Raw genomic sequence first — 115343 nt, forward strand, 5'->3', positions numbered from 1 at the left:
TAATGGCAAAACAACGACGAAAGATATGGTAGCGGCGATTTTAGCGCAAAAATATCGCGTAGCGAAAACACCGGCTAATTTTAATAATGAAATTGGAGTACCGCTAACCATTTTACAAATGGCTCCCGATACGGAAATTTTAGTGGTAGAAATGGGAATGGATCGTCCCGGTCAGTTGACCGCTTTATCAAAATTAGTTTGTCCCGATGTGGCAGTCATTACGATGATTGGTGAAGCTCACATTGAATTCTTCGGCACACGAGCTAAAATTGCGGATGCTAAGATGGAAATCGTTTCGGCTTTAAAAACAACGGGTTTGTTTATTTACAATGGCTCAGAGCCGCTATTGCAAACTAGAGCCCAAACTGTTTCGCAGGCTAAACAAACTTTCGGTCAGCAATCACAATTAGATGTGTATCCGACGATGATTCAGACTTATCAGACACATACTAATTTTAAAATTAACTGGGATGAAAACTTAGAGTTTAGTTTACCGTTAATGGGTGATTATAATGTGGATAACGCTCTAGCAGCCCTGTTAGTAGGTCGACATTATCAAGTGCCATTAACACGAATGCAGTCAGCATTGCGTGATTTTCAACCTACTAAAAACCGGACCCAGTGGTTGCGGACAGCTGCCGGCACACAAATTTTAAGTGATGTCTATAATGCTAATCCGACGGCGATGATTGATGTGATTAAAAATTTTCAGGAATTTCCGATTACACAACCAGGCCGGCGCCTATTAGTGTTGGGTGATATGTTAGAGCTGGGAGAAAAGTCAGCTCAGTTGCATGCCAGTGTGGCACAAGCCATTGATTTTTCTAAAATTAATAAAATTTACTTATATGGTCAACAGATAGCAGCTTTACAAAAAGCTTTACCACCTGATTTTCCAGTGGCTTTTTATGAACTAAACCAAAAGCAGCAATTAATTAATGATTTAAAAACAACGATTCAGGCCAATGATTTAGTTTTATTAAAAGCTAGCAATGGTTTGCACTTAGATGAAGTTGTGCAGGCACTATTGAAATAAATTGCTCCGGTATTTAATTTAAAACTCAAGCGCACAGCTGATTGTAATGGTGTGACGTTCCCGGAAGCAGCAGTTTGCGACTAGCTACGGCCAAGTTCTTAAGTTTAAAAACCAAAGCTTAAGTCCTTGACCGAAGCCCTACTTAACTTCTCAATGTTCCATGTCACAGTTGATTTGAGTTAAAGTTCTTTATCTTCAATTCAAAACGTGGTAAAGTAGTTAGCTAGTGAAAGTTTCTGAAAAATAATGATAATGATTACAAGACAGTTGATTTGATACAAAACTAGCCCCTGTTTTGTGATTGACTTTCACAATTCTAGGAGGATATTTTTTGAAATTTAGTGAACTTAATTTAAATGAAGACTTATTAAAAGCAACACAGGAAGCGGGCTTTGAAGAGACAACGCCCATTCAAGAAAAGACCATTCCGCTAGTTTTATCAGGGGTGGACGTCATTGGTCAAGCACAAACCGGTACTGGTAAAACCGCTTCTTTTGGTTTGCCATTATTGCAAACAGTGGATACACATGCACCTTATGTTCAAGCTTTGGTTATTTCACCAACTCGAGAACTAGCTGTGCAGACGCAAGAAGAGTTGCATCGTTTAGGTCGCTATCATCATGTAGCAGTGCAAGCAGTTTATGGTGGTTCCGATATTCGGCGGCAAATTCAAGCTTTGCGTAATCATCCCCAAATTGTCGTGGGCACTCCTGGACGGGTTTTGGATCATATTAAGCGCCATACTTTAAAATTAGACCATGTCCAAACGGTTGTGTTAGATGAAGCAGACGAAATGTTGGATATGGGCTTTGTTGAAGATATTGAAAATATCTTGAAGAATGTGCAAGCGGATCATCAAACCTTACTTTATTCAGCAACCATGCCGCGGCCAATTATGAATATTGCTGAAAAGTTTATGAAGGATCCCAAAATAGTTCAAATTAAGTCTAAGGAATTAACCGCAGATAAAATTGAACAATATATGATTCGTTCTAAGGAATATGAAAAGTTTAATACCATGACTCGGTTATTTGACGTTCAAAAGCCAGAATTGGCCGTTATTTTTGGGCGGACCAAACGGCGGGTTGATGAAATTACTCGGGGTTTAAAAGCGCGGGGCTATAATGCTGAAGGTATTCATGGTGATTTGTCCCAACAAAAACGGATGAGTGTTCTGAAGCAATTTAAAGCGGGAAAATTAGAATATTTAGTGGCAACGGATGTTGCTGCGCGGGGCTTAGATATTTCTGGTGTTAGTCACGTATTTAACTATGATATTCCCCAAGATCCAGACAGTTATGTGCATCGAATTGGCCGGACGGGTCGTGCCGGTCGCTCTGGAATTTCCATCACGTTTGTATCACCAAATGAAATGAGTTATTTACGTGCAATTGAACAATTAACTAAGGTGCGGATGTTGCCCTTAAAGCCGCCAACTGATCAACAAGCATTAGCTGGACAGTTAGAAGATGCAACTAAAAAGATTGCTGAACAAATTAGCCATGGTAAATTGGATAAGTTTCAAACAGTGGCACAACAGTTATTGGAACAATATGATGATGTTCAATTAGTTGAATTATTATTGAAGAATTTGACGAAAGATCCTGAAGCCATTCCGGTAAAGATTACACCAGAACGGCCATTGCCGAGTCGCCATAACCGTAATTACCGTGGTGGTAATGATCACCGGTCACATTCTCGTTATCGGGGTAACGACCGTCGGCGGCACAATAATAATGATCGCCGGCATTATTCTCATGATGACCGGCAAAAACGCAACAATAATAACAACCATCATCGTAACTTTACAATTAGGACTAATAATAGTCGGTAAAGGAGTTTCAGTTGATTCAAGGCTTAGGAATTGACATAGCAGGAATTGAGCGCATTTGGCAGGCTTATCAAAAACAGCCCCGTTTTTTAACCAAAGTTTTAACGGTAGCAGAACAAAATGTATTTCATCAATATCGCGGTCAGCGTCAAAAAGAGTTTTTGGCGGGCCGCTTTTCTGCTAAAGAGGCTTTTAGTAAGGCTTTGGGCACCGGTATTGGGCCGGTTAGTTTTCAAGATTTAACAATTTTAAATAGTGATAATGGACAACCTTATGTTAAACAAAAGGTATATACTGGAACTGTTTGGATTTCGATTTCACATACTCAAACTTATGTAATGACCGAAGTTATCTTGGAAAAGGGAAGTGGTTCAGATGCAACCTTCAATCCACCGTCCGACAATGATCACGATTGATCGGCAGGCACTAAGACAGAATTATTTGACTTTTCGGCAATTGGCCGGCCCTCAGCGGCAAGTTTTTGCGGTTGTGAAGGCTGATGCTTATCATCATGGTGCGGTAGAAGTGGCCAAAGCTTTACAGGAAGTCCAAGTGGATGGTTTTTGTGTTGCTACTATTGACGAAGCCTTACAATTGCGGCAGGCTCATATTACAGAATCGATCTTGGTCTTAAATGTTGTTCCGGTTGAACAAGCACCGTTGGCGGCACAACATGACATTTCGCTAACCGTCGATAGCTATGAATGGTTAGTGCAAGCTAGTAAACAGGTTAAAACCCCAGTGAAGGTGCATTTAGCCCTGGATACTGGGATGGGGCGGATTGGTTTTCGAATGCCAGCAGATAAGGCAAGTTTATTAGCGGCATGTCAAATCTTGGAGCAATCACCGTTATTAATTCCGGAAGGAATTTTTACGCATTTTGCGACTGCCGATGAACAAAATTCGGCTTATTTTCAACAACAATGGGCCTCTTTTGAACAGACGGTAACTGCATTGCCACTTAAGTTTACCTATGTGCATATGGCTAATACGGCCACTGCTATTTGGGCGCCAACTTTGGACAACAGTAATTTGGTGCGGCTCGGGATTGGTTTGTACGGACTAAGTCCGGCCGGTAAGTTGCGTAATGATGTGTCGTTACCTTTAAAACCCGTTTTAAGCTTAACTAGTCAAATTGTTGCTTTGCGCCAGTTACATGCCGGTGACAAAGTCGGCTATGGAGCAACGTATACCGTGCAAGCTGAGTCGGAATGGATTGCCACGGTGCCACTGGGTTATGCTGACGGCTGGCATCGAAATTTGAGTGGTGGTTCGGTCTTAGTAGCAGGGCATAAGTGTCCGATTGTGGGGCGCATTTGTATGGATCAGTTAATGATTAAAGTTCCTCAGCGTTATGCGTTAGGAACTACCGTGACGCTGATCGGTACTCAAGACCAGCAAACTATTAGTGTTGATGATGTAGCTAGCTATGGTCAAACCATTAACTATGAAATTTTATGTTCTCTATCCGAGCGAATTCCCCGCACGTATATTAATTAGGTACTCAACTGAATTAACGTCAGAAGCAGTCCTGTTTTTTAAATTAATTGTGTTAAAATGACATTAAGTTTAAAAAAACAGACTTCTGGAACACTGAACTCTAGCTATGAATAACTTCTAAACAAGATATAATAGTTATTAGCTGATTTTTGGATAATTAGTTGCTAGCGACTGAGTCCGGTAGTTGACAATGATATTTAATTGGTAAAAGATTAGGGGGGAGAATAACCATGGCCGCATTTCAGAAAAATTTTTCCGTTCAATTAGATTCTGATGTCGTCGATCGATTGCAGAAGTATAGCGCTGAAAATGCTTGTGATACTAATTATGTTATTGATGAAGCATTGTTTAACTTCTTTCAGCAAGAGGATCGGATGGTAGGTCAATTAGTTGATGGTTATTTAAATATGGCAGATATTAACGAAGAAATAAGTAATGCTTTTTCAATTTGTGAACAGGAAGTAGATAGGCAAGTCAGTGGCTATTCCAATTAAACGTGGCGACGTATTTTTCGCCGATTTATCACCCGTGGTTGGTTCCGAACAAGGTGGAATGCGACCAGTATTAGTAGTACAAAATAATGTCGGTAATCGTTACAGCCCGACAACCGTTATTGTTGCCATTACTGGGCGAATCGAAAAGCCGAAGATGCCGACGCATGTTGGTATTACTAAGGAAGATGGTTTTAGTAAAGATTCAGTGATTTTAACTGAACAAATTCGCACAATTGATAAGCAACGTTTAAAAGAAAAAGTAACGACTCTGTCAGCAGAAAAAATGAGTGCAGTTGATAAAGCTTTAAGAATTAGTATTCATGTATAAAATTAAGATTGCGATAAAAGACGTTGTAAGTGGAAGTACTAAATAGCATTTGAGAAAGCAGTCTTCACAAAAATGTTCGCAAATTTTTAAAAATTTGTGGGCATTTTTTGTTTTAACTTTTTTTAACTAGCGAAATTAATAATTATCGTACAAAAAAGCCAGTATCTGAGTATAATTATTTATATGAAAAAAACTACAAAGTTCGTCATATTCTTTTTAGCAATCTTCTTAGTTGGTGGTCTAGGTTATTATTTGTTTATCGCCGCCGATGGTCTGCATAATCCGTTCACTTACCATCAAGAGGTTTTATTAGATGTACCTTACGAAAATCAACTAGAGGATAATCCTTTAAAAAATGGCTGTGAAGTGACTTCATTGTCAATGTTATTGCGATACTATGGTTTTCACGAAACTAAAAATGACTTGGCAGCTCAGATTGACCGTCAGCCTTTTTTGGTAGATGCGACGCACCATGGTGATCCGCGTAAGGGTTTTGTTGGTAATATCAAAGATGGTTATGCAGCTATGGGCGTTTACGTGGAACCAATTAGTAAGTTGTGTCGGCAAATTGTCGGTAACAAATATCAGGTTCACAGTGGCGAAAATTTACAGCCAGCCGATTTAAAACGTTTGATACACCATGAGAAACCAGTTTGGATTTTGGCTACGTTAGATTTTCAACCAGTGACCAAAAATGATTTGCTCAAATGGAAGACGCCTTCAGGAACAATGACCGTCAGTCCTTTGATTCATTCGGTAGTTGTGACTGGTATTGATCAACATTATTTTTATGTAAATGACCCACTCAAGAAAAAAGATCGGAAAGTTCCAATTAAAAAATTATTGCGTTCCTTTACGGGAATGCGAGCTCAATATTTATATTTAAGTCAAAAATAAATTTGGGTGTTCCTAAATCAACAAAAGCTACTATAATGAATTTTAGAAAGTCTACGGGGTGCTAAATAGCTGAGAACATACTCGTGAACCTGATCTAGATAATACTAGCGCAGGAATAGACACAAAATAAGCTGGCAGCTAATTGTTGATAACTGATCTTGAGATAAGGGAATTGTTTTGAGATCTGGCTGAAGCTGATTAGTTCTTGAACTTATTTTGGCTTCAAGATGTTTTTAAGGCTGTGAACCCCCTTCGACTTTAATTCAATAGTTGGAGGAAACAGTGATGACGAAACAAAGTTTGCAGGTCAAAAGATTAACAGTGATAGCATTAATGATTGCGTTGGATTTTATCCTATCACCAATTTTGAGAGTCGAGGGCATGGCTCCCATGTCGAGTGTTGTCAATATCATTGCGGCGGTATTAATGAATCCGTTCGCTGCGACGTTGATGGCCTTGATTTGTGGGTTAATGCGGATGCTATTTTTAGGTATTCCGCCATTAGCTTTAACAGGAGCGGTTTTTGGCGCTTTTTTAGCGGCATTCTTTTACAAAGTTTGGCCGCATTCGTGGGCAGCTGCTCTGGGAGAAATAATTGGTACGGGCATTATTGGTTCATTATTATCTTATCCAGTAATGGCCTGGTTCACAGGATCAGCTAGTGGCTTATATTTATTCGTTTATACGCCCCGTTTTTTAGGCGCAGCCATTATGGGTTCTATTGTATCTTGTTTATTATTAATTAAATTGGGTAAATTATCTACCTTTCAAAAGATCCAAAAGTTATTTCGTTAAAAAATAAAAAATGAGGCTCGGACCAAAATTGTCCGAGCCTCATTTTAGTATTAAAAAAATTCTTCAATTGACTTTAAGCTTGGGGGAGCTCGTTTAAAATAGTGCCCTTTTGCAAATCATCAATTTCGGCTACGCGAAAGTTGTTTTCTTCTAGTTCATGAACAATTTTTGCTAGCGTAGCTGGTGTCAGTCCCGATTGTAACGTAAATAAATTCCGCCGTACGAGAGCTGTTTTGCGGGCATCCAAGGTTAAGCAACCAGCAATATTAGCATAGCGACTAATAATTGAAGACATAGCTGCTAATTCGCCGCTTTGTCCCGAGGAAATTACCGTTAAGACGTAACTACCAGTATTAATATTCCAGGCTTCAGATAACATATTTAATAATTTAGTATGTGTTAAAATTCCGTAAAAATGGTTGTTCTCGTCTAAAACAGCAATGTAAGGTAAATCTTTAATATTAAAAAAGACTTTAAAAAAGGGAGCGTTCACGGGAATGGTTTTGGTTGCATTCTTGATTAGATAGGTAACTGGTAAGTTCATATCACCCCCACGTGATTTGTGACGGTAAATGTGCATTTTATAAATATTGCCCCGAAAGATTGTTCCCGTTTCATCTAAAATCGGGACACACCGAAAACCAGTATCTTCTAAAATTTGTAAAGCTTCAGCTAAAGTAACTGATTCTTGAACCGTAGTTAAAAATTGTTTTTTTAAAACAAGTGATTTAATCAGCATGATTGTCTCCTTTACTACTCATCGCTGGAAGCAAAATAAGCTGCTGGCCAAAAGGCAACAAACAAAGGTACAATACCTAACCACCAATTTTCTAAAGCAATGCCACCTAAAACGCATAACACACATAAGACTAATAAAATAATCATGAACTTCTTCATTGATGAACCTCCAATCATTATCTATTATCTTTTATTGTAAAGCCAAGTTCCGGGTTTGACAAATTAATGACGATTAATTTGGCCATAAAAAAAGACTGAAGTGATTGTTACTCTGATTGCTCCAATCTCTGATTCAGTCTTTTGTTTAATTAAATTATTTAATGCCAACTTCTTTAAAGCTATCTTCAGCAACTTTCCGTAATTGCGCTGCAGAATTGTCCATTTTAGCTTTTTCGGCATCAGTTAAAGGAATTTCCAAAATCTTTTGGACACCATTGCGGTTAATCACAGTTGGTGAACTGATGTATAGATCTTGGACACCGTATTGACCGTTCATCCCAACGGATAATGGTAAAACAGTATTTTCATCACGTAACAAAGCTTGGCAGATTCGTGCTAAAGCAGTACCAATACCATAGAAGGTAGCACCTTTAGTATTAATAATGTCGTAAGCAGCATTAACGATGGTATCATTGAGTTCAGCTAATTTTTCTTCGGTTAATTCTGGATGAGTAGCACGCAATTCAGCCATTGTTAAGCCCCCAACTGTTACATGAGACCAGGCAGCAAATTCACTATCACCGTGTTCACCCAAGATATAGCCGTGAACTGAACGAGGGTCAACATTTAATTCTTGACCAACAAATTTCCGTAAACGAGCAGTATCTAGTGAAGTACCAGTACCGATAACCCGTTCTCTTGGGAAACCAGAAATCTTCCAAGTACCATAAGTTAAAATATCTACTGGGTTAGCAGCAACTAAAAAGATTCCATTAAATCCAGAATCAACGATTGGTTTAATGATCGTTTGTAGAATCTTTAAATTCTTATTAACTAAATCTAATCTCGTCTCACCGGGCTTTTGTGGAGCACCAGCAGTAATGACAACGATATCAGCATCTTTGGCGTCACTATATTCAGCAGAATAAAGTTTAGTTGGATAACTTAAAGGTGTGGCATCAGCAAGGTCCAATGCGTCACCTTTGGTCTTATCTTTAGCAATATCAGTAATGCCAATTTCGTTAGCAATACCTTGTAAAGTCATTGCGTAAGCAAATGTTGAACCAACAGCACCATCACCAACTAATAAAATTTTAGTATGGTTTTTATCTGTAATACTTGTCATGAATTCTACCCCTTTTTTTACTTTGTTAATAACTGCACGACTTGATTTTACCACGCAAGTTTCTGAAAAAAAAGTGGTTTGTGTAATTTGACACTATTAAATTAGACTAAAATAGCCTGAGAAAGCTATTTGAGTTCCATTACTATGACGGATATTTTTTCAAGATAAATGTTATAATCAAGCAGCAATGCTTGTTAAAATTATGTTGAAATCAAAAATTACGAGCTATTAATATTAATTGCTGGGCTTTGTTTTCAACCACAACGAACATTAATTATTAGTGATAACCTAAACACTAGCATTTTAAGTCGAAGGGACTTAAATTTTTTAGAGAAAGATTGAATTGGAAAAATTAAGCAATATTAGTTAATAAATTATGTAATTAAAACTTGAAAACTAGGTGAAAAATTATGAAGGCAATTTTTGGATTAGGCAATCCGGGCGTACAATATGATCAGACAAAACATAATATGGGGTTTATGACAATTGATCAATTGGCCCAGTATTATCAAGTGGAATTAAACAAAAAAGAATGTTCCGCACTAGATGTGCGTTTTAAATTACAGGGCGAAGCAATTTATTTAGTTAAGCCCTTAACATTTATGAATACTTCAGGTAATGCGGTACGAATGCTCATGGATTATTATCAAATTCGTCCGGAAGAAATTTTAGTGATTCAAGATGATTTAGATATGCCAATTGGGAAGGTCCGTTTACGTCAACAAGGCTCAGCTGGTGGACATAATGGTATAAAAAGTATTATCTCTGCGGTCGGAACCAAAGAATTCAAGCGGGTTAAGATTGGAATTGGGCATCCTAAACGTTCACAAGTGATTAATTGGGTGTTAGATCCATTTTCTGAGGCTGATGCGCCCCAGGCGCAAGCTGGCATCCAGCGGGCAGCTGAAGCGATTGAACAATGGATTACTACGGATAATTTTCAACAAACAATGAATGATTTTAATTAGGAGAAAGATAGTGCAACTAGTTGATTTTTTAAAACAAAATCATGATTTGAAAAAATTTATTGCGCAATTACAACCGCAATCAAAACAATTATTGACGGGTCTTAGTGGATCGGCTAAAGCATTATTTTTAGCCACTTTAGTTGAGCAAACACAACAACCAGTGTTGCTCGTTACTGATAATAATTACCATGCAGATTTGTTATGTGATGATTTACACCAATTGCTACCAGCACAGCAACTGTATAACTTTTCAGTGGAAGCCTTAATTGCGACGCAAGTAGCAACTAGCTCACCGCAGGCTTTACGGCAACGGATTTTAGCTTTGAATTTTTTACAGACGAAACGTCCGGGAATTGTGGTGACTTCGGTTAGTGGTCTGGAATATTTGTTACCAACACCAGAACAATTTGCTGAAGCGCAAGTAAGTTTAAAAGTCGGCCAAGAAATTACGGTGGAACACCTGCTACAACAACTAGTGACTTTGGGATATCGGCGGGATAGTTTAGTTGCCCATCCTGGTGAGTTTGCTTTGCGCGGCGATATCTTAGACTTTTATCCGTTAACCAGTAACCAACCAGTTAGATTAGAATTGTTTGGCGATGAGCTTGATACGATTCATGAATTTGACCCGCAAAGTCAACGCAGCCAAGCGCAGTTATCACAAATTACCATTACACCAGCGCAAGATCAATTAGTCACGCCAGAAGCCTTGAAGCAAAGTGGTCAACACTTACAAAAGCGTTTGCAAGCTGATTTAAAGAAAATTAAAGATGACGCTACTAAAAAGGCGTTACGGACCAATTTTCAAGCTGATATTGACCAAATGTTACGTGCACAACTGCCAGCTAATTTAAATCAATATGTGGATTTATTATATTCTACGACTACGACGTTAACTGATTATTTAGCGCCCACTGGGGTTTTGGTTTACGATGACTATAATCGTTTGCAAGAACAAGAGCGCGCCAATGTTGAAGAAAATACGGCGTGGATGAGCGGACAATTGGAAACAGGGAAGTTATTGCCACAACAACAATTGCGGCAAACATTTAATCAAGTGACGACTAAAATCCAGCAGCCGCAAATTTATCTATCATTATTTCAAAGAAGTAGTTATACTTTTCGCTTACAGCAATTGCTGCATGTAAATAGCCGCAGTGTTCAACAATTTTTTAGTAATTTACCGTTATTAAAGACGGAGATCAACCGGTGGCAAAAGCAAGGATACACGATTGTTTTATTAATCAGTAATCAAAGTAATTTACAAAAATTACAACGAACTTTAGCCGATTTTGAGATCACAGCCAAAACCGCAACGCTTACCACTTTACAAAAAGGTCAGACTCAATTAGTAGCTGGCGGTTTTCATGCTGGCGTTGATCTGCCCCAAGAAAAAGTGGTTATTATTACTGATAAGGAGTTATTCAATCGCCAGCCGCAACGCAAACGTGTCCGTTCAACGATTAGTAATGCGCAACGATTAAAAAGTTATACGGATTTGAAACCGGGAGATTACGTAGTCCATGTTAATCATGGTATTGGTAAATTCTTGGGTACGCAGACATTAGAAGTGGACGGTAAGCACCAGGACTATATGACCATTGAGTATCGTGATGATGGCAAGTTGTTTATTCCCGTTACGCAATTGAACATGGTCCAAAAATATGTGTCTGCTGAAGGCAAATCACCGAAGTTAAATAAGTTAGGTGGTAGTGAATGGCATAAGACTAAGCAAAAAGTTCAAAAAAACATCGAAGATATTGCTGATGATTTGGTAAAATTATATGCTCAGCGAGAATCAGAACCGGGTTTTGCTTTTTCCCCAGATGATGATTTGCAAACAAAGTTTGACGAACAATTTGCTTATATTGAAACACCAGATCAATTGCGCAGTATTGCGGAAGTGAAAGCGGATATGGAAAAACCCCATCCCATGGAACGGCTATTAGTGGGTGATGTGGGGTTTGGTAAGACAGAAGTCGCTTTACGCGCAGCTTTTAAAGCAGTCAATGATAATAAGCAAGTGGCCTTTTTGGTACCAACAACTATCTTGGCACAGCAGCATTACCAGACGATGTTGGAGCGTTTTGCGGATTTTCCGGTACAGATTGCGATTATGTCACGGTTTCAAACCGCAGCACAGCAGCGGCAAACTAAGCAAGGCTTAATTGATGGCAGCGTGGATATTGTTGTCGGCACCCATCGCTTGTTGTCGAAGGATATCCAGTTTAAAGATTTAGGTCTATTGATTATTGACGAAGAGCAACGTTTTGGTGTAAAGCATAAAGAACGCTTAAAACAACTCAAATCACAAATTGATGTTTTATCCATGACTGCCACCCCAATTCCACGAACTTTGAACATGTCGATGATGGGGGTTCGGGATTTGTCGGTGATTGAGACGGCTCCTCCTAACCGCTATCCGATTCAAACATTTGTTATGGAACAAAATTATGAAGTCATTCGAAACGCGATTGAACGCGAAATCCAGCGTGGTGGACAAGTATTTTATCTACACAATCGGGTTGAAGATATGGAGCAAACCGTTAGTATCTTGGAGGATTTGATTCCGGATGTTCGAGTCGGGATTGCTAATGGTCAAATGTCCGAAAACCAGTTAGAGAGTGTGATTACTAGTTTTTTAAATGGTGAATATGATGTGTTGGTGACCACCACAATTATTGAAACCGGTGTCGATATTGCCAATGCCAATACGCTAATTGTTGAGAACGCGGACCATTATGGCTTATCTCAGTTGTACCAATTACGTGGGCGGGTTGGGCGTTCCAGTCGCGTGGCGTATGCTTATTTTATGTATCAACCTAATAAAACTTTGACAGAAGTTGGCGAAAAGCGCTTGGAAGCTGTTAAGAATTTTACAGAGTTAGGTTCCGGTTTCAAAATTGCAATGCGCGATTTAGCTATTCGAGGTGCTGGTAATTTATTAGGCCAGCAACAGCATGGTTTTATTGACTCTGTGGGCTATGACTTGTATACGCAAATGCTCAATGAAGCAGTTGCCAAAAAGCGCAATCAACAAGCACAAACGCCGTTAACCGATGCTCAATTACGGTTAAATGTCGAAGCTTATTTACCACATGAGTATATCAGTGATGAAAGTCAAAAAATTGAAATTTATAAGCGGCTACGTGAAGCCAAGTCCCTAGAGCAGATTACCCAATTAGGACAGGAACTTCAGGAACGTTTTGGCCGTTTTCCACAAGAAGTAACTAATTTATTGCAGATTAGTGCCATAAAGATTTTAGCCGATCAAGCATTGGTTAAGAAGATTGTGCAACTAGAGACACAAGTCGAAATAACGTTTGATCCAGTGGCTAATCGTTATTTAACAGGAAAACAACTTTTCGCTAATTTGGCAACTGTTGATTTTAAGGCCCGAGTGGCTAATGAGCACCATTATTTTGTGATAAAATTACAGTTGAAACCAACTGATGATTTATTAGCTGGTTTAAAACAACTTTTAACGCCATTTGCTAAACAGGCGCAGGCCAAATTAGAAAAGACAAGTTAAAACAATGAAAAAAAAGCAATTACATTTTTGGTGGCAAAGTACGTGGATTCTGTCATTATCAGCACTAATTACTAAAATTTTGAGTGCTTTATACCGCATCCCATTACAAAATATTGTTGGTGATCGCGGCTTTTTTGTCTACCAGCAGGTTTATCCAATTTACGGACTTTGGACAGCGATTACGTTAACCGGTTTGCCAATGTTTATTTCGCAAATAATGGTGGAGGATCCTGATCACCAACAAAGTAATTATCAGCATTTGCGTAATTGGTTAGTGTTACTAGCGATTATTTCAGCAGTAACTTTGTGGTTAGTTGCGCCAGATTTGGCACGGTTGATGGGCGATCGAAAGTTAAGTTATTTGATTCAAACGGTAGCAGGCTTTTATCTATTAGCGCCACTGGCGGCCTTATTTCGTGGGATTTTTCAAGGTAAGCTCTTGATGTTGCCTACGGCTTTAGCGCAGGTGAGTGAACAAATTGCACGCGTGCTAGTGATTGTGTTCGTTGCGCTGGGTTTTAAACAATTTCATTGGTCGTTATATTTAATGGGAAGTTTAGCACACGCAGGGGCCATTGTAGGAGCCATAGTTGGTTTATTAGTATTAGGGTATTTTTGGACACAAATTCACCTACAGCAAGTAACAGACAATTCGCAACCAGTTGTTTGGCAGCAACTAAGACACCGCTTTTTGACCGAAGGCTTAGCCCTTAGTTTATTTGGTAGCATTTTAATTTTGTTACAATTAGTTGATTCCGTCACGGTCTTGAAGTTATTACGCCAGATCCACGTAGCACATCCGCAAGTAGTAAAGGGCATTTATGATCGCGGGCAACCACTAGCCCAATTAGGCATTGTGATTGCTGTTTCTTTTGCGACAACTTTACTACCACAAATTAGCGCACAACGTGGACCCAAGGCTCAACAGTTGGTGGCGGCTACTTTACATGTTTCCTTGGTGTTAGCGAGTGCTTGTGCAGTGGGGTTGGCCGTTTTAATGCCACAAATCAATACCTTACTTTTTACCAATGCTCAGCAAAGTCTGAGTTTAGCAATTTATGTTTTATCGCTCATCTTTATTTCTTATGTCACCATTATCAATACGATTATGCATGCTTTTCATCAACAACAAAAAAATTGGCGGGTGTTAGTCGTTGGTATTGTGGTCAAGTTATTAGCTAATTTGGGCTTGATGCCCATTTTGGGAATTCAAGGGGCTAGTTGGGCTACTTTATTAGCTAGTTTAGTCATGGCCGCACTGATTTATCATTATTCAGGTGCTTTCTTACAAAAAATTATCTGGAAAGAAAATTTCTGCTTAAAAGTTATTGTTATTGTTGGTACAATGGGATTAATTGTTGGAGCTACTAGTTGGTGCTGGCAATTTATTTGGCCACTAGATCGTTTCCATGCTGCCATTGAAACACTGTTCGAAGCTGGTTTGGGAGTGATCTTAGTCTTAGGAGGTAGTTATTATAGCCATCTGTGGTCAAAAGCAGAATGGCAGTTATTACCGGGAGCAAAATTTCTGTGAAAAAAAGGAGTCAAACATGCGCTTAGATAAATATTTGAAGTTGTCGCGATTAGTGAAACGACGGCCATTAGCTAAAGAGTTAGCTGACAAAGGACGAGTAGAAGTCAATGAGCGAGTTGCTAAATCCGCTAGTGATGTAGAAATTGGCGATCAAATTACAATTCACTATGGTAATCGTCAAGTGCAAGTACGCGTAGTGGCAACACCGCAAATTGTTAAAAAAGAAGATGCAGCGAAGATGTATCAGAGATTAGACTGATTAAATAATAGACAATATAATATTAATGTTGTTATACTCAAAATAGGATAGCTAAACGGAGGGATTATTTTGTCTAATCAGCCGAGGACTAATAACGTGAGTCCAATTAACATTGATAATGAAGATCGGTCAGCTGAACGTCAATTTAAACGGCATGTTCAAGCAGTTCATCGGCGCCGGGTAACGGTATTACTGGGAGTACTAGCCTTGATTAGTCTGTTATTTGGTGGACGCATTTATCAAGCTAATAAAACGCAAGCCGTAACCAAGCAAAGTGTCTTTCAACAGCAACAGAAGTTGACAGCGGCAAAAAATAAAAACGCCGATTTACAAAACGAAATTCAGCAATTACATCGACCAGAATATCTCGACAATTTAATTCGTTATCGATTCAACTATTCTAAAAATGAGGAAATCATTTATAATATTCCTAATGAATCAAATAAAAATTTAAATTTTTAAGGAGTAAGGAAAGAAAATGACCGTATCGGTAGGAACAAAAGTAACGGGTAAAGTGGTTGGCATTAAAAATTTTGGAGCTTTTGTTGATATTGGTAATGGCCAGAGTGGTCTGGTACATATTAGCCAGATTTCTAATGATTATGTCAAAGATATTCATGATAAGTTGAGTATTGGTGATGAAGTTACCGCTATTGTGGTGAGCGTTGATAATGGTAAAATTGCTTTATCAATGAAAAAAGCTGAACCCAAACCTAGTTATAAACGTCATGGTGGACATAATAATCATGGTCATGTTGCTACACATAAATCGGAGGATTTTGATGACTTATTAGCTGGTTTTATGAAAGAAAGTCAGGATCGTTTGGCAACGATTAAAAAGAACACTGAAGGGAAAAGAGGCGGCCGTGGTGGTCGTCGTGGTTAAGTGCGAGCAAGTTTAGCCCGGACTTTTTTAGTATAAATTATGGATGTGACAGAAGCTAAATTTGTTCAAGAAGTGCGTACTTATCAAGATTGGACTGCTAAAACGCGTGTGTTAATTGCGGTTTCTGGCGGTAGTGATTCCCTGGCATTGTTAAACTTGGTGTTACAATTACCTCAAGCTTGGCGCCCTGTGATTCATGTGGCAACTGTTGATTTTCAGTTGCGAGCGCAAAGTGTGTCAGAAGTGGTTTTAGTGCAGCAGTTTTGTCAACAGCACCAGATTGCTTTTCATACGATTACTTGGCAGCATGAATCGGTAGTGACGGATTTAGAAAATCAAGCCCGCCAATTTCGTTATCAGTACTTTGCACAATTAATGAAGCAATTTGATTTAGAACAATTATTAGTTGCGCATCAGCAAGATGATCAAGTGGAAACAATCTTAATGAAATTGATCCGAAGTGGTAGTTTGTGGGAAGTGCCGGCAATGCAGCGGTGTCGGGCTTTTGCTTCTGGACAATTAATACGACCGTTGCTCAATTTTTCTAAGCAAGAATTAGTGGCTTACTTACAACGCCAGCACATTAGCTTTGCAGTTGATGCAACTAACTTTGAAGATATTACGTGGCGCAATCAATTGCGCAATCAAATCATTCCCCAACTGCAAGCATTAAATCCGCAATTTTCCCAGCACGTAACTAATTTTGCTACCCAGTTACAACAGTCAGTGCAATTGACAACAGCAATGTTTGAACAATTACAAACGCTCAGTGTTAATGTTGGCGCGCAAGCATTAGATATGGATTTAACGGCGATTAATTCTTTAAATGCGGAGCAAACAGTTTTATTTATTCAATATGTATGCCATCACCAGTTAAACTTAGATTTAACTAACCGCCAATTGCAACAAGTTAAACGCTTATTACCACAAGCTAACGCCCAGATGGATATTGGACAGAATTGGTTACTGGTGAAAGCTTATCAAAAATTAAGTCTGCTTCAGAAGCCACAATCGAAAAAGACATTCGCGCTTGCGCTCAAGCTGAACCAGCCCTGTCTTGCAAATGATGGACAAAAGTTTACAATTAAACAGTCTTCAAAAATCAATCGCAATACTTTTTATTTTAATCGTTTGCCACAAAAGATTCGGATTCGGACACGCCAGCCAGGAGATCGTGTGCGTTTAATGAACGGGCAGCATCAAAAGCTAAAAGATCGTTTGATTAACTTGAAGTTGCCCCGCTTATTGCGAGATCAATTGTGGGTAGTCACTTTTGATGAAGAAATTGTTTGGATTAAAGATATTTATCGTTATCAAATTTCCCCTACACAATATTTATTTGAAATTAAGATTGGAGATTAATTATGGAAATGGATCAGGACATGCAGAAAGTGCTTTTTTCTGCGGAAGAAATCGCACAAGCTAACAAAAAGTTAGGACAACAGTTAGCAGCTGATTATAAAGATAAGGACCCACTGTTTGTTTGTATTTTAAAAGGAGCAATTGTCTTTTTAACAGATTTAATGCGGCAACTACCTCAAAGTGCCGAAATTGAATTTATGGATGTTTCAAGTTATAACGGTCAAACCGCAACGTCTGGTCAGGTTCGAATTCTCAAAGACTTAGACGTATCAGTGACGGGTCGCGATGTCGTTTTTATCGAAGATATTATTGATACAGGCATTACCTTAAAAGAATTAACGAATTTGTTTAAGTCTCGTCATGCTAAGTCCATTAAAATTGTGACCCTGCTTGATAAGCCAGCTAACCGGCAACAAAATGTGCATGTGGACTACGTGGGGTTACAGTGTCCAGATGAATTTGTTGTAGGCTATGGTATGGATTATCAAGAACGTTATCGTAATTTGCCATATATCGGTGTTTTAAAGCCAGAAGTTTACACGCAAAATTAAGTTAATTCTAATTCAAGTGGAATCAAAACAATATGATATACTGGTTTTAATTGCTGAGTAGCTGAAAGCTGTTAAGGGCTTAAGTGGTAAGCATTTGTTTCACATAGTTATATCTTAATCAAGGCTAGCGGCTCATGCGAGATTGTGTTAGCATGAAAAGCAAGTTTATTCTTGTGGAGGAAAAATAGATTGAAAAATAATCGAAATGGACTACGAAATAATAGTCTATTTTATATCATTATTTTCGTGTTGTTAATTTTGGCTACTAGTTGGTTTGTTGGAGGACAAGGATCATCACAAGTTGAAAACCTTTCTTCGAGTGAATTTGTGTCCAAATTAAAAGCTAATAAAATTAAACATTTTTCGCTTCAACCGTCTAATGGTGTTTATAAAGTTTCAGGAACTTTAAAAAAGTCTGAAACTAGTAAAGGCAGTCAGTCAAATGTTAATTTATTTTCACACTCAGCAGCGACTGTAACTAAGGCAAAGAATTTTACGGCTACCGTTTTGCCGAATAATTCAACGTTGCAAGAAATTAATCGCGCGGCACAGAAGTCGCAAACAAAAATGAGTACGCGTGAGGAATCACAGAATGGAATGTGGCTTAATATTGCCTTAACGGTAATTCCGTTTTTATTCTTCGCATTCTTATTGTATTCTATGATGGGTCAAGCTGGTCAAGGTGGCGGTGCTGGCAAGATCATGAGTTTTGGCAAGTCGCAAACCAAGCCAGTTGATCCTAAGAAAAATAAGGTTCGTTTTTCTGACGTTGCTGGTGCTGAAGAAGAAAAACAAGAATTAGTTGAAGTAGTTGATTTCTTAAAGGATCCGCGGAAATATCTAGCTTTAGGTGCGCGGATACCATCAGGTGTTTTATTAGAGGGACCTCCCGGAACTGGTAAAACATTATTAGCTCGTGCCGTTGCTGGTGAAGCAGCCGTGCCATTCTATTCTATTTCTGGTTCAGATTTTGTGGAAATGTTTGTTGGTGTTGGTGCTTCCAGAGTGCGTGATTTGTTTAGTAGTGCTAAAAAGAATGCCCCCGCCATTATCTTTATTGATGAAATTGATGCCATTGGTCGCCAACGTGGTAACGGTAAAACTGGTGGTGGCAATGATGAACGCGAACAAACTTTAAATCAATTATTGGTAGAAATGGACGGCTTTACCGGTAAAGAAGGTTTAATCGTGATGGCGGCTACTAACCGTTCGGATGTGTTAGATCCTGCCTTATTGCGGCCAGGTCGGTTTGATCGAAAGATTTTAGTTGGTCAACCGGATGTCAAAGGGCGCGAAGCCATCTTGAAAGTCCATGCCAAGAATAAACCCTTGGCTGATGATGTTGACTTGAAAGTTATTGCCCAACAAACCCCTGGGTTTGTCGGAGCCGACTTGGAAAATGTCTTAAACGAAGCAGCTTTAGTAGCGGCTGAACGTAATAAAACTAAAATTGATGCGGCCGATATTGATGAGGCTGAAGATCGTGTAATTGCGGGTCCCGCTAAAAAGGATCGGGTTATTTCTGCTAAAGAACGTGAAACCGTGGCTTACCATGAAGCAGGACATGCGATCATTGGTGTGGTTTTGAGTGATTCCCGCGTTGTCCGCAAAGTTACGATTATTCCGCGTGGTCGTGCGGGTGGTTATGCGATTATGTTGCCTAAAGAAGATCAGAACTTGCTGACTAAGAAAGATTTAATGGAGCAAGTTGCTGGCTTAATGGGTGGTCGCACTGCTGAAGAAATTATCTTTGGGGTACAATCATCTGGTGCTTCCAATGACTTTGAACAAGCAACGCAAATTGCGCGGTCCATGGTCACTGAATACGGAATGTCGGAGCGCTTAGGGATGGTCCAACTTGAAAAAGGTGGTGCTCCAGTTGGGGCCTACGGTCAACCTAACTATTCTCAAGAAACAGCAACTGCCATTGATGAAGAAATTCGCAAGATTTTAGATGAAGGTCATCAAACGGCGGTGGAAGTTATCCAAAGCCATCGTGAACAACATAAGGCGATTGCACAAGCACTATTAAAGTATGAAACTTTAGATGAAAAACAAATTTTGAGTTTATATAATACTGGTCATATGCCAGAAACTAATCAAGATGAATTTCCATCAGAAAAGGCTTCGACTTTTGAAGAAGCTAAACAAGCTGCGCAACGCCGTGATGAAGCCAAACAAGCGCATGAGGTTGCACAACATCATGAAGAAACTATCACTGCAGATCCTGCTGATAGTGATGATGATCAAACTGAAGAATAACAAAATCAAGTTGGTAAGCACAGACTGTAGTGGTCTGTGCTTACTTGCTTTTGGAGATTTAATAACGAGTTTCAAATGATACAACTGAATTTTGAAGGAGAATTTGCGATGCAAGATTATTTAATTAAAGCTTTAAATCAAAATAGTCATTTTCGAATTTATGTCGTACGGGCCACTAACTTAGTGGCGACGGCGCAAGTCAATCATGATACATGGAGTGCTTCCACGGCTAGTTTAGGGCGTAGTTTAATCGGAACATTATTATTAAGTACTTCCATGTTAAAAAATGATGAATTATTAACTACGCGGATTGCTGGTGGCGGACCAGTCGGGTTAATTGTTGCGGACGGTAATGCGCAGGGCCAAGTGAAAGGCTATGTTCAAAATCCACATATTAGTTTGCCGCTGAATCAAAAAGGTAAAATTGACGTGGCTAAAGCCGTGGGACAAAATGGTTATTTGGCGGTTACCAAAGATCAGCATTTAGCCCAACCTTTTACAGGCAAGGTTCCATTAATTTCCGGTGAATTAGCCGAAGATTATGCGTATTATTTAGTACAGTCAGAACAGATTCCCGCAGCAGTGGGACTGTCTGTTTACGTAGAAAGTGATAATCATGTGAGTTGTGCTGGCGGATTTATGGTGCAAGCCATGCCGCAGGCTACGGAACAAGAGTTAACGGCGTTAACCACCAAGATTCAGCAATTACCACCATTGCATGAATTACTGCAAGAAAAAAGTCCTGAAGAAATCTTAACGTTATTATTTGCCACGGGAAATAAAATTTTAGAGAAAATACCAGTGAGTTTTACTTGTGATTGTTCCAAACAACGCTTTGCAAAAACGATTCAAGCTTTGCCATTAACTGAATTGCAGGCTATGGAACAAGAAAATCAACCAGTAGAAGTGGTTTGCAAATTTTGTGGACAAAAGTATCATTTTACACCGACTGAAATTCAACAAATGATTTCACAGAAATAATTGCCAGTAGGGTATTGACTTTGCTATCATGTAAATGATAGTTATCTGAAAAAATTAAAACTAACCAATTCATTGATTAACGCTAGACGCTAATTTTAACAGGCTGAGGTTTGATTTTAAAAGAAAGAAGAAGAGAGTATGGAGTGGAAAATAGGGGATGTTACGATCCCCAATCAAGTTGTGGTCGCCCCAATGGCGGGAATTTCTAATTATTCATTTCGCATGACGGCCAAAGAATTTGGGGCAGGATTGGTAGTTTGCGAAATGGTTAGTGATCGCGGTATTTTATACAATAATCAAAAGACCCATGAAATGTTGTATGTGAATCCTAACGAACATCCGATTAGCATTCAAGTTTTTGGTGGTTCGAAGGAAACGTTAGTTCCGGCGATTAAATATGTGGCCGAAAATACGGCGGCAGACATTATCGATATTAATATGGGCTGTCCCGTGAAAAAGGTTACTAAAACCGGGGCTGGTTCACATTGGTTATTGGATCCGGATAGTATTTATGATTTAGTGAAAGCGGTCAAACAAGAAATCTCAAAGCCTTTGACTGTGAAAATGCGCACAGGGTTTGATAGCGATCATATTTTGGCTGTAGAGAATGCCTTAGCGGCCCAAGAAGGTGGCGCTGATGCCATTGCCATGCACGGTCGGACTAAAGCGCAAATGTATACGGGGCATGCGGATTGGGAATTATTACATGAAGTGGCACAACATTTAACCATTCCGTTTATGGGTAACGGTGATGTGAAAACGCCCCAAGATGCTAAAGTAATGATTGATGAAGTCGGAGCCGATGCAGTGATGGTAGCGCGGGGAGCGATTGGTAATCCTTGGGCATTAAAAGCCATGGTCACTTATTTAGACACCGGTGAATTATTGCCAGAACCAACACCGGCTGAAAAAATTCAAATTGCGAAAGAACAATTAGCGCGGTTAGTGGAATTAAAAGGTGAGCGAATTGGTGTTCCAGAATTTCGGCAGCAGGCCGCTTACTATTTAAAAGGAATTCCTCGTTCAGCCCGCACGAAAGCGGCCATTAATGAAGTGAATACGCAACAAGAAGTTGATGAATTGCTGGATCAATTTGCCCAGCAAGCAATGCAACGACAATTACAAAGATAGGGGTTAGTAATATGGCAGAAAATGAAATGAATGATCAATTACGTGTTCGGCGACAAAAGATGCAAGACTTACGTGATGCTGGGATTGACCCGTTTGGTCATCGTTATCAACCAACAGCAACTGCCCAAGAATTGCATGAGCAATATGATGCTTTAGATAAAGATGCAATTGAGCCAGTTAAAGTGCAAGTTGCTGGTCGGATGATGACCAAACGTGGCAAAGGTAAAGTTGGTTTTGCTGATTTAAAAGATCGGACGGGTAAGATTCAACTTTATGTGCGTAAAGATGTTGTCGGTGAAGAAAATTATCAGATTTTTAAAAAAGCGGACTTAGGGGATTTGTTTGGCATTGAAGGAACGGTGATGAAGACCGACATGGGTGAATTAACTGTGCGGGCTGATCATGTTACTTTATTAACTAAGGCCTTAAGACCATTGCCAGATAAGTATCACGGCTTAACCAATGTGGAACAAATTTATCGGCAACGGTACTTGGATTTGATTACCAACCAAGAAAGTTTCGATCGTTTTGTGAAACGCACCAAAATTATTTCAGCAATTAGAGAATATTTGGACCAAAATGGCTTCTTAGAAGTGGAAACGCCCGTTTTGCATAGTCAAGCCGGTGGCGCATCGGCACGACCATTTTTGACACACCATAATGCCTTGGATATTGATTTGTATATGCGTATTGCCTTGGAACTACCACTAAAACGTTTGATTGTTGGTGGCATGGAACGGGTTTACGAAATTGGTCGAGTCTTTCGAAATGAAGGGATTGATACCAAGCATAATCCTGAGTTTACTGAATTAGAAAGTTATGCTGCTTACTTTAACTTTGAAGATGTGATGGACGAAACTGAAGGTATTTTTCGCTATGCCGCCAAAAAAGCTTTAGGTACCCAGCAAGTGACTTATCAAGGTCATGCTGTTGACTTAAGTAAGCCGTTCAAACGCCAACATATGGTTGATGCCATTAAGGAACGGACCGGAGTTGATTTTTGGCCCGAAATGTCCATTGAACAAGCTCGCAAGCTTGCAGATGAACATCAGGTTCATTACGAAGATTATTGGCAAGTTGGTCATATTATTAATGCTTTCTTTGAAGAATTTGTTGAAGAAACCATTACTGAACCAACTTTTATCTATGGTCATCCAATTGAAATTTCACCGTTAGCTAAAAAGAGTGAACGCGATCCCCGTTTTGTTGATCGCTTTGAATTGTTTATCTTAGGTAATGAATATGCCAATGCCTTTACTGAATTAAATGATCCAATTGATCAACGGGAACGCTTTGAAGCTCAGGCGAAAGAACGTGAAGCTGGTAATGATGAAGCTGAACCAATTGATGAAGATTTCGTGGAAGCTTTGGAATATGGGATGCCACCAACTGGTGGTTTAGGCATTGGAATTGACCGTTTGGTAATGTTGCTAACCGATGCGCCATCCATTCGTGATGTCATTTTATTCCCAACATTACGGCCAGGTGAACAAAATAAGTAAATTTTTGTTTGAGAGAGTTGCATTTTGAAATTAAAATTGTTATACTAATACAGTCATTGGGTTAGCTGATGATTGTATTGAGTCGCTAGCTCAGTTGGTAGAGCAACGGCCTTTTAAGCCGTGGGTCGTGGGTCCGAGCCCCACGCGACTCATACTATCGTTGAAGATAGTTTTAATTGCGGAAGTAGTTCAGTGGTAGAACATCACCTTGCCATGGTGGGGGTCGCGGGTTCGAGTCCCGTCTTCCGCTTTCATTATAATCACGCCGGGGTGGCGGAACTGGCAGACGCACAGGACTTAAAATCCTGCGGTAAGTGATTACCGTACCGGTTCGATTCCGGTCCTCGGCATTATAATGAGCACCCATAGCGCAATTGGATAGAGTGTCTGACTACGAATCAGAAGGTTGTAGGTTCGACTCCTACTGGGTGCATTGTACGATTGTACATTTATATTTGTGAATTTGATTGCGGAAGTAGTTCAGTGGTAGAACATCACCTTGCCATGGTGGGGGTCGCGGGTTCGAATCCCGTCTTCCGCTTTTTTCATCGGGAAATAGCTCAGCTTGGTAGAGCGCTACGTTCGGGACGTAGAGGTCGCAAGTTCGAATCTTGTTTTCCCGATTTCGGGAAATAGCTCAGCTTGGTAGAGCACTACGTTAGGGACGTAGGGGTCGCAAGTTCGAATCTTGTTTTCCCGATAAGTCCAGTTACATATGATGGTTGAAGATACGATATTATTTATCGTATCTTTTTGTATATTAAAAAGTTCAGTAAGGGAGGCCACGTAATTAATGCTGTTTAAACCTATATGCTTTTAAGATGTTATGTTACTGAACAAGAGTTGCTATGGGCAAAAGCCACACTTTCAATAGTTTGAAGCTTTTGGTTCTAATTCTTAATCATTGTTCAGATGAGTGTTTGACGATAAACTAAAATTAATAATTTAATTCATTACGATGACTTTTCATTGGTACTCTTGTTAATCTGCGGTAAAATAGTCAAACAACGTAATGTTTTAAGAATATTCAATTGAAGTAAAAGAAAGAGAGATTGTTATGAGCGAATTATTTACTGATAGTGCCAAAACTGCTCTAAGTTTGGCACAAAAGATCGCAATGGCTTTTCGTCATCAAGCTGTAGGTACAGAACATTTACTCTATGGTTTAGTAGAACAGGGTTCTGGAGTTGCAGCTCAAACAATTACTGAAATGACAGTCACTTCTGAGGATATTAAAGACGAAATTGAAGCCCTCACAGGCTATGGCGATAATACGGATGAGCGCCAAGATCAACTCTATCTACCGTATTCACCTAGAACGGGGCAAGTTCTAGAACAAGCTAGTCAACAAGCCAAATTGTTAGGTGCTAATCAAGTTGGAACCGGCCATCTCTTATTGGCTTTATTACATGATCAGACAATTTTATCTTCACGGATTTTAACTAGTTTGGGCTTAAGTATTGTTAAGACCAAGCGCTTATTATTAAAAAATATGGGTATTTCTGAAAGAGTTGATCGGGCTAATCAAAAAAAGAGTATGAATGGTTCACAAAGTGCGACACCAACACTGGATTCTTTAGCCCGTGACTTAACTATTTCAGCCAAACAAAAACACTTAGATCCGGTCATTGGTCGAGACAAAGAAATTGAACGAATGATCCAGATTTTAAGCCGTCGCACCAAGAATAATCCAGTTTTAATTGGTGAACCAGGAGTCGGTAAAACGGCAATTGTTGAAGGTCTTGCTCAAAAAATTATTAAGCAAGAGGTTCCGTTAGAGTTACTCAATAAACGGGTAATGATGTTGGATATGGGTTCACTAGTAGCTGGCACCAAGTATCGTGGTGAATTTGAAGATCGTCTGAAAAAGATAATTAATGAAATCAACCAAGATCAAAATGTTATTTTATTTGTTGATGAGTTGCATACTTTAATCGGTGCAGGCGGAGCTGAAGGGGCCATTGATGCCTCGAACATCTTAAAGCCACCACTATCACGCGGTGAGCTCCAAATGATTGGTGCCACTACTTTAGATGAATACCAAAAATATATTGAAAAAGATGCGGCTTTTGCTCGTCGATTTGCGAAGATTGTGGTGGAAGAACCAACTACCGAACAAACCTATGAGATTTTGAAAGGCTTGCGCCCAGAATATGAACAACATCATCATTTAAAGATTACCGATGCGGCTTTACAGGCTGCAGTTGATTTATCCAAACGTTATTTGACAGATCGTTTCTTGCCTGATAAAGCGATTGATTTAGTTGATGAGGCCGCTGCGCGAGTGCACATTAATCAGTCTGCACAGCAACAACCGCAAAAATGGCAGGCCCTGGAGCAAGAGTTGAATAATGTGGGGATGCAAAAAGATCAGGCTATTGCTCAACAAGATTTTGAAAAAGCGGCAGTTTTACGGAAACAGGAATTAAAACTGCAGCAAGAGCTTGCCGAAAGTGAACAAAACAGCGCACAGCCAACAGATGATCAATCTCAAGTAACTAGTGATGATATTGCAACAATCATTTCGCAATGGACGAATGTTCCGGTAACGAAGATTACCCAACAAGAATCCAAACAATTACTACATTTAGAAGATGAATTACATCAACGGATTGTTGGTCAGGATGAAGCTGTGACAGCCATTGCCAAAGCTATTCGTCGTGCGCGTAGTGGCTTAAAAGATCCGAAACGCCCCATTGGTTCTTTCATGTTTTTAGGACCTACTGGCGTTGGGAAAACTGAGCTAGCTAAAGCTTTAGCACAAAGTGTTTTTGGCAGCGAAGACGAAATTATTCGTATTGATATGTCTGAGTATATGGAAAAATTTAGTACTTCACGCTTAGTAGGAGCAGCTCCTGGTTATGTGGGCTACGATGAAGGCGGACAACTAACTGAACAAGTCCGCAATCATCCCTATTCTGTGATTTTATTAGATGAGATTGAAAAGGCTCATCGCGATGTGTTTAATTTATTACTCCAAGTTTTGGATGATGGTTTTTTGACAGACTCTAAGGGTCGCAAAGTTGATTTTCGCAATACAATCATTATTATGACTTCTAATTTAGGCGTTGATAGCCTCAATGAAGAACATAATGTGGGCTTTAACCAAACGACAGCTCACGATTATCAGACCATGAAGAATCATATTTTAGCGGCAACTAAAGAGTTTTTCCGGCCCGAATTTTTAAATCGAATTGATGAAATCTTGATTTTCCATGAGTTGACTAAAACTGATTTACAAGCAGTGGTCAAGATTTTGACGAAAGATTTAGTTCAGCGTTTGACACAACGGCAAATCAAATTGACGATTACAACGCGAGCTTTAAATTGGTTAGTGGAGAAAGGCTTCAATCCCCAAATGGGCGCAAGGCCGTTACGCCGGACGATTCAAAGCCAAGTCGAAGATCAAATTAGTGATTTATTATTGTCGCGGCAATTAGTTGCAGGTGATCGTTTGTCGGTAGGGGTAGCTAAAGGCCAGTTATCATTTAACATTCGTCATGCTCAAAAAGTTCAAGTCTAGAACTTGACACTTAGGTGAATTTGTTTTATCCTAATTATAATTAATTAGCGTGGTGCAGTGGGCGTATTCCCTCGAAATCTTGTCCGAGCCGGAATTATAAAAAAGCAAAAATAGTTTGAACTATTTTTGGTTTTTTTTTGCTTTCGAATTGTTAAATGCTAATTTGTAATGAAATTGTAATATTTGACTGGTAATTTATTTGATTTGAAAGGGTGAATAGTTTGACGCAAGACACAGTACGTTACCACAATGTCAATTATGGAAAACACCGGACGCGGCGGAGTTATGCGCGGATTAAGGAAGTTTTACCATTACCAAATTTAATTGATATTCAAACTAATTCTTATAATTGGTTCTTGGATGAAGGTTTAAAAGAAATGTTCCAAGATATTATGCCAATTAATGATTTTGCAGGAACATTATCTTTGGATTATGTTGGTTATAAACTATTAAAGCCTAAATATACGGTTGAAGAAGCACGTGATCATGATGCCAACTATTCTGCACCACTACACGTTACTTTGCGTTTGACTAATCATGACACAGGCGAAATCAAGACCCAAGATGTTTTCTTTGGTGATTTTCCCTTAATGACTGAGCAAGGAACTTTTATCATTAATGGTGCCGAACGGGTAATTGTTTCCCAATTAGTACGTTCACCGGGCGTTTATTACACTGCCGAAGCTGACAAAAACGGTCGCATGATTTATGGCACAACGGTGATTCCCAATCGGGGAGCTTGGTTAGAATTCGATAACGATGCGAAGAATATTAGTTATGTTCGAATTGATCGAACACGAAAATTACCGATTACTGAATTGATTCGGGCCATTGGTTTTGGTTCTGATCAAGAAATTACGGAAATTTTTGGCAGTAACAGTGATTCCTTGAACTTATCTTTAGAAAAAGATGTCCACAAGGATACCAGTGATTCGCGGGTTGCCGAAGCTTTAAAAGATATTTATGAACGCTTACGCCCTGGTGAACCTAAGACTGCTGAAAGTTCACGGTCCTTATTGTACGCGCGCTTCTTTGATCCAAAGCGTTACGATACAGCGCCAGTGGGACGTTATAAGGTAAACAAAAAATTAAATTTAAAAACACGTTTGTTAGGTTTAACACTCGCCGAAACTTTAGCCGATCCAGAAACTGGTGAAGTTATCTTAGCTAAAGATACCAAAATTGACCGGGAAGCGATGAGCAAATTAGCTCCATATCTCAAAAATCCTGACTTTAAGGCGGTTACTTTCCAACCAGCTGATGAAGGAATTTTGGGCGATCCAGTTAAATTACAGATTATTAAAGTCTATTCACAAACTGATGAAGATCGGATTGTCAATATCATTGGCAATGGTAATATTGATGAAAAAATCAAGCATATTACCCCAGCTGATATTTTAGCTGAAATTAATTACTTCTTGAATTTACAAGAGGGTATTGGCACCACTGATGATATTGACCACTTGGGTAACCGGCGGATTCGGTCTGTTGGTGAATTGTTGCAAAACCAATTTCGTTTAGGTTTATCCCGGATGGAACGGGTTGTTCGGGAACGGATGTCCATTCAAGACACAGCAACTGTAACGCCGCAGCAATTGATTAATATTCGGCCTGTGGTAGCAGCTATTAAGGAATTCTTTGGTTCTTCACAATTGTCCCAGTTCATGGATCAAAACAATCCTTTGGGTGAATTAACGCATAAGAGACGTTTATCAGCTTTAGGACCGGGTGGTTTAACTCGTGATCGAGCTGGATATGCCGTTCGGGACGTGCACTATACGCATTATGGACGGATGTGTCCGATTGAAACACCTGAAGGACCGAACATTGGCTTGATCAATAACTTGGCCACTTATGGGGTTGTTAATAAGTATGGCTTTATTGAAACTCCTTACCGTCGTGTTTCTTGGGATACGCATAAAGTTACTGATAAGATTGACTATTTGACTGCCGATGAAGAAGATAACTATGTGGTAGCCCAGGCTAACACGCCTTTGAATGATGATGGTTCATTTGCTGAAGAACGGATTTTGGCCCGGCATAAAGATGATAATATTGAAACGACCGCCGATAAAGTCGATTATATGGATGTTTCACCGCGTCAAGTTGTGTCGGTAGCGACTTCTTGTATTCCATTCTTGGAAAACGATGACTCCAACCGGGCGTTGATGGGTGCTAACATGCAACGGCAGGCGGTTCCATTATTAAAGCCACATTCTCCATTGGTGGGAACCAGTATGGAATATGTCGCTGCCCATGACTCAGGAACAGCTTTATTAGCTCATCATGCCGGAGTAGTGCAATATGTTGATGCTAAAATTGTCAAGGTTAAACGTGACGATGAAGATGTGATTGACACCTATCATTTGATGAAATATCGGCGCTCTAATGCGGGTAAATGTTACAATCAACGACCAATTGTGGAAAAAGGCAACCATGTTGATAAGAGTGAAATTATTGCCGATGGTCCAGCGATGCAAGAAGGGGAATTGGCTTTAGGTCAAAACCCACTAATTGCTTTTATGACTTGGAACATGTACAACTACGAAGATGCGGTTGTTTTATCTGAACGCTTGGTTAAAGATGACGTTTATACCTCAATTCATATTGAAGAATATGAGTCAGAATCTCGGGATACCAAATTAGGACCAGAGGAAATTACACGTGAAATTCCAAATGTTGGTGAAGATGCGTTAAAAGATTTGGATGAAACCGGAATTGTCCGGATTGGGGCCGAAGTTCGTGATGGTGATATCTTAGTTGGTAAGGTGACACCAAAAGGTATGACTGAATTATCAGCTGAAGAACGTTTACTGCACGCCATTTTTGGTGAAAAAGCTCGTGAAGTACGTGATACTTCCTTACGGGTGCCTCATGGTGGCGGTGGAATTGTGCAAGACGTGAAAGTCTTTACTCGCGAAGCCGGCGATGAATTAAGCCCTGGTGTTAATACGATGGTTCGGGTTTATATTGCTCAAAAGCGGAAGATTCAAGTGGGTGATAAGATGGCCGGACGTCATGGTAACAAAGGAACAGTTTCCATTGTGGTTCCTGAAGAAGATATGCCATATATGCCAGATGGTACCCCAATTGATATTTTGTTAAATCCTATGGGTGTTCCTTCCCGTATGAATATTGGGCAGGTTTTGGAATTACACTTAGGTATGGCTGCTCGGAATTTAGGTATTCACGTGGCTACTCCTGTGTTTGATGGGGCCAGTGATGATGATTTGTGGGAAGCTGTTAAAGAAGCTAATATGGCTTCTGACGCTAAGACTATTTTGTACGATGGCCGGACAGGTGAACCCTTCCATAACCGGGTAGCTGTCGGGGTTATGTATTATATGAAATTAGCGCATATGGTTGATGATAAAATCCATGCGCGTTCCATTGGACCTTACTCATTAGTTACGCAACAGCCATTAGGTGGTAAAGCACAATTTGGTGGTCAGCGTTTTGGTGAAATGGAAGTTTGGGCCTTAGAAGCTTATGGTGCAGCCTATACCTTACAAGAAATTTTGACTTATAAGTCCGACGATGTAACTGGTCGGGTCAACACCTACGAAGCTATTGTTAAAGGTGAGACAATTCCTAAACCTGGGGTTCCAGAATCCTTCAGAGTTTTAATTAAAGAATTGGAATCATTGGGCTTAGATATGAAGATTCTAGATCATGAACATCAAGAAATTGGTTTACGTGATATGGATGAAGATACTACGTCTAAGAGTGTTGATGCTTTATCCAAATTAGCACAAGAGCAGGAACAAAAGAAACTGCAAGAAATGGCTGATAAGAATAAAGAACAAGAAGCACAATTACAACCTAATTTAGATAATTTAATGGATAAAATTAATAGTTTAAACGCGGATGATGGCGATACAACTGATAAATAATAGGAGGTTGCCAATTGATAGACGTCAATAAGTTTGAAAGTATGCAAATTGGTCTGGCTTCACCAGATAAGATTAGAAGTTGGTCTTACGGCGAAGTTAAGAAGCCAGAAACTATCAATTATCGGACTTTAAAACCAGAACGTGATGGTTTGTTCGATGAACGAATTTTTGGACCCACCAAAGATTGGGAATGTGCTTGTGGTAAATATAAGCGCATCCGTTATAAAGGAATTGTTTGCGACCGCTGTGGTGTGGAAGTAACGCGCTCAAAAGTTCGTCGTGAACGGATGGGACATATTGAATTAGCAGCTCCTGTAACGCATATTTGGTATTTTAAAGGAATTCCGAGTCGGATGGGCTTAGTGTTAGATATGAGTCCTAGAGCATTGGAAGAAATTATTTATTTTGCCGCATATGTTGTTATCAAGTCCGGTGATACTGATCTGGAAGATAAGCAATTATTAACCGAAACTGAGTATCGTAAAAAACGGGAGCAGTATGGTAAAGCTTTCGATGCCAAAATGGGTGCCGAGGGTATTAAAGAGTTATTACAGGCCGTAGATTTAGATAAAGAAGTTGCCGGTTTGAAAGAACTCTTAAAAACTGCTACTGGTCAAAAGCGGACGCGGGCAATTCGGCGCTTAGATATTTTAAATGCTTTTCGGGATTCCGGTAATCGTCCCGAATGGATGGTTATGGACTGTATCCCAGTTATTCCACCAGATTTACGGCCAATGGTGCAATTAGAAGGTGGGCGTTTTGCCACATCTGATTTGAATGATTTATATCGGCGGGTCATTAATCGTAATAATCGTTTGAAGCGGTTATTAGATTTAAATGCGCCAAATATCATTGTGCAAAATGAAAAACGGATGTTACAAGAAGCAGTCGATGCTTTGATTGATAATGGCCGACGGGGTCGTCCAGTAACTGGCCCAGGAAATCGACCATTAAAATCCTTATCGCATATGCTTAAAGGTAAGCAGGGACGTTTCCGTCAAAACTTATTAGGTAAGCGTGTTGATTATTCTGGGCGTTCGGTTATTGATGTTGGACCAACGTTGAAGTTTTATCAATGTGGTTTGCCACGTGAAATGGCCTTGGAATTATTTAAGCCATTTGTCATGCACGAATTGGTTGAACGGGAATTAGCTTCCAATATTAAAAATGCTAAACGCAAAATTGAACGGCAAGATGATGTGGTGTGGGACGTTCTCGAAGATGTGATTAAAGAACGTCCAGTGTTGTTAAACCGGGCACCAACCTTACACCGGTTAGGTATTCAAGCTTTTGAGCCTGTCTTAGTTGATGGTAAGTCCATTCGATTACATCCATTGGCTTGTGAAGCTTATAATGCCGATTTTGATGGCGATCAGATGGCTGTTCACGTTCCTTTATCTGATGAAGCACAAGCAGAAGCACGGATGTTAATGTTAGCTGCTCACCATATTTTAGCTCCGAAAGATGGTAAACCAATCGTTACTCCTTCACAGGACGTTGTGTTGGGTAACTATTATCTAACGCTAGAAGAACGTGGTCGTGAAGGCGAAGGCATGATCTTTAAAGACATGGACGAAGTTGAGATGGCCTTTCAAAATGGGGTCGTTCATTGGCATACAAGAATTGGTTTGGCAACTAAGTCTTTGACTAATTTTGCCTTCAAAGAAGATCAAAAAGATCGGATTATGATAACTAGTGTTGGTAAAGTGATTTTTAACCGGATTTTACCAGAAGGAATGCCATATATTAATGAACCAACTGCGGCTAACTTAACTGATGGCGTTGCTGATCAATACTTCTTAAATGAAGGTGAAGATATTCACCAACGCTTAACGGATATGCCGTTAATTGATCCATTTAAAAAGGGCTATTTAAGTGATATCATTGCGCAAGTCTTTAAGATTTATAAAGTTCAACGCACTTCCGAATTGTTAGATGATATGAAAGAATTGGGTTATACGATCTGTACTTTATCTGGTTTAACCGTTGGGGTTTCTGACGTACCACAATTGTCTGATAAGCAAGATATTGTTAATGAAGCGCATAAACAAGTAGCTACTGTAGCTAAGCAATTCCGGCGTGGTTTAATTACTGATGAAGAACGGCATAATCGGGTTATTAGTATTTGGAATGATGCTAAAGACGAGATTCAACAACAATTGGTTGATAGTTTTGATCCGAAGAACCCAATTTCCATGATGTCCGATTCTGGAGCCCGGGGTAATATTTCTAACTTTACGCAGTTAGCAGGAATGCGGGGCTTAATGGCCGCTCCTAACGGCGGAATGATGGAAGTTCCTGTTACTTCGAACTTCCGTGAAGGCTTATCTGTTTTGGAAATGTTTATGTCCACTCACGGTGCCCGGAAGGGTATGACTGATACGGCTTTGAAGACAGCTAACTCTGGTTACTTGACTAGACGTTTGGTTGATGTTGCCCAAGACGTGATTGTCAGAGAAGAAGATTGTGGTACTGATCGGGGCTTAGAGGTCTCGGCCATTACTGAAGGTAATGAAATTATTGAACCTTTGGCCGATCGTTTATTAGGCCGTTACACGCAAAAGGAAATTTTAGATCCCGCAACTGGTGAAGAATTAGTTGGACGTAACGTTTTATTGGATGAAGAATTGACCAAGTTAGTTTTGGATGCTGGTGTAACCAAAGTAACGATTCGTTCTGCTTTCACCTGCAACACATTGCATGGTGTTTGCCAAAAATGTTACGGCCGCAACTTGGCAACTGGTGAAGAAGTTGAAGTTGGTGAAGCTGTCGGGGTTGTTGCTGCACAATCCATCGGTGAACCCGGTACCCAGTTAACCATGAGAAACTTCCATACCGGTGGTGTTGCTGGTGGCGAAGATATTACGCAAGGATTGCCGCGGGTTGAAGAAATTTTTGAAGCTCGGAATCCTAAAGGTCTAGCTTATATTTCTGAAGTTGATGGGACAGTTACTGCTATTGATGAAAATCCTGCAGAACATACTCGTGAAATCACTGTTGAAGGTAAAATTGATAACCGCACCTACAGTGTTCCTTACACAGCGAGTGTTGCTGTAAGTGAAGGCGATGTTATTCAGCGGGGTGATAAATTAACTTCTGGTTCAATTGATCCTAAGCAATTAATTAAAGTTACTGATGTCCAAACTACCGAAAACTATTTGCTATCTGAAGTGCAAAAAGTTTATCGGATGCAAGGTGTTGACATCAGTGATAAGCATATTGAAGTTATGGTCCGTAAGATGCTACGGAAGATCCGGGTTTTAGATCCTGGGGATACTGAAGTCTTACCGGGTTCCTTATTAGATATTGGTGACTTTACTGATACGAATACCGATGCTTTAATTAAAGGTAAATTACCAGCAACTGGTTCACCAGTCTTATTAGGAATTACCAAAGCTTCATTAGAAACCAATAGTTTCTTGTCAGCCGCTTCCTTCCAGGAAACTACGAGAGTTCTAACTGATGCTTCGATTCGTGGCAAGAGCGATCCATTGGTCGGCTTAAAAGAAAATGTCATGATTGGTAAGATTATTCCAGCTGGTACCGGTATGGCTAAGTATCGGCACATGCAACCACAAAAAGTGGGCGCAGTGTTAGGCGATACCACTGATCATACTAACTTATCTGATATTGAAGCTGAAATGAATCGTGATTAATGTAAAGAAAAAGCCTTACGAAATTTTTCGTAAGGCTTTTTTTGTTGGCTTTAATTTGCTAAGTTCATGGAACTAGTGCATATAAATGAAAGCTGAGATTAAATATAAAATAATAATATGCGCTGGATAGAAAATATAAAAGAAGTACTTCATCCCTGGCCCTTTTTGATTGTTATAAAATAGAATAGGAATAATCGCCAGAACCATCAACCATTGATCCATTCGTAATAAAGCGTAAATCAGGGCGACTAAAGCAATAATGAGACATTGAATTTTGCGATTGTCTTTAAAAAGATAAAGTAAAGGAATCAGCAAAACCATAAAATTATTTTCGGCTAATAACAAAGCTGGTAAGAGACTAGTACCAATGACCATTAATGGTACAGGAGCTTTAGTTAACGGTAAAATTAATAATGAAGCAACAAAAGGTAAGCTAAATAATAAGAGACCAATAATAATATTTTTGCCACGTTGTTGTTGGCGCGCCTTTTGAAAATAATCAATAGCTAACATAAAAATAGTACCGATGAATAAGTCTCGAAAAATGTTATTTGATAAAACGACTTTGTCATATTTAACCCAGTGTTCTACACCAAAGGTTAATAAGGACATACAGACCATACTGAAATATAAGCGCCACATATAATTCTTTTTGCTATGTGTGTAACTAAAACCAATAACACAAGTAAAAAAGAAAATCGTCGCTACGGGGCGACCAAACCAGTCTAACCAATTGGGAGCGCCAAATGGCAAAAACATTTGATGAATGTGGTCAACGACCATGAAAATAATACCTAAAATTTTTAAATCAAAAGTGGTTAACCCTTTTTTAAAATTAGTTAGTTTGAGATTCATGGGAATCCTCCTGCTATATTTAACATCGAATAAGAATTATAACTTTTGGGTTATACAATTGCAACTGTCCATTAATTCAATTATGCCAATCTTAGTTAAAATCGTGCTATTCTTAGTTAATAATAAAAAGGAGGTTTTCAATTATGGAAGAAACTGCAATTTTTGCGGGCGGTTGTTTTTGGTGCATGGTTAAACCATTTGATACAATGCCGGGCATTAAACAAGTCATTTCTGGTTATACTGGTGGTCACGTCCCCAATCCGACGTATGAACAAGTGGCCAGTCACCAAACTGGTCATACTGAAGCAGTCAAAATTGTATTTGATCCAGCAATTATTTCTTATCAAGATTTAGTTAATATTTATTGGCAGCAAACGGATCCTACAGATGCAATGGGTCAATTTCAAGACCGCGGAGACAACTATCGACCGGTTATTTTTGTGAAAGATGAACAACAACGAAAGATTGCTGAAGCCTCAAAACAAAGTTTGATTCAAAGTGGCCATTTTGATCGACCAATTGTGACCAAAATTGAACCGGCACAAACTTTTTATCCGGCGGAAGACTATCATCAAGCTTTTTATAAAAAAAATCCTGCACGTTATCAATTAGAAGAAGCTGGTGGGCGAGAACAGTTTTTAAAGGAGCATTGGTCAAAATAAAAAGCGTAAAATGAAAGCTATGAGAATAAACGGAATAAAGGGCATTAAAACTCGACGATGTTGTTTATGATATAAAATCAAAAATCCAATTAATGCTAATCCGCATGCAATGAGGACGATTTGTAATGTTATCTGATTAGGAGTTAAAAGGCTCATTAAAATCAGTATTTCGCAATCGCCTAAACCGAAGCGTGGACGACAACAGAAATAAAAACCAATTATAAATAAACTAAAAAGTCCAATGAAAATCAATTGGTGCCAGTTGGGGAAGTTGAAGATAATGCAAGCGAGATAAGCAGGAACTAAAGTTACTGGCCAAATACTCAAAAAGATGTAATCGGTCATGGAACTTAGAGCGATAGTTAAGCCAACTAAGATTAATAAATAAGAATTGACAGTATGTTGCAAGCTAGCCTCTAGCCCAATAACTAGTCCAATTACTTCAATCCAAAAAATGCCCGGATAGATTCTGCGGTGGCAATAGGCACAACGACCACGTAATAATAAGTAGCTGATAATAGGAATTTCATGATACCACTTCAGTGGTTTGGCACAGACGTCACAGCGGGAACGTCCGCGGATAATGGAATAACCTAATGGTAAACGTAAGGCAACTAAGCCACAGAAAGATGCCAGACAGATACTCAAGAATAATTTAAAAATAATCATATTTTCACCTCAATTCACACTACGTAAATTGCGGTGATTTTTTTGAATAAAGTGTAAAAAAATTGGATACCAGAATGTAAATGTTAAGATCGTAGAGAGATTAATTTTTTGACAGTCGTTAGCAATTGGCGTGGAATTTAATTTGACATTAAGTTGATTCAATGCTACCATGATAGCTGTGCTTTTTAGAGGTTTAGTGTGCCATAATTAGCTTAGTAAACCACACGTGTGGTCTTTTTATTTAATCAAAAAAGAACCACCTGGATGTGTGTACTTAAAATTTTAAGGAGGAACTTTTAATGCCAACAATTAACCAATTGGTACGTAAAGGTCGTAAATCAAGAACTTCAAAGTCTGATTCTCCAGCTTTGAACTTCGGCTATAACAGTATGAAGAAAATTGCTACTGATAATCCTGCTCCACAAAAACGGGGAGTTGCAACTCGTGTCGGTACTATGACACCAAAGAAACCAAACTCTGCTTTACGTAAATATGCTCGTGTTCGTTTATCAAACTTAATCGAAGTTACTGCTTATATTCCAGGAATTGGTCATAATTTGCAGGAACATAGTGTTGTTTTGATTCGTGGCGGCCGTGTGAAAGATTTACCTGGTGTTCGTTACCATATTGTTCGTGGTGCGTTAGATACTGCTGGTGTTGATGGTCGGATGCAAGGCCGTTCCAAGTATGGCGCAAAGAAGCCTAAAAAATAAGCAATCAAAATTCTAAGAGATCTATTTAGGAGGATTTCCAATGCCAAGAAAAGGTACAGTTGCAAAGCGCGATGTTTTGCCAGATCCAATTTATAATTCAAAGCTTGTTACTCGTTTAATTAATCACTTAATGATCGATGGTAAACGTGGTAAAGCTTCAACTATTTTGTATGATGCATTTGATATTATTAAAGATAAAACTGGTAATGATCCAGTTGAAGTTTTTAACGAAGCAATGAAAAATGTTATGCCAGTTTTGGAAGTTAAAGCTCGCCGGATTGGTGGCTCTAACTATCAAGTTCCGATCGAAGTACGTCCAGAACGGCGGACAACTTTAGGCTTACGTTGGATTGTTAGCTACGCACGTTTACGTGGTGAACACACAATGGATGAACGTTTAGCTCAAGAAATTATGGATGCTGCTAACAATACTGGTGCAGCTGTCAAAAGACGTGAAGATACTCATAAGATGGCTGATGCCAACCGGGCTTTTGCACATTATCGTTGGTAATTTAAAACCGATTTATTGAGAGGAGTACTAGTCTTATGGCTAATAAACGTGAATTTCCTTTAGAGAAAACACGTAATATCGGGATCATGGCACATATTGATGCCGGTAAAACAACAACAACAGAACGGATCCTTTATTACACTGGTAAAATTCATAAAATTGGTGAAACTCATGATGGAGCTTCCCAAATGGACTGGATGGAACAAGAACAGGAACGTGGAATTACTATTACTTCAGCTGCGACAACTGCTCAATGGAAGGATCATCGGATTAACATTATCGATACTCCAGGACACGTGGACTTCACGATTGAAGTTGAACGTTCTTTACGTGTGTTAGATGGTGCAATTACAGTTTTGGATGGTCAATCTGGTGTTGAACCACAAACAGAAAATGTTTGGCGTCAAGCTACCACTTACCATGTTCCTAGAATCGTTTTTGTTAACAAAATGGATAAATTAGGAGCCGATTTCGATTATTCTGTTCAAACGATCAAAGATCGTTTGGATGCTAAACCATTAGCAATTCAAATGCCAATCGGGGCCGAGGATGCTTTTGAAGGTGTTATTGACTTAATCGAAATGAAAGCCGATCTTTATGACGAAGATGAATTAGGTTCTAAATGGGATACCATTGATGTTCCTGATGAATATAAAGAAGAAGCTGAAAAACGTCGGGCACAAATGATTGAAGAGTTAGCTGATGTTGATGATGAAATCATGGAGAAATACCTTGACGGTGCTGAAATCAGTAATGATGAAATTCGGACAGCTATTCGTAAAGCTACTATTGACTTGGAATTGTTCCCTGTTTTAGCTGGTTCTGCCTTTAAGAATAAAGGTGTGCAAATGTTGATGGATGCCGTGGTTGATTATTTGCCATCACCATTGGATGTTCGTCCATATAATGCCAAAGATCCAGAAACTGGTGATGATGTTGAATTAGTAGCTGATGATACTAAGCCATTTGCTGGTTTAGCTTTCAAGATTGCTACGGACCCATTTGTTGGTCGTTTAACTTACTTGCGGGTTTATACTGGTACTTTGGAAGCTGGTTCTTATGTCTTGAATGCTACCAAAGATAAGCGGGAACGTGTTGGTCGTTTATTACAGATGCATTCTAATCACCGAATGGAAATTCCAGAAGTGTTCTCTGGCGATATTGCTGCCGCAATTGGCTTGAAGAATACGACAACTGGTGATTCTTTGACTGATCCTGATCATCCTTTGATTTTGGAATCAATGGAAATTCCTGATCCTGTGATCCAAGTTTCTATTGAACCGAAGTCTAAAGAAGACCGTGATAAATTAGATGTTGCTATTCAAAAATTAGCTGAAGAAGATCCAACTTTCCGTGCTGAAACGAATCCGGAAACTGGTGAAACTTTAATCGCTGGTATGGGTGAATTGCACTTGGATATCATGGTTGATCGGATGCGGCGTGAATTCAAGGTTGATGCTCAAGTTGGTGAACCGCAAGTTGCCTATCGTGAAACCTTCACGAAACAAGCCTCTGCTGAAGGTAAGTTTGTTCGTCAGTCTGGTGGTAAAGGTCAATACGGTGATGTCTGGATTGAATTTACACCAAATGAAGAAGGCAAAGGCTTTGAATTTGAAGATGCTATTGTTGGTGGGGTTGTTCCACGTGAATACATTCCATCAGTTGAAGATGGTTTGAAAGATTCAATGGCTAATGGTGTCTTAGCTGGTTATCCTTTGATTGATATTAAAGCTAAGTTATACGATGGTTCTTACCATGAAGTCGATTCTTCTGAAGCTGCCTTTAAAGTTGCTGCTTCAATGGCCTTGCATAATGCAGTGAAGAATGCTGGTGCCGTAATCTTGGAACCAATCATGAAAGTTGAAATTGTAACTCCAGAAGATTACTTAGGTGATGTTATGGGACAAGTTACAGCTCGTCGTGGTCGGATCGAAGGTATGGAAGAACGTGGTAATGCGCAATTGATTAATGCATTTGTGCCATTATCTGAAATGTTTGGTTATGCTACTACTTTGCGTTCTGCAACTCAAGGACGTGGTACTTTCACGATGACTTTTGATCATTATGAAAAGACTCCAAAGAGTATTCAAGAAGATATTATTAAGAAAAATGGCGGTAACGCTGGTTAATTGCTGAATCAAAAAAAGCTGGGAATTTTCCCAGCTTTTTTTGTGTTCAGTAAAGAAATGATTAACTTATGAAACAATAGTGGCGCCTAAACTGTTTTTAAAATGATCTAGGGCCCAAGTCTGTCCTTGTGGATTAAAAGTGGCTACGCCATTTTCATGGATCACGAGTTGATAATCCCGGTTATAAGCATCCATAGCTGTGTGTAAAACACAGATATCGGTGCAGACACCAGTTAAATGAAGCGTATCAATTTTCCGCTCCCGTAAAAAATTATCTAAATTAGTATTAGCAAAAGCGGAATAACGATTCTTAGCAAAATTATAAACTAAGGAGTTAGTTTGGTTTTGTTTGTACCAAGTTTGTAATTGTCCATAAAATTCGCGCCCCCAGGTATTCGCTAAATTATGTGGGGGAAATAGTTTCGTTTCAGGATGATAGGGATCATTTTTTTGATGGAGATCGGTTGGTAAAATAACCCACTTCTTCTCATCTAGAAATTGATTAGCTAAATCAACAATAGCTGATTCCAATTGCTGAGCTGGTTTGCCCGCAGTTAGCGCGCCTTGATCAGCCACAAAGTCATTTGTATAGTCAATAATTAATAGTGCTTCGTTAGACATTTTGCTTACTTCCTTTCCTCTTGATTTTAGCATAATCAATTTCAAATATAGCTAATAAAATGCAACTAAATCCTTGAAATTAGGCATTCATCAGTGTAATATAGTAAGAGTGCTGATTCAAGGGATAATTATGCTTAAAACTTGGATTGGTGGCTACGGCATTGATGTGAGAGGTTGCGACACGCCCGGACGCTTTGCCACGGCAGGGCTATCGGTAATTTTCACAGAGCCGGTGTCTGAAAGATACAAAAAGGAGGGAAATCCATGGCAAGTCAAAAGATTCGTATTCGTCTTAAAGCTTATGAACATCGGATTATCGATCAATCAGCTGATAAGATTGTTGAAACCGCAAAGAGAACTGGTGCACAAATTTCTGGCCCAATTCCTTTACCAACAGAACGTACAGTATATACGGTTATTCGTTCACCACATAAGTTTAAAGACTCACGTGAACAATTCGAAATGCGCACACACAAGCGCTTAATCGATATTGTTAACCCATCACCGAAGACAGTTGATTCTTTAATGAAGCTTGATCTTCCAAGTGGTGTCTATATCGAAATTAAATTATAATTTTATCTTTAAAAAATAAATCAATTAATGGAGGTGTAATCATGACCAGAAAAGGAATTCTTGGTAAAAAAGTCGGAATGACTCAGCTTTTTACTGATAAAGGCGAATTAATTCCAGTAACAGTTATTCAAGCAACACCGAATGTTGTTATGCAACTTAAGACCAATGAAAATGATGGTTATGAAGCTGTTCAATTAGGCTTAGAAGACCGGCGTGAAATTTTAAGTAACAAACCGCAACAAGGCCATGCTAAAAAAGCCAACACAACTCCCAAGCATTATATCCGTGAATTTCGCGATGTAAATTTGGATGATTACAAAGTTGGCGATGAAGTTAAAGTTGACACATTTGTTAGTGGCGATGTGATTGATGTTACTGGTATTACTAAGGGACATGGTTTCCAAGGAAATATCAAACGTTTTGGTCAATCACGTGGACCAGAAACCCACGGTTCTCGGTATCACCGAATCCCTGGTTCAATGGGTTCAATCATTAATCGCGTCTTTAAGGGTAAGATGTTACCTGGACGGATGGGCGGTAACCAAGTTACAACACAAAATTTGGTAATTGCCAAAGTAGATGTTGAGAATAACTTATTAATGATCAAAGGTAACGTTCCTGGTGCTAATAAATCATTAGTTAAGATTCAATCAACTATTAAGGGAATTAAAGGCCAAAAGAATATTGGTGCTTTGATTTCTGATGAAGAAGCTACTTCTAACGAAGAATAATTGGAAAGGAAAGGAGGAAACTATTAATGGCACAAATTGATGTCTTTAAACAAACAGGCTCTAAAAATGGTTCTACAGATATTAAAGATGAAGTCTTTGGTATTGAACCTAATAATCATGTTTTAGCTGATGCTGTTATCATGCAACAAGCATCATTACGTCAAGGAAATCATGCCGTCAAGAACCGTTCTGCAGTTCGTGGTGGTGGTCGTAAACCTTGGCGTCAAAAAGGAACAGGCCGTGCTCGTCAAGGCTCTATCCGTTCTCCACAATGGCGTGGTGGTGGTGTTGTCTTTGGACCAACACCAAGATCATATGCTTATAAGTTGCCACGTAAAGTTGCACGTTTGGCAATTAAGTCAGCACTTTCACAAAAGGTTGCTGACCAAGAAATGATCGTTGTGGATTCTTTGAACTTTACTAAACCAAGTACCAAAGAATTTAAGAAAACTTTAGATCAATTAAATGCTCAAGGTCGGACATTAGTGATTGTTGAATCTGACAATGAAAATGCGATCTTATCTGCACGTAACATTGATAAAGTTAAAGTAATCAAGGCTGATGGAATTAACGTTTTGGATGTTTTAAATAACAACCAAATTGTTGTGACGCAATCAGCTTTATCAACAATTGAGGAGGCACTTGGATAATGGCAGCACAAGATATCATTTTACGTCCTGTAATTACAGAATCTTCCATGGCTGATATGGACGACAAAAAGTACGTTTTTGATGTTGCAGTTACTGCTAACAAAATTCAAGTACGTCAAGCCATTGAAGAAATCTTTGATGTAAAAGTTGCTCAAGTGAACATTATGAATGTAAAACCCAAGAAGAAACGCGTTGGTCGTTATCTTGGTAAAACTAATCGTCGGCGGAAAGCCATTGTTAAGTTGACTGCTGATTCTAAAGAAATTAAAATTTTTGAAAACAAGTAAAATAGGAGGTAATGAGCATGGGTATTATTAAATACAAACCGACAACTAATGGTCGCCGGAACATGACTGGCTCTGATTTTGCTGAAATCACGAAGACGAAGCCAGAAAAGACTTTATTAGAATCTCAAAGTCATACTGCTGGTCGTAACTCATACGGTCAAATTACCGTTCGTCATCGTGGCGGTGGTCATAAGCAAAAGTACCGTATTATTGACTTTAAACGGACCAAAGATGATGTAACAGCAACTGTTAAGGCTATTGAATACGATCCAAATCGTTCTGCCAACATTGCTTTATTACATTATGATGATGGTGTTAAATCCTATATTTTGGCACCTAAAGGTTTGGAAGTTGGTCAAAAGTTACAATCTGGTGCACAAGCTGATATCAAAGTTGGTAATGCACTACCATTAGCTAACATCCCAGTTGGTACAGTTATTCATAACATTGAATTAAAGCCTGGTAAGGGTGGACAATTAGTTCGTTCTGCAGGAACTTCAGCTCAAGTTTTGGGTCGTGATGGTAAATATACCTTAATTCGTTTAGCTTCTGGTGAAGTGCGGATGATCCTTTCTGCATGTCGGGCAACAATCGGGGCTGTTGGTAATGAACAACACGAATTGATTAATATCGGTAAAGCCGGTCGTAAACGTTGGATGGGTATTCGCCCAACAGTTCGTGGTTCTGTTATGAACCCTAACGATCACCCTCATGGTGGTGGTGAAGGTAAGGCTCCCGTTGGACATCCATCTCCTCTTTCTCCTTGGGGTAAGAAAACTCTTGGTAAGAAGACACGTTCTAAACGTGCACAATCTGAGAAGTTTATTGTACGTCACCGTAAGAATAAGAGAAAATAATTTAGTTTGATCACGATAACGTTAAGGGAGGTTGTCTAATGAGCCGTAGTTTAAAAAAAGGACCATTTGCGGATGCTCACTTGTTAAAAAAAGTTGAAGCTCAAGCAGATCAAGAAAAGAAGTCTGTTATTAAGACTTGGTCACGTCGTTCTACTATTTTTCCTAGTTTTGTAGGATATACAATCGCTGTTTACAATGGAAGAAAGCACGTCCCAGTTTATATTTCTGAAGACATGGTTGGTCATAAGCTTGGTGAATTCGTACCAACACGGACATTCCATGGTCATAGCAAAGATGACAAGAAAACTGGCGCATAGAAAGGAGAGGTTATACGATGGCAGAAGAACAAATTACTACTGCAACGGCAACCGCTAAAACAGTTCGCATCGCTCCAAGAAAAGCGCGCTTGGTTGTAGAGTTGATTAAAGGTAAAAGTGCTGCTGAAGCTTTGGCAATTTTACAATTCACTCCACGTGCAGGTTCACCAATTGTGGCTAAAGTATTAAAATCCGCAATTGCTAATGCTGAACATAACTATGATTTGGATGCTCAAAACTTAGTTGTTAGTGAAGCTTATGTAAATGAAGGACCAACTTTGAAACGATTCCGTCCACGGGCTAAAGGTTCCGCATCTCCAATTAACAAGCGGACTAGCCATATCACGGTTGTTGTTTCTGAAGTCGAATAATCCAATAAGGAGGAAAAAACGTGGGTCAAAAGATTAATCCAATTGGATTCCGTGTTGGTGTTATCCGTGACTGGGATTCAAGATGGTATGCTGATAAAAAAGACTTTTCTAAATACTTGCTTGAAGATTTAAAAATTCGTAAGTTTATTGAAAAGAAGTTAGCTAGTGCTTCAGTTTCACGTATTGAAATTGAACGTGCAGCAAAGAAAATCAATGTTTCCATTCATACTGCAAAACCAGGTATGGTTATTGGTAAAGGTGGATCCGAAGTTGAAAAACTTCGTAAAGAATTAAATGCTTTAACAGGCAAAAATATTCACATTAACATTGTGGAAATCAAAAAGCCTGATTTGGATGCCAAATTAGTTGGTGAAAGTATTGCTCGCCAATTGGAAGCACGTATTGCTTTTCGTCGGGCACAACGCCAAGCTACACAACGGACTCGTCGTGCTGGTGCTAAAGGTATCAAAACTCAAATTTCTGGTCGGTTAAATGGTGCTGATATGTCACGGACAGAATGGCATACAGAAGGAACTGTTCCTTTGCATACTTTACGAGCTGATATTGATTATGCTTGGGTTGAAGCATCAACCACCTATGGTAATTTGGGTGTTAAAACTTGGATTTATCGTGGCGAAATTTTACCAGATAAGCCAAGAACGAATAATCGTACTGATCATAATGGAGCGAAAGGAGGAAACTAATCGATGTTAGTACCTAAGCGTGTAAAACACCGTCGTGAATTTCGTGGTAAAATGCGTGGTGCTGCTAAAGGCGGTCGTGAGGTAACTTTTGGTGAATATGGCTTACAAGCCTTAGAATCACATTGGATTACTAACCGTCAAATTGAAGCAGCCCGTATTGCGATGACTCGTTACATGAAACGTGGCGGTAAAGTTTGGATTAAGATCTTCCCTCATAAATCATACACTGCAAAAGGTGTTGGTGTCCGGATGGGATCTGGTAAAGGTGCACCGGCTGGCTGGGTAGCAGTAGTAAAACGTGAAAAGATCATGTTTGAAATCGGTGGTGTTTCCGAAGAAGTTGCTCGTGAAGCTTTGCGGCTTGCATCTAACAAACTCCCAATTAAAACTAAGTTTGTTAAGCGTGAGGAAGTAGGTGGCGAATCTGATGAAAACTAGTGAAATTAGACAATTAACCACTGCGCAAATGCATGATAAAGAAAAGCAATATAAAGAAGAACTATTTAATTTGCATTTTCAACAAGCAACTGGTCAATTAGAAAACACAGCACGTCTTAAGCAAGTGCGTAAAAATATTGCGCGGATTAAGACAGTGTTACGTCAACAAGAATTAGAAGACAAGTAGGAAGGAGTGGAATTAATTGAGCGAAACAGAAAATTCTCGTAACCATCGTAAAGTTTATCAAGGACGTGTAGTTTCTGATAAAATGGATAAAACAATTACTGTCGTTGTGGAAACTTACAAAACCCACCCAGTCTATGGCAAACGGTTTAGATATTCTAAAAAATTCTATGCCCAAGACGACAATAATGAAGCAAAAGTTGGCGACGTTGTTCGTATCATGGAAACTCGTCCCTTGTCACGGTTGAAACGTTTCCGTTTATTAAACGTTGTAGAAAAAGCTGTTAAAATTTAATTTGATATTGAGATAAGTCCATGAGAGGAGGATCCTAATTTGATTCAACAAGAAACGCGGTTACGTGTTGCTGATAACTCTGGTGCACGTGAATTGCTAACTATTAAAGTGTTAGGCGGCTCTGGTCGCAAAGTTGCCGGTGTTGGTGACGTCATTGTTGCAACTGTTAAACAAGCAACACCAGGTGGCGTTGTCAAAAAAGGTGACGTAGTGAAGGCTGTTATTGTTCGAACAGTATCTAGTTCTCATCGTCCAGACGGTTCTTACATCAGTTTTGATGAAAATGCTGCTGTTATTATTAACGCTGATAAGACCCCTAAGGGAACTCGTATTTTTGGACCAGTTGCACGTGAGTTACGTGATAACAATTTTATGAAGATCGTTTCATTAGCTCCCGAAGTTTTGTAAAATCTGGAATTCATAAGGAGGTGCTTGACCAGTGTTTGTAAAAACCGGCGATAATGTCAAAGTCATTGCGGGAAAAGATAAAGGTAAGACTGGTACAGTCATTAAGGCTTTTCCTAAGACCAATAAGGTAACTGTTAAGGGAATCAATATGGTAAAGAAACATCAAAAGCCATCTCAAACAGAACCTAACGGTGGAATCAAAGACGTTGAAGCTCCGCTTGATGCATCAAATGTTAAAGTTGTGACAGCAGCTCAAGAACCTGCTAAAAAGTCCGACAAAAAGAAAGATAAATAATTAAGGAAGGAGGATTTTGTCTAAGATGGAAAATGCTTTGCATAAAAAATATGTTGAAGAAATTACTCCTAGTTTAGTAAAGAAATTTAATTACAGTTCTGTTATGCAAGTCCCAAAGATTGATAAGATTGTCTTAAACATGGGTGTTGGTGACGCTGTTTCTAATTCTAAAAACTTGGATAATGCAGTTGAAGAATTAAGCTTAATTTCTGGACAAAAACCTTTAATTACTAAAGCTAAAAAATCCATTGCTGGTTTTCGTTTACGTGAAGGCATGGCAATTGGAGCTAAAGTTACTTTACGTGGTGAAAGAATGTACGACTTTTTAGATAAGTTGATTAATATTTCATTACCACGTGTGCGTGATTTCCATGGTATCAACGGTCGTTCATTTGACGGTCGTGGAAATTATACCTTAGGAATTAAGGAACAATTAATTTTCCCAGAAATTGACTATGATAAAGTTAGCAAAGTTCGCGGATTAGACGTTGTAATTGTTACAACAGCTCAATCTGATGAAGAAGCTAAAGAGTTATTAACGCAAATTGGAATGCCATTTGCAAAGTAGTAAATTAGGAGGTCAAACTATTGGCTAAGAAGTCACAAATTGTTCGGAATCATCGTCCAGCAAAGTTTTCATCACAAGCTTATACACGTTGCGAACGCTGTGGTCGTCCACATTCTGTATATCGTAAATTTAAGCTCTGCCGTATTTGCCTTCGTGAATTAGCTCATGATGGACAAATTCCAGGTATGCGTAAAGCTAGTTGGTAAAAAAATAAAACTTAGGAGGTCAGCACATGTCTATGACAGATCCAATTGCGGATTACTTAACACGGATTCGTAATGCGAACATGGTTCGTCATGCTTCAGTAGAAGTACCAGCTTCTAATATGAAGAAAAGTATTTCTGAAATTCTTAAACGTGAAGGTTTTATTCGCGATTATGAAGTAATTGATGATCATAAACAAGGTATTATCAAGGTTTACTTGAAATATAGTAAAGATAATGAACGCGTCATTACTGGCTTGAAGAAGATTTCAAAGCCAGGTTTACGTAGCTACGTTAAAGCTGATGCAGTTCCCAAGGTTCTTAATGGTTTAGGTATAGCTATTCTTTCAACATCTGAAGGAGTTATCACAGACAAAGAAGCTCGGGCTAAAGACATCGGCGGCGAAGTTATTGCCTACGTTTGGTAAAATCAATAACAAGGAGGTGCGCTTAGCGTGAGTCGTATTGGAAATAAAGTAATTGATCTTCCAGAAGGCGTAACAGTAGCAATTGATAATGATCAAAATGCTATTACTGTTAAGGGACCTAAGGGTGAATTAACTCGTGATATTAGCCCGAAGATTACAGTTACACAAACAGACAATCAATTAAAGTTTGAACGTCACAATGAAAGTGACAAAGCTATTCACGGAACAACTAGAGCTAATGTGAATAACATGGTACTCGGTGTTACAGACGGATTCCAAAAGAATTTGGAATTGGTTGGTGTTGGTTATCGTGCTCAAAAGAAGGGTAATGACTTAGTTTTAAATGTTGGTTATTCCAACCCCGTTGAAATGACAACACCTGAAGGTTTAACAATCGATGTTCCGTCAAATACTCAAATCAATGTTAGTGGTATAAGTAAACAAAAAGTTGGTCAATTTGCGGCTGAAATTCGTGATGTTCGTCCACCTGAACCATATAAAGGTAAAGGTATTAAATATGCTGATGAACATATTCGTCGTAAAGAAGGTAAGACTGGTAAATAGTTAACCAGTTTATTCTGAATAATTTATGAGGTGAAAATTGTGATTACTAAACCAGATAAAAACAAGACTCGCGCTAAGCGTCATCGTCGAGTTCGTGCTAAAATCTCTGGTACTGCTGAGCGCCCACGCTTAAACGTTTTTCGTTCCAATAAAAACATCTACGCTCAATTAATTGATGACGTAGCGGGTGTAACGCTAGCAAGTGCCTCAACTTTAGACTCTGAAGTAGCAGCAGCTAACAAAACCGAACAAGCAAGTGCTGTTGGTAAATTAATTGCTGAACGTGCTGTCAAAGCTGGTAAGTCAGATGTTGTCTTTGATCGTGGCGGTTACTTATACCAAGGTCGGGTTCAAGCATTGGCTGAAGCCGCACGTGAAAATGGTTTAAAATTTTAGAAAGGAGGAATAAGATTTATGGCTTTTGTTGATCCATCTCAATTAGAATTAGAAGATCGCTTAGTTTCTATCAATCGGATTACTAAAGTTGTTAAGGGTGGTCGTCGTTTACGGTTTGCTGCAATTGTTGTGGTTGGCGATAAGAATGGTCACGTTGGCTTAGGAACAGGTAAAGCTCAAGAAGTTCCAGAAGCTATTCGTAAGGCTGTTGACGATGCACGTAAAAACTTGGTAGAAGTACCAAAAGTTGGAACAACCATTCCTCATGAAATCATCGGTGAATTTGGCGCTGGTCGAGTTCTCTTGAAGCCAGCTGTTGCTGGTTCTGGAATTGCTGCTGGTGGTTCTGTTCGTGCCGTTATGGAATTGGCTGGTATCGATGATATTACTAGTAAGTCACTGGGTCGTAACACACCAATTAATATGATTCGTGCTACGATGGATGCCCTAAAGAAGTTGAAGACTGCGCAAGAAGTTGCTAATTTACGTGGTATTTCAACTGAAGAATTACAAGGTTAGGAGAGCACACAATGGCTAATAAAATTAAAATTACTTTGAAGCGTAGTGTGGCACATCGGATTCCAGAACAACGTAAAGTTGTTAAAGAATTGGGCCTTGGACGCATTAACAGTTCAGTAATCAAGCCTGATAATGCTGCAATGCGCGGAGCAGTTTTAAAGATTGCTCATTTAGTTGAAGTTGAAGAAGCTTAATCATTAAATTTTAAGGAGGTGCCTTAATCGTGAAGTTACATGAAATACAAACGAGTGCAGGTTCACGTCATACACGCAAGCGTGTAGGTCGCGGAACTTCTTCGGGCTTTGGAAAAACTTCCGGACGCGGACAAAAAGGTCAATTAGCACGTAGTGGTGGTAAGACTCGTCTAGGTTTTGAAGGTGGTCAAATGCCTTTATTCCGGCGGATGCCTAAGCGTGGTTTTAATAATATTAATCGTAAAGAATATGCGGTTGTTAATTTAGATCAATTGAACCAATTTCGTGCTGGTAGTGTTGTAGATGCACAAGCTTTGAAAAAAGCTGGAATCATCAAGAAAGAATTAGCTGGCGTTAAATTATTAGCTAATGGTGAATTAACTAAGAAATTAACCATTAAAGTCAATAAAGTATCTAAAGCTGCTAAAGAAGCGGTTGAAGCAGCAGGTGGTTCAATCGAGGTGATTTAATGCTAGGAACACTTAAGAATGCTCTTAAAGTTAAAGAAATTCGTAAAAAGATTTTTTTCACATTGTTTATTTTGGCAGTGTATCGTTTGGGAGCACAAATTACAGTTCCAGGTATTAACGCTGCAGCAATGGAAAAGGTTGGTTCTACCGGATTAATTCCTTTGCTGGATACAGTTAGTGGCGGTGGTTTATCTAACTATTCGATTTTCTCGTTAGGTGTTTCGCCTTATATTACTGCCCAAATTGTAATTCAGCTGTTGCAAATGGATATTGTTCCTAAGTTTGTTGAATGGAGTAAGCAAGGTGAAGTTGGTCGACGTAAATTAAATCAAGTAACTCGTTATTTGACGATTTTCTTAGCCTTTGTACAATCAGTCGGAATAACCGCTGGTTTTAATGCTTTGAGTTCAATGAAGGGTTTGAAGTTAGTTCCTAAACCTGATTGGCAAACCTTTGTAGTTTTAGGGGTTGTCATGACAGGTGGTTCAATGCTTTTAACTTGGATGGGTGAGCAAATTACTGATAAGGGTATTGGTAATGGTGTTTCCATGATTATCTTTGCTGGTATTGTTGCTCGCTTGCCACACGGAACTTATCAATTAGTAAAGGATAAAATTATTAGTTCGACTGGTTCGGATCTTTGGTTGAACATTTTATTCTTAGTTTTGATTTTAGTTGCTGTTTTGTTAGTAACACAGTTTACAACTTATGTTCAACAAGCTAATCGTAAAGTGCCGATTCAATATACTCGGCGAGCAATTAGTGGTGGTTCTGAAAGTTATTTACCATTGAAAGTGAATGTAGCGGGAGTTATCCCAGTTATTTTTGCTAGTTCACTAATTGTTACTCCGTCGACGATTTTGATGGCCTTTCAAAATTCTCATGGCGGTGATACTTGGTATCAAGTCTTACAAAATATTTTTAGCTTACAAACAACAACTGGTTCTATTGTGTATACTGTATTAATTGTTCTGTTTACTTTCTTCTACGCCTTTGTTCAGGTTAACCCTGAAAAATTAGCGGAGAACTTGCAAAAGCAAGGAGCTTATATTCCGGGTATTTGGCCAGGAAATGCGACAATTAAATATATTTCTGGTTTATTAATGCGTCTATCAACTGTTGGTTCTGTCTTTTTAGGTTTAATTGCTTTACTACCTCAGTTAGCAACTAATTTGTTTGGCCTACCACAATCGATTGGCTTAGGTGGAACAAGTTTGTTAATTGTTGTTGGGGTAGCGATTGAAGCTAATCGGCAATTAGAAGGATTGTTGATGAAGCGTGAATATGTTGGTTTTATTCGTTAAAAGCTTGGAGGAAGTTTGATGAATTTAATGTTAATGGGTTTACCAGGGGCTGGTAAAGGAACACAAGCTGAAAAAATTGTTGATCAATATCATGTCATTCATATTTCAACTGGTGATATGTTTCGCGAGGCTATGGCTCAAGAAACACCAGTGGGTTTGAAAGCTAAGTCTTATATTGATCAGGGAAATTTAGTTCCTGATAGTGTTACTAATGAAATTGTTAAGGAACGTTTAGCTCAAAGTGATGTCTTTCAAGCTGGTTATATGCTAGACGGTTTTCCAAGAAATTTGGATCAAGCGAAAGCTTTAGATCAGATTGATGATGAATTAAGTTTAAAACTGGATGCCGTGATTGATATTGATGTGCCAACTGATTTGTTGGTTGATCGTTTATCAGGACGCTTTATCTGCCGGGATTGTGGTTCCACTTATCATAAGTTATATAATCCACCGAAAGTTGATGGAACTTGTGACCGTTGTGGTGGTCATGATTTTTATCAGCGTGATGATGATAAGCCTGAAACGGTTAAAAATCGTTTGGATGTTAATATTAAAATGAATACACCGTTAATTGATTATTATCAAAATGCAGGTATCTTGCATAAAGTTAATGGTGCGCAAGAAATTGATCAAGTTTTTGCAGAAATTGATCAAGTTTTAAAACAGATTAATTAATTGGTGGCAATCACTTCATTTATATGGTACACTAAGCGCGTGTATCGTCTAGTGAGTGCCAAGCTCTCACTATTTTTGTGTTTAAAAGAAACGAGGAGGATACTTTTTTGGCTAAAGATGACGTAATCGAAGTTGAAGGAACTATTTCCGATACTTTGCCAAATGCAATGTTCAAAGTTAAGTTGGAAAATGGTGCTACTGTGTTGGCTCATGTTTCTGGTAAAATTCGGATGCATTATATTCGGATTTTACCTGGTGATAAAGTTACGGTTGAACTTTCACCTTATGATTTAACTAAGGGGCGTATTACCTATCGTTTCCGGTAAATAGTGTGAGTCAAAGTTGTCCGTCAGTTCAGATGGGAGGATTTAGTTTATGAAAGTTAGACCATCAGTGAAACCAATGTGTGAGCATTGTAAAGTGATTAAGCGGAAGGGTCGCGTCATGATTATTTGTTCTGCTGACCCAAAGCATAAACAAAGACAAGGTTAAAAAGGAGGTTAACAACATATGGCACGTATTGCAGGTATTGACTTACCACGTGATAAACGTATTGTTGTCGCATTAACCTACATCTATGGGATCGGTAATACAACCGCTCAAAAGGTGTTGGCTGCTGCCGGTGTTTCTGAAGATATCAGAACACGTGATTTGACTCCTGAACAAGAGGAAAAAATCCGTGCGCAAGTAGATGGCATTAAGGTTGAAGGTGACTTACGTCGTGAAGTCAGCATGAACATTAAACGTCTACAAGAAATTGGTTCTTATCGTGGTATGCGTCATCGTCGTGGTTTGCCCGTTCGTGGTCAAAACACGAAAAATAATGCTCGGACTCGTAAGGGCAAAAAGATGGCTATTGCTGGCAAGAAAAAATAATAATAAAGGAGGTAATGATTAATGGCAAACAAGAAAGCAAAGACTTCACGTAAGCGTCGTGTAAAGAAAAATATTGAATCTGGTGTAGCACATATCCATTCAACATTTAATAATACGATCGTGATGATTACCGATACTCATGGTAATGCTGTTTCTTGGTCTTCTGCAGGTGCATTAGGATTTAAGGGTAGTCGTAAATCAACACCATTTGCTGCGCAAATGGCTGGTGAAGCTGCTGCTAAAGAATCCATGGAACATGGTATGAAATCAGTTGAAGTAGCTGTTAAAGGTCCTGGTTCTGGTCGTGAAGCTGCGATTCGCTCATTACAGACTACCGGTCTAGAAGTGACTGCAATTCGTGATGTCACACCAGTTCCTCACAACGGTTCACGTCCACCAAAACGCCGTCGTGTTTAGTTTTGACCCAAGCATTAGTGTTAAACTTTTGTTGTTAAACAGTGTTGTGAAAGGGGCAAAACATAAATAATGATTGAATTTGAAAAACCTGTTATCACAAAAATTGATGAAACAGATAATTACGGTAAATATGTAATTGAGCCATTGGAACGCGGTTATGGGACTACATTAGGTAATTCTTTACGGCGAGTTTTATTGGCTTCTTTACCAGGAACAGCAGTTTCTGACATTCAAATTGATGGAGTTTTACATGAATTTTCAACAATTGATGGTGTCTTAGAAGATGTAACTGAGATTGTTTTAAATATCAAAAAATTGTCTTTAAAATTACATTCCGACGAGAAAAAAGTTGAAATTAATGTTGAAGGCCCCAAACAAGTTACGGCTGCTGACATTGAAACGGATGCTGATTTAGAAATCTTGGATCCTGATCAATATATCTGTACCGTAGCTGAAGGTGGACAGTTGCACATGCAATTGTCTGTTAAAACTGGTCGCGGTTATATTCCGGCAGATCAAAATAAAACTGATGAAACACCAATTGGCGTTTTACCTGTGGATTCGATTTTTACCCCTGTTTCTCGGGTTAATTATCAAGTAGAGCATACTCGTGTGGGTAAGCGAAATGACTTTGATAAGTTAACTTTGGATATTTGGACTAATGGTTCAATTGGTCCGCGGGAATCAATTAGCTTAGCTGCTAAAGTTTTGACAGAGCACTTGAGCGTTTTTGTTGAATTAACCGATGAAGCTAAAGACGCTGAGATGATGGTTGAAAAGGAAGAAACTCGTAAAGAGAAGAAACTTGAAATGACCATCGAAGAACTTGATCTTTCAGTTCGTTCATACAATTGTTTGAAGCGGGCGGGGATTAATACTGTCCAAGAATTAACCGATAAATCTGAATCAGATATGATGAAAGTGCGCAATTTAGGGCGTAAGTCTCTAGAAGAAGTTAAAGAGAAGTTGGCCAATTTAGGATTGTCACTGCGTCTAGATGATTAAGATGAAAAGGAGGTAAACAGATGAGTTATCGTAAATTAGGTCGAGCATCAGATAAACGTAAGGCAATGTTACGTGATTTAACAACAGATTTGTTTATTAACGAACATATTGTTACTACTGAAGCACGCGCTAAGGAAGTTAGAAAAACAGCTGAAAAGATGATTACGTTAGCTAAACGTGGCGATTTACATTCTCGGCGTTTGGCAGCTAGTTATTTGCGTAACGAAGTAGCAAGTATTACTGAAGAAGATGATGCAGTAGTTATTCAATCAACTTTGCAAAAATTATTTAGTGATATTGCTCCACGTTATCAAGATCGTCAAGGCGGCTATACTCGTATTTTAAAGACTGCCCCTCGTCGTGGTGATGCAGCACCCATGGCAATTATTGAATTAGTTTAATTTATAGATTTTTTTAAATAGCTATTTAAATGATCATTCTTTCGATTAGTAGTGAGCGTAATGATGTTGGTGAAAGCTAAGTCTAGCTCTAATGCTTTAGCGCTACTTTTCGGGAATGATTTTTTTGTGGTTTTGATTATATTTAAGAAAGTCTATGGTATGATATTGATTAAAAGCACTATTGAGATGAGGTGACAGCATGGAAAATATTATTCAATTAGACCATGTCACGTACACTTACGAAGAAGCAGAAACACCAGCATTGGATCAAGTTAGTTTACAAGTCAAACCCAAGCAATGGGTCGCTATTATTGGTCGTAATGGTAGTGGTAAAAGTACCTTGGCCCGAATTTTAAATGGATTATTACAACCACAATCAGGACAAGTTAAGGTTGCTGGGCAAGTATTATCCGATGAAACACTTTGGACGATTCGGGAACAGTTGAGGATTATTTTTCAAAATCCAGATCATCAGTTTGTGGGTGCTACTGTTGAAGATGATGTCGCTTTTGGCCTAGAGAATCAGGGGATGCCCCGAGAACAGATGGTCCAACGAGTGGCTTGGGCTTTAGAGCGTGTACAAATGACAGATTATGCGCAAAAGTCGCCACAGTTACTGTCTGGTGGGCAAAAGCAACGAGTTGCAATTGCTGGTATTATTGCATTAAAACCTAAAATTATTGTGATGGATGAGGCCACGAGTATGTTGGATCCGCAAGGTCGTCGCGATATTATTCAATTAATTAAAGCTTTACAACAAGAATTAGGCATGACGGTTTTATCAATTACCCATGATCTAACAGAAATCGTTCAAGCAGATCAGGTAGTGGTTTTAAAAGCGGGGCATGTTTTAAAAACAGGTGCTGTGAAAGATATTTTTCAAAATCCGCGACAACTAACCGATTTTGGTTTGCAACCACCGTTTACGCAAAGCTTGCAATTATTATTACAGGAACAAAAAATTGCAATTGATAATCAATATTTAACAAAGCAGGAATTGGTTGAAAAATTATGGCAATTACATTTGAACAGGTAACACATACTTATCAAGCTGATGGACCATTGGCGTATACTGGCTTAAAGGACGTCAGCTTTGAAATTGCTGATGGCAGTTTTACCTCGATTATTGGTCAGACTGGCAGTGGAAAGTCAACTTTAGTGCAGCATATGAATGCGCTCTTAAAGCCGACCAGTGGCACGGTAACAATTGGTCAGCACAAAATTACTGCAGAGACAAAAAATAAGCATTTAAAGCCGTTGCGTCAGCAAGTAGGGATGGTTTTTCAATTTCCAGAACAGCAGTTATTTGCAGAAACGATCCAAGAAGATATTAGTTTTGGTCCGAAAAACTTTGGTGTAGATGCGAGTGAAGCTAATAACTTAGCTTTAAAAATGTTAGATTTGGTTGGCTTACCACAAAGTTTAGCTGATAAGTCACCCTTTGATTTATCTGGTGGGCAAATGCGGCGGGTGGCCATTGCGGGTGTTTTAGCATCGCAGCCACAAGTATTGATTTTGGATGAACCAACAGCAGGTTTAGATCCCCAAGGACATCAGGAATTAATGCAGTTATTTGCCCAATTGAATCAAACTGGTACTACGATTGTGTTGATTTCTCATCAAATGGAAGATGTGGCATTATACAGTGACCAAGTTTTAGTGATGGACCATGCACAATTGGTTCGTGCTGCTAGTCCACAAGTGATTTTTAATGATCAAGAATTTTTAACTCAGCATCATTTATTACAACCAGAAAGTACGCAATTTGCACAAAAGTTGCTACAAAGGGGCTTTAAATTTGCATCATTGCCGATTACGATGCCAGAGCTAGTCGCACAGTTAGTTCCACAATTGAGAGGAGAGAACGATGGGTAAAATCATTATTGGGCGTTATTTACCTGGCAATTCATTCATTCATCAGTTGGATCCGCGAGCTAAATTTATGGCCACTTTTTTATTTGTTATTATTGTCTTTTTAGCTAATAATTGGTTAACCTACGCCACTTTGTTGGCGTTTGTTATTGGAGCGGTTTATTTGTCGCAAATCTCGCTGAGTTTCTTTTTGCGTGGTATTCGCCCCATGTTAATTCTTATTTTATTTACGGTTGCTTTGCAAGTCTTTTTGACACCTGGGGGGCATCCTTTTTGGCACTGGGGCTTTTTATCATTATCAAGTTTGAGTTTGACTAATGGAGCATACATTTTTTTTCGCTTTATTTTAATTATTTTCATTTCAACTTTATTAACAATTACCACTACTCCGTTACAAATGTCTGACGCGATTGAATCATTATTAAAACCGTTGCGATATGTTCATTTTCCGGTTGACGAAGTAGCTTTGATGTTGTCAATTGCTTTACAATTTATTCCTTTGTTATCTGATGAAACTACTAAGATTATGAATGCTCAGCGGGCGCGGGGCGTGGACTTTGGCGAAGGAAATATTATTAAACAAATCAAAGCGATTGTTCCGATTTTAATTCCGTTATTTGTTAGTAGCTTTAATATTGCTTATGACTTGTCAGTGGCGATGGAATCACGGGGCTATCAAGGTAGTGCTGGTAGAAGTAAATATCGTCAGTTGCACTGGCAAAAAAAAGATACCATCATGTTAATGACATTTGGATTACTGACAATTTTACTTTTAATTTTACGGAGTTATTAAATGACGACTTATAAAATGACTGTGGCGTATGATGGCACTAAATATCATGGCTTTCAAAAACAGCCACAATTAGCAACAATTCAAGGCACTATTGAACAGGCTTTAGCTAAGATGACGAAGGGCCAATTAGTCGAAATAATTGGTTCGGGACGTACGGATGCAGGAGTGCACGCTTTAGGACAAGTTATTTCTTTTAATTACCCGGGAAATATTCCAGCGGAGCAAATGTTAAAGGCGTTAAATAGTCTCATGCCACTAGATATTCTCTTTACAAATTCCCAAATTGTTCCGAAAAATTTTAATGCCCGTTTTGATACGGTTAGTAAAATATATGAATATCGGGTGGCTTTGGGGCGTTATACGGATCCTTTTTTACGATTATATACGGGTCATTACCCTTATCCGCTGGAAGTTTCACGCTTACAGATAGCGCTACAAGATATTGTTGGTGTTCATGATTTTACTAGCTTTGCTGCCAGTGGCGGCGTTATTAAAAATAAAGTACGCGAAATTTATCAAGCTCAGCTCGATTTAAGTGACTATCCACGACAATTGAAATTTATTTTTCACGGTAATGGTTTTTTGTATAATATGGTGCGCATTATGGTCGCAACACTTTTGGAAATTGGCAACGGTCGGCGTGATGTGCATGATTTTATGCGATTATATGAAGTCAAAGATCGACAACAAGCCCGGGTAACAGCGCCTGCGAGTGGTTTATTTTTAAAGCAAGTGTTCTATTAAGTTAAAACGTGAGTGTTGAAAACAACAGTGACTTATCATTGACTTCAATAAAATTAACGATTATACTGATAAATGGTATTGTTTACCCCACGATGAGCCCCGGAAACTTATTGAGTGTGTGAACAAACACAGATATTGGAGGAAAACAAATGCGTACAACACCATTAGCTAAACCAAGCGAAGTTGAACGTAAATGGTATCTGATTGATGCAACTGATGTCGTCTTAGGTCGTTTATCATCAGCTGTCGCTACAATTTTACGTGGCAAGAATAAACCAACATTTACCCCGAACGTTGATACTGGTGATAATGTAATTATTATTAACGCCGACAAAGTGAAGTTGACCGGCAAGAAAGCTACTAAGAAGATGTACTATCATCATAGTAATCATCCTGGTGGGTTGAAGACTACTTCTGCAGGTAAAATGTTGGCTGAAAAGCCTGAACGGTTGATTGAAACTTCAGTTCGCGGCATGTTGCCAAAGAATTCCCTTGGTCGTCAACAATTTAAGAAGCTTTATGTCTATGCAGGTTCAGAACATAAACATGCAGCTCAACAACCTGAAGTTTTAGATGTTAATAAGTTGATTTAAGGAGGAGAATAATTTGGCACAAGTATCTTATGCTGGAACTGGACGTCGTAAAGACTCAGTTGCTCGTGTACGCTTGGTCCCTGGTAAGGGTCAAGTAACAATTAATAAACGTGCTGCAGAAGATTACATTCCTTCTGCAAGTTTGATCAAAGATTTAAAACAACCGTTGGATATCACTGAAACTGCTGATAGTTATGATGTCTTGGTTAATGTTCATGGAGGCGGTTTTTCTGGTCAAGCTGGTGCAATCCGTCATGGAATTGCGCGGGCTTTATTGGAAGTAGATCCTGATTTTCGGGCACCTTTGAAACGTGCAGGCATGTTAACTCGTGATCCACGAATGAAAGAACGTAAGAAGCCAGGTTTGAAGAAGGCTCGTAAGGCTTCACAATTTTCCAAACGTTAAGATATTTCTACTAACACTTTCGATTACGAAAGTGTTTTTTTATTTGTTCAATTAAATATTAGGTAGCTAGTTGCTAGTTTTAATAGCCATTGATTAGTTGAGTTTCAGTGAGCATTAAAAGAACACCTAAAGTAGAATTATGCCAATAAAAAAGAAGTATATTATCATCTTTCCATAAAGAGAAAAGATCAATCTTATTTTACTTAGATAATTAGACACAAAAAGGCCCCCGAAGTTGTTCTAACTTCGGGAGCCACATTATAAATTAAATCAATTATCAGTATGATCAATTTGAAATTGCTGTTGTGTTATAACTTAAACGGCTGCGTTGTAGCAATAGGCTGTTTAGTTTTTAAGTTCATAAAGAACATGGAAATTTGATCCTTAGTGTTATTCACGGAATAAAGCATTGCTGCTTGGGCTTTTTGACCGGCAGCCACTGCTTGTTGAGCGGTATTCAAACGATCTTTCATATCTTGGTTATCACCAATATCGTTATTAGCATTTAAAATTTGATTGTCCTGTTTTAATTGCAAATCTTGACTAACAATATCTGCTGGTTTCAAGTCTTGTTTGGAATTATTAGTAATTGTGTATTCAATATATAAAGCTGGTTTATTATTAGCGTCAGAAATCAATTTAACGCCGTCAGCCGAATTATTCAGCTCTAATGTAAAATCATCAGTCTCATATTTCATATTGTCATAGGAACCCGGATTTTTCCATTGGCGTTCATTAGCTTCACTATGTTGAACGTCTTTGGCTGCAGTATCTTTCTTTAAAGCGGGCGTGACTTTCGTAGTCTTCGGGTGCTTCTTTAACGGTAGTTGCTTAGAAGTTGTCTGTTCACTTTTAGGATGATCAGTGGTTTTCGGTGCTTGTTTAGTCGGATGTAAAAGTAAGAAAACTAGTAAGATTGCAGCTACTACAATAATGAGCACTGCAATAATCCAAAAAATTGGTTGTTTATACCAAGCTTTATTATGTTTGCCATGATTGTTGCTATCATTACTTGGTTGGGGATTAGTCGGCGGCATTTGATAATTTGGTGTTTGATTACGCGGATAATCCGGTTTGGGGGGGAGATTAGTGTTTAAAGGAGCTTTTGGTTGTTCAGAAAAATTAGGCGCCACAGGCTCAGGTGCTCTGGGAGCGCTGGGGTGTTGTGGCACGGGATTGTTATTAGTTAAATTGTTGTTTTGATTGGTTTTAAATTGATGTTTCGATCTTTGTTTCGGCATATACATCAGCCTCCTCTACAACATCTTATACAATCTGGCCCTCAAATTAAACTATTCTGATGAAAACTCAACTAAATCTTAAAAAATAAACGTTTGGTAAGGAAAAATTTTTTTCAATTAGGCGCCAATAATCAGAAAAATACAGCAAGCCCCTTGAATTTTTGAACCAAAAATGATATAACATTCTGGTTGCTAAAAGAGTGAGGGTTCTGATGGAGGAATGATTATGTTTGTTTTCAATCGTCAGGTATGTGATTACGAAGTAGTTTGTGTGTTTAATACAGTTAATGGTGAGCGCGTGGTTGCTAAAAGAGTTTGTCATAATGTATCACGGCGGGAAGCTATTCAACGAATGAAAAATTGGGTACAAACGAATTATTCTGACAATCTGGACGTCCACCAACCCATTAAGGTTAATGTGAAAGTTAATCATTAATTACAGTTTTGACGACTGAATTTAGTCATTGGGTACTAACTAGTCTAACTTCTTCAGACCAAATTTCTGATTTTTGAAGTAAAAAGTTTAAAGCAATTTACCGAGAGTGGTACTGAGCAATTAAAATTATGTAGTCAAGATTGAAGCAATAGTTAGCGTCAATCTTTTTTTGTACATTTGAATAAGTTCTAGAATTCGGATTGAACATTTTGGTCATTTAACTTAAAATAAAGTTCAAAGGAGTAATATTAAATGACTGAAAAGCATAAAGAAATGTCGACTGTGAAATTTTCGCTAGTAACGCTTTTAAATGCCACAATTACAGGAGCTGAGCTGGTTGGCGGTTTGGTTGCGGGCAGTTTAGGGTTGGTATCTGATGGTTTTCATAATATGGAAGATACTTTGTCAGTCGTTTTGTCATTTATTGCTCATTTAATTGGTAAAAAGGCCAATGATGAACGGCAGACTTTTGGTTATCAGCGCGCTGAAATCTTAGCCGCTTTTGTCAATTCAGCTATTTTAATTGCAATTACAATTTTTTTAGCAGTGGAAGGTCTAAAGCGGCTCTTTCATCCACAAAAAGTTAATGGTCATCTGATGTTAATTGTAGCGGTGATTGGTTTTGTAGCTAATCTGATTTCCGCTCTGATCATGATGCAGGGTTCACAACATAATTTAAATATTAAAGCAACTTTTTTACATATGGCGGCGGATGCCTTGTCATCTTTTGGCGTCATCTTAGCCGCAATCCTGGTGCAACTGTTTAATTGGTACTGGGCGGATCCCGTGATTACGTTAATCACTGCCGTTTGGATTTTAAAAGAATCACTGGAAGTGGTTAAACAAACGGTCGCAATTTTGATGGAAGCTAGTCCGCAAATCGATTTACAAGCAGTTTGTCAACAGATTCAAGCCTTGCCTGAGGTGGTGCGGGTACATCATGTGCATGTTTGGCGCATTGATGAACAATTGATTGCTTTTGATGCACATATTAATGTTCAGGAGGATGAACCGACTTCCCAGTTAGAACAACTCTACCAAAAAATTGCTCAAATTCTCAAAGAGTACGGCATAGAACACGTCACACTACAACCAGAATTTAAGCATGGTTTACAGGAGCAAATAGTCCATCAAAAACGGCCTGATTAATAGAATTTGATGCGATTTAAGGGCCAATAACGAACTTTGACAACCCCTAAAATTTGGTCTTTTTTGACGGGGCCAAAACTACGACTATCAGCCGACTTGCGGCGGTTATCGCCCATTACAAAATAATTATCTGCGGGAACATGAGAAATACCAAACAGATTTTTTAATTTAAAATTTTTGGTGAGTAACTTTCCCGGAGCTAATTTGGCTTTGTAAGGATCGAGGTAAGGTTCGTTAATAGCTTGGTGATTGATGTAAGTGGTATCGTTTTTAGAAGTGATTTGATCATGCGGAATGCCAATCACCCGCTTGACAAAAAGTTTGTTCTCAGTGGATCCAGGGGGATCTAATAAGACGATATCACCGCGGTGAATCTGAGCATTGGGTTTAACTAAAACGCGGTCGTTAGCGTAAAAGTTGGGCTGCATGGATTGACCATGTACGGTGCCATTAATCCAAACAACATTAAATAAAAGATAAGAAAATAAAGCGACAGTAATGATAAAGCCGCCTAAAATGATGATAAATAAGTGATTTTTGTGCCAAAATTGTTTCCAATCCCAGTGAAGCTGTATCTTCATACGGAAGCCGCCTTTATTTTTTAATTCCCACCGTGTCAATCTCTTCTGAAAATCTGAAGGGATCATGCTAACATAGAATAGATAGGCTAAGTAAGATAGTGAGATGAAGTTATGTTATTGCATAGTATTAGTGGTGTGTTAATCATTTTAGGAATGATTGTAGTTGGCTATTGGTTGACAGTAAGACAATGGTTTGATGAAAATTTTAGTCAGATTGTTTCTAAATTAGTAACGCAGATAGCCTTACCGTGTTACATGATTAATACTATCACGTCTAAGTTTTCTAGAGGAGAACTTTTTCGGATTTTTCCTGATTTAAAATTTCCAATTTTATCAATGATGTTATTATTCATAATTTCCTGGGTGATGCAGTCTGTTTTACGGATTGATTCTAAACATCGAGGTTTGTTTAAATCTATGTTTTCCAATTCGAATACGGTCTTTGTGGGTTTACCAGTGAATATGGCGCTGTTTGGTAAAGCCAGTCTGCCATATGTTTTAATTTATTACATGGCTAATACGACGTTTTTTTGGACGTTAGGCGTGTATCTGATTCGCTTGGATGGTTCGAATAATGAAAAACTAAAATGGTCAGAGATGCTCAAAAAGATTTTTTCGCCACCATTACTCGGTTTTTTAATTGGCGTGATTTTGGTTTTATGTCATATTTCAGTGCCCACTTTTTTGAATTCAGATTTTAAATATATTGGTAATTTAACTATTCCGCTCTCTATGTTTTTTATTGGGATGAAATTAGCCCAAGTGGGCTTAAAGAATATTCGTTTAAGTAAAGATATGTTGGGCATTTTTTTAGGACGGTTTATCTTAGCACCAGCCTTAATGTTTATCTTAGTTAAGTCGGCAGCCGTCCCAGTTTTAATGAAACAAGTTTTTGTTTTACAAGCAGCGATGCCAGTGATGACGAATGCCCCGGTAGTAGCGAAGTTGTACGGTGCGGATTCCGATTATGCAGCTGTGATGGTTACTGCGACTACGATTTTTAGTTTGGTGATGGTGCCCATTTTAATGAATGTAGTGACAATTAGTTTTTGATAGAGGAAGATTAATGGTTAAGTTGATTTTAGTGCGGCACGGACAAAGCGTGGCTAATGAACATAATGAGTATACAGGTTGGTCAGATGTGAATTTGACCGCAAAGGGAAGGCAGCAAGCACAACATGCTGGTCAATTATTAAAGCAACATCAATTGACTTTTGCCCAAGTACACACTTCAGTCTTAAAACGAGCGATTTTGACAGCTTATCTAATTCAGGAGCAATGTGCAGCATTAGCGACCCCGATTAATAAATCTTGGCGCTTAAATGAACGTCATTATGGCGCGCTACGCGGGTTGAATAAAGGTTTTACCCGGCAAAAGTTTGGTGCGCAACAGGTAGCCTTATGGCGGCGGAGCTTTGATAGTGTGCCGCCGTTGTTACCAGCGGTAGATACTAGTCAGCGTGTGTATCAAGGGTGGCCGCAAGACATTTTGCCGCGCGCGGAAAGCTTAAAAATGGCCCTAGAACGGACGGTACCATATTTTCAAGAGGTGATTGGTCCTAAATTAAAAGCGGGGCATAATCAATTGATTGTTGCGCATGGCAGTACATTACGAGCATTAATCAAATATTTGGAACAGATTTCTGACCAGGCAATTGATGGCGTCGAAGTGGGAAATTGTGAACCTATTGTTTACCAATTAGATGCCCAATTGCAGATTACAAGTAAAGTAGTTTTAACAAAGTAACACTCTTAATTAGGTTATTGCATAAAAAATAGAGGTTAATGATCATTCACCCCACCCAGCAGGTTCGTTGTGTTAATGATCTTAACCTCTATTTTTATTATTCCAATTAATTAGTATTCATCTTCATCGTCGTCTTCATCATCCAGCTCTTCCGAATTGTATTTAATCTTGGGATCACGTTGAATGAGTTGTAACCGGTCAGATCGCACCTGACCCAAGGTTAAAGGAACGTATTCTGTGACCACATCGGAGTAGGATAAACCGTACCAAATTGCCGGCGTCACGGTATATTTTTGAAGCCAGAGACGACTTTGGATTAAGTTCTTTTTCCAATTGTTTAGTTGTGTATCTGGTGATAAAACCTCGCGAATCAAAACGAAGGAGAAATCCCCCACACTACGATCCGGAATCGTAGTATAACGTTGTGGTTGACGCGGAAGTTCTTTTTTAATCATCATTTCGTTCACGATTTGGCGCAAGAAGAAATTAACTTTTTGTTCCATGCGAAAACCTAAATATAACTGTACATTGACCATATAATCAGTGCCGTAAGTGTCCACACTATAAGCAGTCGTGTACGGTTTATCAGTAACATTCACGGTCACAAACCAATAAACTTGAGCCCGTTTAGGCCGTTTATCTAAAATAGAATACAGAATGTCTTTTTTGATTTTATAACCATCTTTAACTTTGGCTAAATAAACCAAATTAGTGGTATACATGGGTAAGCTTTGGTCCTGACTTAATTCGCGTAATTGATTTTTATAAGCTAGTAAAGACACATATTCACGGTGGAAGGTATTATCATTTTTCAATAATTCACCATACCGCCAGATCACCATGATGATGATTAATAAAAGCGCAATTCCTAAAGTAATATAGCCACCATGTAAGAACTTGACGCTATTGGTAATTAAAAAGACCGTTTCAATCATTAAGAAAAAGGCAATGACAAGACGCGTTAACCAGCGATTAACTTTGGTAGTTGATAACCAGGCGTTTAATAATAAAGTAGTCATCAACATAGTAATGGTAATTTCTAAGCCGTAAGCGGCGGACATTTTAGCTGAAGTTTGGAAGAAAATAACAATAAAAGAACAAATAACCCAGATAATGTTATTCACAGCCGGAATATACAATTGACCTTTGAAATTGGTCGGATAATTCATGCGTAAACGAGGTAAAATTTTTAACTTCGTGGCTTCCGAAACCAGCGTAAAGGAACCCGAAATTAACGCTTGCGAAGCGATAATCGCTGCTAAAGTAGCTAACAAGGTCATCGCTAAACGGTAGCGTTGCGGAACCATTAAGAAAAAGGGATTAAGATCGGTCAGTTTTTGATAAGTTGCTTGGCCCTTAACTTGGTTAATCCAAACCGCTTGGCCCAAGTAATTAATTAAGAGGCACAATTTAACGTAAGGCCAGCTACCATAAATGTTATTGCGGCCGACGTGCCCCATATCCGAATACAAGGCTTCAGCACCAGTAGTTGCCAGAAAAATACTCCCAAGAATAAAGAGCCCGTTTTTATTTTGCGGACTCACGAGCACTTTAAAAGCGTAATAGGGATTTAAAGCGCGCAGAAAACTCCAATCACCGGCTAAGCGATACAGGCCGATTACTCCTAAGCACGTAAACCAAAGCATCATAATTGGTCCAAAAGCTTTACCAATGGCTTCCGTACCGAAGCGCTGAATAAAAAATAAGCACGATAAGATAATGATTGTGGTTAAAATGACTGTTCCTTGCGTTGTAATGGGAATATGATGCAAAATTTGGACACCTTTTAAGCCTTCAATAGCCGTTGTGACGGTGACCGCGGGCGTCATCATGCCATCAGCCAGAAAAGTGGCGCCACCAATCATTGCTGGAATAATCAACCACTTAGCTTTTTTGCGAACCAAAGTGTATAAAGCAAAGATACCACCTTCGCCATTATTGTCAGCTCGTAAAGCAATTAAAACATATTTAGTGGTCGTGATAATAGTTAAAGTCCAAAAAATTAACGAAACGGTTCCCAAAATAAAATCTGTTGAAATATGACTCAAACCACCATTGCCATGAATTAAAGACGACATGGTATACATTGGTGAAGTACCAATATCACCATAAACCACACCTAAAGCAACTAAAATACCACCCATGGATAGTTTATTTTGCAAATTTTTCTTTTGCTGAATTGTATTCTGAAATTTCATAGTTAATCGCTTGTCCTTATTTAATCTAAAGATAATCAAGGAAAACTCAAAAAAAGCTAGAGTATTAACACAAAACAGATTCAGCCAAAAGCATTTTTAATGCCGCTTGTTAGCAGCACTGTTTAGTTTTTGGTAAGGTGTCAATATTACATTATTGTGCTCTTTCTGGTTACCTCGTAAAACTTAGATTTAATTTTTCATGTAACTTTTAAGCTGACTGCTAAATTGCTGCTTTTAAAACTTGAAGTGCTCTTTAATCATAGTTGATTATAACAGAAAAAATTGCGAACAACTGAAGAGCTTTTCTAACAGAAAGGTAAATGATATGATTAGACAGATTAAATTTTGAAGGTGTCTTATGAAAAAGTTCGTTGTTTTCCCAGTGTTACTGAGTTGGTTATTTATTTTTAGTTTGGTATTTGCTGTGCAACCAATTCAAGCGCAGGCTACTAAAGCGCGGTACCAAGCTTATCAACAATTACTGCAACAAAATGAATTTAGCGGCAGTGTCTTGTTAATTAAGCATGGTAAAACTTATTACCGCACAACACAAGGATATAGTAATTATCAACAAAAACAGCCGTTGACACAGCACTCAACGTATCAATTAGCTTCATTGGAAAAGGCGATTACAGCAACACTATTAATGAAGGCCCAAGAGCAGGGCAAATTGCATTTATCAGATCCGTTAAGTAAATATTTTCCCCAAATTCCGTATAGTGCCAACTTGACTTTGTGGCATTTATTAACAATGCAGTCGGGATTAGTGATGGATCCAGAAAATCCTAATGTCACAACGCAACACCTGCAGCATTATTTAAAGATGCATGTCAAAGTGGATAAAAAATATATTAATCGGTGGCATTACAGTGATGTTAATTATATTTTGTTGGCACAAATTTTACAGCGAGTTTACCATCAATCTTTTAGCCATTTATTTAATCGTTTTTTTAAAAAACCATTGCGGCTGCACAATACTAATGTGACAGCGGATTATTTAGCTAACCCGTACCATGTAACTGCCTATGCAGTTAAGGATCAAACGGTGAATTATCAAATACCGTTAACTTGGCAATGGTCACAAATTCACTTTGAACGAGGTGCCGGCCAACTATACTCGAATCCCGCTGAGTTTTATCGGCTGCAAAAAGCGATTATTCAAGGTAAAATTATTACGAAAAGCGATTTACGTAAATTACGAACGCCAACAGCTAATGGTCTATATAATGGCGGTGTTTATCATGATGTGCGGCAACATTATTTTTATGCGCACGGGGTGCAACAAGGCTTTGATAGTGTGGTTTTGATGAGTGATGATGCAAAAACTGCCGTAATTTTATTTAGTAATCGGCATAACGCGAACGCTACTAATTTTATTTTATTGGCTAAGCAATTTTATGAATTAATGAACAAATGAGGTTAAAAGATGTTTACTTATTTAACAGCTGGCGAATCACATGGCCCGCAATTAACTGGTATTATTGAAGGTTTTCCCGCCGGAATGGCAGTAGATTTGGAGCAAATTAATAATGCCTTAGCAAAACGACAAGGTGGTTATGGTCGTGGCAATCGGCAAAAAATTGAGCATGATCAAGTGCAAGTTACTGGTGGTCTCCGCCAACAAGTCACTTTAGGTTCCCCCATTGCCCTCACAATTACCAATCGTGATTTTAGTCATTGGCAAGATGTTATGAATCCGTTAGCCACCACGTCCAAGCGGGCTAACTTGCGGCAAGTTAAACGGCCGCGTCCAGGACATGCTGATTTAGTTGGAGGAATGAAGTATCGTCATCGGGATTTACGGAATGTGTTGGAACGCTCGTCAGCGCGCGAAACCGCAATGCGGGTGGCTATTGGCAATTTATGTGAGCAATTATTGAACCAGTTAGATATTCAATTAGTCGGTTATGTTTATCAAGTTGGACCGCAGGTCGTTGGCAATCCTCAGAATTTGGGGGTGAAGGCCATTCAACAGCAAATTCAAACTAATGATTTACGAATTTTGAATAATCAACAAGAACCGATCATTAAGGAACTCATTGATCAAACTAAACGGGCAGGTGATACTTTAGGCGGTGTTGTGCAAGTTATTGTGGAAAACGTGCCTGCTGGTTTAGGCAGCTATACTAGTTGGGATAGCAAATTTGATGCCCAAATTGCTGCTAGTGTAATGGGCGTCAACGCAATTAAGGGAGTTAGTTTTGGCGCTGGCTTTTTGAATAGTGAGCATTTGGGCAGCCAAGCAATGGATGCCATCATTTATCAAGATCAGCACTGGCAGCGTTCTAGTAATCATTTAGGTGGATTTGAAGGTGGTATGACTAATGGCATGCCTTTGATTATTAATGCAGCGATGAAGCCATTACCGACGCTGTATCATGCCTTGCCGTCAGTGAATATTGATACGAAAGTTGAGCAAAAGGCCAATGTTGAGCGCTCAGATACTACGGCCATTGTCCCCGCCTCGTTAGTGATTCAAAGTGTTGTGGCCATTGAATTAGTCAAACAAATTACTACGACTTTTGATGGTTCCAACTTGGGACGTTTACAAGAGCAAGTTTCGGCTTACCGTCAAGAACTGGATGAATATTAACCAGCTGAGCTTGAAACTAAAGGGACTGCACAGTTGTAGAAGTTTCCAGTGCGAACTTGACTGTGGAATTAATTTTTAAGAATTAAGGATCAAAAGAATGAAAGATTTACGATATGCACCGCAAGGTTTACACGGAACGTTAACCTTACCGGGCGATAAGAGTATTACGCATCGGGGGTTAATTTTGGGAGCGTTAGCTTCGACCCCGACGCTTTTACACCAAGCAAGTTTGGGACAAGATTGTTTGACGACATTAGCAGTGTTACAAAGCTTTCAAATTCCGATCCAACGCTGGCACACAACGATTAAAATTAGTGGGCGGCCCTTGAAGTTTTGGCGTCCCACTCAAACAACGCTTAATTTTAATAATTCGGGAACGTCCGTGCGCTTATTAATGGGACTGTTGGCAGGCGGTTGGTGGCGCTTAACCTTAGTGGGTGATGCTTCGCTAACTAAACGGCCGATGGCTCGGGTAAGTGTTCCCTTGCAGCAGTTAGGAGCCAATATTAGGACCACTAACGAACATTTGCCGGTTATCGTCACGGGACAAAAGTTAGGCGGTACGCAAATTAAATTAGCCGTGGCGAGTGCACAAGTTAAAAGTGCGGTTATTTTGGCTGCCTTACAAGCCACGCAACCCACAACGATTGTGGAAAAATTGCCAACACGCAATCATACAGAAGTAATGTTACGCCAGTTTGGGGTACCAGTTGTCACAGCAACGGATCAAAGGACGATTACAGTTTTACCAACTACTCAATTCAATGGTCAGGAATTAACCATTCCCGGGGACCTGTCGGCGGCGGCCTTTTGGTTAACGGCGGCGACCTTAGTCCCTAATTCCCATTTAAAAATTAAGCATGTGGGGTTAAATCCTACGCGGAGTGGCTTTTTGCAAGTCCTACAGCAAATGGGTGCCCAAATCCAAATTAGTCCCCAAACGACGACCGGGGAATTATGGGGTGATTTAGAAATCAGGACCAGTCGTTTAAGAGCGATTCACTTAACTGCTCCACAAATTCCTAGCATCATTGATGAGTTGCCGTTGGTAGCTTTACTAGCGGCCAATGCACGTGGAACTAGCGTGATTGAAGGCGCGCAGGAATTGCATTACAAAGAAACTGATCGCATTCAAACAGTGGCTCAAGAATTACAAAAATTAGGTGTGAAGATTCAAGCGCGAACTGATGGTTGGCAGATTGAAGGTCCAACGCAGTGGCAGCAGCACAACGTTAAATTGGATAGTCACGGTGATCACCGTTTGGCTATGATGTTAGCTATTGCGGCATTAACTGTTCCAGCGGCGCTCACATTAAATAACGAACAATGTGTGGCAATTTCTTATCCTGAGTTTTGGCGAGATTTAGATAAAGTCATTGGAGTTTAAGTCATGGATATTATTTTGACGGGATTTATGGGAACAGGTAAAACCACAGTGGGGCAACTGTTGGCACGACAATTGTCATTACCGCTCTGGGATTTAGATCAGTGGATTGAACAAGCCAGTGGTCAAAGCGTGAACACGATTTTTGCTGTTGAGGGTGAAGCGTATTTTCGCAAATTGGAACAGCAGGCGTTAGCACAAGTATTAACGCAACCAGGAGTGTTAGCATTAGGTGGTGGTACGTTGGAAAATACTGACAATGTGCAAATTTTAAAACATTCCCCTGCGCCGATTATCTGGTTAGATGCACACCTTCCTGTTATTTGGCACCGAATTAAAAATGATACTTCCAGGCCGCTAGCCCAAAATATGCAACAGTTACGGCAATTAAAGGCAAGACGACAAGCAAGTTATCAACAGGTAGCAGACATTGTTGTGCAAACGGACACATTGTTGCCAACACAAGTTATGGATCAAATCTTAACGCAAGTTCAAAGTTTATAAAAAGGTCAAATCACAACGTAAGCAACAGTAAGTAGCTGTGGATAACTTTTTGTGCCGAACCCAGTGGTTGGTAATTTCAAAGTTAGTGTCAATAAAATAAGGATAAAAAAAGAAAATGCTCGTCTTGAGGCGAACATTTTCTTTTTTGGTTACTACCAAGGCAGTAGTTGGTGTTGAATGACATTCAATTTGAAAGTAAAGTTTGAACTTCGCTATGGAATACCGTTAGTACTTAACTTTAAGCTAAAGCACCCATTGGATCCCAAGGTGCCAAAACTTTTGGATCGTCACATTCAGCATCATAAGCTGCTTGCGCTTTTTGTGGCAAGTATTTTTTGTTGATAACTAATTGGTAAACAAATTGATCGAACCAAGCATCACTCATCACAAAGTATCCTTTAGTTCCCACTTTTTCACCCCAAGAGTTTTCAACTTTCCACTTGGTTGGTTGGCCTTGATCGTCTAAGTCAACTCCAGTTAAGACCATGGCGTGGTTCATTAAGCTTTCGCCATAATCTAACCGTTGCGCTTTAGTCATCGAAAAATCGATATTAAATAAGTCAGCTAAGTTATAGATTTTAGTATCTAAAATTCCCTTTTTGCGGTCGGACATGGCGGAGACATCACTACCAAACCACACGGCTTCGCCGGATTGAAGTTGTTTGACGGCACTGGCTTTAAAATCTGCTAATTCTAAGTTTAAATGCCGAACATTGCGGCCAGCGACGACATTTCCTAATAATTCGACAGTGTAAACATGATTATAAGGCTTGTCGTCAGTTGGAGCATTAATGGTGGAAATATAATCTGGTAAATCTAAATCAATATATTTTTTATAAAATTCTTGTGGCGTAATGGCTTTTTCACAATGAAATTGATTGTCATCATCGCGATAAGACCAATCAAATTGTACGGGTGGTTCACCTAAAGCATAAGCTAATAACCGGTAAACTTCGGATAACATCTTTTCTTTACGTTCTTCAACCGTGGCGTCGGGAACACCGTCTTTGAGCCATTGGCGTAAAGCAACAGCATCTTTGCGTAATTTAGTGTTTAAAACGCTGTTTAACTCTGAAGAATTAGTTCGACTAGCAGTATCGGGCATCACGCTTTTCGGCACAACACCGTATTTTTCAAAGAGGGCACAAACCATGTCCCATTGTCCACCATCTTGTTGCGGAGTGGTCATTAAAAAGTCGACTTTGCGATCACCAATGGGCAAATCAGCAGTTTTAATGACATTTTCGTAGAAATAATTGGCTTTTTCGAGTTTGTCCCAGAAAAAGACATAGCCTTGAGATAACTCAAAGTCTTTAATTTTAAATTTGCTTTGCATGGGATGGCGCAAGGTATTTAACGCTGCAAAAACCCAGCAAAGACCGGATTGTTTTTGATCGGCAACTTTTCCAGTAGTTAAATCAATGGAAAAAGTCGGATCCATCGCGATTTGTGATTGTAAAGTTTCGCTAGATTGATAAATACCATTATTGGCAACACTGTTTTTGATGACTTGTGCCGCGGGCATTTGGTCAAAACCTGCTTGAAATTGTTGTAAATCAGCTTGACTGATTGCTTTTGTCATAAAAAATCCTCCATTAAATTAAAAAAGCTTAAGCTAAATATAGCGGAAAGTTGGACGTTTGACTAGTACTTTAACGAATATTGTCAATAACTTGGGGACCTTCAGGGCGACCGATGACCACGGTATTGACTAAGTCTAAGAAAAGACCATGCTCAATAATTCCGGTTTGGTGGTCTAACCAGTCAGCTAATAAGTGCGGATGTTCAATCTGGTTTAAATGTAAGTCCACAATATAGTTATTCATATCGGTTTTGACTAACTGTTGTGGTTTTTCATACCGTAATTGGGGGTGAAGTTGTTCCTGAGTTAAACGTGCAATTAATTGTTGGGCACCAAAGGGATTAACTTCTAAAGGCAGTGGAAATTGACCTAATTGTTGCACCATTTTAGATTGATCAACGATCCATAAATTGCGTTTGGAATTAATTGCTACGGTTTTTTCATAAGTTAAAGCGGCACCGCCACCTTTGATACCTTGAAATTGGGCATCGACTTCGTCGGCGCCATCAATAGTTAAATCGGCCTGCTCGATGTCTGCTAGTGGGTGCATCTTAATTCCCAGATTTTGGGCTTGTTGATAGGTCCTTTGAGAAGTGGAGACACAATCAACTTGTAAATGCTCTTCTTTGACGCGGCGAGCTAGTTCTTCAACCATATAAAAAGCGGTGGAGCCAGTACCTAAACCTAAAATCATATCTGATTGAACAAAATCTACGGCTTTAATAGCCGCCATCTTTTTTAATTCATCTTGATTCATCAGTATTATCTCCCTTGTCTGAATTGATTGCTAATAACGATTGAAACTTGGGTTCACGCTGAAAAAATTGGCGCGCAAACGGACAGACTGGTACAACTGTTAAGTTTTGTTGTTGTACCCAATCAAGCGTCGCTAATAAAATTTTTCCGGCTAAACCTTGGTTGCGATATTCTGGTTGGACAAAAATTTGATCAATGCTAATCGCCTGTTTGTGCGGTAATAACGTATAGTGTAATTGTACCATGGTCTCACCTTGGGGATTGGTTTGGAAAAATTCTTGGTCCTTGTGCTCAAAAGCCAAAGTTGTTCAACTCCTTAATGTATCGTCTGGTTAAATTAAGTATAATCTAAATTATTCATAATAAGAAAAAATTGAAAGAAGAAAATTAAAGTTATGGTAGAGCGTAAATTTGAATTTGTCACTCGGTACCAAAATCAAGGCTTGATTTTGCCCAAAAGGCAAACGCCAGCCGCCGCAGGATATGACTTAGCGGCCGCCGAAGATTTTGTTGTACCTTCTATTTGGAAACATCCCTTGGCCCAACTGATTTGGCGGCAAAGTCGCTATCAAGAAACTACTCGCTGGGCTCAGTGGGCCCAGAAAGTTTTACAACCAGTTTTAGTACCAACTGGTTTAAAAGTCAGTTTACCTGCAGATGAAGTGTTGTTGTTAGTTAATCGCTCTAGTGGTCCGTTGAAGCGGGGCTTGATGTTGCCTAATTCCATCGGGGTGATTGATGCAGATTACTATAATAATGCCAAAAATGAAGGCGAAATTTTTGTGCAAATGTTAAATTATTATCCAACTGATTATCTAATTAAAAAGGGTGAACGCATTTGCCAAGGCATTTTTATAAAGTATTTACGGACAGCTGATGACCAAATTAGTACAACACCGCGGCAAGGCGGCTTTGGTTCTTCAGGTAAGTAGAAATTAATAATAGGAGATGAAGTACATTGGCCAAAGCCAAAACGCGTTATGTATGTCAAAACTGTGGTTATATTGCGCCCCAAATGTTAGGAAGGTGTCCAAATTGTGGGGCCTGGAATCAATTAGTGGAAGAAGTTCAGCGGCCGGTTAATACAAAAGCTACTCCTAGTCGCGTTAGTTCGACAACGAGTCAACCAGTTAAATTAAATCAGGTCAGTTTTGATGAACAAAAACGGGTGCAAACAGGCTTGACGGAATTAGATCGAGTTTTAGGTGGCGGAGTAGTGCCGGGGTCATTGGTGTTAATTGGCGGTGATCCAGGAATTGGGAAATCGACCTTATTATTGCAGGTTTCCGGACAACTGGAGCAAACGGGGGGCCGAGTTTTATACGTTTCCGGCGAAGAAAGTGCAGCCCAAATTAAATTACGCGCTAATCGCTTGCAAATTCAAGGTGACAACTTATATCTCTATCCAGAAACGGACATGGGAGCTATTCGCAATGCAATTAATGAACAAAAGCCAGATTATTTAGTGATTGATTCCGTACAAACAATGAATGAACCCGAATTAGCTTCAGCTATTGGCAGTGTCGCCCAGATCAGAGAAGTAACAGCCGAATTAATGAATATTGCTAAACAACAAGGCGTTACTGTGTTTGTTGTCGGGCATGTGACTAAAGGCGGTGCCATTGCGGGACCCAAAATTTTAGAACATATGGTAGATACGGTCTTATACTTTGAAGGCGATTTACACCATAATTATCGGATTTTGCGTTCGGTCAAAAACCGCTTTGGCTCGACCAATGAAATTGGCATGTTTGAAATGGTCAATACGGGATTACGTGAAGTCCAAAATCCATCGGAAATTTTTTTGGCCGAACGCTTGAATAATGCAACGGGTTCTGCGGTGGTAGTTTCTATGGAAGGGACACGGCCTATTTTGGTAGAAATTCAGGCGTTAACATCGCCAACTTTGTATGGTAATGCCAAACGTACGACTACAGGCTTGGATCATAATCGCGTGGCGGTGATTTTGGCAGTTTTAGAAAAGCGAGCCAATATTTTGCTCCAAAATCAGGATGCCTATCTCAAAGCCACAGGGGGCGTGCGTTTAGATGAACCAGCCATTGATTTGGCGATGGCGATGGCGATTGTTTCTTGTTGCAAAAATCGGAGTTTAGCGAGTGACGTTTGTTTCGTCGGGGAAATTGGCCTCACGGGCGAAATCCGCCGTGTTAATCTGATTGACCAACGGGTCAAGGAAGCCGAAAAGTTAGGCTTTCAAACGATTTATGTCCCTGCTAACAATGAGTTAGTACGAGGGGATTATCCAGACATTCAAATTGTTGCGGTGCACACCTTAAATGAGACTATCAAAAAAGTATTTTTATAATTGTATAATTTTTCACTAAAAAGTGATTGCTATCAGAAAATCGGTGTGTTACGATTACAAAAGATTAGACAGTTTTAATTTTGCAATTTTATTATTGGGGAATAATTAAGGTTGCGTTCTTTGGGGGAGAACTACATGAAGCACGATATTAGGGGACTTAACAAAAAGCCTAAAAAAATTGGGGTTATGGCGACGATGACGGTAACTAGTTTGGCTTTGATGGGGGTTAATAAATCCAGCCAAACAGTTCATGCGGATGTTCAAGATAGCAAACTAGACACTGATCTCAATTCAGCGGATAGTAATCCGAATCTGGCGGCAGCTACTGATCAAACAACTGCCACTAGTCCAGAGCAGATATCAACTTCACAGCCAACAGGACCAACGGCAACGCCATCGACAAAAAATAGTGCAGCTAGCAGTCAGGCTAATACTGACGCAGCTGTGGTTAATGATAGTACTCCGGTTAGTCCTGAGTCTACAAATGATGTTCCACAAGTTAATAATCATGTAACAACTAACTTACCAACAACTACTCAACCTGTGTCCTCATCAAGGAACTCAGCTAATAATATTGAGGCTACTGGAGATCAGAAGAGGGTGGTCAACGTGCAACCTGCTCAGTCCAAAAGCCAAGCAAGTGTCGGAGCAGAAATTCCATATGTTGCTCATGATTTAGTAGTTTATCCGGATCAAACGAACATTGACATTGATGCTGGATTGGCGGCAGGTGTTAATGGGGATTTGACCCATCAAATTCAAGTGGTTGATAATGCGGGGTTTGATCCCCAGCATTTAACCGTTAATAAAAGTTATAAAGTGTCGTACAGTGTTAGCGACGGCAGTAAGACGACTAATTTTTCAAGAAATATTGTGGTTAATCGAGATCAGGCAGCAGTAAAAACCGATGGTAAGAAGCGCTCTGTTTATGCTGGCAATGAAACCAATCACGAATATCCTAGTAAATGGGATTTTGCGGATGTGATCGATAGTGATGGTCAAGCAGTAGCCGATGCTGACAACCAAGTAGCAGTTTTAGGTTGGGACGAATTAATGGCGGCGGTTAATGATCCGGAGATGAATTATGATACCTGCACTGATAAGACCCATTTTACTGATTTTAGTGTGCCAACCAAAACAGTGACTTTAACTTATCAATTTACCGCTCTTTCGGGTCAGGTGATTAGTGTACCAGTAACGGTTCAAGTGATGCCGAACTATGCTCACGTACAGGCTCAAGCTGATCAAACTATTCCTCAAAGTCAATTAGCAACCGACCAGTGGCAGGCTGCAGACGGCTACGATTTGGGCTCAGATGAAAATGGCATTACAATTACGCCAGCAGATAAGGTTGAGACGATCGGCAATGTTGATGTCACGACGGCTGGCTTGTATGAAACAACTTATACCTATACGGATGGTAATAATCATCAGCATCAGGCAACAACGCAGGTCACGGTTAGTGCACCCACTGCTAAAGTTGTAACGCATGGTTCTACGATTGTTATGGGACCGAATACGCCAGTTTGGCAGCCAGCCGATAATTTAGATGCAATTTTTGATAGTAATGGTCAGAAAGTTGACAACCCACAATTTAGTACCGATCAGCCAGTAGATGTTACGCAAGCTGGTGAGCAAAAGGTTAATTATCACTATACAGATGAATATGGTAATGATATTACGTCGCCAGAAACAATTCATTTAGTTAGAAGTCAAGTCGCCTTAGTTGGTCAAAATTTGACTTTAGTTGCTGGACCTAACACCACTTGGAATCCGATTGAGGGGTTAGCTTATTTAACTGATGAAACTGGTAATAAAGTTCAACCAAGTGATCTCAACGCAGCTAATTTAACAGTTAGTGGGGACAATGTGGATCCACACAATCCAGGTGTTTATAACGTTCATTATGTTTATATTGATTCCGTTGGCAATCAAGCGGAGACTGATTGTCAGGTAACAGTTGTCCCTGATATTTCGGCTATTGAAGCCCAAGGCACAACCGTCACCCAAAGTAACCAACCAGCCAAGGCTTGGACTAAGAATCAATCATTAGCTTTAATTAATCGTTTTTTGGATGAACACGGAAGTACGTTGATTGGTCGCAACGGCACGATTGATCCGGATTTAGTCACGATTAGTTATCAAAAAAAAGAGGGTCAAAATTACACGCCTGTTAATAATGTTGACGTGACCACTCCGGGCTATTATGAAATTGATTATAGTTATACCGATCATGCAGGCAAGACTTCGACCAGCAAGGCGATAGTGATGGTGGCCCCGGATATTGCCGACATGACAGTGCAAGATATTACGGTGACCCAAAGTAACAAAGCTACTAATGCATGGAATGATTCGAAGTCGTTGGCCTTGATTAATCGCTTGGTTAACGAACGCGGCAACACGTTAATTGGTCGTGACGGCACGATTAAGCCCAATTTAGTAACAATTAGTTATCAGAAAAAAGACGGTGACCAGTACACCGATGCCGATAATGTTGATGTGACCACACCCGGTTATTATGAAATTAATTATAGCTATACCGACGGTGTGGGTAAGACGGTGACCAGCAAGGCGACCGTGATGGTTGCGCCCGACATCGCTAACATTACGGCACAAGACACAACGGTGACCCAAAGTAACAAAGCGTCCAATGCGTGGAATGATTCGAAATCGTTAGCTTTGATTAATCATTTTGTGAGCGAGAATGGGAATACGTTAATTGGTCGCGATGGCACGATTAATCCGAACTTAGTGACGATTAGTTATCCGCAAGGCGATGTTGATGTAACCACGCCGGGACAATACCCGATTAATTATAGCTACACTGACAATGCGGGTAAGACCGTGACAGCTACAGCCAAAGTTACTGTTAATCCAGATGTTGCAAACCTTGCAACGCAAGGCACTACTGTCTCACAAAGCTCTAAGGCTAATGCTAGCTGGACTGAGGATCAATCCTTGGCCCTCATCACCCAATTAGTTGATGAAAAGGGTAATAGCTTACTAGATAGCAAGGGTCAAGTAATTGATCCTACTAAAGTGAAAATTACCTATCCTAATGGAAAAGTTGACGTTACGACTCCCGGTCATTATGAAATTAATTATAGTTATACGGACAATGCTGGTAAGACGGTAACTAGTCAAGCCACTGTGGTGGTTGCTTCCGATATTGCTGACATTACAGCGCAAGATACGACGATCACCCAAAGTAATCAAGCTGCTAATGCGTGGAATGATTCAAAATCGTTAGCCTTGATCAATCGTTTGGTGAATGAAAGTGGTAATACGTTAATCGGTCGTGATGGGACAATTGCTCCTGGTTTAGTGACAATTAGTTATCAGAAAAAAGACGGTGATCAGTATATCAATGTTGATAATGTTGATGTGACGACGCCGGGTTATTATGAAATTAATTATAGTTATACTGATGGTGTGGGCAAGACGGTAACCAGTAAGGCAATGGTCATGGTAGCCCCTGATATCGCCAACATCACAGCTCAAAATACAACGGTGACCCAAAGTAATCAAGCTGCCAATGCGTGGAATAAGTCGAAGTCGTTAGCCTTGATCAATCGCTTGGTGAACGAAAGTGGTAATACGTTAATCGGTCGTGATGGGACGATTGCTCCTGGTTTAGTGACAATTAGCTATCAGAAAAAAGACGGTGATCAGTACATTGATGTCGATAATGTTGATGTGACGACGCCGGGATATTATGAAATTAATTATAGTTATACCGATGGTGCAGGTAAGACGGTAACCAGTCAAGCCACTGTGATGGTCGCGCCCGATATTGCCGATATTACAGCGCAAGATACAACGGTGACGCAGAGTAATCAAGCAACTAATGCGTGGAATAAGTCCAAGTCATTAGCTTTGATCAATCGCTTGGTGAACGAAAGTGGTAATACGTTGATTGGTCGTGATGGGACGATTAATCCTAATTTAGTGACAATTAGTTATCAGAAAAAAGACGGTGACCAGTATATTGATGTCGATAATGTTGATGTGACGACACCGGGTTATTATGAAATTAATTATAGTTATACCGATCATGCTGGTAAAACCGTAACCGCCAAAGCCACTGTGATGGTCGCGCCCGATATCGCCGATATTACAGCGCAAGATACAACGGTGACGCAAAGTAACAAAGCAACTAATGCGTGGAATGATAATAAATCTTTGGCTTTAATCAGTCGTTTTGTCAGTGAGAGTGGTAATACATTAATTGGCCGTGATGGCAAAATTAATCCTAATTTGGTGACAATTAGTTATCAGAAAAAAGACGGTGATCAGTACATTGATGTCGATAATGTTGATGTGACGACACCAGGCTATTATGAAATTAATTATAGTTATACCGATCATGCTGGTAAAACCGTGACCGCCCAAGTAACCGTGATGGTGGCCCCCGATATTGCTAGCATTACGGCCCAAAATACGACGGTAACGCAAAGTTCCCAACCAGCTAATAGCTGGAATGATAATAAATCTTTGGCTTTAATTAGTCGTTTTGTCAGTGAGAGTGGTAATACGTTAATTGGGCGCGACGGCAAAATTGATCCTAATTTAGTGACGATTAGTTATCCCCAGGGGAATGTGGATGTAACCACGCCCGGACAATATCAAATTGACTACAGTTATACCGATCATGCAGGCAAGACAGTGACCACAACAGCTACCGTCACTGTGAAGGCCGATCAAGCTCAAATGCAAACGCAAGATCAGACCATCACCCAAAGCACTGACGAACACGCTGCTTGGACTGATAATCAATCCTTAGCCTTAATCACCCAATTAGTTGATGAAAATGGCAGTAGTTTACTGGATAGTAACGGCAAGGTAATTGATCCCTCTCAAGTAACAATTAGCTATCCTAATGGTCCGGTCGACGTGACGAAACCGGGTAATTATGAAATTGTTTATAGCTACACTGATCACGCTGGTAAAACAGTAACAGCTATCGGAACAGTGACAGTTGTTCCCGCTTCAAAGATTATGGTTCACAATACGTTAGTAATTATTGGTCCGAATACACCAGCTTGGCAGCCAGCCGATAACTTTGATCAAGTAACAGATAGTCAAGGTCAAGTAGTCACTAATCCTAATTATCATGTTGATGGGTCAATTGATGTGACGCAAGCAGGTGATCAAAGCGTTATTTATCACTATACTGATGATTTGGGGAATGATATTACAGCTTCGGCAACAGTTCAGGTCGCTAACACTCAAGTTGCCTTAACCGGTAAAAATCAGACAATCGTTGCTGCTGCTGACGCTAAATGGCAACCAATATCTGGATTAGATCATCTGGTTGATGAATATGGTAATATCATTCAGCCTGATAATATTGACACAAGTCGGTTGAGTATTAATGGGGATGAAGTGGATCCTACAAAACCAGGCAATTATCAAGTTCATTATATTTATACCGATTTAGCGGGCAATCAAGCCCAAGCTGATGCTGATATCCAAGTTTTGAGCCCAATAGAGATCAAGGCGCATGATTCAACTATTATTGCCGGCCCACAAGCTTCTTGGAAGGCTCAAGATAATCTGACTAGTGCTACTGATGAGAATGGTAATTCTTTAAATATTGAGCAACTGCAAGTTACGGGAGCAGATCAAGTTAATCCACAAGTACCAGGCGATTATGTTGTCACCTATGAATATACCGATCAAGATGGTAATCATCAAGCAACAGCAGTTACAGTCCATGTCGTCTTAAGTCAAGTGGCATTAGTTGGTAAAGATCAAACGGTAGTTGCTGGCACTAGTGTCCATTGGGATCCAGTAACTGGATTAGATCACTTGGTGGATGAGCAAGGCAATCTGGTGCAACCGAGCGCTATTGACCCAAGTCGCTTAACTATTTCTGGTGATCAAGTAGATCTAACAACACCTGGAAAGTATGTAGTGCATTATGTTTACACTGATTTGGCTGGCAATCAAGTCCCGGCAGATTCGACGATTACTGTAGTCGCCGATGTATCAGAGATTAAAGCACAAGCCACTACTTTGATTGCTAAACCTAATGCGCAATGGAGTGATGAACAGTCCTTGGCTTTGATCACTAGTTTAGTCGATGAGCATGGTAATAGTTTATTAGATTCAGACGGTAAAGTGCTTGATCCTAGTCAAGTGGTTATAAGTTATCCTCACGGCAAAGTCGATCCTAGTACTCCAGGAGAATATCAGATTAATTATAGTTATACTGATGGTGCAGCGAAAACTGTGACGGATAGTATTTTGATTACCGTTCAAGCAAGTAAAGCGCAAATTATTACGCATTCAAGTACAATTACAGCTGGTGCGGATGCTTATTGGGATCCAATGCTCAACTTGGATCTTCAACATTGTACTGATGAGAAGGGTAATCCGTTAAATAAGGATCAAATTAAGGTTACTGGTAGTGTCGATGTGACAACTCCGGGAACTTATACGATTCATTATGCTTATGTGGACAGTGAAGGAAATACTTGGGCTCAACAAGATGCCGTGGTGACTGTGAAGGCTAAAGCTACAGACACAGGCGAAGTTCCAACGGATCCTAGCGATGGTCAAAATCCGGATATTAATCCAGGCACCAATCCAACAGATCCGAATAAACCAGGAGAATTGCCAGGCACGAATCCTGGAGATAATCATCAGCCAGATACTAATCCAGGCACCAATCCAACAGATCCGAATAAACCAGGAGAATTGCCGGGCACGAATCCTGGAGATAATCATCAGCCAGATACTAATCCAGGCACTAATCCAACAAATCCAAATAAACCAGGAGAAGCTTCAAGTTATACGGTTCATGTCACTGATTTTCATGTACAACTAGGTGATGGGCGAGTTTGGACAACACAAACGACTTTTGCGGGTATTACTGATGCAGCTGGGCAACCAGTTTCTGTTGATACACAAAAAATTCCACAAGTGGCTGATGAAAAACAAGTGCCTGCTGAGACAGGATTATACTATTCCGGTAATGTGAACATTGATAAAGTAGGCGATTACTATGTCACTTATTATTATCGCGCTGCCAATGGTCAGCTGTATCAAAGCATTGCCCACATTCAAGTAGCAGGTCAGGATGTTAAACCCAATTATGCAGTGCATGTGACGAACTTTAGTTCACTAGTGGGTGACGGTCGAGTTTGGACGCCCAAGACGACTTTTGCGGGTATTACTGACAGGGAGGGACATTCCATTGCGGTGGATACCGATAATATCCAGCAAGTCGCTGATGCTGATCATGTCCCAACCACTGCTGGACTCTATTATTCTGGTAATGTCAATGTTAACGAAGCGGGAGATTACTTTGTCACTTATTATTACCGTTCGGTGGAAGGACAGTTATATCAAAGTGTTGCGCATGTCAAAATAGCGGGTAAAAATAACTATACCGTTCATGTCACTAATTTTAGTTTGCAGTTGGGAACGGGGCAGATTTGGACACCGCAAACGACCTTCGCCGGCATTACTGATGAAGTTGGTCAACCCGTCACAGTGGATTCGACCAAGATTTCGCAAGTTAGTGATCAAGATCATGTGCCGCTAACTGTAGGATTATATTATTCGGGAACAGTGGATTCGACCAAAGCCGGCGATTATACGGTGATTTACTACTATCGGGCTTCTAATGGTCAGTTATATCAAAGTACTTCTAATGTCAAAGTAACAGCTAAAGATAGTAATCCTAACAATTCGGGAACGAATAATAATCCTGCACCACCAAGTGGTTCTGAGACTAACAATAATAATGTTCCAGCAACGCCTGCTCCGACTCCTAGTACGCCCAATTATGTTGTTCATGTGACGGATATTAATTTACCAGTTGGTAGTAACTGGACACCACAAGCTAGTTTTTCAGGATTAACAGATAAAAATGGTTACCAAATTAGTGTGAATACGAATAATATTGAGCATGTTAGTGATCAAGATCATGTGCCTGCTTCGGTTGGTTTATACTATTCCGGCCAGGTTAATACTCAAAAAACGGGTAATTATTCTGTGACGTATTATTATCGAGCAACTGACGGAAAGTTGTATCAAAATACGGCGATCGTTAAAGTGACGGATGCTCTTAATCAACCAAGTGCTACAACACCGCCAAATCAAACAATAACCACGACTAAGCCATTGGCGACGCAACCTAAGCCGATTTTCCAGAATGCTGGGGCGACGACGCCATTGACTACACAACGGCCACCAATGACCAGCTTGACAGCTGACCCACAGCAAAAATCGCAGAGTAATCAAGAAAGTTACCCGCAAACGGGGAATGATTCTGCAACTTCTTGGCAAGTTGCGGGCGGATTACTCGCCGCAGCTGATGTTTTGTTAGCGAAGTTTGGTTATAAGCGCAAGCAATAAATTTAATTAATTAAATGATATTGATACCAAGATGTTTAAAATTGAGTACGATAAAAAAGAAAATGTTCGCTTCAATTAGGACGAGCATTTTCTTTTTTGCACCTCATATTTGTGGATGAAATTCGAATTAAATCGAAGAATCCTGCTTGGAAGTTTTGACTTTTAAGTAAAAGTAAGTAAGCTATATAATAGAAAGTCTTGTCAAGAAAGAGGAGTTAGTTTTGACTGATAATAAAATTCGGGTTCGTTATGCACCCAGTCCTACAGGACATTTACACATTGGTAATGCGCGGACAGCGTTATTTAATTATTTATTTGCTCGTCACAATAAAGGAACATTTGTGATTCGGATTGAAGACACAGATACTAAGCGTAATGTTGAAGGTGGCGAGCAAAGTCAATTAGAAAATCTGAAATGGCTCGGAATGGATTGGGATGAAGGTCCTGACGTAGGCGGTGATTACGGTCCATATCGGCAATCAGAACGTCAAGCGATTTACCACAAGTACATTCAACAACTGATTGATGCCGGTGTAGCTTACGAGTCATATAAAACGGAAGCAGAATTGGAACACGATCGGGAAATTCAAAAGGCTGCCAAAATTATGCCTCATTATGAATATGAATTTGCTGGTATGACTGAGGAACAAAAACAAGCCAAGATTGCGGAAGCGAAAGCACAAGGCATTAAGCCTGTTATTCGGATTAAAGTTCCTAAAGATAAAGTCTATGAATGGGACGATATGGTTAAGGGCAAAGTTAAGTTTGACGCTAATACCATTGGTGGCGATTGGGTGATTCAAAAACGTGATGGCATGCCAACTTACAACTTTGCTGTCGTGATTGATGATCACTTAATGGAAATTTCGCATGTCTTACGCGGTGATGATCACGTAGCTAATACGCCCAAGCAATTAATGATTTATGATTATTTGGGTTGGCAACCACCGAAGTTTGGTCATATGACTTTAATTATCAATAGTGCTACGGGTAAAAAACTCAGCAAGCGTGATGAAAGTGTCTTGCAATTTATTGAACAATATAAAGAACGTGGTTATTTACCAGAAGCAATGTTTAACTTCATTACCTTATTAGGCTGGTCGCCAGTTGGTGAAGATGAAATTTTTACGCGCAAACAGTTTATTAAACAATTTGATCCCAAGCGTTTAAGTAAGTCACCCGCCGCTTTTGATCAAAAAAAGCTGGAATGGGTTAATAACCAATACGTTAAGGCAGCCGATTTAAGTAAAATTACTGATTTGTCAATTGTTAATTTACAAGAAGCCGGCTTGTTGCCGCAACAATTGGATACCAAGACCATTGAGTGGGCGCGGGCGTTAGTCGCCTTATTTAAGGATCAGATGAGTTACACGAGTCAAATTGTGGAATTATCTCAAATTTTCTTTAAAGATCCTGATCAATTAGACGAGCAAGCGATGGCAGAATTGCAAAAAGATGATGCCTTGAAAACTTTAGAAGCCTTTCAAGCGAAAATTGCTCAATTACCGCGGTTTACGGCAACTCAGATTATGCAAGCTATTTTTGCTGTTCGTGATGAAGTAGGCGTTAAGGGACGTAAATTGTATATGCCAATTCGGATTGCAACTACTCGTTCCATGCACGGCCCCGGAATTGGTGAATCAATTGAATTGTTAGGCTTAGAACGCTCACAAAAGCATTTAGCTGAGACGTTAAAGCAACTAGCAGACTAGTTATTAAAAAACAGCGTATGATAAGTGTGAATAATCATCGGCTGTTTTTTTCGTAAGAGGTGAACTGATGATTAAAATTTATAATACGTTAACGAGAACCAAAGAAGAATTAGTACCGTTAGAAGCTAATAAAATTCGGATGTATGTTTGTGGCCCGACTGTGTATAACTATATCCACATCGGTAACGCGCGCTCATTAGTCGCGTTTGATACGATTCGCCGGTATTTAGAGTATCGTGGTTTTCAAGTTAATTATGTCTCTAATTTTACGGACGTTGACGATAAGATTATTAAGGCGGCCCAGCAACAGCAAATTACGCCACAGCAATTAACTAGTAAGTATATCGCTGCTTTTAATGAAGATCGGGATGCTTTGAATGTTTTGCCGGCCACACGTAATCCCCAAGCGACGCAGAATATTCCCGAGATTATTGCCTTTATTCAAGATTTAATCACAAAGGGCTATGCTTATGAGAGCGCTGGTGATGTGTATTATCGAACTCGTAAGTTTTCAGCGTATGGGCAATTATCACATCAAGCAGTTGACGATTTAGAACAGGGCGCCAGTCAACGAATTACAGCACAAGAAACAGCCAAAAAAGCTGATCCTCTAGATTTTGCTTTATGGAAAAAAGCACCTGCTGGAGAATTATCTTGGTCTTCTCCGTGGAGCAAAGGGCGCCCAGGTTGGCATATTGAATGCTCAGTTATGGCCACCAAATATTTAGGAGCAACCATTGACATTCATGCAGGTGGGGAAGATTTAATTTTTCCACATCATGAAAATGAAATTGCCCAGAGTCAGGTGCATACTGGACAAAAATTCGCCAATTATTGGTTGCATAATGGTTTTGTGACGGTGGGTGAAGATAATGAAAAGATGAGTAAATCCTTGGGCAACTTTGTGACGGTTCATGAATTACTCAAAACGGTTGATCCCCAGGTATTACGGTTGTTTATTGCTAGTACACAATATCGCCGCCCAATCCAATATTCAGCTACTAATTTACGAACTGCAGCGAACAATTTGCAACATTTACAAACAACTTGGCAAAATTTAATTTTCCGTCAGGAGAACTTAGATCAAACCACGGCTTTTGATGCCGAACTAGCTCATCAGCTCAGTCAATTAGAACAACAATTTCAGGCACATATGGACGATGATTTTAATGTGCAAAATGGGTTAAGTGACCTGTTTGAAGTGATGCGCTTAATTAATTCATATGTTGATCAAACAGCAGTCAATGCGCAAAACTTGGCCCAATTAAAAGCGACTTATTCTCAGTTGGCTGGAATCTTTGGTTTAGTGTTTGAGCAGACTTCTAGTGTTGATGCGCAAATTCAACAATTAATTACGCAAAGAGACCAAGCGCGAGCAGCCAAAGATTTTGCAACCAGTGATGCAATTCGGGATCAACTACAAGCACAAGGAATTATTTTAGAAGACACTCCTCAAGGAACACGGTGGCATAAACAATGATTGATTATCAACAATTAAATGGTGTAACTTTGGCTTACCTAGGTGATGCAGTCTGGGAAACTATTGTCCGCCAACACTTATTAGAGCAAGGTCTAACCAAAGTTAACCGGCTCCAAAAGCGGGCGACGCATTTTGTGTCAGCTAAATCACAGGCGGCGTTAATTGCTTTAATGCAACAACAAGAGATTTTAACCCCTACAGAAGTGGCAGTTTTTAAACGCGGCCGTAACGCTAAGAGTTATACGCACGCCAAAAATACTTCTGTCCAAACCTATAATATTTCGACTGGTTTTGAAGCAATTTTTGGATATTTACAAATTAGTGGACAATTGGAGCGGGTCCAACAATTAGCACAATGGTGCATTGAACAAGTAGAGGCAGGTCATAGTGATGAATTCAACTTCCAATAGTCAAGCTAATCAAGCAGAAATAATTTTCGGACATCATGCTGCCTTGGCGGTATTACAAGCTGAGGATGCTCCACAAAAAGTTAACAAGATTTTTTTACAACGTGGCTTACACAATGACGGTATTAAAGCCGCTGTTAAAATTGCCCGGGAAAAACATCTGGTAACGCAAGATGCGCCCAAACAAAAATTAGATGAATTGTCCCAAAATGGAAATCATCAGGGCATTGTTTTAACCGTGACACCTTTTTTGTATACGCCATTAGCGGATTTGTTAGCGCAGTTGAAGCAACGTCAAGAAGAACCGTTCTTTTTAATCTTGGATAATTTAAACGATCCGCACAACTTTGGTTCAATTTTACGAACAGCGGATGCGGTGGGCGTCAATGGTATTATTATTCCTAAACGCCGCTCCGTCGGGGTAACTTCGGTGGTAGCTAAAACATCCACAGGGGCGATTGAACATTTACCCATTGTTCGGGTGACTAATTTAGTCCGCACAATTCAAGATTTAAAAGAACAAGGGATTTGGATCTTTGGAACAGATATGCATGGCAGTGATTATCGGACTTGGAATGCTAAGGGGGCGATTGCACTAGTTATTGGTAATGAAGGTAAAGGTTTATCGCCATTAGTTAAAAAGCAAGTTGACCAGATGTTGACGATTCCAATGATTGGTCACGTACAAAGTTTGAATGCTAGTGTAGCAACCGGCGTCTTGTTGTATCAAGCTTTTAGCAACCGGGAAAGTCAGTAGTATATGAAAAAGAATATCTTAATTGTAGATGGCTATAATGTTATTGGCAGTTGGCCACAATTGAAAAAATTAAAGCAGCAGGATTTACTGGCAGATGCGCGTGATCAATTATTGGCAACATTGGCGGATTATCGCAAGTTTTTTGAAGGGCAAATTATTGTGGTGTTTGATGCGATGTATGTTCCTGGTTTAAAAGAACAATTTACCAAATGGGATCTTGATGTAATTTTTACACCGGAAGATGTGACCGCCGATACCTATATTCAAAACTTGAGTAACGAACTCAATATATTAACCAATCAAGTCACGGTCGTTACTTCGGATCAAGCAGTCCAATGGACGATTTTTTCGCGGGGGGCGATTCGGATTCCATCGTATGAATTATATAAACGAATTAAAGAAATGCGCCAACAATTACACCAAGAAAGTCGCGAACGTTTTGACCGGGACATTCAGCGCAATAGTCCATGGAGGGAAGATCAATTAAAAGAACTCGAACATTTACGCGACCAATTATCTTCCAATTCTTAACTTTTTGTCTGATTTTATTATTAGTAGGCTGTTCCACACAACGGCAGCAGATGAATTTGCTAGCCGCTAAGCAATTAGTACAAAATGGCCACTATCAAGTTGCACAAACTGTCTTACGGCAAAGTGATTCCACACTTGCCAAAGATTATTTGCACCAAATTCGGTTATTAACTACCGCCCAAAAACAATTTAATCAGCAAAAGTGGGATCAATTGACGGCGACCACTAAGCAATTAACCACGGCTAAAACTTTGCCGAAGATCAAAAAGACAGCCCAGCGTTTGCAACAGCTAAGTCAGCAAATTACGGCTACGGCGGTACCATTGCCCAAAGATAACTATCATGTTGTCAGTCCTGCGTTTCAGAATGTGATGGCAGGAATTTTGGTGGATCAAACGACGGGACAAATTTTGTGGCAAAAAAATGCGCACGTGAGCCAGCCTGTTGCTTCAATATCTAAATTATTAGCCGTTTTAACTGTTGAGTACACGCTAAAGAAGCGCCATTTATCTTTGCAAACGCCTATGGTAGCTTCCTCGGTGATTGCTGGTTTGGAAAAAAAGCCTAATTTAAGTAGTGCTCATTTGCAGGTGGGAGCACGTTATACTGTGCAGCAATTATTACAGGCAGCGATGCTAGCTAGCGCTAATGATGCAATTATGGTGATTGGTCAAAATCTGTACGGTAGTCAAGCACGATTTGTGCAAAAAATGTTACAACAAGCGCAGAAGTTACATTTAACCAAATATCAAATTGTTAATGCTAACGGTCTGCCTAGATCCATGGATCCAGCGGTCAATAATAATCCACAAACAACTGCCACTGAAAATGAATTATCAGCAGTGGCAGTAGCTAAAATCACACAAAAATTGTTACAAGTTGATCCACAAATTTTAAACTTAACGAAGCCAAAGCAAATGCAATTAGGTCAACACGAATTAGCCAATACTAACCAGTTAGTACCTGGCGGTAAATTTGCTACTAAAGGTTATGTAGTTGATGGCTTAAAAACCGGTACTGGTAATTTAGCTGGTGCTGGTTTAGTGGCCACCGCTAAGTTACACCAGCGACGAGTAATTTTGGTGATTTTACATGCAAATAGTGATGCCGCGCGCTTTAGTCAAGCCACGGCGATCTTGAATTTTGTTCAAGCGCATTTGCAACTACAAAAAGTCGCAATTAGGCATTGGTCTGGCTCTCAGAAGCAATTTTTATGGACAACTAGTCAGCCTAAACCAGTGCTACAAGATGCTTATCATGCAAATGTTATGCAAAAAAATCCTAAAATTACTGCAAAAAAAGTTATTAACTCACAAAAAGTTATTTATTTATCAAATTTTTAAACGTTCGTTCGCTTATCAAATGAAATTAAATTTGCTATATTATCCATGAATTCTTTAAAAATTAAATAATATTATGATAGCTAAGCAGGCGCTTCAACAAGAATTGGCATGGATTAAATTGGTACGTGAACACAATAATTCGCAGGCATTAGAATGTTTAGTGCAAAAATATTTACCTTTGATTGAAAGTACCAGTCAAAAATATCGTTTACGTCTATTTGATCGAGATGATTGGCGGCAAGAGGCGCGTATTGTATGTTTAGAAACCTGTCAAATCTTTGATGAGCGTCAAGGATCACGTTTTGGGAGTTTTTATAAGTTGCGTTTACAAAATCATTGGACTAATTTAGTGTGTCAGCAATTGGCATTAAAGCGGCAAACAAACGTTAATGCTGTGTCAATGGAAGCTTTAGCACAGGCTAATCCAGAATTGGAAAATGATTTGTGTTGGCAATTGACGACGTTCAAAAATGAAGTAGAGTTTTTGTCAACAGAGTTTCCCCACATGCTGCAACAATTGTCGTTAGTGGAGTTACAAGGCTTGCGCTTTTTATTAGGGACTGACTTAGAGCAAGTCACACGACACTCCGCTTATTCGAAAACGCAGATTCTCCAAGCTAGTCAGCGAAGTCGCTTAAAGTTTTTGGCGTTTTACCAGCGCTTAGGTATTGACACTCCATCTTAGAGTCAGTATAGTTAAAAATTGACGTAGGTGATATAATGAAACGAGTTAAAGTTGTTTTGGAATGTAGCGTGTGTGGTGCACACAATTATCACACTTTAGTAGCGACTGACCGTAAGCAGCGCTTTACCATTAAAAAATTTTGTAACCATTGTAATCAGCACACGATTCATCAGGAAACTAGATAGAGGGATTGTTAATGAAATTTTTAAAAAGTGTTATGCAAGAAATGAAATTAGTTCAATGGCCCACAGCTAAAGAAAATCGTCATGATACGATGACGGTGATCTTAACTTCTATTTTCTTTGCACTCTTCTTGGGCGCTTGTGATTGGTTGTTCCAAACGCTTGTTACTTTATTTGTTTCTCACTAAATTACCAAGACTGGCTAGATTGCAGTTGAAACTTTTTGAATAATTTGTAGTTTATTCCATAATTTGCTATGCTATAAATAGTGCTTAATAAAAACTTCGTTGAAACGAGGTTTTTTTTGTTTGATTGAATACTAAGGAAGGTTAGATTAATGGCAGAACAAGATCAAAAAATGTGGTATGTTTTACATACCTATTCCGGATATGAAAATCGTGTTAAAGAAAATTTGCAATCACGGGCGCAATCAATGGGCATGGAAGACTATATTTTTCAAGCAGTTGTTCCTGAAGAACAAGAAACAGAAACCAAAAATGGTAAGACAAAAACAGAAATGAAAAAAACTTTCCCTGGCTACGTATTAGTCGAGATGGTAATGTCTGATCAATCTTGGTTTGTGGTACGAAATACTCCCGGTGTTACAGGATTTGTTGGAAGCCACGGTGCTGGAAGCAAGCCAGCGCCACTCTTGCCTGAAGAAGTTGATGCAATCTTAAATACGATGCAGCAAGATCAAACGCCATATGATATTGATTTTGAAGTAGGAGAAGTGGTTAAGATTCAAGACGGTGGTGCGTTCTCAGGAATGGAAGGGACGATTACCGAAATTGATAATGAACATGGGAAGGTCAAAGTTGAGATTAATATGTTTGAACGAATGACCGAAGCGGAAATTGATTATCAAAGTATCACCAAGGCTTAAGAACAAGGTGATATTGCTTAATGTTCCAAGGAGCAAAAGCTTATATTTAACTATGGAGAATAACTCAAGCATAAAGGTTGCTTAAGCCATTATCCTAGGTTAATTTCCGGCTTTTAAGCGCTCTTTGTCGCAGTAATGATATAAGCCACTTCAAAGAACAAAAACTTACGCCTAACTACAACTAAGTTCTCAAGTTAAAATACCACTTAAGGACTTAGTTTAGGTTAGTGCACAGTTAAAAACCGTTCTTTGTCGCAGTAATTTGTATATCATTGAAATTTATGTTATTCTGTCTAAGAATGTCTTAGACATTTCTGTGGGAGGGAAAATTTCAATTCCCATTTTTGACCACATCACGGACTTAAGGAGGTATGTACCGTGGCTAAAAAAGTTGCAAATGTTGTTAAATTGCAAATTCCAGGTGGAGCAGCAACACCAGCTCCTCCAGTTGGTCCAGCTTTAGGACAAGCCGGAATTAATATCGTTGAATTTACGAAAGATTTTAATGCACGGACCGCTGATCAAAAAGGGATGATTATTCCTGTAGTGATCACAGTTTATGAAGATCGTTCGTTTGATTTTGTTACCAAGACGCCACCAGCAGCTGTATTATTGATGCAAGCAGCTGGTGTCAAGAAGGGTTCCGGTAATCCTCGTGACGAAAAGGTAGCGAAAGTTACTAAAGATCAAGTACGTGAAATTGCTGAAACAAAGCTGAAAGACTTGAATGCTAATGATGTCGAAGCCGCTATGCGGATGATCGAAGGAACAGCACGGAGTATGGGCTTTACAGTTGAAGGTTAATCTTCACTAACTTTAATCAATCAAGAGCTTGTCACAGTGGGAGGGGTAAAACCCACTTGACCACAATCACAAGGAGGAACTCGAACGTGGCTAAACATGGAAAGAAATATTTAGAAGCTGCTAAGCAAGTTGATAAAAACAAAGCTTACGATGCACAAGCAGCAATGGACTTATTAAAGAAAGTTAACTATGCAAACTTTGATGCAACAATTGAAGTTTCTTATAATTTGAACTTGGATACTAAACAAGCTGACCAACAAATTCGGGGCGCAATGGTTTTGCCAAATGGTACTGGTAAGACTCAACGGGTCGTTGTATTTGCTGATGGTCAACAAGCTAAAGATGCGCAAGCAGCTGGTGCTGACTATGTTGGTGATGATGATTTAGTTGACAAAATTACTGATGGCTGGTTAGACTTCGATGTTGTTGTTGCAACACCAAAGATGATGGCTAAAGTTGGTCGTTTGGGTCGGATTTTAGGACCGAAAGGTTTAATGCCAAACCCAAAGACTGGTACAGTTACCATGGACGTTACTAAAGCTGTTAATGATATCAAAGCTGGTCAAGTAACTTACCGGGCTGATTCTCAAGGTTTGATTCATGCTCCGTTAGGTAAGATTTCATTTGATACTGATAAATTAGTTGCTAACTTTAATGCTTTAAACGATGTGATTGTTAAAGCTCGTCCAGCAACAGTTAAAGGTCAATATGTAAACTCTGTTTACTTAACTTCGACCTTTGGCCCTGGTATCAAAGTTAACGTTGACTAATTAATTAATTAATGTTAAATTACTAAACAGAAACTACCTAAGACTCAGGTGGCAGTATGCCTTAATATCCTGCCGAGGCTAGATGCATTCGTTAGGACATCTTGCTTTGCTGAGGTGTCCTTTAATTTTAGGTAGAAATAATTATGGAGGTGAAATCACGTGAAAGATGCTGTTTTAAAGGCTAAACAAGAATTAGTTGATGAAGTCGCTGATAAGATCAAGCGTTCTGAATCAGTTATTGTTGTTGACTATTTAGGCTTAGATGTTGCGCAAGTAACAGAATTACGGCGCCAATTAAGTGCTGAAGACGTAGAGATGCGAGTTATTAAGAACTCTGTGTTACGGCGGGCTGCTGATAAAGCTGGCTTTGAAGGTTTAGATGAAGCCTTCACAGGTCCTACAGCGGTAGCATTTTCTTATGAAGATCCAATTATTGCTGCTAAGACTATTTCTAAATTTGCGGAAACTGCTGATGTCTTGGAAATCAAGGGTGGTATCATCGAAGGTGAAGTTCAAAGCTTAGCCAAAATTGATGAATATGCTCATATGCCAAGTCACGACGAATTGTTGGCTACTCTTGCTTCAATGTTGCAAGATCCAATTCGCAAAGTTGCTTATGCTGTTAAAGCAATCGCTGATAAAGAAAATGAAGACGGCGACGCTGCTTAATTAAATTTATAATCCATTGGAGGAATAAAAATGGCTTTCGATAAAGACTCAATTATCGCTTCCTTAAAAGAAGCAAGTATTTCCGATTTAAACGACTTAGTAAAGGCAATCGAAGAAGAATTTGATGTTTCAGCTGCTGCTCCAGTTGCAGTTGCTGGTGCTGCTGGTGGCGATGCTGCTGCCGCTAAAGATGAATTCGATGTTGAATTAACTGAAGCTGGTCAAGAAAAAGTTAAGGTTATCAAGGCTGTTCGTGAAATCACAGGCTTAGGCTTGAAGGATTCCAAGGACTTAGTTGACAAAGCTCCTTCAGTTATCAAAGAAGGCGTAGCTCAAGCTGATGCTGATGATATGAAAGCTAAACTTGAAGAAGTTGGCGCTACTGTAACTTTGAAATAGTCATTGTTATATCGAAAAAGCTACCGAATTTTTATTCGGTAGCTTTTTTGCTTAAAATAACTTTTTAAAGGAGCAGAATTTGAGTATTGTACGTGTTGAACATTTGAGTCAACAATTTTTAGATAAAACTTTATATACCGATGCGAGTTTTCAAGTCAATGAACAAGATCATTTGGGGATTATTGGACAAAATGGCGTTGGTAAAAGTACCCTAATTAATATTTTAACGGGGGCTTTAACGCCAGACAATGGCACAATTACTTGGAAGAAAAAAATTCAGGTTGGTTATTTGGATCAGTATGCTAATCTAAAACCGAGCCAAACCTTGCGGGAATTTTTAACGACGGCTTTTCAACCATTGTTAGATCAAGCTCAAAAATTAGAATTAATCTATCAACAATCAACGCCGAGTGCCGATGATTTGGAATTAGCTGGTCAATTACAAACCGCTTTAGAAGCCAATGGCTATTACGATATTGATTTGAAAGTTGAGCAAGTAGCGCAGGGGCTGGGTTTAGATGCCTTAGGTTATGACCATGACGTTGCTGAATTAAGTGGGGGGCAACGTTCGAAGTTAATTTTAGCAAAATTGTTGCTAGAACAACCCGACATTTTATTATTAGATGAACCGACTAATTATTTGGATCAACAACATATTGCTTGGCTGGCTGAATATTTGCAAAATTTTGCCGGCGCTTTTGTGGTCGTTTCACATGATTATCAATTCTTGGATCAGATTGTCAATAAAGTCTGCGACGTTGAATTAGGGCAAATTAAAACTTATACGGGAACGTTAAAGCAAGCTTTACGTCAAAAAGCCGCTGATCAACGGACTTATTTAAAAGCTTACGCCAGCCAACAAAAGAAAATTGCGAAGACACAAGCTTATATTCAAAAAAATAAAGCCGGTTCGCGCTCGAAAAGTGCCCGCAGTCGTGAAAAGCAATTAGCGCGAATGGATAAGTTAACGCCACCAGCTAATCGGCAAATTGCCCAATTTAATTTTCCATATGTCACTAGTAAAGCCAACGTCATTCTGGAAGCCAATAATCTAGTGATTGGTTATCAACAACCATTATTAGCACAACCATTGAATTTTTCGGTGGCTATGGGTGAAAAAGTTGTTATTAAAGGCTTTAACGGTATTGGTAAAACCACACTATTAAAAACCATTCAAGGTTTAATTCCGGCGTTAGGTGGAGAAGTAGAGTTAGCAGCAACGATTACTAGTGCTTATTATGAGCAAAGTTTATATTGGTCCACGCCGCTAGCGAGTCCGTTAGCAATTTTAGAACAGCGCTTTAGTGAACAGCCACCGCGGATTATTCGACGAACTTTGGCGCAGACGGGCTTGACGAGTCAACAAGCTAGTTCGGCAGTCAAAACACTATCGGGTGGTGAACAGGTCAAAGTTAAGTTGGCCGCATTGATGCTCCAACCTGCCAACGTATTGTTTTTAGATGAACCGACTAATCATTTGGATGATGATAGTAAGTTAGCCTTGCGCCAAGCTTTAGTTAATTATCCGGGGACAGTCATTTTGATAACGCACGAAACGGATTTTTATGATAGTTCGTGGATTAGTAAAGTTTTAGATATTGAACAATTATTACAATAATTAGCATGTAAAAAAGCTTGAAGCGCTGCGTTTAAAGTTGTTAAACACGGTGTTCAAGCTTTTTGTATTTAAGTTAAGCTATTGGTCAAGGTCCAAGTTAAATGACCATGATGATTGGTATTTGGCAGCGTAGGTGTTGCACTGGTATTTTTTAAGAATGGTCCTTGAGGAGTTGCAGCACTTGAGTTAGCGCTGGTCGTCCAAGTTTGTGAGATATCTAAGATGTTATCATTGGGATCAGGAGCGATTTTTTGAAAGACCATTGTTGGCGTCGCTGTTATTTGAGTACTCAGACCATTATTACCATAATATAGTGGTAAATTCCCCGTTCCTAAATCATCATCTAATTGGTTAGCTAGTTGGACAGCGACCGTCCAGTTAGCTTCTTGATGATCTGTGTCAGTGACCGCTAAATTACCAGTAATAGTTTTCATAGGCAAATTTTTGCGATCAGCCGACATATGGGTGCCAAAATCTAAGCTACTCGGAACTTGCATAGTCAGATCCCCTTTGATAGTTAAAGTGGTCGCTGCTGGGAAAGTCGTATCATGATAAACCGTGGTAACTTGCGGATTGGAGTTCTGGTCAGCGTCAGTGAGAACAACTTGTAATTTTTGTCCGGAACTGAGCCCGTGAATTTTGGTTAAAGACCATTGCCCGGCACTATCAACTGTAGTATTTTCAGCAGGAGTTGACTCATAATGAATGCTACCATCCGCATTTAAAACGCGCCAGGAAACTTGCATGTTAGCAGCACCAGTTCCGGATAAGCTGGTAGTTGACGGAACAATGGTGTTCAGAGCAGTAGTTGAATGATGATCGGTTAAAGTCGACTGCGCATGAAAGACTTTAGCGGGGGCAGGGGGAGTTTTATTAATGACGATTTTTTCACTGTCATCAAAATCTTTTTGGGGTTCAGAGACAATCGCACTGGAGCTATATTTGCCATTTTCGTAGGTTCCATTTCGCCAGACGCGCAAAATTTTAATTTTGGTACCCGTAGGCAGTAAATTTAAGCCAGGAGCAGCCACTTTAATAGCACCTTTGAGATTGGTATTGTCATAATAAGTTTCTTGAGTGCTGGACAGGCCATGTAATTCTTGGACAGTGCCATCAGGTAAAGTGACTTGTAAGTCCGCATGAATTTCATTATCCAATGCAGGGCGGAAGGCACTGTTTTCCGCAGGAACTTGAGCTTGTAACCAAATATATTTATCCGTATTAGCTGGATGGATAAACTGATTATTTTGATCTTGCAACCAGCTAACTTTGCCGGGGGTGACATTAGCAGTCATGCGGATAATCTTAGTTAAGCCCTTTGCAGATCCTAGGGGCGTGTCTAAATACTGTTTAAAATTACTAGCGTCACTTGGGTCACTGTCACTACTGGGAACTACGGTGTCAAAGGTCGAAGAAGCCGAAGATGATTGGTAAGTAGCGCCCACGTGGGCCCAATTACCGGAAGGATTACCGTTAACGTCACTATTACTATCCCAAACTTGTAGCGGCAGAGCTTTATGGTTGAACAGACTCGTCTTCGCACCGTTAAATAAATAGCTATTACTACCACTCGGAGCGCGGTTTTGAAAATCAAAATAACGTGGATACGGCATATTGAAGTTGAGGTCATTACTATTCGCAGAGAAAATAGCATTTTTAGGATAATTGCCGCGCGCTACAAACGAAATCGAATCATTACTGGAAACGCCGGCATCAATCTTTAATGGTAGTGAAGGCGAGGCAATGGCAGGTCCATTATTAGCGTCGACAAGCACTTGAGAATCTGGATCGCGCAAAGTAAAGGAATTAGACGTGGCGCCCCCAGTGCTACCAGTGTATAAAATACCTTCACCACCAACATCACCAGTTCCGGGAGAACCAGCAGTGGAATTATTGTGTAAATTAAATTCAGCACCTTGCGAAACGGAAACTTGGTTGCCGGTACCATACATGCGAATACCTGGCGCATTCGAACTTTGAGTATTTTGATAAACGTTAACTTTAACGTTGCCCTGCATATCAAAGAGCATTCCCCCAGTCAAGATGAAGCGAATGGCGGGATTGAGGCTGACGCCCCCAGTACCTGTACCTCGTGTGATATTAAGACTGGTTGTTTTGTCGTCTGGTGTTCCCGTTACCTCGAATTTACTATCGGTGCCAGAAATGCTGACGGCCGGACCATTAATATTTTTAATATCGAGGCTAGAACCACTAGCCATTTTAAGCAGGGAACCCGTACCATACAAACGAATGACTCCGGACGAATTCAGATCATTATTATTGCTATAATTAACTTTAATTTGGGAGTGATCTATAATGTTCAAATTAAGTCCAGTATACGTATTTTTATTGTCACCATTAATAAAAAAGTTGTCGTAATTGGTGTAACTGGCGGATGCTTGTACTGCATTAATCGTGGAGTTGTTAATGCTAATACTTTTATCAACAGTTAAATTCTTGCTCATTCCGGGGAACATCAGATAATTATTAGCTTTAACTTGCATCTTACTACTATTAATATTTAACTGACTACCGACACTACTGTTTAAGACGATTGCGTACACAGAAGTATTAGTGGCGCTAGAGGTAGTTAAATTGGCGGGCATTTGTTGAGAAACATTGGCATGATCAAAAGTGATGGATACAGGAGCAGTTGCGGCTTCGGAACTATAAAAGCCACCATTGCTAATTGTGCTATTGGTAGTAGCATTATTGATGTCCGCAGGCGTTGTAGCATTATTGATTGGCGTGTCTTGAACGATTAAATTACCGCCAGTAGCCGTGAAACTATAGTACATTTTGGCAGCGGTAGTTGTGGCTGTGACATAAGCGTCTTTCACTGTTGTGGTACCTTGGTCTAATGAAATTGTACAATCAGTGGTATTAATTTGGTAATTATTAAAATCAATGGTCTTATCTGAAGTAACATGCGCAGATTGGGTGCTAGCCACGAGGTTATTGGTCAGAATAATTGTTTGGACTTTGGGATTTTTCACTTGGGTACAAAAATCATTCCAAGTACTGACACTGACAGTACCAGCCGCTGTAGTTGCGGGGTGGTGAGTGGTTTTATACATGAGTTTGTTTTGGAGGTCAGTGTCCGAGTTAGCTTGCAGATCTAGCATCTCTTGAAAGTCAGGATCGTTAATATCGCCAGCAAAGGTACTCGCGGTCGGGGGACTGTTAATCAAATCATTCACAAAGCTATTAGGCAACCCTTGATTGTGAATAATTTCGGCCATGGCAGATTCTTCACTTGAATGATCATTGTCTTCAGCGTGGAGCGTGGTGGTACAGAACAAACTAATAATAATGGTGTATACATAAATAACCAATTGAAATTTTTGGTGATTTTTCATTTTAGACACTCCTCAAATAAATTTTATTTTGTTGATGTTTTTCATAATTTTTAAAAAGTTATCGTCCATTTTGCTTAATTGTTTTGGAATTGAGCAAAGAAAAAGCTAAGCGTAATTATTAAATTAGCGCTTAGTTGCATGTTCGAATACCGGCAAGTGAGCATTGCAGATAAGATTATAGGAGATTAGGTGGGTTGCTGAACTAATAGGAAAACCTTTTATAGGAATGATTTGGTTTAACGGTGGCCTAGCACAGGAGGCTATGTGTAAGGCGCCAGAGTAACAGAAATTAAAATAAAGAAGGCTGATTATGAAATTCCCACGAGTGTGGTTGATTTTGATTGACATATAGATAGCTTGGCTCCTGAGGATCATTAATCTAAATATTATTTATAAATTAATTATAATAACCATAACTATTAGTTAATGACCCGTCAACGGCGCATTTTATAGTAAAAAATATTATGAATTTGACAAATAGTATTTTGTAGAAGCAAAACTTAACCCAAAAACTTTTTGGGATAAATAATAGGTAAAATTTTGTTAATGCTATTAAAAGCACATGTAGAATTGATTGATCGTAATTAATTTAGGCTCAGAATGCTGATTCTGATAGTTAGTTGCGTTAAGCTGTTCAAGAGTGAGCAAGGTCATTCAACGACGATGATTAAGAGGTAGTTGCTTGTTTTTTAGTTCTTAATTTTAGTTCTGGCTGATAAATTTTTTTAAAATTTAGTAGATTGGAATAATTAAGAACAATTTTGCGGTTATTTTCCAGCAGTAACAAAATTAAAAAGTCATAGTTGGAGTTGAAAAAGTTGCCTCAATTTTGGGCAAAATTAATTTCAAATTTCCCTAGTAGCGAATTTTAGTTATACTAAATATGTAATGATTAACAGGAGGTCAATGATTTGGCGGAACAATATTTTACCAATCAGCCCACATCAGCGCATGATTATCAAGAATTTAAGTTTCAATTACGCCAGCAAACACTGCAATTTCAAACGGATAGCGGAGTTTTTTCCAAGCAAACGATTGATTATGGCACGCGCGCGTTACTCGCGGCCATTAATTTGCAAGATTTGCCAACGGGGGATTTATTAGATTTGGGATGTGGCTATGGCCCGATTGGGCTCACGTTAGCTCAGGAAACAGGTCGGTTGGTGGACTTAGTCGACTTAAATGAACGAGCACTGGATTTGGCGCGCAAGAATGCACAGCTCAATGCCATTAATAATGTGCGAATTTTCGCTTCGGATAGTTATCGCCAAGTGAGCAAAACTGATTATGCAGCCATCTATACGAATCCGCCGTTTCGTGCCGGCAAACAGGTGGTTAGTACAATGATTACTCAGGCCAGTGAACATTTGCAAAATCAAGGCCAGTTCTGGTTTGTTGGCCAAAAAAAGCAAGGAGCCAAGACTTACCAAAAATTAATGCAACAAACATTTGGTAATGCCACGATTATTCAACGAGATAAAGGATATTATATTATTGAAAGTCTTAAGACCCACGATTGAGGAATTATATACACCAACGCAATTAACAGCTTATATGCAACAGGCCATTGCCGCAGCCAATCAAGCGCGCCAATTAGCGGAAGTGCCCATTGGTGCTGTGATTGTCGATGAAGTTCAACACCAAGTGCTGGCGACGGGCTTTAATCAACGCGAAGTTAAGCAAGATGCTTTGGCTCATGCCGAATTACTGGCAATTGATGCCGCTTGTCAGAAAAGACAAAGCTGGCGCTTAGAACAGTGCTCGTTATTTGTGACATTAGAGCCGTGTGCGATGTGCGCTGGCGCAATTATTAATAGTCGCATTAATAATGTGATTTTTGGTGCTTGGGATCCTAAGGCGGGTTCGGTTGGCTCGTTAGTGAACTTATTTGAGCAACCGTATAATCACCGTCCTCATTATCAAGGTGGGGTTTTGCAGCCGGAATGTGCGCAGTTATTAACGAATTTTTTTCGCGAAATCCGTAAGTGATCCATAGGAAACCAAGTTAAAGCCGGTATAAAAATGTCTGTAAAAATTTAGATACTAATTTTACTTGTCAATTATTGCAAAGTAAGCTATAATTATTTTTGCCGTAAGGCCAGAGGCAATGATTGGCTTATGAATCGTGTCAGGTTCGAGAGAAAGCAGCACTAAGTAAGTGCGGTCATGTGCCTTTTGATATGATTATTAACGCTCTTAGCTGTTTAGCTAAGGGTTTTTTTATTATAATGAAATATGACCAGTATTGAATCAATGTGAGAATTAATAGAAGTTTGACGTAATATTAAATTAGCAATTCTAAAAGTAAGCAACATAATTAATTGGGGAGGTATTCAATGGTTTATCAGGCGTTATATCGGCAGTGGCGTCCACAAAAGTTTAGCGATGTTGTTGGTCAAGAAGTGATTACTACAACACTAAAGAATGCCGTTAGTGAACAACAAGTTAGTCATGCGTATTTGTTTACAGGACCGCGGGGTACTGGCAAAACTTCGTGTGCCAAAATCTTGGCGAAAGCGGTCAATTGTCCGCATCAAGATAATGGTGAGCCCTGCAATCAGTGTGAAATTTGTCAAGCCATTACTAATGGCAGCTTGAATGATGTTTTAGAGATTGATGCGGCTTCCAACAATGGTGTGGAGCAAATTCGTGATATTCGCGATAAAGTTAAGTATGCCCCAACGCAGGCGGAATATAAGGTTTATATTATTGATGAAGTACACATGTTATCGACAGGCGCTTTTAATGCTTTGTTAAAAACTTTAGAAGAACCGCCAGCCAAAGTGATTTTTATTCTGGCAACTACCGAACCACAAAAAGTGCCTGCAACCATTATTTCGCGGACACAGCGGTTTGATTTTCGCCGGATTGGTGCCAGGGATTTGTTGGCGCGCATGAAATTAATTTTGCAAGAGAAGCAAGTGCCATATGACGAGCAAGGATTAGACTTAATTGCTCAAGCAGCTGAAGGTGGGATGCGGGATGCTTTAAGTATTTTGGATCAAGCCTTATCGCTGGGGCAAGGACAATTGCAGTTAGAGAATGCGCTAGAAGTCACGGGGGCTTTAGATAATCAACAATTAGAAACCTATTTTAAGGCTTTGGCTGCCACCGACGTCGCCCAAGCTTTGACTAGCCTGCACGAAATTATGGCTAGTGGACGTTCCGCCAAGCGCTTGACGGACGCTTTAATGTCAACAGCCCGGGATTTATTATTGGCTAAAACGGATGTTGATTTATTATCGGACTTAGATTGCTCACTGGTGTCGGAACAGTTATTAACCTTAAAGGATCAATTTACCACCGATCAATTGTATCAGTTGATTGAGTTAGTTTCTCAAACACAACAGGAGTTACGCGCAGCTGATCGACCGTCGATTTATTTGGAAGTCTTGACTATTAAATTAATTGAACAATTACAACAACCGAAAACTCCGGCCCCAGGCGCTGAACTTCCCCAATTACAGCAGTTACAAGCACAAGTGCAAAGTTTACAAACACAAGTGCAACAATTACAACAAGTAAAGCCAACAACTGAGCCGTCAGCGACTACCGCGCAAAACAGTAAAGTTCAAACTAGGCCCCAAACAGCCAAGCCCAAAGCATCAGTTCATGTTGATCAAGCTAAAATTAATCAAATTTTACAATCAGCCACACGCCAAGCTTTAACTCAAGTCCAAGATATTTGGCCAGATTTAATGAGTATGTTAAATGTGACCCAAAAAGCCGTGATGAAAGTTTCCAAACCCGTGGCCGCCAGTGCCGAAGGAGTGGTTGTTTCGTTTGATTATGCGCTTTGGTTTGAGCGCGTGATGAGTAATCAAGAAATGTTAGCGTTATTGAAAGATAATTTGGATAAGTTGTTGAAAAATGATGCCGATGTGGTCTTAGTAGCGGCAGAAGATTGGCCCCAAATTCGGCAAGATTTTTTAAAGGGGCATGATGTCCGTGCTACTCATGCGGAAAAAAAATCAGAAACTGTCGATTTAGTCAAAAAAGCCCAAGACTTATTTGGCGATGATTTAGTGGAAGTTGATCATGATTAAGAAAGGAAGTTGTGAACGTGCAATATCCTCGTCCAGTGACGAAATTAATTGATTCATATATGAAATTACCAGGAATTGGTGAGAAAACGGCGACGCGGTTGGCCTTTTTTACAATTGGAATGGATCAAGAAGATGTCAGTGAATTTGCGCAAAGTTTGACGGCTGTCAAAACCGAGCTACACTATTGTCAAATCTGTGGCAACATTACTGATGTAGAACCTTGTGAAATTTGTAGTAGTACTAGTCGGGATCACAGCCAGTTATTAGTCGTTGAACAACCCAAAGATATTATGGCGATGGAGAATATGCAAAGTTATAATGGACTATATCAAGTCTTGGGTGGCGTCTTGTCGCCAGTTAATGGTGTAGGTCCTGAAGATTTACAAATCAAACATTTATTAGAGCGTTTAAAGCAAAATCAGCAATTTCAAGAAGTGATTGTCGCAACTAATGCCACACCAGAAGGTGAAGCCACTGCGATGTATTTAGCTAAATTGATTAAACCGGCGGGCATTAAGGTAACCCGCTTGGCGCACGGCTTAGCTGTCGGCGCCGATATTGAATATGCTGATCAAATGACGTTGCGGCGGGCAGTCGAAGGTCGACAACAACTTTAAGAAAAAACTTCTCGTTCACGGACTTCTTTTGTACAATAAAACTATAAACTAAGAAAGTAGGTAATTGCTGTGCCGAAAATTTTTATTTCCTTAGAAGGACCAGATGGTTCTGGTAAATCAACTGCGGCTCAGCAACTCGCAAAGCAATTGCCCCAGTTGTTGCACCAGCCAGTGCTTTTGACACGCGAGCCAGGCGGTAGTAGTATTTCTGAAAAGATTCGCCAATTGATTTTAGATGTTGATAACACACAAATGGATGCGCGTACGGAAGCTTTATTATATGCTGCGCAAAGGCGCCAACACTTAGTGGATGTTATTGAACCTGCTTTAGCTCAAGGTCAGATAGTTTTGAGTGATCGTTATGTAGATAGTTCGATTGCTTATCAGGGTGCTGGACGACAGTTAGGTACGGACGAAATTTGGCAGATTAATCAGTTTGCCACGCAAAACGTGATGCCCCAGCTGACTTTATACTTTGATGTGGCGCCCGAAGTCGGTTTAGCACGGATTAAACGCCAGCGAGCGACGGCAACTGATCGCTTGGAGCAAGAGACGTTGGCTTTTCATCAACGGGTGCACCAAGCGTATTTAAAATTATGGCAACAAAATCCGCAACGGATTAAAAAAATTGATGCGACTCAAACACCAGCCGCAGTAGTAGCAGCTTGTCTCCAAGAAATCACCACGGTTTTCACAAAAGAGGGCTAATTATGAAACTAGTAATTGTAATCGTTCAAGATAAAGACCATGCTAAATTAAGTAAGGCACTGAATCAGGCTCAAATTCAGTCAACGCGTTTATCAACGACCGGAAATTTTTTGCGCAATGGTAATTCAACATTTTTAATTGGAATTGCGGATGAACGGGTGGACGAATTGTTAACTTTAATTCATGATAATTCTAAAACACGCCAAGAATACGTTTCTACAGCCATTGCGACGAATATGCTCGGTGAAATTCCGGAACAACCAGTAGAAGTGACTGTTGGGGGCGCTACGGTCTTTATTTTACCGATAGAAAAGCTGGTTCATTTTTAATGACTGCACCGATTATTCAAGAACAACCAGCCTTAACGAAACAATTAGCCCAACAGGTTGATCAGCAACATATTTCTCATGCTTATTTAATAGCGGGCAATAATTTTTTGCAGGCGCAAGCTTTAAGTGTTTGGTTTGTGCAAGCCATTTATTGCTTAGATACTGCAGCCGGTTTTCCCTGCTTACAGTGTGATCATTGTCGCCGGATTGCACACTGGGATTTTCCAGATGTTTTGCGTTTATCGACCACTAAAGCAAGTTTAGGCGTCGATGAAATCCGCGGAGCTAAGCAGCAATTAGAGCAAAGTGCGGTTGAAAGTACGCGCCGCTTGTTACTGATTGAACAGGCACAAAAACTAACGGCGGCAGCGGCTAACAGCTTATTGAAATTTTTAGAAGATCCCAGTGGTCGAGTGACAACGATCTTGGTAACTGATAGTGCAACGACCATGTTGCCGACAATTTTGTCACGGGTTCAAGTTTTTAATCTGCAGGAACATGAAGATTTGACTTTGGCACAGACTTTACAAGCACGTTCTTTTAGTCAACCAGATCAAAAAATGATTACGGCTTTTCATTTAGAAAGCTTAATCACGGATGATTTGACTGGCGAACAATTTGCGAAATTAAAGCAAACTAGTCAAACTTGGGTCCAATTGTTAGAAACCAAGCCGTGGCAAGCTTTTGTGAATGTGGCGGCAAAAGTGGTGCCGTTAATTGAAAATCATTCCCAACAAGCGCTATTTTGGGGCTTGATTGAAGCTATGTTAACCAAACAGTTACAAGCTAGTGTGGCCGATGCGCCCCGCTTGCAAAGGATTACGCATTTGACTGTGCAGCTGTTACATTCGCAAAAGTTATGGCATGCTAATGTTAGTTTTGAAAATTGTTTGGAACTTTTAGCTTTACAAGCAACAACGCCCATTAAAGGAAGTTGATTATGAAACAAACAGATTATTATGCAAAGTTTGCAGAACTACAACAAGTGGCTCAGGATTTAACTACTGCCTTGGCAACCATGAAAGATGATGTTTCACGCGTTTTAGAGGAAAATGCAGAGCTGAAAATTGAAAATGAACATTTACGTAATCGTCTGGCAGAGATGGATCCCAAAAAAGAACCTGAATTACCACATGCGCGGCGGACTTTAGAAAAACTTTATGAAGAAGGTTTTCATGTTTGTACCGTTATGTATGGTGCCCACCGTGAGAACAATGAAGAATGCGCTTTTTGTTTAGACGTAATTTATGGTGATCGGGGGCCAAAATAAAATGATTCAAGAAGTAGCTAGTTTTCAAGCGGCAGCTACGGGTTGCTTATATTTGGTACCCACACCGATTGGTAATTTACAAGATATGAGTGAACGAGCGATTCAAACACTCAAGGACGTAGATTTGATTGCCGCAGAAGATACCAGAAATACACAAAAATTGCTCAATCATTTTCAAATTACGACACCTCAAATTAGTTTTCACGAACATAATACCCAGCAACGTTTGCCCGAGCTCATAGCTAAATTACAAGCAGGCTTCAAGATTGCGCAGGTTAGTGATGCCGGAATGCCGTCAATTAGTGATCCTGGTAAAGAACTGGTCGCAGCTTGTATTAAAGCTCAAATTCCAGTGGTTCCCTTGCCTGGTCCCAACGCCGCTTTAACAGCACTCATTGCTTCGGGATTATTACCGCAACCATTTTATTTTTATGGCTTTTTACCGCGGAAAGCGTCCCAAATGCAAGCGGAGTTAGCTAAATTAGCGCAACTGTCCGCGACTTTTATTTTGTATGAATCACCGTATCGGGTAGTCAAGACCGTGGCGGCCTTGATTGCGACGTTAGGCAAACAACGCCAAGTCGTGTTAGCGCGGGAATTAACGAAGATTCACGAAGCCTTTTTACGTGGCAGTTTAGCACAAGTACAGGACTATTTCACAACCCATCAGCCGCGTGGTGAGTATGTTATCATTGTTGCTGGGAGAACTGTAGAGCCAGTTAGTCATGAAGCATTATCTAGTGAGCAAGTGCGCACCTTAGTGCAACAACAAATTGATACAGGTTTAAAGCCCAATGCCGCTATTAAGCAAGTAGCTCACCAACAGCAGTTATCACGTCAACAAGTTTATAACAGTTATCACAGATTGGAGCCGAAAGTATGAATTCACAAATCTTTGCGGAACAAATCAAGGTTCCGTTCTACGATATTAATTCCACTGGTGAAATGAATTTATCCAGTTTATTTAATGAAATTTTATTAGTATCTGAGCATCAATTACATCAAGTTCAGATTGATTCCCAACAAATGGTGCAGCAAGGTTTAGGCTGGGTGGTCACTAAGTATCACCTAGAAATTGCCCATTTACCGCAACTGAATGAACAAATCAAAATTACCACGCAAGCCAACAGTTATAATAAGTTCTTTTGTTATCGGACTTTTACTGTGCAAAATATGGCTGGTGAACAGTTAGTTAAATTAACCAGTAATTGGGTGATGTTAGATATTCAAACACGTAAGATGTTAGCGATTGACCCCCAAATTATGGAGCGCTTGGCTTGTCCTTACTCCAATGAAATTTGGCGGTTTCCGCGGATAGATTTAATTGAATATGTTAATGAACCCGTTACTTACCGGACACGTTTTGCGGATATTGATGTTAATGGTCATGTGAATAATTCGATTTATTTAGACTGGATGATGGATGCATTAGGGCGTGAGTTTTTATTAAAATATCGTTTGCGACAATTTGATATTAAATATGAACGTGAAGTTCCTTATGGGGAAATGGTACAGAGCTTTGTCCAACAAGAGCAATTAACAACCCACCATTTGATTAAAACAGCAATTGGTGTCAATGCACAGGCGCAAGCTGTCTGGCAAAAACGCTCAAGAGATGAGGTTGATCAATGAAGCAAGAGCATGCGCAGTTGCGGGGGCACAATTTAGGATTAGGTTTGGCGCTCGTGGTTATTTTTATTTTGCTGGCAGTCTTATCATGGCGTTCGACTCAACCGCACAGTGTCAATCAAGCCCAAAGTATTCCTACACTTTATGTGCAAGAAGCTAAGAAGTCTAAAAGATCGTTAATGAAATACGCTAACAAGCATAATCAGGCGCAGACCGTATTAAGGGCGGTGGTTTCACCGCAAGGTAAAGTTACCTGGCATGGTAATTGGCAAACGAAGGTGCACCATCCTTTGATTAAAGTTACGATGCAAAAAGCTACTACTTTGAGCTATCAACAAATGGGACATAATCTGAAGACAGTATTGTCCCAATTACAACAACAATACCGCATTAAAAAATATAATGTAGTTGCTCAAGACGCAGGCAACACAGTAACGTTAGCTTACCAGGTACAAGCAGCTAAACAAACAACTTTGCCACAATTACAACGGCAAGTTAATATCACTACTGCCAAAATTCCAGCTCAAGATTTAGATTATTTTTGGCACCAGCGGCATCACCTGAAAAGTAACGTGCGGGTCTTAAATATTCAACAGCAAACTACTGATTTAACGGCACATTCGCTCGAAACAATTTTGAAACCACGAGTACAACAGTATCAAGAATTAACGGCTTCAAAGCCAGCAGTGATCGGATCAAAGATTGGTCAGTTCTTGTGGTAAATAGTTTTCAAAAATTTTAGAGCAGTTTTTTTCCAGACAATATCTATAAGAGTTTGCTGCAAACTCAATAAAGAAGCTGAGACAAGAAGAAGGGTATTTTCTTTTTATCTCAGCTTTTTTTGCTATTTTTGCCCAGACCATTCAGCAAAAAATTCAGTTAAAAAATTTTGTAAGATTTGTGTTCGTTGTTGGGCAATGGCTTGTCCGGCAGCGGTATGCATTAAATCTTTTAAGTGCAATAATTTTTCATAAAAATGATTAATGGTCGTCGTCGGATGTTGACGATAAGTTTGTTGGCTGGTGAGCTGAATAGGTTGAATATTTGGCTCGTAAATGGCCTGTTCGTGACTACCACCATAGGCAAAAGCCCGGGCAATTCCAATTGCCCCTAAAGCATCCAAGCGATCTGCGTCTTGTACATAATATCCCCAGGCGGGCAATTTTTGGTGGTGTGCGAGGTTGTGAGCGAAAGATAAATTATTAATTGTTTGCAGAATTTCTTGTTGCTGCAAATGATCAAAACCGGCTGTGATTAGTAATGTTTGCACTGTTTGTTGTTGTTGCTGCAGATTTTTGACCAGTTTTTCGTCAGTTGTTTCGTGTAAGAAACTGGCCGTCGTGAGCAAATCTTTGGTCGTAGAGTCTAACTGGTGATCAGTCTGATAGAGTGTAATTGCTAAATTAGCAACACGTTGTAAATGCCAGTAGTCGTGACCACTAACATCGTTTTTTAAATTATTTTTAGCAAATCGCTTAATCTGGGTTAATTGCATGCAGACCTCCATATATTATTCCAATTGATACGGCAAAAATTCACATCCATTATAGCATGACAATTTATTAGTTATAGGAAATGGCTTTAATTTTTTATATCAAAAGTTATTGTTGAAAAATTTTTTTATGGCGAATTTTTGAGCTAATCCAAGATTTTTCTCATTTAAGTGAAGTCAGATCAGAATGAGAAAACAGTAGCGGCATGATTAAAAAATAAATAGTTTAAATTTGATATTTTGGCTAAATTAGTAAAATCTAATGTATAAATTGTAGTAAAGTTCCGTTGCCACCGTCGAAAAAAAATGTAATGATATATTTAGACTGATAATATAGGAGAGTGAAGGAGCGATGTACTTAATTGTTAATGCAATTGGTTTACTGGTCTTTATTGGAGTAGCTTTTTTGTTTTCGAAAAACAAAAAGGCAATTAATTGGCGGTCAGTAATTATCATGGTAATCATCAATTTAGTGATTGCCTGGTTCTTAACTAGTTTTGCCATTGGGCGGGACATTGTTTCCGGAGCTGCGGAAGGTTTTAATCAACTTGTTCAAGTAGCTTATACCGGAATTGCGTTCGCGTTGCCAAGCATGGTGCATGTCAAAAACATGGACTTTGTGATTAGTGTTTTGATGCCAATTTTGTTGATTGTTCCACTGTTTGATATTTTGACTTATATTGGTTTTCTACCGTGGGTCATTAAATGGATTGGCAAAGGTTTAGCTAAAGTTACTGGTCAACCCCGCTTTGAATCATTCTTTTCTGTAGAAATGATGTTTTTAGGTAATACTGAAGCCTTAGCAGTCTCAGGTCTTCAGTTACGGCAAATGAGTAAGGAACGTAATTTAACCATTGCGATGATGTCGATGAGTTGTGTGACGGCTTCGATTATTGGTGCTTATACCAAAATGGTGCCCGGACAATACGTGTTGACCGCGATTCCTGTGAATATCATTAATGCCATTATTGTTACTAGTGTTTTAAACCCGGTAACAGTTACTCCGAGTGAGGATACAATTGCCACTGTTGGTGGTCAAGCTAATGACGCTGACCAAGAAGCTGGTAGCAATGAAAAAGAACCGTTTTTCTCATTCTTAGGTGATTCGATTTTAGCCGCTGGTAAATTAGTGTTAATTATTACGGCTAATGTTGTGGCCTTTGTGGCCTTAGCAGCTTTGATTGATAAATTGTTAGGAATTATCAATCCGTGGTTAAGTTTGGAACACTTGTTGGGAATTGTCATGTTCCCGTTTGCTTGGTTGATGGGGCTCAATGTCCACGATGCTTTTCAATTTGCCCAATACATGGGAACTAAGTTAGTGACGAACGAATTTGTGGTCATGGGTAAAGTTACGAAAACAATTCATGATTTGGCGCCACATTATCAAGCCATCTTAACCGTCTTTTTAACTTCCTTTGCTAACTTTTCAACGATTGGCATGATTATTGGGGCGTTTAAAGATTTGATTGATCGTGAGAAAAACAATTATATCGCTAAAAATATTAGTTATTTGTTACTGTCTGGAATTTTAGTTTCACTTTTGTCGGCAGCAACAGTTGGATTATTCGTTTGGTAAAATAATAAGTTTGGTTCTAAGAATACTTTTAAAAAAAATACTCCGCAATTAGACGGGTATTTTTTTATTTTGGTTCAAATTTAAGAAATGAGGAGAATATTTTGATGGAAACTTTTTAGTCTTCAGAGAATTAAATGGCTTAAGAAAAAGAATAACCGTTAAAATTTTTTAGAGGAAAGATGATTTTTTGAAGATTTTAGTTTGAATAATTATTAAAAAATGATTTGGAAAAGTTTGCGATTTATCCTACTTAGTTGTCAGAAAATAAAAAAGCGTTGACAAATATTATTAAATAATATTAAATTAAACTAATTTTTTATTGAAAGAAGAGGGTGAGTCAAGTGCTAATGATTATTGGATCATTTTTGGCAGTAATGTGTTGTATGTTTGTGGGGGAGTGGGTTTCAACTAAGACTCATGCTTACTTGCCCTCAATTTTTGTTACGGCTATTTTATTTTTAATTGGCTATTGGACGTTTTTTCCAAAAAATTTAGCAGCTAATGCGTCATATACGAATACGGCGGTTAATATGTTTATGTCCTTCATCTTAGTCCATTTGGGAACGATGATGAGTTTAAAGAAGTTGTTACAACAATGGAAAGCGGTTTTGATTGCAATTAGTGGGGTGTTAGGAACTTTATTATTAACGTTAACGATTGGAACGTTATTGTTTAACTGGCATACTGTGATAGCGGCGATCCCTCCATTAACTGGTGGAATTGTGGCCGCGTTATTGATGACCGAAGGTCTCAAGCAAAAAGGAATTATTGCCTTATCAGCGTTACCGATTGCGATGATGGTAATGCATTCTTTGGTCGGTTATCCTTTGACTTCATTGGTTTTAAAACAAGAAGGTCACCGACTGTTAAAAACTTTCTCGTCGAAACCTGAAACTGATAATGCAACTAACGAAAAGCGTGCCGAGAAGGTGCAACGTTTGCGACTACCAAAATCTTATCAAACATCGGCTTTTTTATTAGCTAAAGTGGCACTGGTGGCTTTGTTAGGTAATGGGTTGTCACAATTGATGCACGGAAGTATTAATTCCAGTATCTGGTGCTTGGTTTTAGGTGTTATCTTTCATCAAATTGGCTTTTTAGAAGATGAAATTTTAAATCAAGCGGGCGTCTATAATTGGTTAATGTACGGAATTTTGGCTTACGGATTTTCACAATTGAGTTTAATTAAACCACAGGAAGTGTTGGGCTTAATTGTGCAGATTTTTACGTTAATTGTTTTAGGTTTATTGGGAATGTTTATTATCTCGTTTATTTTGTCCAAACCTTTAAAAATGTCGTGGCAAATGGCCTTTGCTTGTTCACTAACTGCTTTATTCGGCTTTCCAATGGATTACATCTTGACCAACGAAGTAGTGGATAGTTTAACGCAGGATCCGCAACAGCATGAATACTTGTTAGATCAAATGTTACCCAAGATGTTGGTGGGGGGCTTTGCGACAGTTTCGTTGGCCTCAGTGGTGATTGCGACGATCTTTTTGAAGTTATTATAAACAGTAGTGCAAGCTTGCAACTTGACTAATGGTTTAGATTAATTATAATTGGACTAGACCATTATTTAGAGGAACGAGGATCAACTATGCAAGTTATTATTTCTAAGGATCAAGTGGTTGCTAGTCAACAGGCAGCACAAATATTTGCGGCTAGTTTAACGCAGGGAGCTCAGACTTTTGGTTTGGCCACTGGGTCAACTCCTATTATGACCTATCAAAATCTTGTCCAAAGTAATTTGGATTTTTCACAATGTGTGTCCATTAATTTAGATGAATATCTGGGGATTAGTCCTGCTAATGATCAAAGTTATCATTATTTTATGCAAGAACATTTGTTTAAGCAAAAACCGTTTGCTCAATCTTATTTACCTGACGGTTTAGCAACAGATCCAAACCAAGAAGTTCAACGGTATGACCAAATAATTGCGCAAAATCCAATTGATTTACAACTTTTAGGAATTGGGCGTAACGGGCATATTGGTTTTAATGAACCGGGGACCTCGTTTGCTTTAACGACACATGTAGCTGACTTGACGCAATCTACGATTGATGCCAATGCGCGTTTCTTTAAGAACATTGAAGAGGTGCCAAAGAAAGCCTACTCAATGGGGATTGCATCGATTATGCAATCCAAGCAGATCATTTTAGAAGCTTTTGGCGCGGACAAAGCGCAAGCGGTGCAACAAATGATTGAAGGACCAGTGACTGAGGACGTGCCTGCCAGTGTGTTGCAACGGCATTCAGATGTCGTAATCTTACTAGATCAAGCGGCGGCTTCATTATTAAGTAAGTAAATTTAGTTTAATCAGAAAATAAAGATAAAGTTTTAATATTATAAATATAAAAAAAGTAATGCAAGTGGGCATTACTTTTTTTGTTAAGCAATTTAATTGGTTATTTTGATATTTGAAAAGTATTACTAGTTAATGTTTAGTTTGGCGTTTGACCAGCCATTCTTTAAGATAATAAACAGCATAACACAAAATGAGAAAGGGAATCATATAAAATAATGCGGGCCGTTGGGTTGGGTCAAAAACAATCAAGACACATGATAATAAACTTGCAATAAATGCAGCCCACGGTACCACAGGATACCAAGGAGTTTTGTATTGTAATTCATCGACAGTGTGGCCAGCTTGCAGCCATTGCTTGCGAAAATTAATTTCGGATAAAGCAATGGCCATCCAGACAATGACCACGGCTAAGCCGGAAATAGACACGAGTACTAAATACACGGTTGAAGCTGCATAAACACTAGAGATCAAAGCCAAAACGCCGCCCACCATGCTCAAGCACAAAGCGATCATAGGAACACCACGGGAATTGGTTTGTGCGCACTTTAAAGGAATCATTTTTTCGTGAGCCAGTGACCACAACATGCGCGTTGAAGCATATAATCCCGAATTAGCGGCTGATAAAATGGCAGTTAAGACGACAAAGTTCATGATATCGCCAGCAAACGGTAAGCCCATTTTGTTGAAAACAAGGACAAACGGACTTTGATTAACGCCGGCTTTTTGCCACGGAATTAAGGCGGACATGACAATGATACTTCCAATAAAAAAGAGGACTAGCCGAAATAAGGTAGTGTGAATAGCCTTGGGTAAAGCCACAGCCGGGTCTTTAGTTTCACCGGCAGTGACGCCAATTAATTCGGTACCGGAAAAGGCAAAATTAACAGTTAACATGGTTGTAAAGACTGCTTTAAAACCGTTGGGAAAGAGTCCATCTTTAAATAAATTATGAAAGAGTGGTGCGTGAGTATAACCTTTCATCGGAATAATCCCGAAGATAGCCGCAGCTCCTAAAAGAATGAACACCACAATTGCAATGACTTTAATGCTCGAAAATAAAAATTCGGTATTCGCGAAGAACTTAGTGGAATAAGCATTGGAAACAAAAATTAAAGTCATAAATAACAGACTCCAGATCCAAGTGGGGGAATGGGGGAACCATTGCTTCATAATGATGCCTGCAGCGGTAAACTCGGAACCTAAGGCGACTGTCCAGGTTAACCAATATAAAATGGCGACGGTAAATCCAGTTGCTGGTCC

117 protein-coding genes, 7 tRNA genes, 1 other RNA gene, 1 riboswitch and 1 other annotated feature (2 of these 127 only partly in view) are annotated in these 115343 nt (G+C 39.4%); of the genes, 110 read left to right on the forward strand and 15 right to left on the reverse strand.

The window, feature by feature from the left end; genetic code table 11:
• From AC3B6B_RS02375 to thiW, 8 genes are all read left to right on the forward strand, one after another.
• Positions 1–1036, forward strand: the 3' portion of a protein-coding gene (locus AC3B6B_RS02375) for a UDP-N-acetylmuramoyl-tripeptide--D-alanyl-D-alanine ligase (protein ID WP_489757111.1). 332 nt of this gene lie to the left of the window's left edge; only the last 1036 of its 1368 coding nucleotides appear in the window; the start codon falls outside the window, past its left edge; the stop codon is at positions 1034–1036.
• A gap of 331 nt (positions 1037–1367) precedes the next feature.
• Positions 1368–2870: a degradosome RNA helicase CshA gene (cshA, locus tag AC3B6B_RS02380; RefSeq protein WP_489757112.1), complete on the forward strand. Its 1503-nt coding sequence runs from the start codon at positions 1368–1370 to the stop codon at positions 2868–2870.
• Between the two features lie 11 nt (positions 2871–2881).
• The gene (gene acpS / locus AC3B6B_RS02385) at positions 2882–3283 is read left to right on the forward strand and encodes a holo-ACP synthase (RefSeq protein WP_489757113.1); all 402 of its coding nucleotides are present in this window, start codon (positions 2882–2884) and stop codon (positions 3281–3283) included.
• The gene (alr, locus tag AC3B6B_RS02390) at positions 3243–4367 is read left to right on the forward strand and encodes an alanine racemase (RefSeq protein ID WP_489757114.1); all 1125 of its coding nucleotides are present in this window, start codon (positions 3243–3245) and stop codon (positions 4365–4367) included. Before acpS ends, alr begins: the two co-directional genes overlap by 41 nt.
• Before the next feature lie 230 nt (positions 4368–4597).
• A complete protein-coding gene (locus AC3B6B_RS02395) occupies positions 4598–4861 on the forward strand; it encodes a ribbon-helix-helix domain-containing protein (RefSeq protein WP_489757115.1) in 264 nt (87 codons plus the stop codon).
• On the forward strand, positions 4845–5189 hold the full coding sequence (locus AC3B6B_RS02400; RefSeq protein ID WP_489757116.1) for a type II toxin-antitoxin system PemK/MazF family toxin: 345 nt from the start codon (positions 4845–4847) through the stop codon (positions 5187–5189). Before AC3B6B_RS02395 ends, AC3B6B_RS02400 begins: the two co-directional genes overlap by 17 nt.
• Positions 5190–5372: 183 nt before the next feature.
• On the forward strand, positions 5373–6086 hold the full coding sequence (locus tag AC3B6B_RS02405) for a C39 family peptidase (protein ID WP_489757117.1): 714 nt from the start codon (positions 5373–5375) through the stop codon (positions 6084–6086).
• 44 nt (positions 6087–6130) lie between these two features.
• Positions 6131–6219: riboswitch (TPP riboswitch) on the forward strand.
• A gap of 152 nt (positions 6220–6371) precedes the next feature.
• Positions 6372–6881, forward strand: coding sequence for an energy coupling factor transporter S component ThiW (gene thiW / locus AC3B6B_RS02410; protein WP_489757118.1), 510 nt, complete (start codon positions 6372–6374; stop codon positions 6879–6881).
• A gap of 73 nt (positions 6882–6954) precedes the next feature.
• Here thiW and cbpA read toward each other — a convergent pair whose 3' ends face one another.
• From cbpA to AC3B6B_RS02425, 3 genes are all read right to left on the reverse strand, one after another.
• Complete coding sequence (cbpA, locus tag AC3B6B_RS02415) at positions 6955–7620, reverse strand: cyclic di-AMP binding protein CbpA (RefSeq protein WP_489757119.1); 666 nt, start codon at positions 7618–7620, stop codon at positions 6955–6957.
• 14 nt (positions 7621–7634) lie between these two features.
• Positions 7635–7778, reverse strand: a complete 144-nt coding sequence (locus AC3B6B_RS02420) for a hypothetical protein (protein WP_489757120.1) — start codon at positions 7776–7778, stop codon at positions 7635–7637.
• 154 nt (positions 7779–7932) lie between these two features.
• Positions 7933–8904 carry an L-lactate dehydrogenase gene (locus AC3B6B_RS02425; RefSeq protein WP_489757121.1) on the reverse strand — a complete coding sequence of 324 codons (972 nt, stop codon included), beginning with the start codon at positions 8902–8904 and terminating at the stop codon, positions 7933–7935.
• A 410-nt stretch (positions 8905–9314) separates the two neighbouring features.
• On the opposite strand from AC3B6B_RS02425, the gene pth reads away from it, so the two are divergent.
• The 22 genes from pth (at position 9315) to rpoC (ending at position 34944) form a co-directional block, all read left to right on the forward strand.
• Positions 9315–9872 carry an aminoacyl-tRNA hydrolase gene (pth, locus tag AC3B6B_RS02430; protein WP_489757122.1) on the forward strand — a complete coding sequence of 186 codons (558 nt, stop codon included), beginning with the start codon at positions 9315–9317 and terminating at the stop codon, positions 9870–9872.
• Positions 9873–9882: 10 nt separating this feature from the next.
• On the forward strand, positions 9883–13404 hold the full coding sequence (gene mfd / locus AC3B6B_RS02435; protein ID WP_489757123.1) for a transcription-repair coupling factor: 3522 nt from the start codon (positions 9883–9885) through the stop codon (positions 13402–13404).
• Between the two features lie 4 nt (positions 13405–13408).
• Positions 13409–14938 (forward strand): putative polysaccharide biosynthesis protein, encoded by a 1530-nt coding sequence (locus AC3B6B_RS02440; protein ID WP_489757124.1) that lies wholly within the window; start codon positions 13409–13411, stop codon positions 14936–14938.
• Positions 14939–14954: 16 nt separating this feature from the next.
• Entirely contained in the window at positions 14955–15197 is a 243-nt protein-coding gene (locus tag AC3B6B_RS02445; protein ID WP_489757125.1) for an RNA-binding S4 domain-containing protein, read from the forward strand.
• A gap of 96 nt (positions 15198–15293) precedes the next feature.
• Positions 15294–15659, forward strand: coding sequence for an FtsB family cell division protein (locus tag AC3B6B_RS02450; protein WP_489757126.1), 366 nt, complete (start codon positions 15294–15296; stop codon positions 15657–15659).
• A gap of 16 nt (positions 15660–15675) precedes the next feature.
• Complete coding sequence (locus tag AC3B6B_RS02455) at positions 15676–16083, forward strand: S1 domain-containing RNA-binding protein (protein ID WP_489757127.1); 408 nt, start codon at positions 15676–15678, stop codon at positions 16081–16083.
• Between the two features lie 39 nt (positions 16084–16122).
• Positions 16123–17445 carry a tRNA lysidine(34) synthetase TilS gene (tilS, locus tag AC3B6B_RS02460; RefSeq protein WP_489757128.1) on the forward strand — a complete coding sequence of 441 codons (1323 nt, stop codon included), beginning with the start codon at positions 16123–16125 and terminating at the stop codon, positions 17443–17445.
• An 8-nt stretch (positions 17446–17453) separates the two neighbouring features.
• Entirely contained in the window at positions 17454–17996 is a 543-nt protein-coding gene (gene hpt, locus AC3B6B_RS02465; protein ID WP_489757704.1) for a hypoxanthine phosphoribosyltransferase, read from the forward strand.
• Between the two features lie 189 nt (positions 17997–18185).
• Positions 18186–20258 (forward strand): ATP-dependent zinc metalloprotease FtsH, encoded by a 2073-nt coding sequence (gene ftsH, locus AC3B6B_RS02470; RefSeq protein WP_489757129.1) that lies wholly within the window; start codon positions 18186–18188, stop codon positions 20256–20258.
• A gap of 108 nt (positions 20259–20366) precedes the next feature.
• The gene (gene hslO, locus AC3B6B_RS02475; protein WP_489757130.1) at positions 20367–21239 is read left to right on the forward strand and encodes an Hsp33 family molecular chaperone HslO; all 873 of its coding nucleotides are present in this window, start codon (positions 20367–20369) and stop codon (positions 21237–21239) included.
• 138 nt (positions 21240–21377) lie between these two features.
• Positions 21378–22370: a tRNA dihydrouridine synthase DusB gene (gene dusB, locus AC3B6B_RS02480; protein WP_489757131.1), complete on the forward strand. Its 993-nt coding sequence runs from the start codon at positions 21378–21380 to the stop codon at positions 22368–22370.
• 11 nt (positions 22371–22381) lie between these two features.
• Complete coding sequence (gene lysS / locus AC3B6B_RS02485; RefSeq protein ID WP_489757132.1) at positions 22382–23872, forward strand: lysine--tRNA ligase; 1491 nt, start codon at positions 22382–22384, stop codon at positions 23870–23872.
• A gap of 79 nt (positions 23873–23951) precedes the next feature.
• Positions 23952–24024: transfer RNA gene (locus AC3B6B_RS02490), tRNA-Lys, on the forward strand.
• 26 nt (positions 24025–24050) lie between these two features.
• Positions 24051–24122 (forward strand) — tRNA-Gly (locus AC3B6B_RS02495).
• Between the two features lie 14 nt (positions 24123–24136).
• Positions 24137–24222: transfer RNA gene (locus AC3B6B_RS02500), tRNA-Leu, on the forward strand.
• Positions 24223–24231: 9 nt separating this feature from the next.
• Positions 24232–24305, forward strand: a tRNA-Arg gene (locus AC3B6B_RS02505).
• A 36-nt stretch (positions 24306–24341) separates the two neighbouring features.
• Positions 24342–24413: transfer RNA gene (locus tag AC3B6B_RS02510), tRNA-Gly, on the forward strand.
• A gap of 8 nt (positions 24414–24421) precedes the next feature.
• Positions 24422–24495, forward strand: a tRNA-Pro gene (locus AC3B6B_RS02515).
• Positions 24496–24498: 3 nt separating this feature from the next.
• Positions 24499–24572: transfer RNA gene (locus AC3B6B_RS02520), tRNA-Pro, on the forward strand.
• 357 nt (positions 24573–24929) lie between these two features.
• Complete coding sequence (locus AC3B6B_RS02525; protein ID WP_489757133.1) at positions 24930–27395, forward strand: ATP-dependent Clp protease ATP-binding subunit; 2466 nt, start codon at positions 24930–24932, stop codon at positions 27393–27395.
• A gap of 221 nt (positions 27396–27616) precedes the next feature.
• On the forward strand, positions 27617–31288 hold the full coding sequence (rpoB, locus tag AC3B6B_RS02530; RefSeq protein WP_489757134.1) for a DNA-directed RNA polymerase subunit beta: 3672 nt from the start codon (positions 27617–27619) through the stop codon (positions 31286–31288).
• 14 nt (positions 31289–31302) lie between these two features.
• Positions 31303–34944 carry a DNA-directed RNA polymerase subunit beta' gene (rpoC, locus tag AC3B6B_RS02535; RefSeq protein ID WP_489757135.1) on the forward strand — a complete coding sequence of 1214 codons (3642 nt, stop codon included), beginning with the start codon at positions 31303–31305 and terminating at the stop codon, positions 34942–34944.
• Between the two features lie 72 nt (positions 34945–35016).
• On the opposite strand, the gene AC3B6B_RS02540 is transcribed toward rpoC, so the two are convergent.
• Complete coding sequence (locus AC3B6B_RS02540) at positions 35017–35799, reverse strand: TraX family protein (RefSeq protein WP_489757136.1); 783 nt, start codon at positions 35797–35799, stop codon at positions 35017–35019.
• Positions 35800–35942: 143 nt separating this feature from the next.
• On the opposite strand from AC3B6B_RS02540, the gene msrA reads away from it, so the two are divergent.
• On the forward strand, positions 35943–36461 hold the full coding sequence (gene msrA / locus AC3B6B_RS02545) for a peptide-methionine (S)-S-oxide reductase MsrA (RefSeq protein ID WP_489757137.1): 519 nt from the start codon (positions 35943–35945) through the stop codon (positions 36459–36461).
• On the opposite strand, the gene AC3B6B_RS02550 is transcribed toward msrA, so the two are convergent.
• A complete protein-coding gene (locus AC3B6B_RS02550; protein WP_489757138.1) occupies positions 36453–37130 on the reverse strand; it encodes a prepilin peptidase in 678 nt (225 codons plus the stop codon). The genes msrA and AC3B6B_RS02550 overlap by 9 nt on opposite strands.
• Before the next feature lie 299 nt (positions 37131–37429).
• On the opposite strand from AC3B6B_RS02550, the gene rpsL reads away from it, so the two are divergent.
• Genes rpsL through fusA form a run of 3 tightly spaced genes read left to right on the forward strand, consistent with a single transcriptional unit; the run spans position 37430 to position 40483 of the window.
• The gene (rpsL, locus tag AC3B6B_RS02555; protein WP_489755262.1) at positions 37430–37843 is read left to right on the forward strand and encodes a 30S ribosomal protein S12; all 414 of its coding nucleotides are present in this window, start codon (positions 37430–37432) and stop codon (positions 37841–37843) included.
• A gap of 40 nt (positions 37844–37883) precedes the next feature.
• Positions 37884–38354, forward strand: a complete 471-nt coding sequence (rpsG, locus tag AC3B6B_RS02560; protein ID WP_489757139.1) for a 30S ribosomal protein S7 — start codon at positions 37884–37886, stop codon at positions 38352–38354.
• A gap of 35 nt (positions 38355–38389) precedes the next feature.
• Positions 38390–40483, forward strand: a complete 2094-nt coding sequence (gene fusA, locus AC3B6B_RS02565) for an elongation factor G (protein ID WP_489757140.1) — start codon at positions 38390–38392, stop codon at positions 40481–40483.
• Positions 40484–40549: 66 nt separating this feature from the next.
• Here fusA and AC3B6B_RS02570 read toward each other — a convergent pair whose 3' ends face one another.
• Positions 40550–41104: a cysteine hydrolase family protein gene (locus AC3B6B_RS02570; protein WP_489757141.1), complete on the reverse strand. Its 555-nt coding sequence runs from the start codon at positions 41102–41104 to the stop codon at positions 40550–40552.
• 264 nt (positions 41105–41368) lie between these two features.
• On the opposite strand from AC3B6B_RS02570, the gene rpsJ reads away from it, so the two are divergent.
• The 35 genes from rpsJ to rpsI all read left to right on the forward strand — a co-directional run bounded on the left by rpsJ (position 41369) and on the right by rpsI (position 59642).
• Entirely contained in the window at positions 41369–41677 is a 309-nt protein-coding gene (rpsJ, locus tag AC3B6B_RS02575) for a 30S ribosomal protein S10 (RefSeq protein ID WP_489757142.1), read from the forward strand.
• Between the two features lie 41 nt (positions 41678–41718).
• Positions 41719–42408, forward strand: a complete 690-nt coding sequence (rplC, locus tag AC3B6B_RS02580) for a 50S ribosomal protein L3 (protein WP_489757143.1) — start codon at positions 41719–41721, stop codon at positions 42406–42408.
• 26 nt (positions 42409–42434) lie between these two features.
• The gene (gene rplD / locus AC3B6B_RS02585) at positions 42435–43058 is read left to right on the forward strand and encodes a 50S ribosomal protein L4 (RefSeq protein ID WP_489757144.1); all 624 of its coding nucleotides are present in this window, start codon (positions 42435–42437) and stop codon (positions 43056–43058) included.
• Positions 43058–43345, forward strand: a complete 288-nt coding sequence (rplW, locus tag AC3B6B_RS02590; protein ID WP_489757145.1) for a 50S ribosomal protein L23 — start codon at positions 43058–43060, stop codon at positions 43343–43345. Before rplD ends, rplW begins: the two co-directional genes overlap by 1 nt.
• 17 nt (positions 43346–43362) lie before the next feature.
• Positions 43363–44202, forward strand: coding sequence for a 50S ribosomal protein L2 (rplB, locus tag AC3B6B_RS02595; RefSeq protein ID WP_489757146.1), 840 nt, complete (start codon positions 43363–43365; stop codon positions 44200–44202).
• Positions 44203–44240: 38 nt separating this feature from the next.
• Positions 44241–44519: a 30S ribosomal protein S19 gene (rpsS, locus tag AC3B6B_RS02600; protein ID WP_489755271.1), complete on the forward strand. Its 279-nt coding sequence runs from the start codon at positions 44241–44243 to the stop codon at positions 44517–44519.
• Positions 44520–44536: 17 nt separating this feature from the next.
• Positions 44537–44890, forward strand: a complete 354-nt coding sequence (rplV, locus tag AC3B6B_RS02605) for a 50S ribosomal protein L22 (protein WP_489757147.1) — start codon at positions 44537–44539, stop codon at positions 44888–44890.
• A gap of 20 nt (positions 44891–44910) precedes the next feature.
• A complete protein-coding gene (gene rpsC, locus AC3B6B_RS02610; RefSeq protein WP_489757148.1) occupies positions 44911–45594 on the forward strand; it encodes a 30S ribosomal protein S3 in 684 nt (227 codons plus the stop codon).
• A gap of 3 nt (positions 45595–45597) precedes the next feature.
• Positions 45598–46032, forward strand: a complete 435-nt coding sequence (rplP, locus tag AC3B6B_RS02615) for a 50S ribosomal protein L16 (RefSeq protein ID WP_489757149.1) — start codon at positions 45598–45600, stop codon at positions 46030–46032.
• The gene (gene rpmC, locus AC3B6B_RS02620; protein WP_249514631.1) at positions 46022–46219 is read left to right on the forward strand and encodes a 50S ribosomal protein L29; all 198 of its coding nucleotides are present in this window, start codon (positions 46022–46024) and stop codon (positions 46217–46219) included. The genes rplP and rpmC overlap by 11 nt, the downstream gene beginning before the upstream one ends.
• A gap of 16 nt (positions 46220–46235) precedes the next feature.
• Positions 46236–46511 (forward strand): 30S ribosomal protein S17, encoded by a 276-nt coding sequence (gene rpsQ / locus AC3B6B_RS02625; RefSeq protein WP_489757150.1) that lies wholly within the window; start codon positions 46236–46238, stop codon positions 46509–46511.
• A gap of 39 nt (positions 46512–46550) precedes the next feature.
• Positions 46551–46919: a 50S ribosomal protein L14 gene (rplN, locus tag AC3B6B_RS02630; protein ID WP_489755276.1), complete on the forward strand. Its 369-nt coding sequence runs from the start codon at positions 46551–46553 to the stop codon at positions 46917–46919.
• Between the two features lie 31 nt (positions 46920–46950).
• Positions 46951–47214 carry a 50S ribosomal protein L24 gene (gene rplX, locus AC3B6B_RS02635; RefSeq protein WP_489757151.1) on the forward strand — a complete coding sequence of 88 codons (264 nt, stop codon included), beginning with the start codon at positions 46951–46953 and terminating at the stop codon, positions 47212–47214.
• 25 nt (positions 47215–47239) lie between these two features.
• Positions 47240–47782 (forward strand): 50S ribosomal protein L5, encoded by a 543-nt coding sequence (gene rplE, locus AC3B6B_RS02640; protein ID WP_489757705.1) that lies wholly within the window; start codon positions 47240–47242, stop codon positions 47780–47782.
• A gap of 20 nt (positions 47783–47802) precedes the next feature.
• Entirely contained in the window at positions 47803–47988 is a 186-nt protein-coding gene (locus tag AC3B6B_RS02645; RefSeq protein ID WP_489755279.1) for a type Z 30S ribosomal protein S14, read from the forward strand.
• A gap of 26 nt (positions 47989–48014) precedes the next feature.
• Positions 48015–48413 (forward strand): 30S ribosomal protein S8, encoded by a 399-nt coding sequence (gene rpsH / locus AC3B6B_RS02650; protein WP_489755280.1) that lies wholly within the window; start codon positions 48015–48017, stop codon positions 48411–48413.
• A gap of 27 nt (positions 48414–48440) precedes the next feature.
• Entirely contained in the window at positions 48441–48977 is a 537-nt protein-coding gene (gene rplF, locus AC3B6B_RS02655) for a 50S ribosomal protein L6 (RefSeq protein WP_489757152.1), read from the forward strand.
• Between the two features lie 30 nt (positions 48978–49007).
• Entirely contained in the window at positions 49008–49373 is a 366-nt protein-coding gene (gene rplR, locus AC3B6B_RS02660) for a 50S ribosomal protein L18 (RefSeq protein WP_489757153.1), read from the forward strand.
• Positions 49374–49391: 18 nt separating this feature from the next.
• A complete protein-coding gene (gene rpsE, locus AC3B6B_RS02665) occupies positions 49392–49892 on the forward strand; it encodes a 30S ribosomal protein S5 (protein ID WP_489757154.1) in 501 nt (166 codons plus the stop codon).
• Between the two features lie 11 nt (positions 49893–49903).
• Positions 49904–50086 (forward strand): 50S ribosomal protein L30, encoded by a 183-nt coding sequence (gene rpmD / locus AC3B6B_RS02670; protein WP_489757155.1) that lies wholly within the window; start codon positions 49904–49906, stop codon positions 50084–50086.
• 29 nt (positions 50087–50115) lie between these two features.
• The gene (gene rplO, locus AC3B6B_RS02675) at positions 50116–50556 is read left to right on the forward strand and encodes a 50S ribosomal protein L15 (protein ID WP_489757156.1); all 441 of its coding nucleotides are present in this window, start codon (positions 50116–50118) and stop codon (positions 50554–50556) included.
• Positions 50556–51860 (forward strand): preprotein translocase subunit SecY, encoded by a 1305-nt coding sequence (gene secY, locus AC3B6B_RS02680; RefSeq protein ID WP_489757157.1) that lies wholly within the window; start codon positions 50556–50558, stop codon positions 51858–51860. Before rplO ends, secY begins: the two co-directional genes overlap by 1 nt.
• A gap of 18 nt (positions 51861–51878) precedes the next feature.
• Positions 51879–52535, forward strand: coding sequence for an adenylate kinase (locus AC3B6B_RS02685; protein ID WP_489757158.1), 657 nt, complete (start codon positions 51879–51881; stop codon positions 52533–52535).
• A 107-nt stretch (positions 52536–52642) separates the two neighbouring features.
• Positions 52643–52861 carry a translation initiation factor IF-1 gene (gene infA / locus AC3B6B_RS02690; protein WP_489757159.1) on the forward strand — a complete coding sequence of 73 codons (219 nt, stop codon included), beginning with the start codon at positions 52643–52645 and terminating at the stop codon, positions 52859–52861.
• A gap of 49 nt (positions 52862–52910) precedes the next feature.
• Complete coding sequence (gene rpmJ / locus AC3B6B_RS02695; RefSeq protein WP_045922249.1) at positions 52911–53027, forward strand: 50S ribosomal protein L36; 117 nt, start codon at positions 52911–52913, stop codon at positions 53025–53027.
• Positions 53028–53045: 18 nt separating this feature from the next.
• Complete coding sequence (gene rpsM, locus AC3B6B_RS02700; RefSeq protein ID WP_489757160.1) at positions 53046–53411, forward strand: 30S ribosomal protein S13; 366 nt, start codon at positions 53046–53048, stop codon at positions 53409–53411.
• Positions 53412–53432: 21 nt separating this feature from the next.
• Positions 53433–53828, forward strand: coding sequence for a 30S ribosomal protein S11 (gene rpsK / locus AC3B6B_RS02705; protein ID WP_489755290.1), 396 nt, complete (start codon positions 53433–53435; stop codon positions 53826–53828).
• A gap of 69 nt (positions 53829–53897) precedes the next feature.
• Positions 53898–54833, forward strand: coding sequence for a DNA-directed RNA polymerase subunit alpha (locus AC3B6B_RS02710; protein WP_489757161.1), 936 nt, complete (start codon positions 53898–53900; stop codon positions 54831–54833).
• A gap of 20 nt (positions 54834–54853) precedes the next feature.
• Entirely contained in the window at positions 54854–55234 is a 381-nt protein-coding gene (rplQ, locus tag AC3B6B_RS02715; RefSeq protein ID WP_489757162.1) for a 50S ribosomal protein L17, read from the forward strand.
• Positions 55235–55433: 199 nt separating this feature from the next.
• On the forward strand, positions 55434–56270 hold the full coding sequence (locus AC3B6B_RS02720) for an energy-coupling factor ABC transporter ATP-binding protein (RefSeq protein WP_489757163.1): 837 nt from the start codon (positions 55434–55436) through the stop codon (positions 56268–56270).
• Positions 56246–57109, forward strand: a complete 864-nt coding sequence (locus AC3B6B_RS02725) for an energy-coupling factor transporter ATPase (protein ID WP_489757164.1) — start codon at positions 56246–56248, stop codon at positions 57107–57109. The genes AC3B6B_RS02720 and AC3B6B_RS02725 overlap by 25 nt, the downstream gene beginning before the upstream one ends.
• Complete coding sequence (locus tag AC3B6B_RS02730; protein WP_489757165.1) at positions 57102–57899, forward strand: energy-coupling factor transporter transmembrane component T family protein; 798 nt, start codon at positions 57102–57104, stop codon at positions 57897–57899. The genes AC3B6B_RS02725 and AC3B6B_RS02730 overlap by 8 nt, the downstream gene beginning before the upstream one ends.
• Positions 57900–58643: a tRNA pseudouridine(38-40) synthase TruA gene (gene truA, locus AC3B6B_RS02735; protein WP_489757166.1), complete on the forward strand. Its 744-nt coding sequence runs from the start codon at positions 57900–57902 to the stop codon at positions 58641–58643. It abuts the gene before it with no gap.
• 149 nt (positions 58644–58792) lie between these two features.
• A complete protein-coding gene (gene rplM, locus AC3B6B_RS02740) occupies positions 58793–59236 on the forward strand; it encodes a 50S ribosomal protein L13 (protein ID WP_489757167.1) in 444 nt (147 codons plus the stop codon).
• A 13-nt stretch (positions 59237–59249) separates the two neighbouring features.
• Complete coding sequence (gene rpsI / locus AC3B6B_RS02745; RefSeq protein WP_489757168.1) at positions 59250–59642, forward strand: 30S ribosomal protein S9; 393 nt, start codon at positions 59250–59252, stop codon at positions 59640–59642.
• 308 nt (positions 59643–59950) lie between these two features.
• Here rpsI and AC3B6B_RS02750 read toward each other — a convergent pair whose 3' ends face one another.
• Positions 59951–60883 carry a DUF5067 domain-containing protein gene (locus tag AC3B6B_RS02750; RefSeq protein WP_489757169.1) on the reverse strand — a complete coding sequence of 311 codons (933 nt, stop codon included), beginning with the start codon at positions 60881–60883 and terminating at the stop codon, positions 59951–59953.
• Between the two features lie 226 nt (positions 60884–61109).
• Between AC3B6B_RS02750 and AC3B6B_RS02755 the strand changes: the two genes are divergently transcribed.
• Both AC3B6B_RS02755 and AC3B6B_RS02760 read left to right on the forward strand, forming a co-directional pair.
• Positions 61110–61319 carry a hypothetical protein gene (locus tag AC3B6B_RS02755; RefSeq protein WP_489757170.1) on the forward strand — a complete coding sequence of 70 codons (210 nt, stop codon included), beginning with the start codon at positions 61110–61112 and terminating at the stop codon, positions 61317–61319.
• Between the two features lie 252 nt (positions 61320–61571).
• Positions 61572–62468 carry a cation diffusion facilitator family transporter gene (locus AC3B6B_RS02760; RefSeq protein ID WP_489757171.1) on the forward strand — a complete coding sequence of 299 codons (897 nt, stop codon included), beginning with the start codon at positions 61572–61574 and terminating at the stop codon, positions 62466–62468.
• Here AC3B6B_RS02760 and lepB read toward each other — a convergent pair.
• Positions 62465–63049: a signal peptidase I gene (lepB, locus tag AC3B6B_RS02765; protein ID WP_489757172.1), complete on the reverse strand. Its 585-nt coding sequence runs from the start codon at positions 63047–63049 to the stop codon at positions 62465–62467. The genes AC3B6B_RS02760 and lepB overlap by 4 nt on opposite strands.
• Positions 63050–63160: 111 nt before the next feature.
• Here lepB and AC3B6B_RS02770 point away from each other — a divergent pair, with 111 nt between their 5' ends.
• Positions 63161–64102: an AEC family transporter gene (locus AC3B6B_RS02770; RefSeq protein ID WP_489757173.1), complete on the forward strand. Its 942-nt coding sequence runs from the start codon at positions 63161–63163 to the stop codon at positions 64100–64102.
• A gap of 13 nt (positions 64103–64115) precedes the next feature.
• On the forward strand, positions 64116–64796 hold the full coding sequence (locus AC3B6B_RS02775; RefSeq protein WP_489757174.1) for a 2,3-bisphosphoglycerate-dependent phosphoglycerate mutase: 681 nt from the start codon (positions 64116–64118) through the stop codon (positions 64794–64796).
• 110 nt (positions 64797–64906) lie between these two features.
• Here AC3B6B_RS02775 and AC3B6B_RS02780 read toward each other — a convergent pair whose 3' ends face one another.
• Positions 64907–66994: a KUP/HAK/KT family potassium transporter gene (locus AC3B6B_RS02780; RefSeq protein WP_489757175.1), complete on the reverse strand. Its 2088-nt coding sequence runs from the start codon at positions 66992–66994 to the stop codon at positions 64907–64909.
• Between the two features lie 358 nt (positions 66995–67352).
• Here AC3B6B_RS02780 and AC3B6B_RS02785 point away from each other — a divergent pair, with 358 nt between their 5' ends.
• The 4 genes from AC3B6B_RS02785 (at position 67353) to AC3B6B_RS02800 (ending at position 71475) form a co-directional block, all read left to right on the forward strand.
• Positions 67353–68411 carry a serine hydrolase domain-containing protein gene (locus AC3B6B_RS02785; protein WP_489757176.1) on the forward strand — a complete coding sequence of 353 codons (1059 nt, stop codon included), beginning with the start codon at positions 67353–67355 and terminating at the stop codon, positions 68409–68411.
• Between the two features lie 9 nt (positions 68412–68420).
• The gene (gene aroC, locus AC3B6B_RS02790; RefSeq protein WP_489757177.1) at positions 68421–69587 is read left to right on the forward strand and encodes a chorismate synthase; all 1167 of its coding nucleotides are present in this window, start codon (positions 68421–68423) and stop codon (positions 69585–69587) included.
• A 97-nt stretch (positions 69588–69684) separates the two neighbouring features.
• The gene (gene aroA, locus AC3B6B_RS02795; RefSeq protein WP_489757178.1) at positions 69685–70974 is read left to right on the forward strand and encodes a 3-phosphoshikimate 1-carboxyvinyltransferase; all 1290 of its coding nucleotides are present in this window, start codon (positions 69685–69687) and stop codon (positions 70972–70974) included.
• A gap of 3 nt (positions 70975–70977) precedes the next feature.
• Complete coding sequence (locus AC3B6B_RS02800) at positions 70978–71475, forward strand: shikimate kinase (protein ID WP_489757179.1); 498 nt, start codon at positions 70978–70980, stop codon at positions 71473–71475.
• 238 nt (positions 71476–71713) lie between these two features.
• Here the strand turns inward: AC3B6B_RS02800 and AC3B6B_RS02805 are convergent, their stop codons facing one another.
• The 3 genes from AC3B6B_RS02805 to AC3B6B_RS02815 form a co-directional block, all read right to left on the reverse strand.
• Positions 71714–73057 carry a C1 family peptidase gene (locus tag AC3B6B_RS02805; protein WP_489757180.1) on the reverse strand — a complete coding sequence of 448 codons (1344 nt, stop codon included), beginning with the start codon at positions 73055–73057 and terminating at the stop codon, positions 71714–71716.
• 70 nt (positions 73058–73127) lie between these two features.
• The gene (gene rpiA, locus AC3B6B_RS02810) at positions 73128–73814 is read right to left on the reverse strand and encodes a ribose-5-phosphate isomerase RpiA (protein ID WP_489757181.1); all 687 of its coding nucleotides are present in this window, start codon (positions 73812–73814) and stop codon (positions 73128–73130) included.
• The gene (locus tag AC3B6B_RS02815; RefSeq protein ID WP_489757182.1) at positions 73801–74115 is read right to left on the reverse strand and encodes a GNAT family N-acetyltransferase; all 315 of its coding nucleotides are present in this window, start codon (positions 74113–74115) and stop codon (positions 73801–73803) included. Before AC3B6B_RS02815 ends, rpiA begins: the two co-directional genes overlap by 14 nt.
• Positions 74116–74208: 93 nt before the next feature.
• Between AC3B6B_RS02815 and AC3B6B_RS02820 the strand changes: the two genes are divergently transcribed.
• The 18 genes from AC3B6B_RS02820 to AC3B6B_RS02905 all read left to right on the forward strand — a co-directional run bounded on the left by AC3B6B_RS02820 (position 74209) and on the right by AC3B6B_RS02905 (position 96749).
• Complete coding sequence (locus tag AC3B6B_RS02820; protein ID WP_489757183.1) at positions 74209–74745, forward strand: dCTP deaminase/dUTPase family protein; 537 nt, start codon at positions 74209–74211, stop codon at positions 74743–74745.
• Positions 74746–74771: 26 nt separating this feature from the next.
• The gene (gene radA, locus AC3B6B_RS02825; RefSeq protein WP_489757184.1) at positions 74772–76139 is read left to right on the forward strand and encodes a DNA repair protein RadA; all 1368 of its coding nucleotides are present in this window, start codon (positions 74772–74774) and stop codon (positions 76137–76139) included.
• A 135-nt stretch (positions 76140–76274) separates the two neighbouring features.
• Positions 76275–84506, forward strand: coding sequence for an immunoglobulin-like domain-containing protein (locus AC3B6B_RS02830; protein WP_489757185.1), 8232 nt, complete (start codon positions 76275–76277; stop codon positions 84504–84506).
• A gap of 221 nt (positions 84507–84727) precedes the next feature.
• Positions 84728–86218, forward strand: coding sequence for a glutamate--tRNA ligase (gene gltX, locus AC3B6B_RS02835; protein WP_489757186.1), 1491 nt, complete (start codon positions 84728–84730; stop codon positions 86216–86218).
• A gap of 67 nt (positions 86219–86285) precedes the next feature.
• On the forward strand, positions 86286–87698 hold the full coding sequence (cysS, locus tag AC3B6B_RS02840) for a cysteine--tRNA ligase (RefSeq protein ID WP_489757187.1): 1413 nt from the start codon (positions 86286–86288) through the stop codon (positions 87696–87698).
• On the forward strand, positions 87695–88108 hold the full coding sequence (locus tag AC3B6B_RS02845) for a Mini-ribonuclease 3 (RefSeq protein WP_489757188.1): 414 nt from the start codon (positions 87695–87697) through the stop codon (positions 88106–88108). Before cysS ends, AC3B6B_RS02845 begins: the two co-directional genes overlap by 4 nt.
• A complete protein-coding gene (rlmB, locus tag AC3B6B_RS02850) occupies positions 88089–88862 on the forward strand; it encodes a 23S rRNA (guanosine(2251)-2'-O)-methyltransferase RlmB (RefSeq protein WP_489757189.1) in 774 nt (257 codons plus the stop codon). The genes AC3B6B_RS02845 and rlmB overlap by 20 nt, the downstream gene beginning before the upstream one ends.
• Before the next feature lie 3 nt (positions 88863–88865).
• Positions 88866–89393, forward strand: a complete 528-nt coding sequence (locus AC3B6B_RS02855) for an NYN domain-containing protein (protein ID WP_489757190.1) — start codon at positions 88866–88868, stop codon at positions 89391–89393.
• Between the two features lie 50 nt (positions 89394–89443).
• Complete coding sequence (locus tag AC3B6B_RS02860) at positions 89444–90736, forward strand: D-alanyl-D-alanine carboxypeptidase family protein (RefSeq protein ID WP_489757191.1); 1293 nt, start codon at positions 89444–89446, stop codon at positions 90734–90736.
• A gap of 73 nt (positions 90737–90809) precedes the next feature.
• Positions 90810–91421, forward strand: a complete 612-nt coding sequence (locus AC3B6B_RS02865; protein ID WP_489757192.1) for a hypothetical protein — start codon at positions 90810–90812, stop codon at positions 91419–91421.
• Positions 91422–91456: 35 nt separating this feature from the next.
• Positions 91457–91606, forward strand: coding sequence for a 50S ribosomal protein L33 (gene rpmG, locus AC3B6B_RS02870; RefSeq protein WP_489757193.1), 150 nt, complete (start codon positions 91457–91459; stop codon positions 91604–91606).
• Between the two features lie 11 nt (positions 91607–91617).
• On the forward strand, positions 91618–91791 hold the full coding sequence (secE, locus tag AC3B6B_RS02875) for a preprotein translocase subunit SecE (RefSeq protein ID WP_489757194.1): 174 nt from the start codon (positions 91618–91620) through the stop codon (positions 91789–91791).
• A 149-nt stretch (positions 91792–91940) separates the two neighbouring features.
• Positions 91941–92489, forward strand: a complete 549-nt coding sequence (gene nusG, locus AC3B6B_RS02880) for a transcription termination/antitermination protein NusG (protein WP_489757195.1) — start codon at positions 91941–91943, stop codon at positions 92487–92489.
• Positions 92490–92867: 378 nt separating this feature from the next.
• The gene (rplK, locus tag AC3B6B_RS02885) at positions 92868–93293 is read left to right on the forward strand and encodes a 50S ribosomal protein L11 (protein WP_489757196.1); all 426 of its coding nucleotides are present in this window, start codon (positions 92868–92870) and stop codon (positions 93291–93293) included.
• An 86-nt stretch (positions 93294–93379) separates the two neighbouring features.
• Entirely contained in the window at positions 93380–94063 is a 684-nt protein-coding gene (gene rplA / locus AC3B6B_RS02890; protein WP_489757197.1) for a 50S ribosomal protein L1, read from the forward strand.
• 18 nt (positions 94064–94081) lie between these two features.
• Positions 94082–94198, forward strand: a sequence feature (ribosomal protein L10 leader region).
• A gap of 24 nt (positions 94199–94222) precedes the next feature.
• Complete coding sequence (rplJ, locus tag AC3B6B_RS02895) at positions 94223–94732, forward strand: 50S ribosomal protein L10 (protein WP_489757198.1); 510 nt, start codon at positions 94223–94225, stop codon at positions 94730–94732.
• A gap of 30 nt (positions 94733–94762) precedes the next feature.
• The gene (gene rplL / locus AC3B6B_RS02900) at positions 94763–95131 is read left to right on the forward strand and encodes a 50S ribosomal protein L7/L12 (protein ID WP_489757199.1); all 369 of its coding nucleotides are present in this window, start codon (positions 94763–94765) and stop codon (positions 95129–95131) included.
• A gap of 79 nt (positions 95132–95210) precedes the next feature.
• A complete protein-coding gene (locus tag AC3B6B_RS02905) occupies positions 95211–96749 on the forward strand; it encodes an ABC-F family ATP-binding cassette domain-containing protein (RefSeq protein ID WP_489757200.1) in 1539 nt (512 codons plus the stop codon).
• A gap of 68 nt (positions 96750–96817) precedes the next feature.
• Here AC3B6B_RS02905 and AC3B6B_RS02910 read toward each other — a convergent pair whose 3' ends face one another.
• Positions 96818–100108 (reverse strand): Ig-like domain-containing protein, encoded by a 3291-nt coding sequence (locus tag AC3B6B_RS02910; protein WP_489757201.1) that lies wholly within the window; start codon positions 100106–100108, stop codon positions 96818–96820.
• 911 nt (positions 100109–101019) lie between these two features.
• Between AC3B6B_RS02910 and AC3B6B_RS02915 the strand changes: the two genes are divergently transcribed.
• The 12 genes from AC3B6B_RS02915 (at position 101020) to AC3B6B_RS02970 (ending at position 109429) form a co-directional block, all read left to right on the forward strand.
• Positions 101020–101628 carry a class I SAM-dependent methyltransferase gene (locus AC3B6B_RS02915; RefSeq protein WP_489757202.1) on the forward strand — a complete coding sequence of 203 codons (609 nt, stop codon included), beginning with the start codon at positions 101020–101022 and terminating at the stop codon, positions 101626–101628.
• Positions 101603–102097, forward strand: a complete 495-nt coding sequence (locus AC3B6B_RS02920; RefSeq protein ID WP_489757203.1) for a nucleoside deaminase — start codon at positions 101603–101605, stop codon at positions 102095–102097. Before AC3B6B_RS02915 ends, AC3B6B_RS02920 begins: the two co-directional genes overlap by 26 nt.
• 107 nt (positions 102098–102204) lie before the next feature.
• An RNA gene (gene ffs / locus AC3B6B_RS02925) (signal recognition particle sRNA small type) lies at positions 102205–102292 on the forward strand.
• A 152-nt stretch (positions 102293–102444) separates the two neighbouring features.
• Entirely contained in the window at positions 102445–104154 is a 1710-nt protein-coding gene (gene dnaX / locus AC3B6B_RS02930; protein WP_489757204.1) for a DNA polymerase III subunit gamma/tau, read from the forward strand.
• 17 nt (positions 104155–104171) lie between these two features.
• Complete coding sequence (gene recR, locus AC3B6B_RS02935) at positions 104172–104771, forward strand: recombination mediator RecR (protein WP_489757205.1); 600 nt, start codon at positions 104172–104174, stop codon at positions 104769–104771.
• 69 nt (positions 104772–104840) lie between these two features.
• On the forward strand, positions 104841–105479 hold the full coding sequence (gene tmk, locus AC3B6B_RS02940; protein ID WP_489757206.1) for a dTMP kinase: 639 nt from the start codon (positions 104841–104843) through the stop codon (positions 105477–105479).
• A 2-nt stretch (positions 105480–105481) separates the two neighbouring features.
• Entirely contained in the window at positions 105482–105808 is a 327-nt protein-coding gene (locus AC3B6B_RS02945) for a cyclic-di-AMP receptor (protein ID WP_489757207.1), read from the forward strand.
• On the forward strand, positions 105808–106746 hold the full coding sequence (locus tag AC3B6B_RS02950; RefSeq protein ID WP_489757208.1) for a hypothetical protein: 939 nt from the start codon (positions 105808–105810) through the stop codon (positions 106744–106746). The genes AC3B6B_RS02945 and AC3B6B_RS02950 overlap by 1 nt, the downstream gene beginning before the upstream one ends.
• Positions 106747–106748: 2 nt before the next feature.
• A complete protein-coding gene (locus tag AC3B6B_RS02955) occupies positions 106749–107078 on the forward strand; it encodes a DNA replication initiation control protein YabA (RefSeq protein ID WP_489757209.1) in 330 nt (109 codons plus the stop codon).
• A 1-nt stretch (position 107079) separates the two neighbouring features.
• On the forward strand, positions 107080–107961 hold the full coding sequence (gene rsmI / locus AC3B6B_RS02960) for a 16S rRNA (cytidine(1402)-2'-O)-methyltransferase (RefSeq protein WP_489757210.1): 882 nt from the start codon (positions 107080–107082) through the stop codon (positions 107959–107961).
• A complete protein-coding gene (locus AC3B6B_RS02965) occupies positions 107958–108710 on the forward strand; it encodes an acyl-[acyl-carrier-protein] thioesterase (protein WP_489757211.1) in 753 nt (250 codons plus the stop codon). Before rsmI ends, AC3B6B_RS02965 begins: the two co-directional genes overlap by 4 nt.
• Positions 108707–109429: an alpha/beta hydrolase gene (locus AC3B6B_RS02970; protein WP_489757212.1), complete on the forward strand. Its 723-nt coding sequence runs from the start codon at positions 108707–108709 to the stop codon at positions 109427–109429. The genes AC3B6B_RS02965 and AC3B6B_RS02970 overlap by 4 nt, the downstream gene beginning before the upstream one ends.
• Before the next feature lie 122 nt (positions 109430–109551).
• Here AC3B6B_RS02970 and AC3B6B_RS02975 read toward each other — a convergent pair whose 3' ends face one another.
• Positions 109552–110202 (reverse strand): HD domain-containing protein, encoded by a 651-nt coding sequence (locus AC3B6B_RS02975; protein WP_489757213.1) that lies wholly within the window; start codon positions 110200–110202, stop codon positions 109552–109554.
• A gap of 349 nt (positions 110203–110551) precedes the next feature.
• Between AC3B6B_RS02975 and AC3B6B_RS02980 the strand changes: the two genes are divergently transcribed.
• The 3 genes from AC3B6B_RS02980 to AC3B6B_RS02990 all read left to right on the forward strand — a co-directional run bounded on the left by AC3B6B_RS02980 (position 110552) and on the right by AC3B6B_RS02990 (position 114083).
• A complete protein-coding gene (locus tag AC3B6B_RS02980) occupies positions 110552–111778 on the forward strand; it encodes a NupC/NupG family nucleoside CNT transporter (RefSeq protein WP_489757214.1) in 1227 nt (408 codons plus the stop codon).
• 347 nt (positions 111779–112125) lie between these two features.
• The gene (locus AC3B6B_RS02985; RefSeq protein WP_489757706.1) at positions 112126–113289 is read left to right on the forward strand and encodes a hypothetical protein; all 1164 of its coding nucleotides are present in this window, start codon (positions 112126–112128) and stop codon (positions 113287–113289) included.
• Between the two features lie 86 nt (positions 113290–113375).
• Positions 113376–114083: a glucosamine-6-phosphate deaminase gene (locus AC3B6B_RS02990; RefSeq protein ID WP_489757215.1), complete on the forward strand. Its 708-nt coding sequence runs from the start codon at positions 113376–113378 to the stop codon at positions 114081–114083.
• A gap of 129 nt (positions 114084–114212) precedes the next feature.
• Here AC3B6B_RS02990 and AC3B6B_RS02995 read toward each other — a convergent pair whose 3' ends face one another.
• On the reverse strand, positions 114213–115343 hold the 3' portion of the coding sequence (locus AC3B6B_RS02995) for an amino acid permease (RefSeq protein ID WP_489757707.1). The gene runs 222 nt beyond the window's last position; 1131 of the gene's 1353 nt are visible here — the last part of the coding sequence; its start codon lies off the right edge, out of view; its stop codon occupies positions 114213–114215.

It is taken from the genome of Bombilactobacillus sp. ESL1197 (assembly GCF_058107145.1).

Excerpts from the sequence above, each read along its gene's own strand:
- rplL (WP_489757199.1), top strand. The coding sequence starts at position 94,763 with ATGGCTTTCGATAAAGACTCAATTATCGCTTCCTTAAAAGAAGCAAGT.
- dusB (WP_489757131.1), top strand. The coding sequence starts at position 21,378 with ATGGAGTGGAAAATAGGGGATGTTACGATCCCCAATCAAGTTGTGGTC.
- AC3B6B_RS02455 (WP_489757127.1), top strand. The coding sequence starts at position 15,676 with ATGACCGTATCGGTAGGAACAAAAGTAACGGGTAAAGTGGTTGGCATT.
- AC3B6B_RS02445 (WP_489757125.1), top strand. The coding sequence starts at position 14,955 with ATGCGCTTAGATAAATATTTGAAGTTGTCGCGATTAGTGAAACGACGG.
- AC3B6B_RS02420 (WP_489757120.1), bottom strand. The coding sequence starts at position 7,778 with ATGAAGAAGTTCATGATTATTTTATTAGTCTTATGTGTGTTATGCGTT.
- AC3B6B_RS02425 (WP_489757121.1), bottom strand. The coding sequence starts at position 8,904 with ATGACAAGTATTACAGATAAAAACCATACTAAAATTTTATTAGTTGGT.
- rpsJ (WP_489757142.1), top strand. The coding sequence starts at position 41,369 with ATGGCAAGTCAAAAGATTCGTATTCGTCTTAAAGCTTATGAACATCGG.
- pth (WP_489757122.1), top strand. The coding sequence starts at position 9,315 with ATGAAGGCAATTTTTGGATTAGGCAATCCGGGCGTACAATATGATCAG.
- rpsH (WP_489755280.1), top strand. The coding sequence starts at position 48,015 with ATGTCTATGACAGATCCAATTGCGGATTACTTAACACGGATTCGTAAT.
- rpsG (WP_489757139.1), top strand. The coding sequence starts at position 37,884 with ATGCCAAGAAAAGGTACAGTTGCAAAGCGCGATGTTTTGCCAGATCCA.
- AC3B6B_RS02525 (WP_489757133.1), top strand. The coding sequence starts at position 24,930 with ATGAGCGAATTATTTACTGATAGTGCCAAAACTGCTCTAAGTTTGGCA.
- AC3B6B_RS02945 (WP_489757207.1), top strand. The coding sequence starts at position 105,482 with ATGAAACTAGTAATTGTAATCGTTCAAGATAAAGACCATGCTAAATTA.
- AC3B6B_RS02800 (WP_489757179.1), top strand. The coding sequence starts at position 70,978 with ATGGATATTATTTTGACGGGATTTATGGGAACAGGTAAAACCACAGTG.
- dnaX (WP_489757204.1), top strand. The coding sequence starts at position 102,445 with ATGGTTTATCAGGCGTTATATCGGCAGTGGCGTCCACAAAAGTTTAGC.
- AC3B6B_RS02855 (WP_489757190.1), top strand. The coding sequence starts at position 88,866 with ATGAAAAAGAATATCTTAATTGTAGATGGCTATAATGTTATTGGCAGT.
- AC3B6B_RS02725 (WP_489757164.1), top strand. The coding sequence starts at position 56,246 with ATGGCAATTACATTTGAACAGGTAACACATACTTATCAAGCTGATGGA.
- rpmJ (WP_045922249.1), top strand. The coding sequence starts at position 52,911 with ATGAAAGTTAGACCATCAGTGAAACCAATGTGTGAGCATTGTAAAGTG.
- lysS (WP_489757132.1), top strand. The coding sequence starts at position 22,382 with ATGGCAGAAAATGAAATGAATGATCAATTACGTGTTCGGCGACAAAAG.
- AC3B6B_RS02755 (WP_489757170.1), top strand. The coding sequence starts at position 61,110 with ATGTTTGTTTTCAATCGTCAGGTATGTGATTACGAAGTAGTTTGTGTG.
- rpmD (WP_489757155.1), top strand. The coding sequence starts at position 49,904 with ATGGCTAATAAAATTAAAATTACTTTGAAGCGTAGTGTGGCACATCGG.
- AC3B6B_RS02970 (WP_489757212.1), top strand. The coding sequence starts at position 108,707 with ATGAAGCAAGAGCATGCGCAGTTGCGGGGGCACAATTTAGGATTAGGT.
- rplQ (WP_489757162.1), top strand. The coding sequence starts at position 54,854 with ATGAGTTATCGTAAATTAGGTCGAGCATCAGATAAACGTAAGGCAATG.
- AC3B6B_RS02845 (WP_489757188.1), top strand. The coding sequence starts at position 87,695 with ATGATTGATTATCAACAATTAAATGGTGTAACTTTGGCTTACCTAGGT.
- AC3B6B_RS02685 (WP_489757158.1), top strand. The coding sequence starts at position 51,879 with ATGAATTTAATGTTAATGGGTTTACCAGGGGCTGGTAAAGGAACACAA.
- hslO (WP_489757130.1), top strand. The coding sequence starts at position 20,367 with ATGCAAGATTATTTAATTAAAGCTTTAAATCAAAATAGTCATTTTCGA.
- AC3B6B_RS02805 (WP_489757180.1), bottom strand. The coding sequence starts at position 73,057 with ATGACAAAAGCAATCAGTCAAGCTGATTTACAACAATTTCAAGCAGGT.
- AC3B6B_RS02830 (WP_489757185.1), top strand. The coding sequence starts at position 76,275 with ATGAAGCACGATATTAGGGGACTTAACAAAAAGCCTAAAAAAATTGGG.
- AC3B6B_RS02395 (WP_489757115.1), top strand. The coding sequence starts at position 4,598 with ATGGCCGCATTTCAGAAAAATTTTTCCGTTCAATTAGATTCTGATGTC.
- AC3B6B_RS02975 (WP_489757213.1), bottom strand. The coding sequence starts at position 110,202 with ATGCAATTAACCCAGATTAAGCGATTTGCTAAAAATAATTTAAAAAAC.
- truA (WP_489757166.1), top strand. The coding sequence starts at position 57,900 with ATGACGACTTATAAAATGACTGTGGCGTATGATGGCACTAAATATCAT.
- AC3B6B_RS02750 (WP_489757169.1), bottom strand. The coding sequence starts at position 60,883 with ATGCCGAAACAAAGATCGAAACATCAATTTAAAACCAATCAAAACAAC.
- rsmI (WP_489757210.1), top strand. The coding sequence starts at position 107,080 with ATGATTCAAGAAGTAGCTAGTTTTCAAGCGGCAGCTACGGGTTGCTTA.
- AC3B6B_RS02785 (WP_489757176.1), top strand. The coding sequence starts at position 67,353 with ATGAAAAAGTTCGTTGTTTTCCCAGTGTTACTGAGTTGGTTATTTATT.
- AC3B6B_RS02965 (WP_489757211.1), top strand. The coding sequence starts at position 107,958 with ATGAATTCACAAATCTTTGCGGAACAAATCAAGGTTCCGTTCTACGAT.
- rpsS (WP_489755271.1), top strand. The coding sequence starts at position 44,241 with ATGAGCCGTAGTTTAAAAAAAGGACCATTTGCGGATGCTCACTTGTTA.
- rpsK (WP_489755290.1), top strand. The coding sequence starts at position 53,433 with ATGGCAAACAAGAAAGCAAAGACTTCACGTAAGCGTCGTGTAAAGAAA.
- thiW (WP_489757118.1), top strand. The coding sequence starts at position 6,372 with ATGACGAAACAAAGTTTGCAGGTCAAAAGATTAACAGTGATAGCATTA.
- rplM (WP_489757167.1), top strand. The coding sequence starts at position 58,793 with ATGCGTACAACACCATTAGCTAAACCAAGCGAAGTTGAACGTAAATGG.
- rplW (WP_489757145.1), top strand. The coding sequence starts at position 43,058 with ATGGCAGCACAAGATATCATTTTACGTCCTGTAATTACAGAATCTTCC.
- AC3B6B_RS02865 (WP_489757192.1), top strand. The coding sequence starts at position 90,810 with ATGATAGCTAAGCAGGCGCTTCAACAAGAATTGGCATGGATTAAATTG.
- AC3B6B_RS02985 (WP_489757706.1), top strand. The coding sequence starts at position 112,126 with ATGATTATTGGATCATTTTTGGCAGTAATGTGTTGTATGTTTGTGGGG.
- AC3B6B_RS02440 (WP_489757124.1), top strand. The coding sequence starts at position 13,409 with ATGAAAAAAAAGCAATTACATTTTTGGTGGCAAAGTACGTGGATTCTG.
- AC3B6B_RS02730 (WP_489757165.1), top strand. The coding sequence starts at position 57,102 with ATGGGTAAAATCATTATTGGGCGTTATTTACCTGGCAATTCATTCATT.
- AC3B6B_RS02955 (WP_489757209.1), top strand. The coding sequence starts at position 106,749 with ATGAAACAAACAGATTATTATGCAAAGTTTGCAGAACTACAACAAGTG.
- rpsM (WP_489757160.1), top strand. The coding sequence starts at position 53,046 with ATGGCACGTATTGCAGGTATTGACTTACCACGTGATAAACGTATTGTT.
- secE (WP_489757194.1), top strand. The coding sequence starts at position 91,618 with ATGAAATTTTTAAAAAGTGTTATGCAAGAAATGAAATTAGTTCAATGG.
- rplB (WP_489757146.1), top strand. The coding sequence starts at position 43,363 with ATGGGTATTATTAAATACAAACCGACAACTAATGGTCGCCGGAACATG.
- rplD (WP_489757144.1), top strand. The coding sequence starts at position 42,435 with ATGGCACAAATTGATGTCTTTAAACAAACAGGCTCTAAAAATGGTTCT.
- rpsL (WP_489755262.1), top strand. The coding sequence starts at position 37,430 with ATGCCAACAATTAACCAATTGGTACGTAAAGGTCGTAAATCAAGAACT.
- AC3B6B_RS02540 (WP_489757136.1), bottom strand. The coding sequence starts at position 35,799 with ATGAATCTCAAACTAACTAATTTTAAAAAAGGGTTAACCACTTTTGAT.
- rplE (WP_489757705.1), top strand. The coding sequence starts at position 47,240 with ATGGAAAATGCTTTGCATAAAAAATATGTTGAAGAAATTACTCCTAGT.
- rpmG (WP_489757193.1), top strand. The coding sequence starts at position 91,457 with ATGAAACGAGTTAAAGTTGTTTTGGAATGTAGCGTGTGTGGTGCACAC.
- rplP (WP_489757149.1), top strand. The coding sequence starts at position 45,598 with ATGTTAGTACCTAAGCGTGTAAAACACCGTCGTGAATTTCGTGGTAAA.
- AC3B6B_RS02820 (WP_489757183.1), top strand. The coding sequence starts at position 74,209 with ATGGTAGAGCGTAAATTTGAATTTGTCACTCGGTACCAAAATCAAGGC.
- alr (WP_489757114.1), top strand. The coding sequence starts at position 3,243 with ATGCAACCTTCAATCCACCGTCCGACAATGATCACGATTGATCGGCAG.
- AC3B6B_RS02710 (WP_489757161.1), top strand. The coding sequence starts at position 53,898 with ATGATTGAATTTGAAAAACCTGTTATCACAAAAATTGATGAAACAGAT.
- secY (WP_489757157.1), top strand. The coding sequence starts at position 50,556 with ATGCTAGGAACACTTAAGAATGCTCTTAAAGTTAAAGAAATTCGTAAA.
- AC3B6B_RS02780 (WP_489757175.1), bottom strand. The coding sequence starts at position 66,994 with ATGAAATTTCAGAATACAATTCAGCAAAAGAAAAATTTGCAAAATAAA.
- rplV (WP_489757147.1), top strand. The coding sequence starts at position 44,537 with ATGGCAGAAGAACAAATTACTACTGCAACGGCAACCGCTAAAACAGTT.
- AC3B6B_RS02950 (WP_489757208.1), top strand. The coding sequence starts at position 105,808 with ATGACTGCACCGATTATTCAAGAACAACCAGCCTTAACGAAACAATTA.
- AC3B6B_RS02775 (WP_489757174.1), top strand. The coding sequence starts at position 64,116 with ATGGTTAAGTTGATTTTAGTGCGGCACGGACAAAGCGTGGCTAATGAA.
- lepB (WP_489757172.1), bottom strand. The coding sequence starts at position 63,049 with ATGAAGATACAGCTTCACTGGGATTGGAAACAATTTTGGCACAAAAAT.
- fusA (WP_489757140.1), top strand. The coding sequence starts at position 38,390 with ATGGCTAATAAACGTGAATTTCCTTTAGAGAAAACACGTAATATCGGG.
- AC3B6B_RS02980 (WP_489757214.1), top strand. The coding sequence starts at position 110,552 with ATGTACTTAATTGTTAATGCAATTGGTTTACTGGTCTTTATTGGAGTA.
- AC3B6B_RS02550 (WP_489757138.1), bottom strand. The coding sequence starts at position 37,130 with ATGATTATTTTTAAATTATTCTTGAGTATCTGTCTGGCATCTTTCTGT.
- msrA (WP_489757137.1), top strand. The coding sequence starts at position 35,943 with ATGGAAGAAACTGCAATTTTTGCGGGCGGTTGTTTTTGGTGCATGGTT.
- AC3B6B_RS02405 (WP_489757117.1), top strand. The coding sequence starts at position 5,373 with ATGAAAAAAACTACAAAGTTCGTCATATTCTTTTTAGCAATCTTCTTA.
- rplC (WP_489757143.1), top strand. The coding sequence starts at position 41,719 with ATGACCAGAAAAGGAATTCTTGGTAAAAAAGTCGGAATGACTCAGCTT.
- AC3B6B_RS02760 (WP_489757171.1), top strand. The coding sequence starts at position 61,572 with ATGACTGAAAAGCATAAAGAAATGTCGACTGTGAAATTTTCGCTAGTA.
- AC3B6B_RS02770 (WP_489757173.1), top strand. The coding sequence starts at position 63,161 with ATGTTATTGCATAGTATTAGTGGTGTGTTAATCATTTTAGGAATGATT.
- rpmC (WP_249514631.1), top strand. The coding sequence starts at position 46,022 with ATGAAAACTAGTGAAATTAGACAATTAACCACTGCGCAAATGCATGAT.
- tilS (WP_489757128.1), top strand. The coding sequence starts at position 16,123 with ATGGATGTGACAGAAGCTAAATTTGTTCAAGAAGTGCGTACTTATCAA.
- rlmB (WP_489757189.1), top strand. The coding sequence starts at position 88,089 with ATGAATTCAACTTCCAATAGTCAAGCTAATCAAGCAGAAATAATTTTC.
- cysS (WP_489757187.1), top strand. The coding sequence starts at position 86,286 with ATGATTAAAATTTATAATACGTTAACGAGAACCAAAGAAGAATTAGTA.
- AC3B6B_RS02990 (WP_489757215.1), top strand. The coding sequence starts at position 113,376 with ATGCAAGTTATTATTTCTAAGGATCAAGTGGTTGCTAGTCAACAGGCA.
- hpt (WP_489757704.1), top strand. The coding sequence starts at position 17,454 with ATGGATCAGGACATGCAGAAAGTGCTTTTTTCTGCGGAAGAAATCGCA.
- AC3B6B_RS02720 (WP_489757163.1), top strand. The coding sequence starts at position 55,434 with ATGGAAAATATTATTCAATTAGACCATGTCACGTACACTTACGAAGAA.
- cbpA (WP_489757119.1), bottom strand. The coding sequence starts at position 7,620 with ATGCTGATTAAATCACTTGTTTTAAAAAAACAATTTTTAACTACGGTT.
- rpsE (WP_489757154.1), top strand. The coding sequence starts at position 49,392 with ATGGCTTTTGTTGATCCATCTCAATTAGAATTAGAAGATCGCTTAGTT.
- aroC (WP_489757177.1), top strand. The coding sequence starts at position 68,421 with ATGTTTACTTATTTAACAGCTGGCGAATCACATGGCCCGCAATTAACT.
- aroA (WP_489757178.1), top strand. The coding sequence starts at position 69,685 with ATGAAAGATTTACGATATGCACCGCAAGGTTTACACGGAACGTTAACC.
- AC3B6B_RS02860 (WP_489757191.1), top strand. The coding sequence starts at position 89,444 with ATGAATTTGCTAGCCGCTAAGCAATTAGTACAAAATGGCCACTATCAA.
- rpiA (WP_489757181.1), bottom strand. The coding sequence starts at position 73,814 with ATGAATCAAGATGAATTAAAAAAGATGGCGGCTATTAAAGCCGTAGAT.
- AC3B6B_RS02570 (WP_489757141.1), bottom strand. The coding sequence starts at position 41,104 with ATGTCTAACGAAGCACTATTAATTATTGACTATACAAATGACTTTGTG.
- AC3B6B_RS02910 (WP_489757201.1), bottom strand. The coding sequence starts at position 100,108 with ATGAAAAATCACCAAAAATTTCAATTGGTTATTTATGTATACACCATT.
- nusG (WP_489757195.1), top strand. The coding sequence starts at position 91,941 with ATGGCAGAACAAGATCAAAAAATGTGGTATGTTTTACATACCTATTCC.